106 protein-coding genes, 1 tRNA gene and 1 pseudogene (2 of these 108 running past the window's edge) are annotated in these 112980 nt (G+C 68.9%); 37 read left to right on the top strand and 71 right to left on the bottom strand.

Annotation, left to right across the window (positions count from 1 at the left end):
* Together E6A21_RS01890 and sigE are read right to left on the bottom strand one after the other, a co-directional pair.
* Window positions 1-62, bottom strand: partial view of a hypothetical protein gene (locus tag E6A21_RS01890; protein ID WP_138442422.1) — the 5' portion only. It extends 694 nt beyond the left edge of the window; only the first 62 of its 756 coding nucleotides appear in the window; the start codon lies at window positions 60-62; its stop codon lies beyond the left edge, outside the window.
* An 8-nt stretch (window positions 63-70) separates the two neighbouring features.
* Complete coding sequence (gene sigE, locus E6A21_RS01885) at window positions 71-688, bottom strand: RNA polymerase sigma factor SigE (RefSeq protein WP_246036161.1); 618 nt, start codon at window positions 686-688, stop codon at window positions 71-73.
* Between the two features lie 194 nt (window positions 689-882).
* Between sigE and E6A21_RS01880 the strand changes: the two genes are divergently transcribed.
* Window positions 883-1512 carry an O-methyltransferase gene (locus E6A21_RS01880; protein ID WP_138442420.1) on the top strand — a complete coding sequence of 210 codons (630 nt, stop codon included), beginning with the start codon at window positions 883-885 and terminating at the stop codon, window positions 1510-1512.
* Between the two features lie 126 nt (window positions 1513-1638).
* On the opposite strand, the gene E6A21_RS01875 is transcribed toward E6A21_RS01880, so the two are convergent.
* The 4 genes from E6A21_RS01875 to E6A21_RS01860 all read right to left on the bottom strand — a co-directional run bounded on the left by E6A21_RS01875 (window position 1639) and on the right by E6A21_RS01860 (window position 4383).
* A complete protein-coding gene (locus tag E6A21_RS01875; RefSeq protein WP_138414063.1) occupies window positions 1639-1806 on the bottom strand; it encodes a DUF3117 domain-containing protein in 168 nt (55 codons plus the stop codon).
* A 146-nt stretch (window positions 1807-1952) separates the two neighbouring features.
* Window positions 1953-3218: a hypothetical protein gene (locus E6A21_RS01870; protein WP_246036125.1), complete on the bottom strand. Its 1266-nt coding sequence runs from the start codon at window positions 3216-3218 to the stop codon at window positions 1953-1955.
* Complete coding sequence (locus tag E6A21_RS01865) at window positions 3215-3541, bottom strand: DivIVA domain-containing protein (RefSeq protein WP_138442419.1); 327 nt, start codon at window positions 3539-3541, stop codon at window positions 3215-3217. Before E6A21_RS01865 ends, E6A21_RS01870 begins: the two co-directional genes overlap by 4 nt.
* Window positions 3538-4383 carry an LOG family protein gene (locus E6A21_RS01860; RefSeq protein WP_138442418.1) on the bottom strand — a complete coding sequence of 282 codons (846 nt, stop codon included), beginning with the start codon at window positions 4381-4383 and terminating at the stop codon, window positions 3538-3540. Before E6A21_RS01860 ends, E6A21_RS01865 begins: the two co-directional genes overlap by 4 nt.
* Window positions 4384-4475: 92 nt before the next feature.
* On the opposite strand from E6A21_RS01860, the gene E6A21_RS01855 reads away from it, so the two are divergent.
* The 4 genes from E6A21_RS01855 to E6A21_RS01840 all read left to right on the top strand — a co-directional run bounded on the left by E6A21_RS01855 (window position 4476) and on the right by E6A21_RS01840 (window position 7751).
* Entirely contained in the window at window positions 4476-5231 is a 756-nt protein-coding gene (locus E6A21_RS01855; protein ID WP_138442417.1) for an amino acid ABC transporter ATP-binding protein, read from the top strand.
* A 70-nt stretch (window positions 5232-5301) separates the two neighbouring features.
* Window positions 5302-6198: a glutamate ABC transporter substrate-binding protein gene (locus E6A21_RS01850; protein WP_425471496.1), complete on the top strand. Its 897-nt coding sequence runs from the start codon at window positions 5302-5304 to the stop codon at window positions 6196-6198.
* Between the two features lie 69 nt (window positions 6199-6267).
* Window positions 6268-6915, top strand: a complete 648-nt coding sequence (locus tag E6A21_RS01845) for an amino acid ABC transporter permease (protein ID WP_138442416.1) — start codon at window positions 6268-6270, stop codon at window positions 6913-6915.
* Window positions 6912-7751, top strand: a complete 840-nt coding sequence (locus tag E6A21_RS01840) for an amino acid ABC transporter permease (protein ID WP_138442415.1) — start codon at window positions 6912-6914, stop codon at window positions 7749-7751. The genes E6A21_RS01845 and E6A21_RS01840 overlap by 4 nt, the downstream gene beginning before the upstream one ends.
* Here E6A21_RS01840 and dapE read toward each other — a convergent pair whose 3' ends face one another.
* Window positions 7752-8873 carry a succinyl-diaminopimelate desuccinylase gene (gene dapE / locus E6A21_RS01835; RefSeq protein WP_138442414.1) on the bottom strand — a complete coding sequence of 374 codons (1122 nt, stop codon included), beginning with the start codon at window positions 8871-8873 and terminating at the stop codon, window positions 7752-7754.
* Window positions 8874-8942: 69 nt separating this feature from the next.
* Between dapE and dapD the strand changes: the two genes are divergently transcribed.
* Together dapD and E6A21_RS01825 are read left to right on the top strand one after the other, a co-directional pair.
* Window positions 8943-9962 carry a 2,3,4,5-tetrahydropyridine-2,6-dicarboxylate N-succinyltransferase gene (gene dapD / locus E6A21_RS01830; protein WP_138442413.1) on the top strand — a complete coding sequence of 340 codons (1020 nt, stop codon included), beginning with the start codon at window positions 8943-8945 and terminating at the stop codon, window positions 9960-9962.
* Between the two features lie 70 nt (window positions 9963-10032).
* Window positions 10033-10884 carry a hypothetical protein gene (locus E6A21_RS01825; protein ID WP_425471495.1) on the top strand — a complete coding sequence of 284 codons (852 nt, stop codon included), beginning with the start codon at window positions 10033-10035 and terminating at the stop codon, window positions 10882-10884.
* Between the two features lie 21 nt (window positions 10885-10905).
* Here the strand turns inward: E6A21_RS01825 and E6A21_RS01820 are convergent, their stop codons facing one another.
* Complete coding sequence (locus E6A21_RS01820; RefSeq protein WP_138442412.1) at window positions 10906-11517, bottom strand: hypothetical protein; 612 nt, start codon at window positions 11515-11517, stop codon at window positions 10906-10908.
* A 48-nt stretch (window positions 11518-11565) separates the two neighbouring features.
* Window positions 11566-12138: a TetR/AcrR family transcriptional regulator gene (locus E6A21_RS01815; RefSeq protein ID WP_138442411.1), complete on the bottom strand. Its 573-nt coding sequence runs from the start codon at window positions 12136-12138 to the stop codon at window positions 11566-11568.
* Between the two features lie 117 nt (window positions 12139-12255).
* Here E6A21_RS01815 and galE point away from each other — a divergent pair, with 117 nt between their 5' ends.
* Window positions 12256-13272, top strand: coding sequence for a UDP-glucose 4-epimerase GalE (gene galE / locus E6A21_RS01810; RefSeq protein WP_138442410.1), 1017 nt, complete (start codon window positions 12256-12258; stop codon window positions 13270-13272).
* Between the two features lie 276 nt (window positions 13273-13548).
* Here galE and E6A21_RS01805 read toward each other — a convergent pair whose 3' ends face one another.
* The 3 genes from E6A21_RS01805 to fdxA all read right to left on the bottom strand — a co-directional run bounded on the left by E6A21_RS01805 (window position 13549) and on the right by fdxA (window position 16464).
* Window positions 13549-14832: a citrate synthase gene (locus tag E6A21_RS01805; protein ID WP_138442409.1), complete on the bottom strand. Its 1284-nt coding sequence runs from the start codon at window positions 14830-14832 to the stop codon at window positions 13549-13551.
* 115 nt (window positions 14833-14947) lie between these two features.
* Entirely contained in the window at window positions 14948-16132 is a 1185-nt protein-coding gene (dapC, locus tag E6A21_RS01800; RefSeq protein WP_281281548.1) for a succinyldiaminopimelate transaminase, read from the bottom strand.
* An 8-nt stretch (window positions 16133-16140) separates the two neighbouring features.
* On the bottom strand, window positions 16141-16464 hold the full coding sequence (fdxA, locus tag E6A21_RS17990; protein WP_212745857.1) for a ferredoxin: 324 nt from the start codon (window positions 16462-16464) through the stop codon (window positions 16141-16143).
* Between the two features lie 228 nt (window positions 16465-16692).
* On the opposite strand from fdxA, the gene E6A21_RS01795 reads away from it, so the two are divergent.
* Complete coding sequence (locus E6A21_RS01795; RefSeq protein ID WP_138442407.1) at window positions 16693-16947, top strand: putative acetyltransferase; 255 nt, start codon at window positions 16693-16695, stop codon at window positions 16945-16947.
* Between the two features lie 15 nt (window positions 16948-16962).
* On the opposite strand, the gene E6A21_RS01790 is transcribed toward E6A21_RS01795, so the two are convergent.
* The gene (locus E6A21_RS01790; protein WP_138442406.1) at window positions 16963-18237 is read right to left on the bottom strand and encodes an MFS transporter; all 1275 of its coding nucleotides are present in this window, start codon (window positions 18235-18237) and stop codon (window positions 16963-16965) included.
* A gap of 56 nt (window positions 18238-18293) precedes the next feature.
* Here E6A21_RS01790 and E6A21_RS01785 point away from each other — a divergent pair, with 56 nt between their 5' ends.
* Window positions 18294-18785, top strand: a complete 492-nt coding sequence (locus E6A21_RS01785) for a helix-turn-helix domain-containing protein (RefSeq protein WP_138442405.1) — start codon at window positions 18294-18296, stop codon at window positions 18783-18785.
* Window positions 18786-18871: 86 nt separating this feature from the next.
* On the opposite strand, the gene typA is transcribed toward E6A21_RS01785, so the two are convergent.
* Together typA and E6A21_RS01775 are read right to left on the bottom strand one after the other, a co-directional pair.
* Window positions 18872-20797 (bottom strand): translational GTPase TypA, encoded by a 1926-nt coding sequence (gene typA, locus E6A21_RS01780; protein ID WP_138442404.1) that lies wholly within the window; start codon window positions 20795-20797, stop codon window positions 18872-18874.
* Between the two features lie 207 nt (window positions 20798-21004).
* Window positions 21005-22780 (bottom strand): ABC transporter ATP-binding protein, encoded by a 1776-nt coding sequence (locus tag E6A21_RS01775; RefSeq protein WP_246036159.1) that lies wholly within the window; start codon window positions 22778-22780, stop codon window positions 21005-21007.
* A 182-nt stretch (window positions 22781-22962) separates the two neighbouring features.
* Between E6A21_RS01775 and E6A21_RS01770 the strand changes: the two genes are divergently transcribed.
* A complete protein-coding gene (locus E6A21_RS01770; protein ID WP_138442403.1) occupies window positions 22963-23586 on the top strand; it encodes a PH domain-containing protein in 624 nt (207 codons plus the stop codon).
* A 43-nt stretch (window positions 23587-23629) separates the two neighbouring features.
* On the opposite strand, the gene E6A21_RS01765 is transcribed toward E6A21_RS01770, so the two are convergent.
* The 4 genes from E6A21_RS01765 to E6A21_RS01750 form a co-directional block, all read right to left on the bottom strand.
* Window positions 23630-24898 (bottom strand): ABC transporter permease, encoded by a 1269-nt coding sequence (locus tag E6A21_RS01765; RefSeq protein WP_138442402.1) that lies wholly within the window; start codon window positions 24896-24898, stop codon window positions 23630-23632.
* Between the two features lies 1 nt (window position 24899).
* Entirely contained in the window at window positions 24900-26429 is a 1530-nt protein-coding gene (locus tag E6A21_RS01760) for an ABC transporter permease (RefSeq protein ID WP_138442401.1), read from the bottom strand.
* A gap of 183 nt (window positions 26430-26612) precedes the next feature.
* Window positions 26613-28397 (bottom strand): ABC transporter family substrate-binding protein, encoded by a 1785-nt coding sequence (locus E6A21_RS01755; RefSeq protein WP_138442400.1) that lies wholly within the window; start codon window positions 28395-28397, stop codon window positions 26613-26615.
* Between the two features lie 303 nt (window positions 28398-28700).
* Window positions 28701-30122 carry an Nramp family divalent metal transporter gene (locus E6A21_RS01750; protein WP_171041221.1) on the bottom strand — a complete coding sequence of 474 codons (1422 nt, stop codon included), beginning with the start codon at window positions 30120-30122 and terminating at the stop codon, window positions 28701-28703.
* Window positions 30123-30260: 138 nt separating this feature from the next.
* On the opposite strand from E6A21_RS01750, the gene E6A21_RS01745 reads away from it, so the two are divergent.
* The 5 genes from E6A21_RS01745 (at window position 30261) to E6A21_RS01725 (ending at window position 36131) form a co-directional block, all read left to right on the top strand.
* Window positions 30261-31259: a LacI family DNA-binding transcriptional regulator gene (locus tag E6A21_RS01745; protein ID WP_138442398.1), complete on the top strand. Its 999-nt coding sequence runs from the start codon at window positions 30261-30263 to the stop codon at window positions 31257-31259.
* Window positions 31260-31384: 125 nt separating this feature from the next.
* Window positions 31385-32905, top strand: a complete 1521-nt coding sequence (gene arfA, locus E6A21_RS01740; protein WP_138442397.1) for an arabinosylfuranosidase ArfA — start codon at window positions 31385-31387, stop codon at window positions 32903-32905.
* Complete coding sequence (locus tag E6A21_RS01735) at window positions 32902-34254, top strand: extracellular solute-binding protein (RefSeq protein WP_138442396.1); 1353 nt, start codon at window positions 32902-32904, stop codon at window positions 34252-34254. Before arfA ends, E6A21_RS01735 begins: the two co-directional genes overlap by 4 nt.
* A gap of 28 nt (window positions 34255-34282) precedes the next feature.
* Entirely contained in the window at window positions 34283-35224 is a 942-nt protein-coding gene (locus E6A21_RS01730) for a carbohydrate ABC transporter permease (protein WP_138442395.1), read from the top strand.
* Window position 35225: 1 nt separating this feature from the next.
* Window positions 35226-36131, top strand: a complete 906-nt coding sequence (locus E6A21_RS01725) for a carbohydrate ABC transporter permease (protein ID WP_138442394.1) — start codon at window positions 35226-35228, stop codon at window positions 36129-36131.
* A 126-nt stretch (window positions 36132-36257) separates the two neighbouring features.
* Here the strand turns inward: E6A21_RS01725 and E6A21_RS01720 are convergent, their stop codons facing one another.
* From E6A21_RS01720 to E6A21_RS01695, 6 genes are all read right to left on the bottom strand, one after another.
* Window positions 36258-38174, bottom strand: coding sequence for a glycoside hydrolase family 127 protein (locus tag E6A21_RS01720; protein WP_138442393.1), 1917 nt, complete (start codon window positions 38172-38174; stop codon window positions 36258-36260).
* Window positions 38175-39692 (bottom strand): L-arabinose isomerase, encoded by a 1518-nt coding sequence (gene araA / locus E6A21_RS01715; RefSeq protein WP_138442392.1) that lies wholly within the window; start codon window positions 39690-39692, stop codon window positions 38175-38177. It abuts the gene before it with no gap.
* Entirely contained in the window at window positions 39692-40393 is a 702-nt protein-coding gene (locus E6A21_RS01710; protein WP_138442391.1) for an L-ribulose-5-phosphate 4-epimerase, read from the bottom strand. Before E6A21_RS01710 ends, araA begins: the two co-directional genes overlap by 1 nt.
* Window positions 40390-42015: a xylulokinase gene (locus E6A21_RS01705; RefSeq protein ID WP_138442390.1), complete on the bottom strand. Its 1626-nt coding sequence runs from the start codon at window positions 42013-42015 to the stop codon at window positions 40390-40392. The genes E6A21_RS01710 and E6A21_RS01705 overlap by 4 nt, the downstream gene beginning before the upstream one ends.
* 97 nt (window positions 42016-42112) lie before the next feature.
* Window positions 42113-43117 (bottom strand): LacI family DNA-binding transcriptional regulator, encoded by a 1005-nt coding sequence (locus tag E6A21_RS01700; RefSeq protein ID WP_138442389.1) that lies wholly within the window; start codon window positions 43115-43117, stop codon window positions 42113-42115.
* Window positions 43118-43152: 35 nt separating this feature from the next.
* Complete coding sequence (locus tag E6A21_RS01695; RefSeq protein WP_171041220.1) at window positions 43153-44085, bottom strand: ketopantoate reductase family protein; 933 nt, start codon at window positions 44083-44085, stop codon at window positions 43153-43155.
* 133 nt (window positions 44086-44218) lie between these two features.
* Here E6A21_RS01695 and E6A21_RS01690 point away from each other — a divergent pair, with 133 nt between their 5' ends.
* From E6A21_RS01690 to E6A21_RS01680, 3 genes are all read left to right on the top strand, one after another.
* Window positions 44219-44971 carry a hypothetical protein gene (locus tag E6A21_RS01690; protein WP_138442388.1) on the top strand — a complete coding sequence of 251 codons (753 nt, stop codon included), beginning with the start codon at window positions 44219-44221 and terminating at the stop codon, window positions 44969-44971.
* Window positions 44972-45004: 33 nt separating this feature from the next.
* Window positions 45005-45874, top strand: coding sequence for a class II glutamine amidotransferase (locus E6A21_RS01685; RefSeq protein ID WP_138442387.1), 870 nt, complete (start codon window positions 45005-45007; stop codon window positions 45872-45874).
* A 267-nt stretch (window positions 45875-46141) separates the two neighbouring features.
* Window positions 46142-46768 carry a TetR/AcrR family transcriptional regulator gene (locus tag E6A21_RS01680; RefSeq protein WP_138442386.1) on the top strand — a complete coding sequence of 209 codons (627 nt, stop codon included), beginning with the start codon at window positions 46142-46144 and terminating at the stop codon, window positions 46766-46768.
* 28 nt (window positions 46769-46796) lie between these two features.
* Here E6A21_RS01680 and E6A21_RS01675 read toward each other — a convergent pair whose 3' ends face one another.
* Together E6A21_RS01675 and E6A21_RS01670 are read right to left on the bottom strand one after the other, a co-directional pair.
* Entirely contained in the window at window positions 46797-47000 is a 204-nt protein-coding gene (locus E6A21_RS01675; protein ID WP_138442385.1) for a cold-shock protein, read from the bottom strand.
* A 112-nt stretch (window positions 47001-47112) separates the two neighbouring features.
* Window positions 47113-48366 carry an MFS transporter gene (locus E6A21_RS01670; protein WP_138442384.1) on the bottom strand — a complete coding sequence of 418 codons (1254 nt, stop codon included), beginning with the start codon at window positions 48364-48366 and terminating at the stop codon, window positions 47113-47115.
* Window positions 48367-48459: 93 nt separating this feature from the next.
* On the opposite strand from E6A21_RS01670, the gene E6A21_RS01665 reads away from it, so the two are divergent.
* The 4 genes from E6A21_RS01665 to E6A21_RS01650 all read left to right on the top strand — a co-directional run bounded on the left by E6A21_RS01665 (window position 48460) and on the right by E6A21_RS01650 (window position 54585).
* Complete coding sequence (locus tag E6A21_RS01665; RefSeq protein WP_138442383.1) at window positions 48460-49383, top strand: LysR family transcriptional regulator; 924 nt, start codon at window positions 48460-48462, stop codon at window positions 49381-49383.
* Between the two features lie 87 nt (window positions 49384-49470).
* Window positions 49471-49761, top strand: a complete 291-nt coding sequence (locus E6A21_RS01660; protein WP_138442382.1) for a hypothetical protein — start codon at window positions 49471-49473, stop codon at window positions 49759-49761.
* A gap of 13 nt (window positions 49762-49774) precedes the next feature.
* The gene (locus tag E6A21_RS01655; RefSeq protein ID WP_138442381.1) at window positions 49775-54256 is read left to right on the top strand and encodes an HAD-IC family P-type ATPase; all 4482 of its coding nucleotides are present in this window, start codon (window positions 49775-49777) and stop codon (window positions 54254-54256) included.
* Window positions 54257-54294: 38 nt separating this feature from the next.
* Window positions 54295-54585, top strand: a complete 291-nt coding sequence (locus E6A21_RS01650; RefSeq protein WP_212745856.1) for a hypothetical protein — start codon at window positions 54295-54297, stop codon at window positions 54583-54585.
* A gap of 84 nt (window positions 54586-54669) precedes the next feature.
* Here E6A21_RS01650 and E6A21_RS01645 read toward each other — a convergent pair whose 3' ends face one another.
* The 4 genes from E6A21_RS01645 to E6A21_RS01630 form a co-directional block, all read right to left on the bottom strand.
* Window positions 54670-54960, bottom strand: coding sequence for a hypothetical protein (locus E6A21_RS01645; protein WP_138442380.1), 291 nt, complete (start codon window positions 54958-54960; stop codon window positions 54670-54672).
* Between the two features lie 249 nt (window positions 54961-55209).
* Window positions 55210-55452, bottom strand: a complete 243-nt coding sequence (locus E6A21_RS01640) for a hypothetical protein (protein WP_138442379.1) — start codon at window positions 55450-55452, stop codon at window positions 55210-55212.
* Window positions 55453-55624: 172 nt separating this feature from the next.
* Entirely contained in the window at window positions 55625-56017 is a 393-nt protein-coding gene (locus E6A21_RS01635; protein ID WP_138442378.1) for a nuclear transport factor 2 family protein, read from the bottom strand.
* 24 nt (window positions 56018-56041) lie between these two features.
* Window positions 56042-57460: a DHA2 family efflux MFS transporter permease subunit gene (locus E6A21_RS01630; RefSeq protein ID WP_138442377.1), complete on the bottom strand. Its 1419-nt coding sequence runs from the start codon at window positions 57458-57460 to the stop codon at window positions 56042-56044.
* Between the two features lie 91 nt (window positions 57461-57551).
* Between E6A21_RS01630 and E6A21_RS01625 the strand changes: the two genes are divergently transcribed.
* Window positions 57552-58172, top strand: a complete 621-nt coding sequence (locus tag E6A21_RS01625) for a TetR/AcrR family transcriptional regulator (protein ID WP_138442376.1) — start codon at window positions 57552-57554, stop codon at window positions 58170-58172.
* Between the two features lie 115 nt (window positions 58173-58287).
* Here E6A21_RS01625 and E6A21_RS01620 read toward each other — a convergent pair whose 3' ends face one another.
* The 9 genes from E6A21_RS01620 to E6A21_RS01580 all read right to left on the bottom strand — a co-directional run bounded on the left by E6A21_RS01620 (window position 58288) and on the right by E6A21_RS01580 (window position 67516).
* Complete coding sequence (locus tag E6A21_RS01620) at window positions 58288-58608, bottom strand: putative quinol monooxygenase (protein WP_246036124.1); 321 nt, start codon at window positions 58606-58608, stop codon at window positions 58288-58290.
* Between the two features lie 77 nt (window positions 58609-58685).
* On the bottom strand, window positions 58686-59870 hold the full coding sequence (locus tag E6A21_RS01615) for a levoglucosan dehydrogenase (RefSeq protein ID WP_138442375.1): 1185 nt from the start codon (window positions 59868-59870) through the stop codon (window positions 58686-58688).
* Window positions 59871-59906: 36 nt separating this feature from the next.
* Window positions 59907-60725, bottom strand: coding sequence for a sugar phosphate isomerase/epimerase family protein (locus tag E6A21_RS01610; RefSeq protein ID WP_138442374.1), 819 nt, complete (start codon window positions 60723-60725; stop codon window positions 59907-59909).
* 62 nt (window positions 60726-60787) lie between these two features.
* Complete coding sequence (locus E6A21_RS01605) at window positions 60788-61774, bottom strand: ABC transporter permease (RefSeq protein ID WP_138442373.1); 987 nt, start codon at window positions 61772-61774, stop codon at window positions 60788-60790.
* A 3-nt stretch (window positions 61775-61777) separates the two neighbouring features.
* Window positions 61778-63283, bottom strand: a complete 1506-nt coding sequence (locus tag E6A21_RS01600; protein WP_138442372.1) for a sugar ABC transporter ATP-binding protein — start codon at window positions 63281-63283, stop codon at window positions 61778-61780.
* Window positions 63284-63341: 58 nt separating this feature from the next.
* The gene (locus tag E6A21_RS01595; protein ID WP_138442371.1) at window positions 63342-64496 is read right to left on the bottom strand and encodes a substrate-binding domain-containing protein; all 1155 of its coding nucleotides are present in this window, start codon (window positions 64494-64496) and stop codon (window positions 63342-63344) included.
* Between the two features lie 507 nt (window positions 64497-65003).
* A complete protein-coding gene (locus E6A21_RS01590) occupies window positions 65004-65999 on the bottom strand; it encodes a LacI family DNA-binding transcriptional regulator (RefSeq protein WP_246036123.1) in 996 nt (331 codons plus the stop codon).
* Between the two features lie 127 nt (window positions 66000-66126).
* Window positions 66127-66375, bottom strand: a complete 249-nt coding sequence (locus tag E6A21_RS18075; RefSeq protein ID WP_246036122.1) for a hypothetical protein — start codon at window positions 66373-66375, stop codon at window positions 66127-66129.
* A 115-nt stretch (window positions 66376-66490) separates the two neighbouring features.
* Window positions 66491-67516 (bottom strand): aldo/keto reductase, encoded by a 1026-nt coding sequence (locus E6A21_RS01580; protein ID WP_138442369.1) that lies wholly within the window; start codon window positions 67514-67516, stop codon window positions 66491-66493.
* A 116-nt stretch (window positions 67517-67632) separates the two neighbouring features.
* Between E6A21_RS01580 and E6A21_RS01575 the strand changes: the two genes are divergently transcribed.
* On the top strand, window positions 67633-68196 hold the full coding sequence (locus E6A21_RS01575; RefSeq protein ID WP_138442368.1) for a TetR/AcrR family transcriptional regulator: 564 nt from the start codon (window positions 67633-67635) through the stop codon (window positions 68194-68196).
* Between the two features lie 105 nt (window positions 68197-68301).
* On the opposite strand, the gene E6A21_RS01570 is transcribed toward E6A21_RS01575, so the two are convergent.
* Together E6A21_RS01570 and ychF are read right to left on the bottom strand one after the other, a co-directional pair.
* Window positions 68302-68844 carry a hypothetical protein gene (locus tag E6A21_RS01570; protein ID WP_138442367.1) on the bottom strand — a complete coding sequence of 181 codons (543 nt, stop codon included), beginning with the start codon at window positions 68842-68844 and terminating at the stop codon, window positions 68302-68304.
* Window positions 68845-69088: 244 nt separating this feature from the next.
* Window positions 69089-70174, bottom strand: coding sequence for a redox-regulated ATPase YchF (gene ychF / locus E6A21_RS01565; RefSeq protein ID WP_138442366.1), 1086 nt, complete (start codon window positions 70172-70174; stop codon window positions 69089-69091).
* A 77-nt stretch (window positions 70175-70251) separates the two neighbouring features.
* Here ychF and E6A21_RS01560 point away from each other — a divergent pair, with 77 nt between their 5' ends.
* Entirely contained in the window at window positions 70252-71463 is a 1212-nt protein-coding gene (locus E6A21_RS01560; protein WP_138442365.1) for a DNA recombination protein RmuC, read from the top strand.
* Here the strand turns inward: E6A21_RS01560 and E6A21_RS01555 are convergent.
* A complete protein-coding gene (locus E6A21_RS01555) occupies window positions 71460-72545 on the bottom strand; it encodes a 4-hydroxy-3-methylbut-2-enyl diphosphate reductase (protein WP_138442364.1) in 1086 nt (361 codons plus the stop codon). The two genes, E6A21_RS01560 and E6A21_RS01555, sit on opposite strands and share 4 nt — an antisense overlap.
* A 20-nt stretch (window positions 72546-72565) precedes the next feature.
* Window positions 72566-73408 carry a hypothetical protein gene (locus E6A21_RS01550; RefSeq protein WP_138442363.1) on the bottom strand — a complete coding sequence of 281 codons (843 nt, stop codon included), beginning with the start codon at window positions 73406-73408 and terminating at the stop codon, window positions 72566-72568.
* A 178-nt stretch (window positions 73409-73586) separates the two neighbouring features.
* On the opposite strand from E6A21_RS01550, the gene xseA reads away from it, so the two are divergent.
* Both xseA and E6A21_RS01540 read left to right on the top strand, forming a co-directional pair.
* Window positions 73587-74936, top strand: coding sequence for an exodeoxyribonuclease VII large subunit (gene xseA, locus E6A21_RS01545; protein ID WP_138442667.1), 1350 nt, complete (start codon window positions 73587-73589; stop codon window positions 74934-74936).
* Window positions 74929-75168, top strand: coding sequence for an exodeoxyribonuclease VII small subunit (locus E6A21_RS01540; RefSeq protein WP_138442362.1), 240 nt, complete (start codon window positions 74929-74931; stop codon window positions 75166-75168). Before xseA ends, E6A21_RS01540 begins: the two co-directional genes overlap by 8 nt.
* 7 nt (window positions 75169-75175) lie before the next feature.
* Here the strand turns inward: E6A21_RS01540 and E6A21_RS01535 are convergent, their stop codons facing one another.
* The 7 genes from E6A21_RS01535 to E6A21_RS01505 all read right to left on the bottom strand — a co-directional run bounded on the left by E6A21_RS01535 (window position 75176) and on the right by E6A21_RS01505 (window position 81830).
* Entirely contained in the window at window positions 75176-76039 is an 864-nt protein-coding gene (locus E6A21_RS01535) for a polyphosphate kinase 2 family protein (protein WP_138442361.1), read from the bottom strand.
* A gap of 17 nt (window positions 76040-76056) precedes the next feature.
* A complete protein-coding gene (locus tag E6A21_RS01530) occupies window positions 76057-77277 on the bottom strand; it encodes a pyridoxal phosphate-dependent aminotransferase (protein ID WP_138442360.1) in 1221 nt (406 codons plus the stop codon).
* A gap of 82 nt (window positions 77278-77359) precedes the next feature.
* Entirely contained in the window at window positions 77360-78319 is a 960-nt protein-coding gene (locus tag E6A21_RS01525) for an ABC transporter substrate-binding protein (protein WP_138442359.1), read from the bottom strand.
* Window positions 78316-79020, bottom strand: coding sequence for an ABC transporter permease (locus E6A21_RS01520; RefSeq protein ID WP_138442358.1), 705 nt, complete (start codon window positions 79018-79020; stop codon window positions 78316-78318). Before E6A21_RS01520 ends, E6A21_RS01525 begins: the two co-directional genes overlap by 4 nt.
* Window positions 79017-79706, bottom strand: coding sequence for an ABC transporter permease (locus E6A21_RS01515; RefSeq protein ID WP_138442357.1), 690 nt, complete (start codon window positions 79704-79706; stop codon window positions 79017-79019). Before E6A21_RS01515 ends, E6A21_RS01520 begins: the two co-directional genes overlap by 4 nt.
* Window positions 79706-80848 (bottom strand): ABC transporter ATP-binding protein, encoded by a 1143-nt coding sequence (locus E6A21_RS01510; protein WP_138442356.1) that lies wholly within the window; start codon window positions 80846-80848, stop codon window positions 79706-79708. Before E6A21_RS01510 ends, E6A21_RS01515 begins: the two co-directional genes overlap by 1 nt.
* A 109-nt stretch (window positions 80849-80957) precedes the next feature.
* A complete protein-coding gene (locus E6A21_RS01505; protein WP_138442666.1) occupies window positions 80958-81830 on the bottom strand; it encodes an N-acetylglucosamine kinase in 873 nt (290 codons plus the stop codon).
* A gap of 48 nt (window positions 81831-81878) precedes the next feature.
* On the opposite strand from E6A21_RS01505, the gene E6A21_RS01500 reads away from it, so the two are divergent.
* Window positions 81879-82895 carry a nitronate monooxygenase gene (locus E6A21_RS01500; protein WP_138442355.1) on the top strand — a complete coding sequence of 339 codons (1017 nt, stop codon included), beginning with the start codon at window positions 81879-81881 and terminating at the stop codon, window positions 82893-82895.
* A 16-nt stretch (window positions 82896-82911) separates the two neighbouring features.
* Here E6A21_RS01500 and E6A21_RS01495 read toward each other — a convergent pair whose 3' ends face one another.
* The gene (locus E6A21_RS01495; protein WP_138442354.1) at window positions 82912-83877 is read right to left on the bottom strand and encodes a LysR substrate-binding domain-containing protein; all 966 of its coding nucleotides are present in this window, start codon (window positions 83875-83877) and stop codon (window positions 82912-82914) included.
* Between the two features lie 56 nt (window positions 83878-83933).
* Between E6A21_RS01495 and E6A21_RS01490 the strand changes: the two genes are divergently transcribed.
* Together E6A21_RS01490 and E6A21_RS01485 are read left to right on the top strand one after the other, a co-directional pair.
* On the top strand, window positions 83934-85229 hold the full coding sequence (locus tag E6A21_RS01490) for an MFS transporter (protein WP_138442353.1): 1296 nt from the start codon (window positions 83934-83936) through the stop codon (window positions 85227-85229).
* A 46-nt stretch (window positions 85230-85275) separates the two neighbouring features.
* Window positions 85276-85740: an Lrp/AsnC family transcriptional regulator gene (locus E6A21_RS01485; RefSeq protein ID WP_138442665.1), complete on the top strand. Its 465-nt coding sequence runs from the start codon at window positions 85276-85278 to the stop codon at window positions 85738-85740.
* A gap of 21 nt (window positions 85741-85761) precedes the next feature.
* Here E6A21_RS01485 and E6A21_RS01480 read toward each other — a convergent pair whose 3' ends face one another.
* On the bottom strand, window positions 85762-87027 hold the full coding sequence (locus E6A21_RS01480; RefSeq protein ID WP_138442352.1) for an MFS transporter: 1266 nt from the start codon (window positions 87025-87027) through the stop codon (window positions 85762-85764).
* A gap of 101 nt (window positions 87028-87128) precedes the next feature.
* Here E6A21_RS01480 and E6A21_RS01475 point away from each other — a divergent pair, with 101 nt between their 5' ends.
* Together E6A21_RS01475 and E6A21_RS01470 are read left to right on the top strand one after the other, a co-directional pair.
* Window positions 87129-87629: an Lrp/AsnC family transcriptional regulator gene (locus E6A21_RS01475; RefSeq protein WP_138442351.1), complete on the top strand. Its 501-nt coding sequence runs from the start codon at window positions 87129-87131 to the stop codon at window positions 87627-87629.
* Between the two features lie 113 nt (window positions 87630-87742).
* Window positions 87743-88733: pseudogene (locus tag E6A21_RS01470) on the top strand (malate dehydrogenase).
* 118 nt (window positions 88734-88851) lie between these two features.
* Here E6A21_RS01470 and E6A21_RS01465 read toward each other — a convergent pair.
* The 5 genes from E6A21_RS01465 to galU form a co-directional block, all read right to left on the bottom strand.
* Window positions 88852-88924: transfer RNA gene (locus E6A21_RS01465), tRNA-Ala, on the bottom strand.
* 37 nt (window positions 88925-88961) lie between these two features.
* Window positions 88962-89753 (bottom strand): SDR family oxidoreductase, encoded by a 792-nt coding sequence (locus E6A21_RS01460; RefSeq protein WP_138442350.1) that lies wholly within the window; start codon window positions 89751-89753, stop codon window positions 88962-88964.
* Between the two features lie 80 nt (window positions 89754-89833).
* Window positions 89834-90769, bottom strand: a complete 936-nt coding sequence (locus E6A21_RS01455) for a hypothetical protein (protein ID WP_138442349.1) — start codon at window positions 90767-90769, stop codon at window positions 89834-89836.
* A gap of 82 nt (window positions 90770-90851) precedes the next feature.
* Window positions 90852-91469 carry a GNAT family N-acetyltransferase gene (locus E6A21_RS01450; RefSeq protein ID WP_138442348.1) on the bottom strand — a complete coding sequence of 206 codons (618 nt, stop codon included), beginning with the start codon at window positions 91467-91469 and terminating at the stop codon, window positions 90852-90854.
* Between the two features lie 5 nt (window positions 91470-91474).
* Window positions 91475-92398, bottom strand: a complete 924-nt coding sequence (gene galU / locus E6A21_RS01445; protein WP_138442347.1) for a UTP--glucose-1-phosphate uridylyltransferase GalU — start codon at window positions 92396-92398, stop codon at window positions 91475-91477.
* A 110-nt stretch (window positions 92399-92508) separates the two neighbouring features.
* Here galU and E6A21_RS01440 point away from each other — a divergent pair, with 110 nt between their 5' ends.
* The 3 genes from E6A21_RS01440 to cpaB all read left to right on the top strand — a co-directional run bounded on the left by E6A21_RS01440 (window position 92509) and on the right by cpaB (window position 94422).
* The gene (locus tag E6A21_RS01440) at window positions 92509-93141 is read left to right on the top strand and encodes a 5-formyltetrahydrofolate cyclo-ligase (protein WP_246036121.1); all 633 of its coding nucleotides are present in this window, start codon (window positions 92509-92511) and stop codon (window positions 93139-93141) included.
* 98 nt (window positions 93142-93239) lie between these two features.
* A complete protein-coding gene (locus E6A21_RS01435; protein WP_138442346.1) occupies window positions 93240-93545 on the top strand; it encodes an FmdB family zinc ribbon protein in 306 nt (101 codons plus the stop codon).
* Between the two features lie 94 nt (window positions 93546-93639).
* Entirely contained in the window at window positions 93640-94422 is a 783-nt protein-coding gene (cpaB, locus tag E6A21_RS01430) for a Flp pilus assembly protein CpaB (protein ID WP_138442345.1), read from the top strand.
* Between the two features lie 41 nt (window positions 94423-94463).
* On the opposite strand, the gene E6A21_RS01425 is transcribed toward cpaB, so the two are convergent.
* The 12 genes from E6A21_RS01425 to E6A21_RS01370 all read right to left on the bottom strand — a co-directional run bounded on the left by E6A21_RS01425 (window position 94464) and on the right by E6A21_RS01370 (window position 111234).
* Window positions 94464-98801: a DUF4011 domain-containing protein gene (locus E6A21_RS01425; protein ID WP_138442344.1), complete on the bottom strand. Its 4338-nt coding sequence runs from the start codon at window positions 98799-98801 to the stop codon at window positions 94464-94466.
* A gap of 72 nt (window positions 98802-98873) precedes the next feature.
* A complete protein-coding gene (gene guaA / locus E6A21_RS01420; RefSeq protein ID WP_138442663.1) occupies window positions 98874-100424 on the bottom strand; it encodes a glutamine-hydrolyzing GMP synthase in 1551 nt (516 codons plus the stop codon).
* 106 nt (window positions 100425-100530) lie between these two features.
* A complete protein-coding gene (locus E6A21_RS01415; RefSeq protein WP_138442343.1) occupies window positions 100531-101013 on the bottom strand; it encodes a DUF3817 domain-containing protein in 483 nt (160 codons plus the stop codon).
* Window positions 101010-101867, bottom strand: coding sequence for an SURF1 family protein (locus E6A21_RS01410; protein ID WP_138442342.1), 858 nt, complete (start codon window positions 101865-101867; stop codon window positions 101010-101012). The genes E6A21_RS01415 and E6A21_RS01410 overlap by 4 nt, the downstream gene beginning before the upstream one ends.
* A 65-nt stretch (window positions 101868-101932) precedes the next feature.
* Window positions 101933-102418, bottom strand: a complete 486-nt coding sequence (locus tag E6A21_RS01405; RefSeq protein ID WP_138442341.1) for a PTS sugar transporter subunit IIA — start codon at window positions 102416-102418, stop codon at window positions 101933-101935.
* A gap of 35 nt (window positions 102419-102453) precedes the next feature.
* Complete coding sequence (locus tag E6A21_RS01400; RefSeq protein WP_138442340.1) at window positions 102454-104175, bottom strand: glycerol-3-phosphate dehydrogenase/oxidase; 1722 nt, start codon at window positions 104173-104175, stop codon at window positions 102454-102456.
* A gap of 130 nt (window positions 104176-104305) precedes the next feature.
* On the bottom strand, window positions 104306-105442 hold the full coding sequence (locus tag E6A21_RS01395; protein WP_138442339.1) for a GuaB3 family IMP dehydrogenase-related protein: 1137 nt from the start codon (window positions 105440-105442) through the stop codon (window positions 104306-104308).
* Between the two features lie 122 nt (window positions 105443-105564).
* A complete protein-coding gene (gene guaB, locus E6A21_RS01390) occupies window positions 105565-107076 on the bottom strand; it encodes an IMP dehydrogenase (protein ID WP_138442338.1) in 1512 nt (503 codons plus the stop codon).
* 175 nt (window positions 107077-107251) lie between these two features.
* Window positions 107252-108547, bottom strand: coding sequence for a DUF2254 domain-containing protein (locus tag E6A21_RS01385; RefSeq protein WP_138442337.1), 1296 nt, complete (start codon window positions 108545-108547; stop codon window positions 107252-107254).
* Window positions 108548-108702: 155 nt separating this feature from the next.
* Complete coding sequence (gene groL, locus E6A21_RS01380) at window positions 108703-110310, bottom strand: chaperonin GroEL (RefSeq protein WP_138442336.1); 1608 nt, start codon at window positions 110308-110310, stop codon at window positions 108703-108705.
* Window positions 110311-110389: 79 nt separating this feature from the next.
* The gene (gene groES / locus E6A21_RS01375; RefSeq protein WP_043120020.1) at window positions 110390-110686 is read right to left on the bottom strand and encodes a co-chaperone GroES; all 297 of its coding nucleotides are present in this window, start codon (window positions 110684-110686) and stop codon (window positions 110390-110392) included.
* A gap of 179 nt (window positions 110687-110865) precedes the next feature.
* Entirely contained in the window at window positions 110866-111234 is a 369-nt protein-coding gene (locus E6A21_RS01370) for a hypothetical protein (RefSeq protein ID WP_138442335.1), read from the bottom strand.
* Window positions 111235-111300: 66 nt separating this feature from the next.
* On the opposite strand from E6A21_RS01370, the gene E6A21_RS01365 reads away from it, so the two are divergent.
* Window positions 111301-112536 carry a class I SAM-dependent methyltransferase gene (locus tag E6A21_RS01365; protein ID WP_138442334.1) on the top strand — a complete coding sequence of 412 codons (1236 nt, stop codon included), beginning with the start codon at window positions 111301-111303 and terminating at the stop codon, window positions 112534-112536.
* Window positions 112537-112563: 27 nt separating this feature from the next.
* Here E6A21_RS01365 and E6A21_RS01360 read toward each other — a convergent pair whose 3' ends face one another.
* Window positions 112564-112980 carry the 3' portion of a shikimate 5-dehydrogenase gene (locus tag E6A21_RS01360; RefSeq protein ID WP_281281543.1) on the bottom strand. 402 nt of this gene lie beyond the right edge of the window, so only the last 417 of its 819 coding nucleotides appear in the window; the start codon falls outside the window, past its right edge; the stop codon is at window positions 112564-112566.

Here is a 112980-nt window from a genome sequence, read left to right as displayed (position 1 = left end):
ACCGCGTCCCGGCCATGGTCGGTCGAGCCGCCCAAGGGTCCCAGTCGCCGTCGTTCGCGCATGCCCCGCCTCAGCGGAGGCCCGCGACGCGGGGGAGAGTGAGCCGAGGCTTCCCGGCGCCCCGGCGCGGGTCACGGTGCGCGAGCTTCTCGCGCAGGAGGGTGCGGCCGCGGTGAATCCGCGAGCGCACAGTGCCGAGCTTGACGCCGAGCGCGGCTGCGACCTCATCGTAGGAGAGTCCCTCGAGGTCGCACAGCACGACGGCGGCGCGGAAGTCCGGCGGGAGCTCCTCGAGGGCGGCCTGGACGTCGAGATCGAGGTTGTTCATCTCGTAGCTGCGCTCAGGGCCGGGCTCGCGGCCCGGGATCTTGGCCTCGGCGTCCTCGGCGAGCGCATCGAACCGGATGCGGTTCCGGCGTCGCGCCTGGTCGAGGAAGAGGTTCGTGGTGATGCGGTGGAGCCAGCCGTCGAGCGTGCCGGGCTTGAAGTTCTCGAGCGAGCGGAACACCCGGACGAAGACCTCTTGGGTGAGGTCTTCGGCATCGTGCTGATTTCCGGTCAGCCGATAGGCCAGGCGGTATACCTTCGCGGAGTGCTGGGCAACCACTTCTTCCCATGTGGGAGGCACCCAGTCGGCAGGGGCCAGCTCCGTGGGGGTCTCGGGGGTCGCAGCACGTTGCTTGAGCACGTCCACGCACCTCACCTTCACAGCATCGGCGGCCGCACTGTGCGATGGACTCCTGATCCACCTGCAACCGCTGCGGAACCCCAGTGTGACAGTCCTTGCTGAACGTTCGCTGGCCATTCCGCCGAGAGCGTAGCTCGGTGCGGGTCCGCCGAGAGGATAGGCTTGAGGCATCCCGAGCCGAAAGCGTTCCTAGCATGACCGACAAGTCCGCGAGCTGGTCCTACGCCGAGGGTCTTGCCGTCGAGGACACAGTCGTGGCCCGTGCGCGCGAAAGGTCCCTCGAGCTGGGCGTGTCTCCCGTCTCCCCTGGCGTCGGCGCCGTCCTCACGGTGCTCGCCGCAGCCTCCAAGGCGCACGCCGTCGTCGAAGTCGGCACGGGCGCCGGCGTCTCAGGCGTCTGCCTGCTCCGCGGGCTTCCCAGCCGGTCGACGTTCACGACGATCGACACCGACATCGAGCACCTCAAGGCCGCCCGGCAGGCATTCGGTGAGGCTGGCATCCCATCGAGCCGGGTCCGCACCATCCCCGGCCGCGCCCAAGCTGTCCTCCCCCGGCTCAACGATGCCTCGTATGACCTGGTGTTCCTCGACGCAGACCCGGGAGGAACGCCGGACTACGCCGAGGAAGGGGTGCGGCTCCTGCGCGAGGGCGGCCTGCTCGTCATCAACGACGCCCTCGACCACGACCGCGTCGCCAACCCGGCGCAGCGCGAGACGAGCGCCGTGCGGCTCCGCGCGCTGCACCGGCGGCTCCTCGAAGACGACCGCCTCGACACTGCGCTGCTGCCGACGGGACCCGGGCTGTTCCTCGCCTCCCGCCGCTGAAGACCGGTTGGGAAGGCCTCGTGAGGAGTGGCTGGCATAAACGTGAGGAGTGGCTGGCATAAAGAGGAAGGAGGCTGCCACAAGGGCCAGCCTCCTTCGCTTCGCAGAGTCTGCGCGAGGGTCAGTTCACTCGGTAACGCCGACGAGGCACTCCTTGAGCTGCGCAGCCTCTTCGGCATTGAGCTCGACGACGAGCCGCCCACCGCCCTCGAGGGGAACCCGCATGATCAGGCTGCGGCCCTCCTTGGTGACCTCCATCGGGCCGTCCCCGGTACGCGGTTTCATGGCTGCCATCTGAGCTTCCCCTCCAGTAGTGTGCCCACACGAATCTGCAGGCTGTCGGACGCGCCTCCGCTCACCGAGGTGATGGGAGCCTCGCCACCCTGTGCTTGACCTTTACATTATCAGTAGGGATACCACGGGGTAGCCAAGCTCGCCGGTCACGGGGGCCAGTCGCCGCCGCCCGGGAGCTCGGCCCAGTCCCAGAGCCACACGACCCAGACGATCTGCAGGAGCACGAACATCACGAGCACCGAGCCACGGTAGGCGCGTGAACGGGAGATCGCGGCGGCGGCCAGGGCGAGCGGGAAGAACGGGAGCATCATCCGGAAGGTGCTCGTCTGGGGGTAGAGGAACGCCAGGAGGAACAGCGCGTAGGCTGCGCACCACAGTCTCAGCTCGACCCCGATGAGCTTGACGTGCGAGCTCGTGAGGTAGAGCGTCACGACCGCGACCAGCACGAAGGGCGCAACTGCCCCGAGCACGGGGCCGAAGAGGTAGCTGCCCGTGTCGAACCAGGGCATGAACGGCACGAGGTCGCTCCCCCGCCAGACCGCCTCGGTGTCGGTGTACGCGGTCATGACCCCCGTGGCCGCCCACGCGATGGCCGGCCAGGCGAGGGCCGAAGCCGCCGTCGCCGCCGTCAGCACCGCGAGGCTCGGCAGCTCTCCGGGCGCGGGCGGACGACGGCGCCGCGAGAACCAGCGGACGACGAACAGGGCCGCGAGCATCGCCGCGAGGGGGACGCCGACCGGGCGGGTGAGACACGCTGCCACGACGGCGGGGATCGCTATGAGGTAGCGCCGCTCCACAATCCACAGGAGCGCCCACGCCAGGAACGCGATCCCCAGTGATTCGGCATACGGAACCTGCAGGATCGCCGAGACCGGGAAGAACGCGAAGAAGACGACGCCCCACAGGGACGTGCCCTGGCCCGCGAAATGCCGGAACAGCCGATAGACCCCGAGTGCGGCGGCGAAGCCCGCGAGCAGCGCGACAGCCTGTTCGAGGATCTGCCACGAGATGCCCGTGAGAATCGCCAGGGACCGCACGAGATAGGGGAAGCCCGGGTAGAACGCCCATGCATTCTCGGTGACAGCCCCGGTCGACGAGCGCGGGAGGACGGCGGGATAGCCGTTCTGGATGATGCGCCCGTACCACTCTGAGTCCCAGATCTGCAGGAAGTGGAAGTAGTCAGGGTGCGGCCCGAACCACGGATTGGTCCCCTGCTGGAGCGCGGCTGCCGCGAAGATGCCGAACGTGACGAGCCGTGATAGCGCGAACAGGAGTACGACCTGCAGCCACCACGGCCTCCGGGCGAGCCACACCGCCGTCGTCCGCAGGCCTCGTGCGAGCGCCGCATGGACGGGGGACGACGATGCCTCCCCGCGCGCTGCGCCGGCCCGCTCGTCGAGCCCGTGGCTCATTCCGCGGCCTCGACCTCGGAACGCGCGCGCCTGCGGAGCCGGTCGATCTCGGCGTCCTGCTCCGCGATGCGGTCGCGCAGCCGCTCGAGGACGTCGTCGACCTGGTCCATCCTGTAGCCCCTCAGCCCGAGGGAGAACCGGATCCGGTCCACGTCGTCCGCGCTTGGCCGCTCGGGAAGCAGGACGGGCGGAAGCCCTCGCAGCGGCTCCTCGAGGCCGCGGTCCAGGACTTCCGGGACGGAACGGCCCCGGAAGACCTGCGTCCCGACCCAGACGAGTCCAGCGGCGATCACGATGGCGATGACGACAAGGAAGAAGCTCACTCGCCGTCAGCCTTCTCGGGAGACCACACTTCTTCCTCCTCCTCTTCGGCCGAGCCGAACATGCCGCCCCGCCGTTCCTGCACGTCTCGGCGGAACCCGGCCAGCACGAGCTCGACCGCTTCCTCGGCGGTATCGGTGATCTGGATGAGGTGCATGTCCTCCGGAGAGATCATCCCCTCGGTCAGAAGGGTATTGCGCATCCAGTCGACCATCGGGCCCCAGAATCGAGTGCCGACGAGCACGATGGGGAACGAGGTCACCTTGCCCGTCTGGACGAGGACCATGGCCTCGAACAGCTCGTCGAGGGTGCCGAGGCCGCCCGGCAGGACGACGAAGCCGTGGGCGTACTTGACGAACATCGTCTTGCGGGCGAAGAAGTAGCGGAAGTTGACGCCGAGGTCCACCCAGGGGTTGAAGCCCGTCTCGAACGGGAGCTCGATCCCGAGGCCGACGGACGTCCCTGAGCCGTCCACGGCGCCGCGGTTGGCGGCCTCCATCGAGCCCGGACCGCCGCCCGTGATGACCGCGACGCCCTCCCGCGCTAGCAGGCGCCCGATCTCGACAGCCGTCTCGTAGTAGTCGCTGCCCGGCAGAGTCCGGGCCGAACCGAAGATGCTGATGGCGGGGCCGAGCTCAGCGAGCGCCCCGAAGCCCTCGACGAACTCGCTCTGAATCCGCATGACGCGCCACGGATCGGTGTGGACGAACCGGCCAGCCCCCTGGGAGTCGAGGAGATGCTGGTCCGACGTGCCCTGGAGGGCCTGCCGCCGCCGAAGCTCGAGCGGGCCCTTGCGCCGGGAAGGGACTGAGCGATCGTCGCGACGCGGTGATTCCGTGGTCATGGTCCAAGGCTAGCGGTCTCTCTTGGATCACGATCGGAGGGCCCGTCTCCGCGTAGCGGGATCCGCGGTGTGGCTTCCGTTACATTGGCCCTATGACAACCGAAGCACCCTCGGCTGCCCTTGTCTCCGTGCAGGGCGTGAACAAGCACTTCGGCCAGCTCCACGTCCTGCGGGACATCGACCTCGATGTCCGCAGGGGAGAGGTCGTGGTCGTCATCGGCCCCTCCGGCTCCGGGAAGTCGACGCTGTGCCGGGCCATCAACCGGCTCGAGACCATCGAGTCCGGCGAGATCTCGATCGACGGGAAGAAGCTCCCCGAGGAAGGCCGGGAGCTCGCACGGCTCCGGGCCGACGTCGGCATGGTCTTCCAGTCGTTCAACCTCTTCGCCCACAAGACGATCCTCGAGAACGTCACCCTCGGCCCCATCAAGGTCAAGGGCGTGGACAAGGCCACCGCCGAGAAGGAGGCAATGGCGCTCCTCGAGCGCGTCGGCGTCGGCCATCAGGCGCCCAAGCTTCCCGCCCAGCTCTCGGGCGGCCAGCAGCAGCGCGTCGCCATCGCTCGGGCTCTCGCGATGAAGCCCAAGGTCATGCTGTTCGACGAGCCCACGTCGGCGCTGGACCCCGAGATGATCAACGAGGTCCTCGACGTCATGGTGGAGCTCGCCCGCGAGGGCATGACCATGATCGTCGTGACGCACGAGATGGGCTTCGCCCGCAAGGCCGCGGACCGCGTCGTGTTCATGGCCGACGGGCAGATCGTCGAGCAGGCTCCGCCCGAACAGTTCTTCACCAACCCGCACAGCGAGAGGGCCAAGGACTTCCTGTCCAAGATCCTCACGCACTGACTCGAGGAGGCCGCTTTCTGCCAGCGTCCTCCTCGCCAAAGGGGTCCGTCCCCCACCAGAAAGGAATATCGTGGCACTCTTCCGCACCAAGAAGGCCGTATTCTCCGCCGCAGCAGCGGCACTCGCACTCGCGCTGAGCGCGTGTGGCGGGGACTCGGGATCCGGCGGCTCCGGGCCGTCCGCGTCCGCCCCCTACACGGTCGCCTCGAACGCCTCCCTCTCCGGAAGCCCGACGTTCGACAAGATGAAGTCGAACGGCAAGGTCCGCATCGGGGTCAAGCAGGATCAGCCCGGCCTCGGCTTCATGGACGCCGCGACCGGCCAGTACAGCGGCTTCGACATCGAGATCGCGAAGTGGATCGCCGCTTCCCTCGGCTACGGCGCAGACAAGATCGAGTTCAAGCCGATCCCGTCGGCGAACCGGGAGTCGGCCATTCAGAACGGCGACATCGACTACTACGTCGGCACGTACTCCATCACTGACAGCCGCAAGAAGCAGGTCGACTTCGCGGGTCCGTACTTCATCACGGGGCAGGGCCTGCTCGTGAAGAAGGACAACACGACGATCAACAGCGAGAAAGACCTCGCGGGCAAGACCGTCTGCTCGGCGACCGGATCCACGCCCCTGCAGAACATCCAGAAGAACTTCCCCCAGACCAAGGCACAGTCCTTCGACACCTACTCGCAGTGCGTGGACGCGCTCAAGAACGGCCAGGTCGACGCCGTGACCACTGATCAGGCGATCCTCCTCGGCTATTCCTCCCAGGACCCCGACAACCTCAAGGTTGTCGGGCAGCCGTTCACCACGGAGAAGTACGGCGTGGGCGTCACCAAGGGCGACACTGCCCTCCGGAAGTTCATCAACGACATGTTCACGAACGGCAAGGACACCTGGCAGAAGGTCTACAACTCGACCCTCGGGAAGTCGGGGACGAAGGTCGACCAGCCGGCCGTCGACAACTACTGATCGGTCCGCGGTGGGCGGGGCGCGTGACGTCCCCGCCCATCGCGTTCGCCCTCGAAAGCGAAGGCTCGCGTGAACACACTCTTCAACAATCTGGACGTCTTCACGACCGGATTCCGCACCACCATCATCCTGTTCCTGGTCTCGGGGTTCTTCGCCCTCCTCCTCGGCACGGTCATCGGCGCGATGCGCGTCTCCCCCGTTCCGGCGCTGCGGGCGTTCGGCACCCTGTACGTCAACGTCGTCCGCAACACGCCGCTCACGCTCGTCCTGTTCTTCTTCGCCTTCGGCTACCCGAAGCTCGGCCTCCCGGAGATCGACTTCACCGCCTCGGCCATCGTCGGGCTCAGCCTCTACACGGCGAGCTACGTGGCCGAGGTTCTGCGCTCCGGGGTCAACACCGTGCCCGTGGGGCAGGCGGAGGCCGCTCGGGCAATCGGCCTGCGGTTCATCCAGACGCTCACGGTCGTCGTCCTGCCACAGGCATTCCGTTCCGTGCTTCCACCGCTCTTCAGCGTGCTCATCGCACTCCTGAAGAACACGACGGTGGCCGCCGGCTTCTCCGTCTACGAGGCCGGCGCCATCCGGGCCTACCTCGCCGAACGCGGCGAGCCCGCCATCGTCGTCCTGCTCTGGGTCGCGTTCTTCTTCGTGGTCCTCGTCCTCATCCTCGCGCAGCTCCAGCGCTACTTTGAGAAGAAGTGGAAGGTGGCCCGATGACCTCGGTCCTCTACGACGCCCCCGGGCCCGAGGCCCGGAGGCGGCACCTCGTCTTCGGCGTCATCTCGACGCTCGTGATCCTTGCAGTCATCGCGTTCGTGCTGTGGCGATTCATCGCGACGGGCCAGTTCAGCGCCCAGAAGTGGCAAATCTTCTCGTTCCCGCGGGTCCAGCAGACCCTCGTCCAGGCTACGGGCGCGACGCTCTCCGCGTTCGGCGTCGCCGCCGTGGGCAGCCTCGTGCTCGGGCTCGTGCTCGCGGTGGGCCGGCTCTCGGAGCGGACATGGCTGTCCAGGCCCTTCCACTGGTTCACTGAGCTGTTCCGCGCGGTCCCGGTACTCATCCTCATGATGATGCTGTACTACGGCCTCCCGCCCGCGATCGGGGTGAGGTGGCCGCCCTACACGGCGGTCGTCGTCGCCCTCATCCTGTACAACGGCTCGGTGCTCGCCGAAGTGTTCCGCGCCGGCGTCGAGTCGCTGCCCAAGGGCCAGAAGGAGGCGGGCCTCGCCATCGGGCTGCGGAACTCCCAGGTCATGGCGAGCATCCTGCTCCCGCAGGCCGTGAGGGCGATGCTGCCCGTGATCATCTCCCAGCTCGTCGTGACTCTCAAGGACACGGCCCTCGGCTTCATCGTCACGTACAACGAGATCCTGTTCCAGGCCAAGTTCTTCGGATCGCAGGTCCAGTACGGGACGCCCATCGTGCCCTCCGCGATCGTCGCCGGCGTGCTCTACGTGGGGATGTGCCTCATCCTCTCGGGCCTCGCGAAGCTCGCCGAGCGGAGGCTCCGGCGCAGCCAGAAGGTCTCGCCCGCGCCGGCGGCAGAGGTGTGATCAGGCCGCGAGCCAGTCACGCAGCGCCCGGAAGCACTCGCGCACGTCGTCGGCTTCCACGCGCTCGTCGTCCTTGTGCGCGAGCAGCGCGTTCCCGGGTCCGAAGTTCACGGCCGGAATGCCGAGTTCGCTGAAGCGCGCCACGTCGGTCCAGCCGTACTTCGGCTTGGGCTCGCGGCCGACCACGGCGACAAATGCGGCCGCCGCGGGGTGCGTCAGTCCCGGGCGAGCGCCCGCGGCGCCGTCCGTGCGGACGACGTCGAAGCCCTCGAGCAGCTTCCGCACGTGGGCCTCCGCCTCGTCGAGCGATTTGTCGGGCGCAAAGCGGTAGTTGATCTCGACGGTGCAGCGGTCCGGGATGACGTTCCCCGCGGTACCTCCCGCTATCCGGACGGCGTTGAGGCTCTCCCGGTAGTCGAGGCCGTCGACGTTCACCGTCATCGGCTCGTACTCGGCCAGGCGCGTGAGGATCGGTGCGGCCGCGTGGATGGCGTTCCGGCCCATCCAGGCCCGAGCCGAGTGCGCGGCCTCCCCCACGGTGGAAGCCTCGAGGCGCAGCGTGCCGTTGCACCCGCCTTCCACCGTGCCCGCGGTCGGCTCGAGGAGAATCGCGAAATCGCCCTCGAGGAGCTCCGGCGTCGTGCGGACCAGCCTGCCCAGCCCGCTCTTGGCTGCCTCGACTTCCTCATGGTCGTAGAAGACGAACGTGACGTCGCGGGCCGGCCGCGACGCGCCGTCGTCCGCCGACCCGAACAGCGCGCCCGCAAGCGCGAGCTGCACGGCGACGCCGCCCTTCATGTCCGTCGCGCCGCGCCCCCACAGAGTGCCCGCGCCCGGCTCGCCATCCCACGACGACGGGACGGTGCCGCGGGCGCCGTCGGCCTTCGGAAGGGGAACGGTGTCCAGGTGGCCCGCGAGGACGACGCGCTCCCCGCGGCCCAGCTCCGAGCGCGCCACGATCGCGTCGCCGTCGCGCGTGACCGTGAGGCCCGGAAGCGCCCGGAGGGCGGCCTCGACGGCGTCGGCGATCGCGTGCTCGTTCCCCGAGACGCTGGGAATGTCGATGAGGGCCGCGGTGAGGAGGGACACGTCCTGGGCGAGGTCGAGGGTGGCTGGAGTCACGCGAGAAGCATAGCCCTGCGCGGCAGGCCAGCTTCGGTTCCCCAAGACCCGCTCGATAGACTTGGGCCCATGACTGAAACCTCCGCCGCACCCCGCTCTGCCCACGGCTTCGGCCTTGCCACGATCGCCGTGGGTACCGGGGCGGACGGGGCCGAAGAGGCCACCGTCCTCGACGTCTGGTACCCCTCCCCCGCGCTCGGCACGGCGGCCGAGCACCTGGACGACGAGACAGTCGTGGACTCCGCCCCCGCCGAGCTCGTTGCGGCGGCCGAGAACGGGATCGACACCGACCGCGGCACGCAGACAAAGGTGGTCTTCGTCCAGATCGACCTCGACCAGCCGCCCGCCGACACGGCCGACGCCTACCTCCGCCTGCACCTGCTCTCCCACCGCCTCGTCAAGCCCAACACGATCAACCTCGACGGCGTCTTCGGCAAGCTCGCGAACGTCGTCTGGACCAACTTCGGCCCCTGCCATCCGGCGGGCTTCGAGTCGACCCGCGCCCGGCTGCGCCGCCGCGGCCCCGTCACGGTGTACGGCGTCGACAAGTTCCCGCGCATGCTGGACTACGTCGTCCCGACCGGCGTGCGGATCGCCGACGGCGACCGAGTCCGGCTCGGCGCGCACCTCGCCGAGGGCACGACCGTCATGCACGAGGGCTTCGTGAACTTCAACGCGGGAACGCTCGGGGCGTCGATGGTCGAAGGCCGCATCTCCGCGGGCGTCGTCGTCGGGGACGGGACGGACGTCGGGGGCGGGGCTTCCATCATGGGAACCCTCTCGGGCGGCGGCAAGCAGCGCATCTCGCTCGGCGAACGCGTGCTGCTCGGGGCGAATTCCGGCGTCGGCATCTCGATCGGCGACGACTCCGTGGTCGAAGCCGGGCTCTACGTGACCGCTGGAACCCGCGTGCGGATCAGCGGCTTCAAGGACGCGTTCGGCGAGGACGCCGAGAAGGTCGTCAAGGCTTCCGAGCTCTCCGGGCAGCCCAACCTGTTGTTCCGCCGCAACTCGACCAATGGCCAGGTCGAGGCGCTCCCCCGCAACGGGCAGACGGTGGAACTCAACGCAGCCCTGCACGCCAACTGACTCCCGAACGCCTGACGACACAGCGCCGGGCCCCTCGCTGGGCCCGGCGCGATGAGCAAGGAGCTCCGCCTTGGCCTTGGCCCGCACCGCGCGACGCTGGCTCACGCTCGTCGTCGCCCTCGTGCTCGCCGGCACCGGGATCTACATCGCCTCGGCCGTGCTCAACGGGAACCAAGCACCCGTCGTAGAGGGCTGCACCGCACTGCTCAACGGCGCCGAGCAGAGCCTCGCCACGGATCAGGCCGCGAACGCCTCGCTCATCACCGCAATAGCCGTGCAGCGCGGCCTTCCCGCACGGGCGGCAACCATCGCCATCGCGACGTCCATGCAGGAGGCGAAGCTCCGCAACATCAACTACGGGGACCACGCCGGCCCCGACTCGCGCGGGCTCTTCCAGCAGCGGCCCTCGCAGGGCTGGGGCACGGAAGAACAGATCATGGACCCCATCTACGCGACCAACGCCTTCTACGACGCGCTCGTGAAAGTGCCCGGCTACGAGTCGATGACCGTCACCCAGGCGGCCCAGACGGTGCAGCGCTCGGCGTACCCGGAGGCGTACTCGCAATACGAGGACCTCGGGCGCGCGTATGCCTCGGCGCTCACCGGCAACTCGCAGGCCTCGCTCAACTGCACGCTCCGCAAGCCCGACGCTGCGGGCGATCCTTCTGCCCTGCGCACGGCGCTCGAACAGGACTACGGGCAGTCAGCGGTGGGCGTCGTGGCAGGCAGGACGGTCTCAGTCCAGGCCTCCGGGACCCTCGCGTGGTCCGTGGCCCAGTGGGCGGTGGCCAACGCCAAGGGGCTCGGGGTGACCCGCGTCCAGGTGGACAGCCAGACGTGGATCCGCGACGGCAACAAGGGGTGGGGCAATGCCCAGAACGCGCCCGGCGTCGTCGTCATCACCGTGGCGGACGCGCCGTGATCTCCCACAGCCCCGTTCGGATCAGACCAGTATCTCGAGAACCGGCGCCAGGAAGCTGCGGAAGGCCTCAGCGTCGTCCATGAGCCACTGGCTCATGATCATCTTGTCGCTCGCGACGAGCCATGCCCTGTCTTCGGCGAGGGGCAGCTCTATGATCCGGAGGTCGAAGTCCTTCGCGAGCGGACCGGCCTCGAGCTGCCTCCCGGCCACCATCTCGGCCAGGAACTGCGCCTCTCCCCGGGCCTCCCGCCGGGCCTCGATCCGCTCGTATTCCGCGCGTCGCTCGCCTGCCCAGGCGAGGGCGCTGCCGAAGTGCGCCTGAAGGGAGCGCTGGAGGGCAGGCGCCGCGCTGAAGGCGGTGAACTCGGGCGGACTCACGTCTGGAACGCCGTCCGGCTGGTCCGCGACGAGCTGTGACCACCACTCCTCCCACTCGCGGCGCAGCGCCTCGACGCCGCCCACGTGCTGGGTGAGCTGGTGGTGGTCGCATTCGCGGATGTGCGGTTCGGCAGGGGCGAGCGGCGGGAATCCGGCCCCCGTCAGGCCCGCGTTGTCCTTGAGATAGAGGGCGAGCAGCATCGGGTCCGACGTGTCGATCGTGACACGCCACCCGGGCCCCGCTGTCTGGTGCATGGCGTCGGCTCCTTGCGTCCCATCAGCACCTTCAAGTGTATTCCCGCCTCACGCGGACGGAACCCGGCCGAGCGTGTCCGCTTGGGCGCGGACGACGGCGAGGCACAGGTCGGCGTCGAGCCACCGGCCATGCACCAGGGCGTGGAGCGAGAGGCCTTCCGCCGTCGCGAGGAGCCGCTCGGCCTCCGCCACGAGTTCGTGGCGTTCCCTGCCGGGAAGCGCTGCGAGGACGGAACGTCCGACGGCGGCGGCGATCCGACCGTGCGCGACGTCCGCCACCGCCAGCAGGGCCGGATCCGTGCGGGCCGCGAGGCGGAACGCGCTGAAGACACAGAGGTCGATGGCGCGTTCCTCGTCGAGCGGGAGGAGTTGGCACAGCTGGGCCACGACCCCTTCTGCGCCGTCGACGCGCCGCACCACGTCTTCCGCGACGCTCTCGAAGGCGTGGATCCGGAGATCCTCCGCCGTCTCGAAGTAGTGCCGCACCGATCCGACGACGAGGCCGGCCTCAGCGGCGACCTCACGGAGGGACACACGGGCGAGGCCGTCCGCGGCCACAATCCGCTTGACGGCCTCGACGATCTCACGACGGCGCGCGGCCGCGTCGACGAATCTGGGCATCTGTCCTGTCTAGCACACCCGAGCGCCGCCTCCGCGCCCACGCCACGGGCAGCCCGAAGGGAGGGATGGCGGTCTCCCTCGCGACGTTGGGGTCCTGCGCGCCCGTAGGATGGACGCATGCGAATCCTTGTGACCGGCGGCACCGGCTACATCGGCTCCCACACCGTTCTGACGCTCCTCGAGGGCGGTCATGACGTCGTGGTGGTGGACAACCTCTCGAACTCCAGCGAAGAGTCGCTGCGCAGGGTCGGCGAGCTGGCGGGCCGTGACGCGGCCTTCGTGAAGGCCGACATCACGGACGAGACCGCCCTGGACGGGGTCTTCCGGGAGCACGCGCCGGAGGCCGTGATCCACTTCGCGGGCCTCAAGGCAGTCGGCGAGTCGACGCAGATTCCGCTCGACTACTACTACAACAACGTCGCGGGCACGATCGCGCTCCTGCGGACGATGCAGCGCCACGACGTCCGTACCATCGTCTTCTCGTCCTCGGCCACCGTGTACGGAGAGCACAACCCGACGCCGTACATCGAGAAGATGGAAATCGGGGCGATGAACCCCTACGGCCGTACCAAGGAGCAGGTCGAGGACATCCTGAGCGACCTCGGTGCGTCTGACCCGCGGTGGCATATAGCACTCCTGCGCTACTTCAATCCGGTGGGCGCACATCCGTCGGGACGGATCGGCGAGGACCCCCAGGGCATTCCGAACAACCTCGTGCCCTTCATCGCCCAGGTCGCCGTCGGCCGGCGCGAAAAGCTCATGGTGTTCGGCGGCGACTACGAGACTCCCGACGGCACGTGCCAGCGCGACTTCATCCACGTCGTCGACCTCGCCGAGGGTCACGCGGCGGCGCTGCGGTACCTCGAGGACCACGCGGGCGTATTCCGCTGGAACCTCGGCTCGGGCAGGGGGACCTCGGTGCTCGAGATGCTGCACGCCTTCGAGGCCGCCGTCGGAGCGCCGATCCCGTACGAGATCGGCGAACGGCGCCCGGGCGACCTCCCCGCCTTCTGGGCCGACCCCTCAGCGGCGCTGGCCGACCTCGGCTGGTCCACGACCAAGAGCGTGGAGCAGATGTGCGAAGACCACTGGCGCTGGCAGAAGAACAACCCCATGGGTTACCGCACGGCCTGACTCCGTCTCGGGTACACCAAAGCCACCCCCTCCCCGTCTCGGGTACAGAAAAGCTCCCTCCTCCCCATCTCGGGTACAGATAATCTCAACTGAGAGACGGACGACGCCGGCCCTCGCCTTTGCTTGAAAGGCGAGGGCCGGCGTCGTCGTACCCGAAACGGCCAGGGAGGGGAATAGCCGTACCCGAAACGGCCAGGGAGGGGAATAGCCGTACCCGAAACGGTCAGGGAGGCGAATAGCCGTACCCGAAACGGTCAGGGCGCGGCGGCCTTCCCCCTAGCGGACCGGGTAGTCGCGCTGCGCCTGCCCGACGTAGAGCTGCCGCGGGCGGCCGATCTTCGTCTGGGGATCCTTGATCATCTCGCGCCACTGGGCGATCCACCCTGGCAGCCGGCCGATGGCGAACAGCACCGTGAACATCTTCTCGGGGAAGCCCATCGCCTTGTAGATGAGGCCCGTGTAGAAGTCGACGTTCGGGTAGAGCTTCCGCTGGATGAAGTAGTCGTCCGCGAGCGCCTTCTCCTCGAGCCGCATCGCGATGTCGAGGAGCTCGTCGTTGCCTCCGAGCTTCGAGAGGATCTCGTGGGCGGTGGCCTTGATGATCTTGGCGCGCGGGTCGTAGTTCTTGTAGACACGGTGCCCGAAGCCCATGAGGCGGACGCCGTCCTCCTTGTTCTTCACCTTCTCCATGTAGTCCTCGGGCTTGATGCCCTCGGACTGGATACGGCGGAGCATGTTGAGGACGGCCTCGTTCGCGCCGCCGTGCAGCGGGCCGAAGAGGGCGTTGATGCCCGCGGAGATCGACGCGAAAAGGTTCGCGTTGGCCGAACCGACGAGGCGGACAGTCGACGTGGAGCAGTTCTGCTCGTGGTCCGCGTGCAGCACGAGAAGGAGGTCGAGGGCCTTGACCACGAGCGGGTCGAGCTCGTACGGCTCGGCCGGGAGGCCGAAGCACAGCCGGAGGAAGTTCTCCACGAGGTTCATGGAGTTGTCCGGGTACAGGAGGGGCTGGCCGATGGACTTCTTGTGCGCGTAGGCCGCGATGACGGGAAGCTTCGCCATGAGGCGGATGGTCGAGAGTTCGACCTGCTCCTCGTTGAACGGGTCGAGCGAGTCCTGGTAGAACGTCGACAGCGCGGACACTGCCGAGGACAGGACTGGCATCGGGTGGGCGTCCCGCGGGAACCCGGCAAAGAAGCTCTTGAGCTCCTCGTGCAGGAGGGTGTGGCGGCGGATCCGCTGGTCGAATGACTCGAGCTCGGACGGCGTCGGCAGGTTGCCGTAGATCAGGAGGTAGGACACCTCGAGGAAGCTCGAGTGCTGCGCCAGCTGCTCGATCGGGTAGCCGCGGTAGCGCAGGATGCCCTCGTCGCCGTCGATGAAGGTGATCGACGAGGTGGTCGCCGCTGTGTTCATGAAGCCGGGGTCGAAGGTGACAGCGCCTGTCTCCTTCAGAAGCTTCGACACGTCGTAGCCGTCGTTGCCTTCGACTGCGGCAATGCGGGGCAGGGTCAGCTCCCCACCTTCGTGGCGCAGGGTGGCACCGTTCTTCTCAGTCATAGTTCCCCTCACATGGGTAGCTCGCAACATTCCAAAGCTACTCCCGACCTCGCGCACGGAACGAATCGGCGCCTGCTTGAGACCGCGGGCGGGACGGTTCGGGCCAGCCGGCCGGCTAGGACTTCGTGAGGCGCTCGACGGCGGCGTCGATCCGCTCGTCGCCTGCCGTGAGGGCGACGCGGATGCAGCCCGCGCCGTCGTCCCCGTAGAACACGCCCGGTCCCACGACGATGCCGCGCTCGGCGAGGCGGCCCACGGTGGTCCAGGTGTCCTCCCCCGCCGTGCACCAGAGGTAGAGGCCCGCGTTGGAGTGGCTGATCCGCAGGCCGAAGGCCTCGAGCGCGGGGATCAGGCGCTCACGGCGGCGCCGGTAGCGGTCCTTCTGCACCTCGACGTGCGCGTCGTCGCCGAGCGCGACGCGGAGCGCCTCCTGGACCGGGAACGGCAGGATCATCCCGGCGTGCTTGCGGCTGTTCACGAGGTTGGGCATGAGCTCCGGGGCGCCCGCCACGAAGGCGGCGCGGTAGCCCGCGAGGTTCGACTGCTTGCTCAGCGAGTAGACGCTCAGGAGCCGGCTGAAGTCGCCGCCGCTGACCCTGGGGTCGAGGACGGACGGCACAGCCTCGCCGCCGCGCTGGACGTCCCAGTCCCCCCAGCCGAGCTCGGCGTAGCACTCGTCGGAGGCGACGACGGCACCGAGGCCGCGGGCGTCGTCGACGACGGCGCGCAGCTCATCGACGCCGCGCACGGCGCCCGTGGGGTTGCCGGGCGAGTTGACCCAGACGAGGCGGACGCGGGCGCGCGTCGCGGCGTCGAGCTCGTCAAGGCTGTCCGCGGCGACCGCTTGCGCCCCGGCAAGGCGAGCACCGATGTCATACGTCGGGTACGCGACGCGCGGGCGCACGACGACGTCGCCCGCACCAAGGCCGAGGAGGAACGGCAGCCAGGCCACGAGCTCCTTCGAGCCGATCGTCGGCATGACCGCCTGCTCGTCGAGGCCCTCCACCCCGCGACGGCGCGCGAACCACTCGACCACGGCCTCGCGCACGGCCGGCGTGCCGTGGACGGTTGGGTATCCGGGCGCGTCGGCTGCTGCGCGGAGCGCGTCCTGGATCAGCTCGGGGGTCGGGTCGACCGGAGTTCCGATGGACAGGTTGACTATCCCGCCCTCGTGCCGCCGGGCGGTCTCGAGATAGGGCGCCATGGCCTCCCAGGGGTAGTCCGGGAGGTCGAGTCCGAAGGCCCGCTGGGTATCGAGGCCCGTCCGGTTCTCGCCCGCGTCGGCGGTGCCGCCGCCGATCCCCACGCTCACGCTTGGTTCTGCAGGGGCAGCGCCGCGACGAGCGGGTGGTCCTTGCCGGTGTTGCCGAGCTTCGCCGCGCCGCCCGGGGAACCGAGGTCGTCGAAGAACTCGACGTTCGCCTTGTAGTAGTCGGCCCACTCGTCGGGGACGTCGTCCTCGTAGTAGATCGCCTCCACCGGGCACACGGGCTCGCACGCGCCGCAGTCGACGCATTCGTCCGGGTGGATGTAGAGGGACCGCTCGCCTTCGTAGATGCAGTCGACCGGGCACTCCTCGACGCAGGCCTTGTCCTTAACATCCACGCACGGCTGCGCGATCACGTATGTCACTGCTGCACCTTCTGACGACTCTGGTGATGGGGGACGTCCAGCGTCCCGGCGGAACGAGCCTATTATCATCCCGCTCAGCCGCGCCAATCCAGCCGACGACGTCGCCCCGGCCGGGGGCGCCGGGCGCCGCGTCACAGTGGGCGATGGCCCGTCACACGGCGTAGCACGCGGCGGGAGATGCCTGCGGAGCAGCACCAGCCCCGGCGGGGCCTCCCCTAGGATTGTCCCGTGCCCTCGAGTCCCGCGCCGGGAGCGCGGCGCCCAGCCGACGTCCTCCGCTCGCTCCCGCTGGGGACGCGCGTCGTCGTGCGGTACCGGATCGAGGGCGGCTTCACGGATGCGCTCGGCGACCTCACCGGTGTGGGCGACGCCGAGGCCGTCATCTCGACCCGGCGCGGCGTGGCGAAGGTCCCGCTCGCCCTCGTCGTCGCCGCGAAGGCCGTGCCGCCTCCGCCCCCACCCCGCACGGCACGGCGGGCGTAGCGGCGGGCGCACGCGTCACTCCCCCTCGGCATCGGGGAGCCTGCGCAGGCGGAAGAAGGGCCCGACGGCCACCGGAAGGCACGCAAGCAGCTGGCCGGCGATCCCAACCCACAGCGTCGGCGCGATCCCGAGCTGCGCGCCGAGCATGCCCCCGAGGAGGCTTCCCACGGGCATGACGCCCCACACGAGGCAGCGGACCGACGCGTTCATGCGGCCGAGGAGCCGGGGCGGGCAGACCCGCTGACGCATGCTGACCTGCATGACGTTGAACACGATGACCCCGAAGCTCATCGCGAACTCGCCCGCGCTGAGGATGCCGAGTGCGAGCGGACCCGGTCCGACTGCGAGCGCGAGCGGGAAGAGGGCGACGGCGGCCCCTCCCACCATGAGCCCGAGCGGGAGGAGCGGCCCCTCCCCGATGCGCGACGCCAGGCGTGGGGCAGTGAGAGCGCCCAGCACGCCACCGACGGAGCCGATCGAGAGCATCGTCCCGAGCCCGACGGGACCGAGGCCGAGCTCGCGGAGGACCACGAGGGGCATGAGCACGTACGTGACCGAGGAGAACAGGTTGCCAGTCGCGGTGCTCAGCACGACGCGGCGGATGAGCGGGTGCCGGGCCACGAACGCGGCGCCCTCGCGGATTTCATGGAAGAGGCTGCTTCCCTCGGTCCGCTCGGGGGCGGTCTCCGAGTCCCGGACCCGCAGGAGGCACAGCGCGGAGACGAGGTAGCCGGCGGATTCCGCGGCGAAGAGGATCGGGGCGCTCAGGACCGTCAGGACGAAGCCTCCCAGCGCTGGGCCGCCGAGTCGGGCGACCTGGGCCGTGGCCTCGAGCTTGCCGTTCGCGTCCGCCACGAGCTCGCGGTCCACGAGCACCGGAATGTAGCTCTGGTAGGAGACGTCGAAGAATACCGTCGCGACGCCCACGACACCGGCGACGGCGAAGAGGTGCCACATCTGGAGGGCGCCGGTCCACGACAGGAGCGGGACAGCGAGCATGGCGGCTGCCCGGACGAGGTCCGCGCGGATCATGGTGCGCCGCTTGAGCCATCGGTCCACCCAGGCCCCGGCCGGGAGTCCCACGATGAGGAACGCCGCCATCGACGCCGCGTTGAGCACGCCGAGGTCCATTTCGCTGGCCCCGAGCATGCTCACGGCGAGGACCGGGAGCGCCAGCTGCCCGAGCTGCGCGCCGAGCTGCGACACTCCCTGCCCAGCCCAGAAGGCGAGGAAGGCAGGGCGCCGTGTGAGGGGCACGACGGCGGCCGACCCGGCGGAGCTGGGGAGCATTCGGCCAGTGTGCACTTCCGATTGGGAAGTGTCAATCACTTGGGTACAGTGGTGGCATGCCATCGTCCGACGACGCCGCGAAGGGCCGGGCGCTCAGCTCGCCGCTGCGCCTCCGCATCCTGCGGCTGTGCCTCCACCATGCACGCACGAACAAGGAGATCGCCGACCTCCTCGGACTCAATCCGGCCTCGACCCTGCACCACGTCCGCACGCTCGTCGCCACCGGATTCCTCGAGGCGCAGGACGAACGGCGCGGCCGCCGAGGAGCCCGGGAGGTCCCCTATCTCGCGACCCGCCGCTCGTGGGGCCAGCGCGTCGACGACGTAGCACCCGTGCTCATCGAGACTTTCGTCCAGGAGACCGCCGCCCTCGACCCCGCGGACATCGAAGTGTGGCGCCTCGGCCTCAAGCTCAACGCGCAGCACCAGGCCGAGCTCCTGGCCAAGCTCCGCGCCGTCGTCGACGAGTACGTGGACATGCCGAGCGACCCGGACGGGCACGCGACGTCGCTCATGGTCGCGCACCACCGCGACCCGTCAGCCGACTGAACGTCCAGCAGACAGAAGCGGACGACGGCGGGTTCTCACCCGCCGTCGTCCGCTGAGTCTCTGCCCCCGCCCAGAGGGGCCGAGGTTCAGGCGCGGGCGCGGGCCCGGTTCGCCTTGAGCCGCTCGCTGGCGTCCAGGATCACCTTGCGGATCCGGATCTCCTCGGGCGTGATCTCGACGCACTCGTCCTCGCGCGCGAACTCGAGGGACTCCTCGAGCGTGAGGGTGCGCGGCGGGGTGAGGCCCTCGAAGTTGTCCGCAGTCGAGGAGCGCATGTTGGTGAGCTTCTTCTCCTTGGTGATGTTGACGTCCATGTCGTCGGCGCGCGAGTTCTCGCCCACGATCATGCCCTCGTACACCTCGGCGGTCGGCTGGACGAAGAACGTCCCGCGCTCCTGCAGGTTGATCATCGCGAACGGCGTCGCGACACCGGCGCGGTCGGCAACGAGCGAGCCGTTCGTGCGGTACTCGATGTCGCCCGCCCAGGGCTCGTAGCCCTCGAAGATGGACGACGCGATGCCGGCGCCCCGCGTGTCCGTGAGGAACTTCGTGCGGAACCCGATGAGGCCGCGCGACGGAACGATGAACTCCATGCGCACCCAGCCGGTGCCGTGGTTGGCCATGTTCGTCATGCGGCCCTTGCGCGCGGCGAGGAGCTGCGTGACGGCGCCGAGGTACTCCTCGGGCACGTCGATCGTCATGTGCTCGGTCGGCTCGTGCACGTGGCCGTCGACCTTCTTGGTGACGACCTGCGGCTTCCCGACGGTGAGCTCGAAGCCCTCGCGGCGCATCTGCTCCACCAGGATGGCCAGAGCCAGCTCGCCGCGGCCCTGGACCTCCCACGCGTCGGGACGCTCGGTCGGGAGGACGCGGATCGAGACGTTGCCGATGAGCTCCTTGTCGAGGCGGTCCTTGACCTGGCGGGCCGTGACCTTCGCGCCCTTGACCCGGCCGGCGAGCGGCGACGTGTTGATGCCGATGGTCATCGAGATCGCGGGGTCGTCGACCTTGATGAGCGGGAGCGGCCGCGGGTCGTCGACGTCGGTGAGCGTCTCGCCGATCGTGATGTCCTCGATGCCTGCGACGGCGACGATCTCGCCCGGGCCTGCGGACTCGGTGGGGACCCGCTCGAGCGCCTTCGTCGCGAGCAGCTCGGTGATCTTGACGGGCTTGATGGTGCCGTCGTGGCGGGCCCATGCAACCTGCTGGCCCTTGCGGAGGGTGCCGTTGTAGATGCGCAGGAGCGCGAGGCGGCCCAGGAACGGCGAGGCGTCGAGGTTCGTGACGTGCGCCTGGAGGACGCCCTCGGGATCGTAGGTCGGAGCAGGGATGTGCTTGACGATCGTCTCGAAGAGCGGCTCGAGGTTGTCGTTGCCCGGAACGGTTCCGTCCGCGGGCTGCTCGAGCGACGCCGCGCCCATCTTGGCGGCCGCGTAGACGACGGGGACGTCGAGGACCTTGTCGAGGTCGAGGTCCGGGACCTCGTCGGCCAGGTCGGAGGCCAGCCCGAGCAGGAGGTCCATGGTCTCGCTCACGACCTCGGAGATGCGGGCGTCGGGGCGGTCAGTCTTGTTGACCACGAGGATAACCGGCTTGTGCGAGGCGAGGGCCTTGCGGAGCACGAAGCGGGTCTGCGGAAGGGGGCCCTCGGAGGCGTCGACGAGGAGCACCACGCCGTCCACCATCGACAGGCCGCGCTCGACCTCGCCGCCGAAGTCAGCGTGCCCGGGAGTGTCGATGACGTTGATGAGGATGCCGCCCGGCTCCCCCGCTTCGGCGGCAGCCGGACCGGCGTACTGCACCGTCGTGTTCTTCGCGAGGATCGTGATGCCCTTTTCACGCTCGAGGTCGCCCGAGTCCATCACGCGGTCCTCGATCTCACCGTGGGCAGCGAACGAGTTGGTCTGCTTGAGCATGGCGTCGACGAGCGTCGTCTTGCCGTGGTCGACGTGGGCGACGATAGCGACGTTGCGGAGGTCAGTGCGGAAGACAGTGGACACGGTTTCAGACATACGCTTTGGGCTCGATTCGGTGGGTCGCGATGGTCCGGGGCCGGGCATCGACACGACGCGCTGGCGGCACAACGGAACAGACCCTCGGAAGGGCCAGCCCTTCTAGTTTACGCTCTCCCCCGGACTGCCGAGTCCTCGGCCGACGACCAATGGCCACGTCCCGCGAGTACAGACGCGCGGAACGTGGCCATGGGAGGACTCCGAGGGTCAGTCGATGCCGCTCGCAAGCAGGAGCTCGCGCAGCTCCCGACGCTCGCGCTGCTTCTCCGGATCCGGGAGCGGCACCGCCGCGAGGAGCCGCTGCGTGTAGGCCTCCTGCGGGTTGCGCAGAATCTGCTCGCGCGCGCCCTGTTCAACGATCCGGCCCCGCTGCATGACGCAGATGTGGTCGGCGAGGACGTCGATCACCGCGAGGTCGTGGGTGACGAACAGGGAGGCGAAGCCGAGCTCCTTCTGGAGGGCCTGGAACAGCTCGAGGACCTTCGCCTGGACGGAGACGTCGAGGGCCGACGTCGGCTCGTCCGCGACCATGAGCTTCGGCTTGAGGGACAGGGCACGGGCGATCCCGACGCGCTGCTTCTGGCCGCCCGAGAGCTCGTGCGGGTACCGGTTCCGGTAGGACCTCGGGAGCTCGACCTGGTCGAGAAGCGTCTCGACGCGCTTCTGGAGGTCGGCGCCCTTCGCGACGCCCGCGAGGAGCATCGGCTCGCCAATCGACTCGCCGATGGGAAGGCGGGGGTTGAGGGACGACGACGGGTCCTGGAACACCATGCCGACCGAGCGGCGGACCTCGTGGAGCTCCTTCGAGTTCTTCCGAAGGCCCGAGATCTCCTTGCCTGCGACCTTGAGCGAGCCCTCGGCCACGGGGAGGAGTCCGACGGCGGCCCGGCCGATCGTCGTCTTGCCCGAGCCCGATTCGCCGACGAGGCCCACGACCTGGCCCGGGTAGACGACGAGGTTTGCACCCTCGACGGCGCGGAAGGCCGGGACGCGCCCCTGCTTCGGGTACTCGATCGCAACGTCCTTGAGCTCGAGCACGGGGGCCCCACGGCGCTTCGCCTCGTCGTCGGCCGATTCCCGCAGCGCGGCGAGGTTCTCCTTCTCGCGGCGGGCGAGCTCTTCGGCGTCGACGGCCTCGAGCTCGGTCCCCGTGGCGGAGGCGAGGGCGGCCGTGATGTCCACCTCGGCCTCCTCCTCGGAGCCCTGCCCGAGGTGGGGCACGGCTGCGAGGAGCGCCTGGGTGTACTCGTGCTGCGGATTGTGGAAGATCTGCTCGGCCGTGCCCGACTCCACGATCACGCCGCGGCGCATGACGACGATGCGGTCCGCAAGGTCGGCGACGACCCCCATGTCGTGGGTGATCAGGATGACGGCACTGTTGAGCCTGTCCTTGAGGTGACGCATGAGGTCGAGGATCTCGGCCTGCACCGTCACGTCGAGCGCCGTGGTCGGCTCGTCCGCGATGAGCAGCTTCGGGTCGCACGAGAGCGACTGGGCGATCATGGCGCGCTGCCGCTGGCCGCCCGAGAGCTGGTGCGGGTACGACTTGAAGGCCTTCTCGGGGTCCGGGAGCTCGACGAGCTCGAGCATCCGCAGGGCCCGCGACCTGGCCTCGTCAGGAGAGACCGGGTTGTGCAGCCGGATCGTCTCCACGATCTGGTTGCCGATCGTGTAGACGGGGTTGAGGGCCGTCATCGGCTCCTGGAAGATGACCGCCACGTCGTTGCCGCGCACGCGGCGGATCGCCGAGCGGTCCTTCCCCAGCAGTTCCTGGCCGACCAGCTTGACGCTGCCCCGCACCCGGCTGTTCGACGGGAGGAGGTCGAGGAGCGCCATGGAGCTCGCCGACTTGCCCGAGCCCGATTCGCCGACGATTGCGAGGACCTCGCCCGCCCGCACCTCGTAGTGGAGGCCGATGGCTGCGGGCACCCACTCCTTGTCCACGCCGAAGTCGACGCTCAGGTCATCGACCTCCAGGACCATCTGGCCCTTGACGAGATCGGCGGCCACAGTCGCGGCGCCCCTCTCCGAGCGGCGGGACTTTCCTGCCATGCCGAGGTTCTCAGTCATCCTCTGCTCTTCCTTCCGTGCACCGTTCCCGAGGGCCGCTGGCCAGTCAGGTCGGAATTCTCTGTGACATGGGGCTGATCCTGCATGATGAGGGAATGAGCGCCCTCCATCACACCGGCCCCGTCGACGTGTTCAAAGCCCGCAGCAACAAGATCCTTGCCGTTGTGCTGTGGGCGCTCGCGGCGTTCGGGCTGGTCGTGACGCTCGCCCAGTCGGGCATCGGGGGCCTGCGCTTCGTGGCGCCCCTCGCGTTCATGGCGTTCGGCGGCTGGGCCCTGTTCTGGCGACCAGCCGTCGTCGTGAGCGACGCCGGGGTGGAACTCGTCAACCCCCTGCGCCAGATCGGTGTGCCGTGGGAGGCTCTCGCCTTCGTCGACACGAAGTACGCGCTGACCCTCATCACCGGGGCGGGCCGTTACTCCGCCTGGGCGGCCCCCGCCCCGGGCGTCATGGGTACGCGCCACGCGCGTCCCGACAACCTCATCGGCCTCCCCGCGAGCAGCTACGGCCCCGGCCAGTCGGTCCGGCCGGGCGACCTGAGCCACACCGTCTCGGGCCAGGCGGCACTCCTCGTGCGCCGCCGGTGGGCGGACCTCGTGGAGCGCGGCCTGGTCGAGGGAGGCCGGGTCGACGAGACGTCCGTGACGCGCCGAGCGACGTGGTGGATCCTCGCGGTTGCCGTCGTGCTGGCGGGAGCGACCCTTGCCACCCTCGGCTGACTGAGGCTCTGCCGCGGCAGGCGTCCCCGCAAAGGCGCTCACGTCAGGGGGCCTTGCGCTCGGAGTCGGGCGCTCCGCCGTGCGCCTCCGGGTCGGGAACGACGCCCCTCGCCGGGTTGACCGTCCCGCCGACGCCCAGCGTCGTCTCTCGATCCTCGGACTGCCCGCCCGCGACGTCGGCTCCTGAAGCGCGGACTGGGCCAGCTCCCGCTCCTGCGGCCACGGGCGCAGCCGCGACGGAGCTTCCATGGACTCCGCGGGACTTCGCCTTCTTCGCGTTGAACTTCCTCTGCCGCGGGTCGAAGGCGTCCCGGAGCCCGTCGCCGATGAAGTTGATGCTGAGGCAGATGAGCACGATGAAGAGGCCCGGCCACCAGAACAGCCACGGGCGCGTCGAGAACGCCTCCTGGTTCTGGGAGATGAGCAGGCCGAGCGAGGTGTCCGGAGCCTTGACGCCGACGCCGAGATAGCTGAGCGCCGTCTCGAGGAGGATGGCCGAGGACATGAGCAGCGTGCCGTTGACGATCACCACGCCGACGGCGTTCGGCAGGATGTGCTTGAAGATGATCCGCATGTTGGACGCGCCCGAGATGCGCGCGGCGTCGACGAACTCCCGCTCGCGCAGCGAGAGGAACTCGCCGCGCACGAGCCGTGCGAGGGAAACCCATGCGACGAACCCGAGGAAGATGCCGAGCACCACCACGCCGTTGCTCGCTGCGAACTGCGCGAACCAGGTTCCGGAATCGCGGCGTCCGGCGGTCTGCGACATGACGGCCGCGAGGAGCAGCACTGGAATGATGATGATGATGTCGGTGATGCGCATCAGGATCGTCTCGACCCATCCGCGGAAGTAGCCGGAGAGTGCCCCGACGACGACGCCGATGATGCCCGCGACGACGCCGATGATGATCATGATGGTGATCGACTGCTGGGCCCCGCGCATGGTCATGGCGAAGAGGTCGCGGCCGATCCGGTCCTGACCGAACGGGTGGTCGCCGAAGCTGAAGGGCGCGAAGCTCCACGTCGGCTGCCCGAAGTTGACCAGGGGCGTGACCTGGTCGAACTTGTACTTCCACCAGCCGGGGAAGGGGCCCCACCCCTCGGCCGAGAAGGCCAGAATGAAGATCGCTGCGAAGACGACGAGGCCCGCGAGAGCCCCCGAGTGGCCGAAGAAGCGCTTCCGGACGATCTGCCCGAGGCTGAGGCCCTTCGCCTCGACGGTCGGCTCGATGCCGGCGGCGGGCTGTGCTGTTGCCCCGGATTCGCCCCGGGCGCTGGCCGTGAGGTCTTCCTGCTGAGACTGCTGGCTCATGTCACTTCACCCTAACGCGAGGATCGAGCGCGGAGTACACGAGGTCCGCGATGAGGTTGAACGCCAGGGCCGTGATCGCGACGCACGCGAAGACGCCCATCACCGGGTTCGGATCGACGTGCGAGATCCCCTGCAGGAACATGTAGCCCATGCCGGGCACCGAGAAGACGGTCTCCGTGATGACCGCGCCGCCGATCAGCTGGCCGATGTCGAGTGCGACGACGGTCGAGATCGGGATGAGCGCGTTGCGGAACGCGTGGCGCATGACGACGGACCGCTCGCTCGCGCCCTTCGCCCTGGCGGTGCGGATGTAGTCCGTGTTCATGACCTCGAGCATCGACGAGCGTGTGTAGCGCGTGTAGCTCGCGAGGGAGATGAGGACGAGGGCGATGGTCGGCAGGATGAGGTGGGTGAAGCTGTCGAGGCCGTGCTGCCAGAAGTCGCCCTGGAGGTTGGGGGTGGAGCCGCCGATCGTGGCGATGGGGCGGCCGCGGATGCTCCGGTTGTTGTAGTAGCCGGGCCACGCCTGCATGAAGCGGTCGAGCACCACGAGGGCTCCGACGAGGAACGCCGTGATCCCGCCGACCCGCATCCCCTGGCCGCGGTCATAGCCGCCCCAGAACCAGCCGACCGCAACGCCCACGAGAACGGTGACGACCGCGAGGATGAAGATCATGAGCCCCGTCGCCTCGTCGAGCAGAGGCTGGACGGGGAAGTAGGCGATCGCGCCGATGAGCACGGTCGTGAGACCGGCGTAGAGGGCGCGTCGGTTCTGGAGGCCGGCAGCGAGCACCGTGATCCCGAAGGCCAAGCCGACGCCCACGATCAGGATGACGCCGAGCCCCAGGCCGGGGGTGCTGAACCAGCGGGTGATGCTCGCGACGATGCACACGAGCGTGACGAAGGCGAACACGATCGCCCCGTTGATGGCCCGCCGTCGTAGGGCGCCCGAGGAGACGACCGCCGCGATGATGCCCAGGACGATGCCGATGCCGAGGGAGACAGGCAGCGGGATCGTCGGGTCCGCGAGGAAGTTGTTGAAGTCGATTGCGCCGAATTCCTTGAGCAGGACGGCGACCCAGAAGATCGGAAGCGAGAAGAAGAGGAAGGCCATGAACGTCACGCCGTAGTCGAGGGCGCTGTACTGGCGGAGCGCGGTGACGATGCCGAGGGCGACGCCGATGAGGATCGCGAGCACGGTCGCGCCGGTCACGAGGGTGATCGTCTGCACGAGGGCCTGCCCCAATGCCTGGGTCACGGGCTGGCCGACGAGGTTCATCCCGAGGTTGCAGTTTCCGACGACGCAGCCCGCGGCCCCTCCGAGCCACTTGAAATAGCGGATGGGGGCGGGGGTGCTCAGGTCGAGAAGCTGGGACCGCGCCTGCATGAGCTGGGCGGCGTTGGGAGCGTTGCTGGCGCGCAGATCAGCGAGGGGATCTCCGGAGAGCGCAGTCAGGTTGTACACCAAGAACGATGCGCCGAGGAGAATCAAGGCTGCGGTGATGAGGCGCCGGACGACGTAAGTCACCATGATTGTTTGTACCTCTGGAAGTCGGCTGCCCGATAGGTGGGGGGCAGCACGTTGGGGGCCTGGGGCGATGCCCCGCGGTCGGCGGGGACCCGACGGCGGTGGCTGGTATGCCGGGTGGCGCTGAGAAGCGCCGGGACCATGGAGCTCGGTCCCGGCGCTTCCGCAGCATCAGAACTCAGGTGCTTACGTGGTTGCCCAGTCCCAGTAGTTCCACCACACACCGCTGCTGTTCGGCATGTACTGGACTCCGGTCACGCGGTTGCTGTACGCGTCCACGCCGACCGACTGGAAGAGCGGCAGGCCGTAGGACGAGGCCCAGATGCGCTGGTCGATCTGCTGCTCGAGGCTCACCTGCTTGGACTGGTCCGTGGTCTGGACGAGCTGCTTCATGAGCGAGTCCGCCTGCGGGTCCGAGAACTTGTTGAAGTTCGAGCCGCTGCCCGACTGGAAGATCTGCGGAACGCCGGAGACACCGACACCCGGGTTGATCCAGCCGAAGATCGAGGCGTCGTAGGTGCCGTTGCCGAGCGCCTTGCCCCAGTCGGACTTGCCGAGTCCGCCGTCGACGACGTTGAAGCCGGCCTTGGCGGCGTTGGCCGCGATCAGCGTGTAGGCGTCAACGCGGTTCGGGTTGTCCTTGTTGTACATGATGCGGACCGTCGGGGTCTTGCCGGCAAGGAGCTGCTTGGCCTTGTCGATGTTGACCGAATCGTAGGCCGACGAGCCGTTGTTCTTGACCGAGTCGGCGTAGCCGGCCTGCTGCGGCACGAAGATCTGCGAGTCGAGGGGCTTCGCGTTCGGATCCATCTGGCTGATCAGCTTGTTCAGGATGTCCTGGCGCGGGACCGTGAGCATGAAGGCCGTGCGGACATTCTGGTCGGCGAAGACGCCGTTGAAGTTCAGGTCGAGGTGGTCGTACGCGAGCTGGTTGCCCTGGTCGACCGTCACGCCCTGGATCGCCTTGAGCTGCTGGATCGTGTCCGAGGAGGCCTGCGGGGCGATGATGTCAGCCTCGCCGTTCTTGAGGGCCTGGATCTGAGCCGGCGCCGAGCCGATGTAGCGCACCACGATCTGGTCGAGGTGAGCCGCGGGACCCCAGTTGTAGTCCTTGTTGCGGACGAGGGTCATGGACTGGTCGGAGACCATGTCCTTCACGATGTACGGGCCGTTCGAGAGGAACAGGCTCGTGTCACTCGGGATCGTCTTGGTGTCGAAGCCCGTGTTGTAGAAGTCAGCGGCCTTCTTGAGGGTCTCGTTGACCGGCTGCGGGCTCGCCGGGTCGCCCTTCTTGATGCCCTTCATGAGGTCGTAGAGCGCCTTGGCGTCCGCGAGGCCCGTGTGCTTGGCGACGACGTGCGCCGGGATGTCGATCGTGCCGTTGTTGCCGCCGATCGCGGTCTCCCAGTCGGCGTACGGCGTCGTGTACGTGAGCGTGAACGTCTTGCCGTCCGAGGAGACGTCCGGGAAGTTCGTGTTGTTCAGGCCCTGAGTCGAGCCCGCAGTGGAGAAGTAGCTCGTGCCGGTCTTGCCGTCGGCGCTCGCGTCATCGAACCACGCCGAGTTCGCCGCCCAGTTGAGGGCGACGTCGTAGGCCGTCACGGGAGTGCCGTCGGACCACTTGACGCCGTCATTGATCGTGTACTTGACGGTCAGCGGGTTGTCCGAGGTCTTCTGGTACGAACCGAACTTGTCGTTGTGGACGACCTTCAGCTTGTTGTCCACGTAGTAGAAGCCCATGTGGGTCGCGTAGCTGATCTTCGAGTTGATGTCCGTGTTGCCGTTCGCGGTGTTCGCGTTGAACGTGTTGAACGCGTTCACTTCGACGACCGTGGCGCTTCCACCCTGCTTCGCGGACGAGCTGCTCGATGAAGAAGCAGTCGACGATCCGCCTTGGGTCGCGCAGGCGCTGAGGGCCAGGACAGCCGCAGCTGCAACCCCAACCGCCTTCGAAATACGCCTGAAACGCATTCCGCCTCCTATGTTCGGTGAATTCTGTGCCGGATGATTCCGGCGGACGGCCCCCACGACACAGGGACGTGGCGCGCCTCACATGCCCCACAGCCTACGCACAGTAACGGCTCACTGGCTACGAAAGCGACGTTTCAGATTGTGGTTGTTATCGAGCTGCAACATATCTTTCAGAGTTCCCTCAGGGGCGACCCTCGAACGGAGCCGATTGGGAAATCCCAATCAGTCGGCCCGCGCGACTCCGGGGCCCGCCCCTCGCAGGCGCTGAGGGACCAATCGCTCCGCTTTGCCCGAGCACCGACGTCAGGGGCCGCTCGTCACTGTATGCCAGATTCCGACGATGCCCGCGATCGACATGAGCAGCGTCGCCGCCCAGCCGAAGACAGTCGAGAGTGTCCGGTTGCGGTGCTCCCCCATGAGCTTCCGGTCGGACGAGACAAGCATGAGGACGACGAGGAACGGGCCCGCCGCGATCCCCTGGACGACCGAGCTGAAGACCAGGAGGCCGATCGGGTCCCGGTAGACGAGGCTCAGACCGATCGCAGCGAGAGTGCCGAGGGCCACGAGGAGATAGAAGAGAGGAGACTGCCGGGGCGTGCGGTCCAGGCCCCAGCTCCTGCCAGTGAGGCTTGCGATGCCCGCCGACGCCGACGCCGCGAGGACAGGCACCCCGAGGACGCCCGAACCGATGAAGCCGACCGCGAAGAGGGCGGCCGCCGCGGGGCCCGCAATGGGAGCGAGCGCATTCGCGGCGTCGGCCGCCGTCCTGATCTCGAGGTGGTGCGTGCCGAGCGTGGCACCCGTGGCCGTGATGACGGCGAACATCACGAGCTGCGAGAACACCATCCCCGTGAAGACGTCGACTCGCGCATCGACCCACTTGCGGCGCGCCGCGCGCGGATTCCTCGCGGTGAGCCGCACCTGCGAAGGCCTCTCGTCGCCACCTACCTCGCTCCGCAATTGCTCGATCCGGTTGGAGCTCTGCCAGAAGAAGAGGTACGGCGAGATGGTGGTGCCGAGCACGGCGACCATGATGCCGAGATAGTCCGAGTTCCATTCGAACTGGGTGCCGAGGAGCCCTGAGCCGACGTCCGCCCAGTCGACTCCCGTCACGACGAGCACGCCGAAATACGCGAGCAGCGAGAGGCAGAGCCATTTGATGAGCCGCGCGACGAACTCGAACGAGCCCGTGAGCATCGCCACGAGGATCCCGGTTCCTGCGACCGCGCTCCAGAGCTGCGCCGGCCCGCCATGCAGCATCTCCATCCCGGAGCCCACGGCCATGAGATCCGCGCTCAGTTGGAGCACGTTCGAGACGAGAAGAACCACGAGGAGCACGGCAAGTACGGTCCGGGCACCACGGCCGAACTTCCTGCGGGCAAGCGCGCCGAGGCTCTGTCCCGTCGCAAGCGCGGTGCGGTCCGCGGTCTCCTGGACGGCGAGCATGAGCGGGAGGGTGACCGGCACTGCCCACAGGCTCGCGTTGCCGAACATGGCGCCGGCCTGGGCGTAGGTCGCGACACCCGAAGGGTCGTTGTCGGCGGCGCCCGTGATGAGGCCGGGGCCCAGGGCCGCGAGCGCGCGCCGCAGCTTCGGCCGCCCGTCCCCCGAGTCCTCCGGCTCGCGGCTGCCGCCTGTGTCCTCGTGTTCGCTCCCGACAGGAACGGAGCCACCGGGTTCTTCGACCGTGCGGTCTCGCCACGCACCGTCGTCATGCACCGCCATTGCTTCCTCCCTGTCTCCCTCCCCCGGTGCATACCCCCATGCGGGCGTTTCAGGCAGCAGCACCCCCATCTGCCCGTCCGGAAGACGTGAAAGAATCGAGAGCCATGGCGAGTGCCATGCTCAACATGGGAGGCGCGGATGAGGGCCACGGTCAGAGACGTCGCGCGTCTTGCCGGCGTGTCGCCCAAGACCGTCTCCAACGTCGTCAACGGGACGGTTCGGGTCAACCCCGATACCCGGGACCGGGTCGAAGCCGCCATGGCGACCCTCGACTACGTCCCCAATCTTTCGGCCCGCGGGCTGCGCAACGGACGTTCGGGCCTGATCGCCCTCGCCCTGCCCGATCTGAGCACGCCGTTTTCGGCCGAGCTCGTCCACGAAGTCGTCGAGGCCGCCCACCGTCATCGGCTTGCCATCCAGCTCGAGGAGACCGGCTACGACCCTGAGCGCGAGCTGCAGCTCCTCACCAAGGCGCGCGCCAACCTCGTCGACGGCCTAATCCTCAACCCCCTCGTGCTCGACCAGAGCGCCGTCACGCCGGGAATCGTCCTGCCGCCCGCCGTGATCCTGGGCGAGGTGCAGCAGAACATCGTCGACGCGGTGGGCGTGGACAGCGTAGGCGCAGCACGAGCAGTGACGAGGATGCTCGCCGAGGGCGGACGACGACGCATTGCCGTCCTAGGTGCGCGGCGCCCCGGCGCCGCCGCGACGGCCGAAACCCGCACGCGCGGCTACCGCGAGGCGCTCGCCGAGCTGGGGCTGCCGTGGGACCCGGAGCTCGAGATCGTGTGCGAGGACTGGCACTCCGCAGGCGGGGCCGGGGCGCTCTCCGCGTTTCTGGCTCGGCACGATCCCCCGGACGCCCTCTTCTGCTTCACGGACAGCCTGGCCTACGGGGCGCTCTCAGTCCTGGCTTCTGCGGGCCTCTCGGTGCCCGACGACGTCTCAGTGTCAGGGTTCGACGATCTCGACATGAGCCCCTATGTGGTTCCTTCCCTGACGAGCGTCAGCTTCAGCCGCCGCGCGATGGCCGAGGAAGCCGTTCGGCTGCTCCTCGAGCAGATCGGGAACCGGGGCCGCGCTCCGCGGGCGGTCACAGTCCCCTTCTCCATCCAGCGCCGCGCCAGCACGGGCTGACGGCGTGCCCGAACATGGGACCGGTCACAAAATCTCTTGCCGCCTCGATTACAACGATGTAACGTGAGACGCAGATCACATTGAAGTGGTCTCGCCCAGCGGGCGCCGCAACTGATTGGAGTCCTATGTCGTCCCCCACCACAGCCCGTGGCGTGCTCGATCCGCGCCAGGCACTCGCTCCCGTCTCCCGCCGCATCTTCGGCTCGTTCGTGGAGCACCTCGGGCGCTGCGTCTACACCGGCATCTTCGAACCGGAGCATCCCACCGCAGACGAGGAGGGCTTCCGCACCGACGTCCTCGAACTCGTCCGGGAGCTCGGCGCCACCATCGTCCGGTACCCCGGCGGCAACTTCGTCTCCGGATACCGCTGGCGCGATGGCATCGGTCCGGTCGAGGAGCGGCCGGCGCGGCTGGACCTCGCGTGGCACAGCCTCGAGCCCAACAAGGTCGGCACCGACGAATTCCTCAGCTGGTGCCGCAAAGCCGGCGTCGAACCGATGTGGGCGGTGAACCTCGGCACGGGAGGAATCCTCGACGCCGTCGACCTGCTCGACTACGTCAACGGCACGGCGCCGACCGCCATGGCGGACCTCCGGCGGACGAACGGCCACGAGGATCCCTACGGGGTGCGCATGTGGTGCCTCGGGAACGAGATGGATGGGCCGTGGCAGATCGGCCACATGGATGCGGAGGCCTATGCCACTGCAGCCCTCGGCGCGGCGCGGGCCATGCGCATGGCCGACCCCGACCTCGAACTCGTCGCGTGCGGAAGCTCGGGCCCCTTCATGCCGACCTTCGGCGACTGGGAGCGCACGGTGCTCGAGGCCTGCTACGACGAGGTCGACTACATCTCCCTGCACCGCTACTACGAGGAGAAGGACGGCGATCTCGCGAGCTTCCTTGCGTCCGGAGTCGACCTCGACCACTTCATCGAGGCCATCATCGCGACCGCGGACCACGTCGGCGCCAAGCGGCGCAGCAGCAAGAAGATCTCGATCTCCGTCGACGAGTGGAACGTCTGGTACCAGTCCCGCGACGAATCCAAGGTCCCGACGGGAGACGACTGGCCGGTCGGCCCGGCGCTCCTCGAAGACAAGTACAACGTCGCAGACGCCGTCGTGGTCGGGGGGCTCATCATCTCGCTCCTCAAGCACTGCGATCGCGTCACCGCGGCGTGCCAGGCCCAGCTGGTCAACGTGATCGCCCCGATCATGGCCGAACCGGGCGGCCCGGCCTGGCGGCAGACCATCTTCCATCCGTTCGCCCAAGCGGCGCGGCTGGCTCGAGGAGTCGCAGTCCCCCTGCACCTCGACGCCCCGACCCACGAGACCGCGGGGCATGGGACGGTGTCGAGTGTCGACGGAATCGCGACGTGGGACGAGGAAGCGAACTCGGGCGCGGTCTTCCTCGTCAACAGGACCCCGGACACCACGATCGAAGTTGAAATCGACCTCGCCTCCCTCCACGAAGCCCGCGTCCGCAAGGTCAGCGTCCTGACCGACGACGACCCGTACCGGCGCAACAGCGCAGAGGACCCTGGCGCCGTCGTGCCTCGCGATGGCCTCGCGAAGGAGGAGGACAGCCTCCTCCACGTGACGCTGCCGCCCGTGTCCTGGACGGTGGTCGAGTTGGGCCGAGAGCAATGAGCGCGCTCCCGGAAGGCGGCGTCCGCCGTCGCACTCTCCTCCGCGGCCTCTTCGCCGGCGCAGCGGCCCTCGGGGCAGCACCGCTGCTCTCGGGATGCGACTCGCCGATTGCGGCGGGCTTGGTCCACACGCAGCTCGACACCTCGACCGTTGCATTCTGGAACCTCTTCGGGGGCGGCGACGGGGCGCGGCTCCAGACCATGCTCAACAGCTACACCGCGCAGAACGGCGCGAATTCCCTCACGGCAGCGACCTTCGCGTGGGGCGACCCCTACTACACGAAGCTGACGCTGGCGACCGTGGGCGGCCAGCCCCCGGACGTCGCGGTCTCGCACCTGACCCGCATGCAGAACCTTGCCGAGGCGGACCTGCTCACCCCGATCACCGACGGCATGCTCGCGAGCGCGGGCCTCGCGGCGTCGGACTTCAACCAGAACGCGTGGGCAAACCAGAAGCGAGCCGGTCAGAACTTCGCCATTCCGCTCGACACGCACCCCTTCGTGCTGTTCTACAACGTCGACGTGTGCGAGAAGGCGGGGCTGCTCGACGGGAACGGCCAGCTCAAGCCCATCCGCGGCGTGGACCAGTGGGAGGCGGCACTCGACGCCGCGAAGAAGGCAACCGGTGCCCATGCGGTGGCTTCCGCGAGCGTGGGCGACTACGCGACGCCGTGGCGCTTCTTCCAGACGCTCTACTCCCAGATGGACGGCAGTACGCCATTCCTCGGAGACAGCGGGCGCAGCATCACGGTCAACCAAGACCTCGCGCGGAAGACGCTTGCCTACATCCAGCGGATGAGCACCCAGGGCTGGCTCGCTCCGACCGCCGACTATGCCGGTGCCGAGGAGCTCATGTTCACCGGAAAGGCGGCGTTCTACCTCGAAGGCGAATGGGAGCTGACGACGGCACAGGCCGTCAAGGGCCTCAAGTTCGGCATGGCGCCGTTCCCCCAGCTCTTCGACAGGAAGGCCGCCCAGGCGGACTCCCACACGTTCGTCCTCCCGAAGAAGGACCGCACTCCGGAAGAGACCCAGCGCGCGATGGGCTTCATCGCGGCCATGCTCAAACAGAGCATGACCTGGGCCCAAGGCGGCCACATCCCGGCCTACCTGCCCACGCTCAACAGCAGCGAGTACCAGAAGCTCGAGCCGCAGGCGAGCTATTCCGAGGTCGCGCAGTACACGCACTACGACTCGCTCGCGTGGTACTCGGGCTCAGGATCCGTCTTCGAGAACATCGTCGGGGCGCAGATCGCGCTCGTCCAGCAGCGCCTCGCCTCTCCGGACGCGGGGCTCGCGAACATCAATTCACAGCTGTCCCCGTATCTGCACGCAGCGAATCCCCTCTGACGAGCGGGATCAAGAGCGGAGATCTCCCATGACAACTATCACCCCTGGCCTCAGAATCCCGAGAACGGGCTCGACGACGAGCGCGACCGCCCGCCAGAAGCCCCGTCAGAGCCGCCCTGCGTGGCTCTTCATCGCACCGTTCGCGATCGTCTACCTCGCCTTCCTCATCGGCCCAACGCTGTACATGCTCGTCGCCAGCGTCTTCAACACGAGCCTGGTCCAGTCCGGCTTCGGCAGCTTCGCCGGACTGGGCAACTACGCCGAGATGCTCACGCGTCCGGACTTCTGGTCGGCCATGTGGCATACCGTCCAGTTCACCCTCTACACGACCCCGCCCCTCGTCGTGCTCGGCTTCGTGATGGCCGTGCTCACGAACCGGGTGGGGCGCGGCCAGTGGTTCTTCCGCCTGGCCTTCTTCGTCCCCTTCATCCTGCCGTCGGCCTCTATAGCGCTCATCTGGTCGTTCATCTTCACGCCGAACACGGGCCTGCTCAACGAACTGCAGTCGTTCCTGGGCCTCACCCCGACGCCCGTCCTCGCGGACCCGGCTTGGGCAATGGCCGGGGTCGCTGCAGCGACCGTGTGGTGGACCATCGGGTTCAACTTCATCCTCTACCTCGCGGCCCTGCAGGAGATCCCGCGCGAACTCTACGAGGCGGCCGCGGTCGACGGTGCGACCCCGTGGCAGCAGATCCGCTTCATCACCATCCCGCTGCTCGGCAGGACGACGACGCTCGTGGTCCTGCTCCAGATCATCGCGAGCCTCAAGATCTTCGACCAGATCTACCTCATGACGAGCGGCGGCCCCGGGCAGTCCACGGACGTGGCGCTCACGTTCATCGCCAATACGGCGTTCACGAGCGACCGCGTCGGAGCCGCCTCGGCCGCGTCAGTCCTCCTCTTCATCGTGATCCTGCTGATCGCCGCCGTGCGACAGCTCATCACCCGAGCACAGGAAGCGAGGGCCTGACATGGCGACCATCCAGACAGCCCGAAGCCGCCGCTCCATCACTTCGGCCGCCGCCCCGGCCTCCAACACGGCCCTCAACGGAAAGGGGGCGCGCGGGTTCCGGGCTGCCGCCGCCGTCGTGCTCGCACTGCTCGCGGTGCTCTGGCTCCTCCCGACGCTCTGGGCGATCAAGACGTCGCTCTCGTCGAACGCAACCGCATCGCTCGGGGCGCCCGCCATCCTCTCCGACACCCAGCTGACCGGGCATTCGTACACCGCGCTGCTCGGCTCGGGCGACCTCTGGAACTGGTACCTCTCGAGTGCGATCACTTCGGCGCTGACGGTCATCCTCACGGTCGCGTTCGCGTCGATGGCGGCCTACCCCCTGTCCCGGATGCAGTTCCGCGGGCGGAAGCTCGTCTTCCTGCTCGTCGTCGCCGGCATCATGGTCCCGACCCAGGTCCTCGTCGTCCCCGTGTTCCGGGAGCTGGCGGGGTTGGGGCTGCTCAACACCTACTGGTCGGTCATCCTCCCGCAGGTGCCGGCCGTCGTCGCAGTCTTCATCTTCAAGCAGTTCTTCGACGGGATCCCGCGGGAGCTCGAGGAGGCGGCGAGGGTCGACGGCGCGAGCTACTGGCGCATCTACTGGTCGGTCATCATGCCGCTCTCGCGGCCCGTGGTCTCCGCGGTGGGCATCCTGACCTTCGTGACCGTCTGGAACAACCTCATCCTTCCGCTGTTCACGCTCTCGAACCCCAAGCTCATGACGATTCCGGTCGGTCTCGCCACGGTCCAGGGCTCGTACGGGCAGCGGCTGGCCGACATCCAGGCGTCGGCGATCCTCGGTGCCCTGCCGCTCGTGATCATCTACTTCTTCCTCCAGCGCCGCATCGTCGAGGGCGTCGCAGGAAGCGGGCTCAAGGGGTAGGGGAGCCCACTGGGCACAACGGCGCGGCGCGCCTTCTCTGGGGGGAGGCACGCCGCGCCGTTTTGGGCTGGCGCCGTTTTGGGCTGGCGCCGTTTTGGGCTGGCGCCGTTTTGGGCTGATCGAGAGTCAGGCCGTGCGGATGACCGCCGGGATCCAGACCCTCATCCTGCTGGGGCCCCGGTTGGCCCAGTCCGCGTAGGGTGTGAGCCGGGCGTCGAGGCTTCCGTCGCTGCGCACCTCCGGCCTGCGCCCGTACGGCAGTCCGTCGGGCTCGTCGAGCTGCCGGACGCGGAGGGAAACGGCGGTGTCGCTGCCCTCCGACCGGAGCGGCTGGCCGGGATCGATCTCGAGGTCCTCGAATGGGACGCCGTCGGGGAAGTCGACCGACTCGAGGCACAGGACCCGGGGACCGCGTTCGACGGCGACCGTGCCGCGGGTCGCGTCGATCCGAGGCGAGGGCCACACAAGTCGCGCGGCCATCGGCAGGGAAAGGCGGACGGTGCTCCCGGCCCCGAAGCGGCGTCGCAGCGTGAGGTAGTCCCCCGCGACCGCGAGGGCCTCGCCGTCGTGCTCGGCAGAGGCGAGCCCGCGGGCCCACGGGGGGATGCGGATGGCCAGGGTGAACTCGGCCTCCTCGTCCACCACGATGGTCACGAGTCCGTCCTCGGGGTACCGCGTCCGCACGCGGAGGCGCACGGTCTGGCCCTCGCCGGTCTGGGTCGCGATGTCGAGGTCGCCGAACTGGTGAAGCTGCACACCGCCGTCGTCCGCGGTGGCAAAGTAGGAGCCCACGCTCGCGAGCGTGCGCGCGACGTTGGTCGGGCAGCACGAGACCTCGAACCAGGGAGCGCGCAGGGAGGCCTCCGCCCGCTCGCTGAGCTCGTCCTGGGCCAGCTCCACACCCAGCGCCCTCTGATGCAGGGTGTTGCTGTAGAAGAAGGCACGGCCGTCCCCACGAGGCGAGGCGAGGACGTTGTTGAAGAGAGTGCGCTCGATGAGGTCCGCGTATTTGGCCTCGCCCGTCTCGAGCAGCAGTCGCCAGCTGAGCATGACCGACGCGATGCCCGCGCACGTCTCGGAATAGGCGCGGTCCGGCGGCAGCTCGTAGTCCTCTCCGAACTGCTCGTTCTCGTGACGGGAACCCATCCCGCCCGTGATGTAGGTGCGGCGGGAGACCGTGCGCTCCCACTGGCGTTCGACGGCGGCCAGCAGCGCGGCGTCGCCGGTGTCGGACGCGACGTCGACCGCACCCGACGAGAGGTAGAGCGCGCGCACCGCGTGGCCGCGCAGGACTTCCGCGTCGCGGACCGGCACGTCGTCCTGGAAGTAGTCGGGACCCTGGAAGAGGGTGCTCCTGAGGGTGCGGTGGCCGCGGCGCCGGATGAACAGCGCCGCCATCTCGCCGTAGCGTTCCTCGCCCGTCGCCCGGCCGAACTCGGCGAGCGCCGGCTCGATCTCAGGGTGGCCGCAGACCGCCTCGCGGCCCCGCGGGCCGAACTCGCGGCAGATGTGGTCGGCGAGGCGCCGGGCGACGTCGACGAGGAGGTCGTCGTGGCCCGTGCGGAGCCGCGCGACGGCGGCCTGGATGAGGTGACCGGCGCAGTACAGCTCGTGGCCCCATTCGAGGTTCGAGTACCGTCCGCGCTGCCCCTCGTGGCCGAACGCAGTATGGAGGTAGCCGTCCGGGTCCTGGGCGCCGGCGACCCGTCGGACCAAGTCCTCATACCGGCGCTCGAGCTCCGGCGTCGGGTTGCGTCCGAGCTCCCACGCCATGGCCTCGAGGAGCTTGTAGACCTCGGAGTCGACGAATTCGACGCCGTGGCGCTGCGCCCCGATGGTCCCGTCGGCGACGCGGTCGAAGTTCTCCACCCAGCCGATGCGTTCCATCCAATGGAGGCAGTGCCCGAGGATCGAGCTGGCGTTGAGTGCCTGCTTCTCGCCCCAGAAGCCGCCGGCGATCCGAACCTCGTGAGGTCCGAGGGGCCGGAGCCTGGACTGCCGCGGGCGTACGGGCCCTCCTAGAGTGCGCGTCGCGGCGGCCACTCAGATGCCCTGGGCGAGGCGGTAGTACGCCGCGTTCCACTGGAGTTCACGGGCGAAGCCGCGAACAGTGGTGTCCTCGTCGATGACGAGGAGCTCCGTCCGGGCGATGCGGGCGTAGTCCTCGAACGCCTCGACCCCGACTGCGGTGCTCATGACAGTGTGGTGGGCGGCGCCCGCCTCGAGCCACGCGGTAGCCGACGTGTGGAAGTCCGGTGCGGGCTTCCACACGGCGCGGCCGACGGGGAGCTTCGGCAGCGGGGCCGATGGCTCGACGACTTCGACGGCGTTGGCGACGATGCGGAAACGATCCCGCATGTCGGAGAGGGCGACGACGACGGCGGGCCCGGGGTCCGCGGTGAAGACGAGGCGGACGGGGTCGTCCTTGCCGCCGATGCCGAGCGGGTGGACCTCGAGGGAGGGACGGGCGGTGGTGAGCGAGGGGCTGACCTCGAGCATGTGGGCGCCGAGGATGCGCTCGGCGCCGGGGGTGAGGTCGTAGGTGTAGTCCTCCATGAGGGAGGCCCCGCCGGGCAGCCCTGCGCCCATGACGTTCGCGGCGCGCACCAGGACCGCCGTCTTCCAGTCGCCCTCGGCGCCGAAGCCGTACCCCTCAGCCATGAGCCGCTGGACGGCCAGCCCCGGCAGCTGCTTGAGCGATCCGAGGTCCTCGAAGCTCGTCGTGAAGGCGCCGAAGCCGCCGCCTTCGAGGAAGGAGCGCAGGCCGAGCTCGATTGCGGCTCCGTCGCGGAGGGACCCGTGCCGGTCCCCGCCGCGGCGGAGCTCGGGGGCAACGTCGTAGAGGTCCTCGTACTCGGCCACGAGCGCGTCGACGGCACCAGGCTCCGCGGACTCGACGGCCTGGGCAAGCTCGTTGACGCTCCAGGTGTTGACCTGGACGCCGAAGCGGGCCTCGGCCTCGGTCTTGTCCCCCTCGGTGACGGCCACGAAGCGCATGTTGTCGCCGAAGCGGGCGAGCTTGAGGGACCGGGTCGCAGCCCAGCCTGCCGCCGCGCGCGCCCACGTGCCGATGCGCTCGGCCACGCGGGGATCGGACACATGCCCGACGACGGTCTTCCGCGGCACGCCGAGCCGGGACTGGATGTACCCGAACTCGCGGTCGCCGTGCGCGGCCTGGTTCAGGTTCATGAAGTCGAAGTCGATCTCGCCCCATGGGAGTTCGACGTTGGCCTGGGTGTGGAAGTGGAGGAGCGGCTTCTGCAGGGCGGACAGGCCCGCGATCCACATCTTGGCCGGGGAGAACGTGTGCATCCACGCGATGAGGCCGATCGCCCGGTCGTCCGCATTGGCCTCGAGCGCGATCCGGCGGATCGCGTCCGCATCGGTCAGCACTGGCTTCCAGACCACTTTCACGGGCACGGCCTTGGCCGCCGCGAGCTCCTCGGCGATCCGTCGGGACTGCTCTGCGACCTGCGCCAGGGTCTCGGGACCGTAGAGGTGCTGGCTGCCGGTGAGGAACCAGACCTCGTAGGCATCGAGGGTGGTGGTGAGCTTCGGCATCAGGCGAGGGATCCTTCCGGGTTCTGTCCGTAGACGTTCTGGTAGCGGTCGAAGAGGCTGTCGATCGCCTTCTCCGGGATGGCGACGAGGGGGCCGCCCTGGCGCGCGATGTGCACGGTGCGGGCGACGTCCTCGGCCATGACGGCGGCCTTGACGGCGTCGCGAGCATCCCGGCCGATGGTGAACACGCCGTGGTTCTGCATGAGCACGGCCCGGCTGCGGTGCCCCGACAGTGTCGCCACAACGCCTCGCCCGATCGAGTCGTCACCGATGATGGCGAACGGGCCCACGGGGATCTCGCCCCCGAACTCGTCCGCCATCGCGGTGATCACGCACGGGATCGGTTCCGCGCGCGCGGCCCAGGCCGTCGCATACGTCGAGTGCGTGTGCACGACTCCCCCGACGTCGGGCATGTGCCTGTACACATAGGCGTGCGCGGCAGTGTCCGACGACGGCGAGCGCTCCGATCCGAGGGAGCCGGGGACGACCTCGCCGTCGAGGGTGCAGACGATCATGTTCTCCGGCGCGAGCTCGGCGTAGTCCACGCCGCTCGGCTTGATGACGAACAGGTCCTCGCCGGGGACGCGGCCCGACACGTTGCCGCCAGTCCACACGACAAGGCCATAGCGGACCAGCTCTGCGTGCAGCGCTGCCACCCGTTCGCGGGTGCCCCGCACGGCCGGGGTCTCGGATCTGCTCATGCAGTGGCTCCTTTCAGGGCAATCGCCCGGACGGCGGCCTCCTCGACCGCGAGGCCGGCGCGATACTGCTCGAGGTACGCCGCGAAGCCCGCGACGTCGTCGGGGTCTGGGTCGGTCGTCTCGAACCGGAAGCCGCCGAAGGCCCGCTCGGACAGGTAGGCGCCGAGGTCGGCGCTCTCCCCGGCCGAGAGGTAGGCGGCGAGCACCGCGATACCCCAGGCCCCGCCCTCCGAGGCGGTCTGGGCGACGGACACGGGTGCTCCGAGCGCGCCGGCCAGGAACCGCTGCGCGATCCCCGCGGTGCGGAACATGCCTCCGTGCGCGAACATCTGGTCCAATCCGACGCCCTCGTGTGCGAGCACCCTCATGCCCAGAGCGAGGGTGCCGAAGACGCCATAGAGCTGGGCTCGGACGAAGTTCGCCAGCGTGAAGCGGCTCTCAGGCGTCCTCAGAACGAGTGGACGTCCGTGCTCCAAGCCCGTGATGGGTTCCCCGGCGAGATAGTTGTAGGCAAGGACTCCGCCCCCATCGGGCTCTCCGTGGATGGCCTCGCGGAACAGCGCCTCATACACCGCGTCGGTTTCGACGGGCGCGCCGGCGATGGCGGCGAAGCGATGGAAGAGCGCCGCCCAGGCCGCGAGCTCGCTCGCACCGTTGTTGCAGTGCACCATGGCCACCGGGTCGCCCGCCGGGGTGGTCACCAGGTCCAGCTCGTGGTGCACGGCCGAGAGTGGGCGTTCGAGCACGACCATCGCGAAGATGCTCGTGCCGGCGGAGACGTTGCCGGTGCGCGGCGCGACCGAATTGGTCGCCACCATCCCGGTGCCGGCGTCGCCCTCCGGCGGGCACAGCGGGGTGCCCGGCTCGAGCACGCCCGTCGGGTCCAACAGCCGCGCGCCTTCCGAGGTGAGGCGCCCCGCGGGCTGGCCCGCGACGACGACGTCGGGCAGCAGCTCGAGGAGCTTGGGCAACCGTCCGTCGGCGAGGCCGTCGTAGCGGGCGACGAGTGCGGCGTCGTAGCCATTCGTGGTCGGGTCGATCGGGAACATGCCCGAGGCGTCACCGATGCCCAGCACCTTCTGGCCGGTGAGGCGCCAGTGGACGTAGCCGGCCAGGGTCGTGCAGAAGCGGATTTCGGGTACGTGGGGCTCGGCGTCGATGACCGCCTGATGCAGATGGGCGATGGACCAGCGCAGCGGGATGTTCACCCCGAACAGGGCGGTGAGCTCGGCTGCGGCGGGCCCCGTCGTCGTATTGCGCCAGGTGCGGAACGGGACGAGGAGCTCGTCTTGGGCGTCGAACGCGAGATAGCCGTGCATCATGGCCGAGACGCCAATGGCGCCGAAGGCCTCCGGGCGGACGCCGTGGCGGCGCTCGGCATCTTCCACGAGGTCCGCGTACGCAGCCTGGAGGCCGCGCCAGACACTTTCGAGGGAGTACGTCCACATGCCGTCGGAGAACTCGTTCTCCCACTCATGGCTGCCCACCGCGAGGACGATGGAGGGATCGTCGGCGGCGATCAGGCACGCCTTGATCCGAGTCGATCCGAGCTCGATGCCGAGTGCGGTGCGGCCCCCGACGATCGCGTCGTGCCCGGGAGGGCCCGTCCGCCTTGACGTCATTGTCGCCGCCCTTCTTGTGACCGGTCACATGGTGATGTGAAACGAGCATAGGCCGAGGCTCAGGGGCAATGTCAAGCCTCGATGCGCCTCGCCGGGACTAGGTGGACGAGCGGGGGACGAGTTCGGGCGCCACCGGATCGTCGAATGCGACCTCGGCGCCCTCGATGAGCGCAACGAGACGGGTGACGCATCGCCTGCCGAGTTCGGCGAAGTCCTGGCGCACGGTCGTCAGCGGAGGCGCGAAGAAGGCGGCCTCGGGGACGTCGTCGAAACCCACCACGGCGAGGTCGTCCGGGACCCTGCGTCCGGCGAGGCGGGCGGCGTGCAGGACGCCGAGGGCCATCTGGTCGTTGGAGGAGAAGACGGCGGTGATACTCGGGTCCATGAGAACCTCCGCGGCGATCTCGGCCCCGGAAGCCGCCGTCCAGTCGCCTTCGCGCGAGACGACCCCCTCGGCGTCGGACGCCTCCGTCTCCAGCAGGAACCCCTCGCGGCGCGCGCGCGCCTCAGCCCAGTCGAGCGGGCCGCACACGTGCAGGATCTTCCGATGCCCCTTCCGGACGAGGTGCCGGACCGCGAGCCGCGCGCCCTCGACCTGGTCCACGAAGAGCCCTGCCTCGTCCCCGGTGCCGGCTCCGTGGAGCTCGACCGTCGGGACGCCGAAGGACACCGACGCCATGGCCTCCTGCACGCGCTGCTGCGGCGCAATGACGACCATCCCGTCGACCGACTGGTCCACGAGATGGCCCAGCGCCGCCAGCAGATCCTCCTCCGCCGGCGACGGCGCGTGGGCCACCGTGACGAAATAGCCCGCCTCGCGTGCCGCGTTCTCCACGGCGTCGAGGCTCGACGCCGGGCCGTACAGCGATGACGCCGACGAAGCGAGGACCCCGATCGTCCGCGAGCGCGCCGTCGTGAGCATCCGCGCCGCCCTGTTGGGCCGGAACTGGAGCTCGGCCATGGCGGCTAGCACCCGCTCACGCGTCTCCGGCCTGATCCGCGGCGAATCGTTCAGCACCCGCGACACCGTCTGGCGCGACACGCCCGCGGCCGCGGCGACTTCTCGGACGCCTGGGGCACGGACTTCTGCGTTCTGGGTCACGGCGCCATCCTAAGCTGGCCGCCGGGCAGGCTGCCCTACCGCTGCCCGGCTTCCCTTGCGAAGTCGTGGACGCGAACCTGCAGGAGCGCCAGGTCGGTCATCGGGGTCTCGACGCCGGCCTTCCCCGCTCTTGCGGTGAAGTCGCCCAGCAGGTGCTCCCCCTCGTGTTCCCCTCCCCCGGTGAAGTCTCGGTAGAGGGAAGGAATGAAGGGCAGGCCTGGCTGGGCGAGCATCCCGAGGCTCGCCTGATGCGACGAGTCGGAGATGGGGTAGCCGTAGGCGGCCAAGACGGCTTCCGTCTCGGAGAGCACCGCAGCGATGAACTCGACGCCTTCCGGCAGGGACGCGATTTCGCCAAAGTTCGCCCGCATCAGGATCGATCCCACGCCCGCGGCGACGATGAATCCCCACTTGTGCCACATCGCAGCCAGCACCTGCTCCGTGACCTGCAGGTCGTAGCCCGGCACGGAAAGCTCGCGCCCGACGGCGGCCGCCCGCTCGGCGGGCCCTCCGGGTTGCGCCCCCAGTACGATTTCCGCCAACGGCAGGACCTGCCGGATCGCGCCGTCGCCTTCAACGAGGGTGACGACCCGTACCGAGCCACCCAGCACCCGTTCCTCGCCAAACCGCTCGTTCAGAAGCTCGAGGTGACGCATGCCGTTCAGGAACGGGAGGATGAGGGTCTCGGGTCCGATGGCGGGGCCGATCTGCCCGAGGACGGATTCCAGCGCGCCTGCCTTCAGCGCCAGCAGCACGAGATCGTAGGGGCCGTCGCCGTCGAGCTGCTCGGCAGTGAGCGCCCGAACGGGAATGGTCTCCTCGCTCCCCGGGCTGACGAGCCGCAGTCCGCGAGCCAGCTGATCCGCGCGGCGCTGCCGCACCAGGAACGTCACATCCCGCCCCGCCTGGACGAGTCTGGCCCCGAAATATCCGCCAGTCGCACCGGCACCCGCGATCAGAATCCTCATGCCATGTCTCCTGCCCTGCGGGGGGCGGCTCTTCCGCCCGGTCGCCCGCACGCCGTCCCTCGATAATCGTCTCTTCCCCTGCTCCCTGCCAAGGCGATGTGTTGAGCCCCGCTTGAGCGGGAAGACAATCCAGATGACCCATGCAGACGAAGCACACAGTGTCCTGTCCATGCTCTGCCCGCTCGCCGACCCCGAGACCGGAATCCTCATGGGCTTCGATGGCCGCCTCTGGCCGACCGACGAGCCCACCGCCCGAACGGCGCTCGCGCTCCTCCCGCCCCGCACCCTCCGGACGCTCGCCGACGACTTCCCCGAGGCGACGCCCCCGGCGAGGCGCCAGATCTGCGAAGCGGTCGGGATGCTCGCCAGTACCGTCGCGGACAGTATCGAGAACCATGGAAGCGCCCAACGGGAAGGAACCATGGCCCTCGGTGCGGCCTGCGGCATCATGTCGGCGAATGTCGCCAACACGCTCGCGTACCGCGAAGTGCTCGATGGCATCTGCGGGGACGGCGACGAGGATCTCAGGGACACAGCGCTGCCCGTCGCGCTCAAGGTTTTCGAAACCGGGGAGGTCCCGCAGCCGCCCCGGGACGCCAGGGAGGACACCGAGGCGTTCGCCCTCGCATCCCTCCCGCAGATCGACTACCTCGCAGCGGACACCGAAGTGCGGAAACGGGCAGGGGCCTTCCTGATGACCTTTGTCCTGGCCTACGAAAGCAATGTTCCCTACCTCGGATGGACATGCATGCACGAACCTGCCGACCCAGTCTCGTCTTTCGCCCGCGAGCACCTGAATGATCCGGGACGATGGGCTGACGCGGTGCGAGAGCACAGGACGTTCGACCCGGACGCGCTGCGTCCGGAACTCGGGCCGGTAGAGTGAGGCCAGCGCCGTCAGAAGAGCCTGGGAGGGCCCATGTGTCGCCTGTTCGGACTGCATTCGGGTAGAACTCGGGCCAAGGCGACCTTCTGGCTGCTGGACGCGCCGGAGAGCCTGTCGGAACAGAGCCGGCGAGAACCGGATGGAACGGGTGTGGGAGTCTTCACCCCCGAGGGACGCCCGCACGTGGAGAAGCAATCCGTGGCGGCCTGGCAGGACCGTGCTTTCGCACGGGAGGCAAGGGACCTCGAGAGCACGACCTTCATAGCCCACGTTCGCTACGCGAGCACTGGAGCGCACACGTATGTCAACACCCACCCGTTCGAGCAGTCCGGGAGGCTCTTCGCCCACAATGGGGCCTTCGCCGGACTGGACAGGCTCGAACGGCGGCTGGAGGACGTCGGTGCGGCAGGTCTCGTGCACGGCGAGACCGACAGCGAGCGCATGTTCGCCCTCATCACTGCCGAAACCCGCCATGCCGACGGGAACCTCGAAGAAGGCATCGTCAGAGCAGTGACATGGATAGCCGGCAATCTCCCGGTCTTCAGCCTCAACTTCATCATCACCACGGCCACCGATCTCTGGGCCCTGCGCTACCCCGAGTCCCACGAGCTCTACGTCCGCGAGGACCATGCCGGGCCAGCCGCCGCCCCTCGCCGACTCGAGACAACGAGCCCGAGGATCAGCGTCCGGAGCCACGACATCCCGGACCATGTCCTCGTCGCCACCCAGCCGATGGACGACGACGTGCGGTGGCGCCTCATGGAGCCCGGCGAACTGCTCCATGTGGGCCCCGACCTCCGCCCGACAGCGACCCGCCCCTTCCCGGACCGGCCCGCGATCCAGCTCCAGCTCTCGGATCTCGACCCGAACGCTGCGGCCTCCCAGAAGCCCCACGGAAGCTAGGAGTGGGTTTTGGAAGCGTGCCCGCGGGTAGGCCAGCAGGAGTGGCGGGTCCGGCCCACGACCAGTTCGGTGTCGTGAGGGAGCACCGGGCCCGTCACGTCGACTCATGGCCTTTCCAGGGGTTCCCAAGCCGGCCTCATCACAAGCCTCCCTTGCGGAGGTAACGGCATCAGAGCCGTTCATGGCGTGACTTCACAGGACGGGAGCCCGCCGCGGGCCACCGCTGGGTGCCCCTGCCTCGATCGCCGCCTGCCGTAGCATGAGTCCATGGAGCCGGACGCCTCAGGCGAGGACCGCACAGCAGAACGCGTCGATGCACGGGAACGCATCGTCACGGCCGCCTACGACCTCCTTGCGCGCCAGGGCATCAGGGCCACCGGCGTCGATGAGCTGATCGAGAGGTCGGGGGTGGCCAAGGCCACCTTCTACAGGCACTTCCGAAGCAAGGACGATGTCGTCCTCGCCTACCTGAAGCGCTGGTACGAGGCTCGGACCGCCGCGATCGAGAGCGCCGTGGACCGGTACGGGAACAAGGACGGCGACGCCGTACTGGCGATCTTCGACGTCTTCGACGACTGGTTCCAAGAGGGGGCGGCACAGGTGAGCAGCTTCCTGCACGTCCTCATGGAGATGGGGGTCGACCACCCTCTCGGGCGGGCGAGCCTGTCCTACCTGCAGGACACGCGCACCCAGATCGCCGCGCTCGCGAGGACGACAGGGCTGCGGGACCCAGAGGACTTTGCATGGTCAGTGCACATCCTCCTGAAGGGATCGATGGTCGCCGCCGTGGAGGGAGATGCGAGGGCCGCGGCAAGGGCGAAGGAACTCGCCGCCGACCTCATCGAGCGCCACAGCAGTCCGAACCCGATGACAGCTGCGGCCGACCCCGCCTGACCTCGCTCGAGCTCAGAGCGGCTCGAGCTCAGAGCGGGCGGATCTGCTGTGCCTGCGGGCCCTTCTGGCCCTGGCCCACCTCGTACTCGACCTTCTGTCCCTCGTCGAGGCTGCGGAAGCCTCGTGCGTCGATCTCCGAGTAGTGCGCGAACACGTCCTCGGACCCGTCGTCGGGAGCGATGAAGCCGTAGCCCTTTTCGCTGTTGAACCACTTCACGGTGCCTGTAGCCATGGTGCTGCCTTTCCCTGGGACACGCCGAGGCCGCACTTCGCGGCAGAGGTCTCGCGCTGTCCCCGTCGAAAGCCTATGTGCGCTTCGCCTCGTCGCCAAGACCCGCCGCGAATCAGGCTTCGGTGAGCCGCGCGCGGACCGCGGTGACGGCGGCCAGCGCGAGCAGGAGGAGCATGAGGCATCCGAAGAGCAGGGCCGAAGGGGCGGGCGGCATGATCTGGAGGACGATCCCGAGCAGGATCACGGGCAGCGACATGCCGATGTACGCGCTGAGGAAGAGGCCGGCCAGTGCTTCGCCCCGGGTCTCCTCGGGAGCCAGGCGTACGACAGATGCGACGGCGAGCTTGAAGGCCACGCCAGCGCCTGCCCCTGCGACTACGCCGCCCACCACGAGGAACGGCAGGGATGCCGACACGATGGCGGCAGTCACGAGCACCAGCCCGACGGCCAGCAGCGCGAGCCCCGTGGTCTGCTGGGTCCTGGGCCTCAGGCGGGCAGAGACCATCTGGGCGAGGGCGGACGCCGCGAATACTGCGAACGCGATTGATCCCGAGGCCGCGAAGGAGTGGATCCCGAGCTGGCCCGAGATGAACTGAGGCGCGAGCGAGGTGAAGAAGGCGAACATCGCGAATCCGACGAGGGCCAGGAGCGAGGCGGCCAGGAATCGGCTCCGCCCGGCACGGGGGACGGCAATCTTCTGCGGACGGTACGCCCACTGGTCCGACCCGGTGGCGGTCTCGGGAACCGTCACGATCAGCAGGAGGCCGACGACGAGGACGAACGCGAAGATGACGTAGGGCGTGAAGAGCGGGGCGGGCGCAAGATCAGCGAGCAGGCCGCTCACGAGCGGTCCGAGGCCGAGGCCGCCGATGTTCGCCGCTGTGGCCACGACCTCGGCCCGTCGGTGCCCCGTGCCCGGCCGGGCAGCGCTGTTGAGCTCCGTCAGGTGCGCGGTCGCCGTCGCCGTGATCATCCCGACGCCGATTCCGCTGAGGAACCGCGCCATGAACAGTCCGGGAACGGCGGGCCACACCATGAACACGAGAGCCGAGAGCACGTTGAGTGCGACGGCGGGCGCTATCACACGGCGTCGGCCGAACTGGTCCGAGAGGTGCCCCGCGAGGAACAGGCTCGTCACGACTCCGAGCGCAAAGGCCGCGAACACGAGCGTGACCACGAACGGCCCGAAGCCGAGGTCACGCTGATAGACCGCGTACAAGGGCGTCGGGACCGTGGCGAAGGCCATCGTCGCGGTGAACACGCCGGTCACTGTCCAGAATCCGAGGCCGTGACCGCGGCGTGCGGAAGACAGATCCGCTTTCAGGCCGGCCTTCGGCCGTTCGAGGAGGAGAGGTTTTCTGTTCATGCTCCAAGTCTCCGAGGGTCGAACGATCGCGTCCAACACTTATTTGTGCTCAATCCCATCTCCTATGGAGATACTTCCCGCATACTCGGTGACATGCAGCTGCATCAGCTCGAGTACTTCCTCGCGGTCGCCGAAGGCATGAGCTTCACGGGTGGCGCGCGCAGCCTTCACGTGGTCCAATCCGCCGTGTCCTCCGGGGTGCGGCAGCTTGAACGGGAGCTGGGCACGGACCTCTTCGTCCGCCTCGGCCGCCGCATCCGCCTCACGCCCGCCGGGGAGGCGCTCGTTCCGCATGCACGCGCGGTCCTCGCCGGGGTTGCGGCCGCGAAGGACGCCGTCGACGGCGTGCGCGGCGTCGTCCGTGGCACGGTCGTCCTCGGCACGCTCACGCACGTCGGTCCGATCGACACGGCAGATGTCCTCGGCGACCTGCACGCGGAGGACCCCGGCGTCGTCGTCAAACTCCGACAGACGACTCAAGGAACGCGCTCAAGCCTCGAGGATGTGCGCGCTGGAGTCCTCGACCTCGCCATCGTGGCCTCTCCGACGGCAAGGGTCCCGGGCGTCATCCTCCAGCCCCTGCACACGGAGCCCCTCGTCTTCATCTGCTCGGAACGGCATCGCCTTGCAGGCAGCACCGCTGTCTCCCCCGCGGACCTCGCCGGCGAGAGCTTCATCGACTTCCCCGAAGGCTGGGGCAACCGGATGGCGGTCGATGCAGCCTTCGAGGCAGCGGGCGCCGAGCGCACCGTCCAGGCCGAAGTTGTCGGATTCCAGACCGCCGTCGAGCTCGTCCAGAGGAACTTCGGAGTCGCGTTCGTCGCCGCCTCGGTTCTGGATCGCCACCCCGCATCGGGATTGTGGACCGTGCCTACAGCCCTCGAGTGGCGCCTGCAGCTCGCGCGCTCGGCGGCGCGGGAGCCGACGGCGGCCGAGCTCGCCGTCATGCGCGCCTACGACCGCGCCTATCATCGCGCCGCACAAGGGCCGCGTGGCGCCTCCCGAACGGAACGATGACCTCTGCGAGGCCTTCCCTTTCCCGCATGGGGAGTGTTTACTTATGGGTCTCCGATATCCGGACGTTGCTGATTCCAGGAGGATGAGATGGCTTCGGACATGGCCAACGAGAGGGAAACAGCACCCGCCAACGAGAAGGAGCAATCGGCCGCATCGTCCCAGCGCGGGGGCATCGGCGGTCAGGAGATCACCTTCACCGTGCCCCAGATCCCGGCCGTCGCGGAGCTGATGGAGCCGAAGCGCCTGCTCTGGTTCGGCGGTCTTGCCGCTGCCGGCGTCGTCGGAGTTTTGGAGTGGCCCGTCGTCGCCGCCGTGGGGATCGGCAGCTACGTGGCGGAACGCTTCGCGGAATCCAACCGCCGGCGGTCCGAGCAGTAGGCACAGGCCGAGAGTGCCGATCTTCTCCTCCCTGCTGGAAGCGCTGGTCGAGCCCGCGCGGCAATTGGGGGTGCCCTCGCTTCCGCAGCGGCTCCTCGACGCAGTTGTGCCGGACCGCGTGGCGGGGCGACGGGCGTGGGCCACCGGAGGCAGGGCCGCGATCGAAGCCCGGGGAGTGGGAAGGCCTGACAGCGGCGGCTATATCGAGGAGCTGCAAGCCGCTCTCGAGGCGCACCCCGCCGTGGAGTGGGCCAGGGTAAACGCCCCCCTGAGCCGCGTGATCGTCTCCTTCGACGAGGAAGCCACGGATGGAGATCCCCGGGCGCGCGGCCTCCTCGAGGAGCTCGTACCCATCGTGGACCGCATTGAGCGCACCCTCACCCAGCCTGCTGGCGCCGTCCCTGAGGGTCCGGTCGACGGCGTCTCGACGGAGAGGGTCGGGATCGAGCTGGTCGCTGACGTCTTGGGCCTGGTCGGGGTCGCAGCCGCACGCTACCTCGGGCTTTCCCCACTCCCCCAGGAGGTGGCCGCGGCCGTCTCGGTCGTGGACAGCACTCCCCGGCTGCGGAATGCATTGGAGACCCAACTCGGCCAGGGCCAGACGGACCTCGCCCTGGCACTCTCGAACGCTGCCGCTCAGGCCATGGCCCGAGGGGCCATAGGGCTGGGGGTGGATGCGGCCCAGCGCGCTCTGGCATTGGCCGAGGCGAAGGCCGAGTCGTCGGCCTGGAGGGCGCGCGCCGGGGAGCTGCTCGCCACCCCCGAGAAGGCCGGAGCTGTACCGGTGGTGGTCGAGCGGCCCAGAGCGCTCCCGCCCGGCCCTGTGGAGCAGTGGGCGGACAGAGCTGGCGCATTGGGCGTGGCCGCATTCGGGCTGGCCGTGACCGCGACGGGCCAGCCCCGGCAGGCGGTGGGCTTCGCGTTGGCCTCCCTGCCCAAGGCCGGCCGTAGCGGCCGGGAAGCGTTCTCGTCGTGCCTGGGGCGCCATCTGGGCCGACGGGGTGCCCTCGTCCTCGAACCCCGAGCCCTGAGGCGCCTCGACAGGGTCACAGCCGTAGTCCTGGACGCCGAGGTCCTCACGACAGGAAGGCATCTCCTGGGGCGCGCGATCCCACTTCCCGGTGCAGACCCCACATCGGTCGCAGAGATGCTGCACGCGCTGTTCAAACCCGAGGCTGCCTGGGTGCCCCGCTCGGAGGACGGCTGGACGCTGGCCCCCCTCGAAGACCTCGAGCTCGCTGGTCGGCGCGGGGTGCGGGAGCGGGCCAAACTGGAGCGCGAGGCCAAGGGAGTGCTCGGACTGGCCCAGGGAAAGCGGCTGATGGCCGTGGCCGCGGTCGTGGACGAGCCTCACGAGTCGCTCGAGGCACTCGCCGCGGCGGGCCACCGTTCCGGCAGCCGCCTGGTCATCGCCGGGCACCCGGCCCAGAACCTTTCCCTTGCCGCCGACGAAGTCCTGCCGGGCGGCAACCGCCTGGCGGGAACAGTGCGGTCCCTCCAAGCCGACGGCGCCGTCGTGCTCTTGGTCTCGGCGCGCGGGGAGGCGTTGGCCGCGGCCGACATCGGTGTCGGGGTATTCGGAAACGGTGGCGCTCCGCCGCCCTGGGGCGCCCATGTGCTCGTCGGGCAGGACTATGCCTTGGCCGCGCTCATGGTGGACGCATGCCCCGCGGCGGCAGAGGTCAGCCGGCACAGCGTGATGCTCGCCGAGGCAGGCACCGCGCTGGGCGGCATCTCTGCCACGTCCGCCGCTGCAGGCACCGCCGCCGCGCCTCGTTCCCTGCTCGCCGTCAACATTGCCGCAGCACTCGCCCTCGCTCTGGGAGCGTGGTCCAGCGCACGCTTGATCCGGGCGCCACTCAGCCCTCCCGTCTCGCGGGTACCGTGGCATGCGATGCCGCCCGAGGCAGTCCTGTCCTCCCTCTCGAGTACGAAGGAGGGGCTCAGCTCGGACGAGGCCCGCCGAAGGCGCCAGGGCAGAGCGCAGCAGGAGCAGTTGGCACATCTGGGCTACCCGGGCGCGGTGGCCGAGGAGCTGAACAACCCGCTGACCCCCATCCTCGGGGCCGGAGCTGCACTCTCCGCCGCGATCGGCGCCGTCATCGACGCCGGCCTGGTCGCCGGAGTCACCCTGCTCAGCGCCGTCATCGGCGGCTTCCAGCGCGTCCGGACGGACAAGGCCCTCGAGGAGCTCCTGGCGCAGAGCGCTCTGACCGCTCGGGCCCTGCGCGACGGCAGGGAAGCCGAGATCGGTGCGGAACAGCTCGTGCCCGGCGACATCGTGCTGGCGGGAGGGGGAGAGGTCGTCCCGGCCGACTGCCGGATCTTGGACGCCTCCGGCCTCCAGGTCGACGAATCCTCCCTCACCGGGGAACCGTTCCCCGTCCACAAGTCGCCCGCGCCAGTCGTAGCGGAGGCTGTGGCCGAGCGGTCCTCGATGCTCTACGAGGGCACCACGGTCGCGGCGGGACGATGCCTCGCAGTGGTGGTCGCGACCGGTTCGTCCACCGAGGCCGGGCGCGGCATGGCTGCCACCCGGGCCGGCTCCGCGACCGGCGGAGTCGAGGCCCGTCTCGCCAGGATCACCGACGTCACCCTACCGATCACTCTCGCCGCGGCCGCCGCCGTCGTCGCGGCCGGGCTCCTCCGAGGGCGTCCCTTCAGGGAAACCGCGGGCTCGGGGGTCAGCCTGGCCGTCGCCGCCGTGCCCGAGGGCCTTCCTTTCCTCGTCAGCGCCGCTCAGCTGGCCTCGGCCAGGCGCCTCTCCGCCCGGGGAACGCTGGTGCGCAACCCGCGCACGATCGAGGCGCTGGGACGGGTGGACGTGCTGGGCTTCGACAAGACCGGGACCCTGACCGAGGGCCGTATTGCCCTGGCCGCTGCTGCAGGGCCGGACGGGAAACTCGTGGGACTGGAGGAGTCGGCGGGACAGCAGACCCGCAGGGTTCTTGCCGCAGGCCTCCGGGCCACGCCCCAGCCGGTCCGCCAGCGTCCTCTCGAGCACATGACCGATCGAGCGGTGGTATCCGGCGCGCTGCAGATGGGCATCGGACGAGACTGGGACGTTACCGGGTGGAAGAGAACGGCCTCGCTGCCGTTCGAACCGACCCGCGCCTACCACGCGACCCTTGGCTCCACTTCCGAAGGGGCCCTGCTGAGCGTGAAGGGTGCCCCAGAGACCGTCCTCGCCTGCTGCACCAGAATCGCGGGCAGCAAGCGGGACAGGGGCTTGGACCAGACCGGGCGCAATAGGCTCGTGCGTCACGTCGAACGTCTCGCGTCCGAGGGGTACAGGGTGCTCGCCGTCGCCGAACGGCAGCTCGATGGTTCGGATGGGCGGCTCCGCGACGACGATGTCGCCGATCTGACCTTCATCGGCTTCCTCGCCCTCACCGACCCGGTACGGCCTGCCGCTGCTGCCTCGATTGATGCACTGCGCTCAGCCGGGGTGCAGATCCTCATGATCACCGGCGACCACCCGGGCACGGCGGCTGCGATCGCCCGCCGCCTCGACCTCCTCCGGAGCGGGGCCCGCGTGATCACAGGGAAGGAGCTGGACGGCCTCGACGACAAGGCTCTGGCCCGCATCCTCCCCGGCGTGGCCGTCGTCGCGCGAAGCACCCCGGCCCACAAGGTCCGAGTTGTCCAAGCGCTCCAGAGCCTTGGGAAGACCGTGGCGATGACCGGCGACGGCGCCAATGATGCTCCGGCGATCCGGCTCGCCGACGTCGGCATCGCCTTGGGCCGCCGCGGAACCCCTGCTGCACGCGCCGCCGGAGACCTCGTCGTCACCGACGACCGGCTCGAGACGATCATTGCGGCCCTCGTCGAGGGGCGGGCGATGTGGGGATCCGTTCGCGAGGCACTCGGAATCCTCGTGGGAGGCAACCTCGGTGAGATCGCCTTCACCGTGCTGGGGGCATTCATTACGGGGCTCTCGCCGCTGAAGGCACGCCAGCTGCTGCTCGTGAACCTCCTGACCGACCTCGCCCCGGCGCTTGCGGTGGCCCTGCGGCCCCCGCACGGCTCCTCGACTGCTGCGCTGCTCGCGGAAGGCCCTGAGGCATCGCTCGGGGCGGCCCTGAACCGGGAGGTCGGGCTGCGTGCAGCGCTGACCACGGCAGGAGCCGCAGCCGGTTGGGCGGCGGCCCTGGCCCTTGGACTCGGGCCGGCTGCTCCCACGGTTGCGCTCGTCTCGCTCGTCGCGACCCAGCTAGGCCAGACCCTGACTGCCGGCGGTCCCACCCGGACCGTCGTCGTCAGCGGAGGAGCTTCCCTGGCAGCCCTCGCGGCCGTGGTCCAGACCCCTGCCCTGAGCGCCTTCTTCGGTTCTGTGCCCCTCGGGCCCCTCGGGTGGGGCATCGCGGCAGCCGCGAGCCTCGCCGTCGTCATGGTGGGGACCATGCGCGAACGGGACGCGGGCACCTTGGGCATGCCGCGGCAGCCGCTGGCAGTCCCCACGACGGGCCCACAGCGCGCATCGGCCGTCGCCTGATGGGCGGGGCAGACCCATTCACAACTCTGGAGGCAACCATGAGCCAAGCCCAGACCGATGACGGCGCCAGCACCCCCCGCGGCCGCTACTCCGCGGCGGCAGACAAGGCGAGAGACCGCCGCTCGATCACGATCAACTTCGAAGGAATCGGCTCGGTCAAGCTCCCGCCTACCGAAGATCTGGCGTTCCTCGGGGGCATGGGAGTGCTCGCCGCCGCGGGGATCCTGGAGTGGCCGGTCGCCGGGATCCTGGCCGCGGCGCACCTGCTGACGCGCTCTTCGAGGAACAGCACGATCAAAGCGTTCGGGGAAGCCCTCGAGGAAGCCTGAGACCGAGCGGCTCCAGGCAGCAAATAGGCTTCCATCAGCCCGCAGTGGGCGGACTGATGGAAGCCCTCAATCGGGTACTAGCGACTACCTTGTGTTCCTCGACTTGGCGAAGCGCTCGGCGACGTAGCTTCCCACCCCGACGGCGGCGACCACGGGCCATTCCAGGACGCCTATTGCCCCTGCGACGGCCAGGCCTCCGAACCACAGCAGATGCTTCGGTTCCAATGCCTCGCCCATTCCGGGCAGACCCTGAATGGAGGGGATGGTGATGGTGGTCCCGGCCGATCCCTGCCGAGCTGGGGACGTGTCGCGGTCCATCTCTCCGGGCTGGTCAGTCTGGGGGGTGGTTTGCTTCTCCTGCTGGTTGGCGGCCATTGCCTGCTCCTACGCTTTGCTGGATTGCACGGACGGATTGAGAGAATGCGGCGGCTGATTCGATGCCGTTGGCGCCAGTTTCCGTGTCGTTAAGCGTACGGCCGCATTTCCTTAACCGGCAGGGGTAAGGAGCAATCCGAAGTTGAACTTTTTGTCCCGCTGCAAAGGCTCCGCTCAAGCGCAGGCAGATCCCGCTCTGCCCAATCAGTGTCGCCTCGTCAGGCTGTCCGCCTTCTGAGCCCGGTCCTGCTAGCGGACCAGCGTCAGGGCCTCCCCCAGCCCGCGCAGGCCCGAGCCCCGACGTGCCGAGGAGAGCAGCCGCGTCAAGGCCAACAGGACCGCAGCGGGCCATTCGACCAAGCCCAGGAAGGCCAGGACGGCGGCTCCGCCGAGGAACGAGAGCGTTTCCCAGGACGGCAGGGTGATCGTTCCGATCCCTTCGAAGCAGATGCGGATCGGACCGGGGGGCAGTGGTTGGGCAAGCGCGTTCAAGATGTTCTCCCGATGGTGTCAGGTCCCAAGCTCTGGGCCTTGACAGACGCTAACCCTGCGCTGTGGATTGGAGGTGAACGGGAGCCTAATGGACGCCTAAGACGGTCTGGGGCAGCCAGTCGGGTTCGAGTGCAGCCGGGGCGACTACAGCCATCAGCCATTCCTCATGCCGCTAGCGGTCTCCCGGCGTGAGGAGCGGACCGCTCAGCTGGATGTGCGCGATGACCCACGCCTCGCCATCCCGCACCAGCACGAGCAGCACGCGGAAGGAGCCGCTCGCGTCGTGACCGCGGGCCACCGTCTTCTGGCGCTGGACCGCCTCGACGAGCGCGGTGTCACGGTAGTGGCGGACGTGCGGCTCGAGGATCTCGAACTGCTCGTTGACCACATCGCCGCCCAGGTGCCGCCCGGCCCACTGGGTCCTGTCGAGGACAAAGCCGACGGGCCCGATGCCCTGGAAGTCGGTGGCGAGCAGGGTCTCGTAGGCCGCGACGTCGCCCGCAAGTTCAGCGGCAGCCCAGCGGTTGACAAGACCCAGGACCTCTTCGGTGGCGGTGGTTTCCATGGTGGCGCTCCTTTCACGGGGCTTTCAGTGGGATGGCGAGGAGTCTGGGGCGGGGAGGAGCGCGGCGAGCGGCACCACGAGGACGACGGCGGTCACGGGCAGCCAGAAGACCGCACCGAACGCGCTGGCCACCCCTGCGGCCGAGTGCGCGCCCGCGAGCAGGCTGCTGAGCACGACCGCGAACGTCGCCGTCCCGAGCGCGCCGCCGACGCGCTGCACGATGCTGAGTGTCGCCGTCGCCCGCGGAATGGCCACGCGCTCGATGACGGAGTAGGCCGCAGTGTTGAGGGGCGTCATGGTGCACCCGGTTCCGAGGCCCGCGACGAGGAGCGCGCCCACGAGCACGGCGAACGGTGGTTCGGCGGGTGCAAGCGCGTACACCGCAAGGCCCGCCGAGAGCAGCACCGCCCCTGTGAGGACGACGGCGCGGCCCCGGCCGCGGTCGACGAGCGGGCCGGTGGCATACAGCGCGAGCGCCGCGCCGAGGCCCTGCGGGATGAGGAGCAGCCCGGTCAGGCCGGCCGTCAGCCCCCTGGCCTGCTGGTAGTAGAGCGGGAGCAGGAGCATCGAGCCGATGAGCACGCCGCCCAAGAGGAACTGGATGAGCGATGCGACGGCGAACGTGCGCGACGCGAAGTGGCGGAGCTCGAGGAGCGGCTCCGACCTCCCGAGCGCGCGCCACACGAATGCGGCAATGAGCACGGCACCCGCCCCGGCCCACGCCGCCGCAATTCCCGCGGACTCCGTGACGGTGCTCAGACCGTAGACGAGCGCGGTGAGGCCGGGCGAGAGCAGAGCCAGGCCGATCGCGTCGAGCCTCTGGCCGGGCCGCGCCTCACTCTTCGGAAGGATCCGAGGTGAGAACGCGAGCACGGCGAGGCCGATCGGGATGTTGATGAGGAAGATCCAGCGCCAATCCGCTGCCGAGACGAGCAGGCCACCGAGCACGGGCCCGAGGACAGGTCCAAGCATCATGGGGATGCTGACCATGCTCATAGCGCGACCCATCCGCTCCCGCCCCGCCGACTGCGCAACGAGGGACATTCCGACGGGAACGACCATTCCTCCGCCGAGGCCTTGGACGGCGCGGAACGCGATCAGGCTCTCGGCGGACCACGCAAGGCTCGCGAGGGCGGACCCCAAGACGAAGAGCGCCACCGCGGCCATCCAGACGCGACGTCCGCCGAAGCGATCGGCCGCATAGCCGGTGAGCGGAATGACGGCGGTCATGGCCACGAGATAGGCCGTGATCACCCATTGGATCTCTGCGAGCGGCGCGTGGAAGCGCGCCGCGAGCGTGTCGACGGCGATGCTCACCACGGTCGCGTCCAGGACCGTGACGAGCGCTCCCCCGACCACGATTGCGATGATCCCGCCGAGCTCGCGCCCGAGGCGGCCTGGCGCCGAGACGGTCTGACTGGCGAAGTGCTGGGACGAAGACATGCCAGCCTCCCTTGGGATTCCTATAGTTGCTCCATCTTTAGAGTTACTCTAAAGATCGGGTCACCCTAGGTCAAGGGGTTACAGTGTCTCCATGGGTGAGCAGCTGGGGCTTCGGGAGCGGAAGAAGCTCGAGACGAGGCAGCGCATCATCGATGCAGCGCTGGGCCTCTTCGACCAACGCGGCTTCGACCGGGTACCCGTTGCAGAGGTCGCAAGCGCCGCGAACGTCTCCGAAGCGACCGTCTTCAACTACTTCCCCAGCAAAGAGGACCTCGTCTACGGCGGAATGCAGGCCTACGAGGGCCAGCTCATCGCCGCCGTCGCCTCACGCCCAGACGGAACGGGGGCCGTCGCCGCCTTCCGGGATTTCGTCCTCGAGCCGCGCGGCGCCCTGGCGGCGGACGACGGCGGGGCGATCGCCGTCGTCGCCCGCACCGCGCGCATCATCGCCGGGAGCGAGGCGCTCAAGGCCCGCGAGCAGCGCATCGTCGACCAGGCAACTGACGCCCTTGCCGAACTCATCGAGCATGACCCGTCGGCCCCATCCGGCCTCGGCCCGTGGGTGATCGCCAACGCTCTGATGGGGGTAAACCGCGCGATGACCCGCCTCGCCCAGCGGCTCGCGGCGGAGGGACGCAGCGGCCGCCAGATCGGCCCCGTGGTGCGGAAGCAGGGACAGGACGCCTTCGCCCTCCTTGAACGGGGTCTCTGAAGGCGCGACCCCCTGCTCTCCTCTCGGCTCGCCCCCACTCGCCGCTGTCAGGGCACCACCCAAGGGAGGCGAGACCAAGCAGGACGCCGACGGCCATTCAGCGCCTTGGTCGCTGTCAGACCAGCGGCGTCATCGGGGTTACCGTGAACGGCTCGGCGAGCAAGTCTGAGCACAGTGCAACGAAATCTCGGACGTGGCCCTGCTCGTTGTGCTTCTGAAGGTCGGTTCGGCTGTCCCAGCCCTCGATCAGGACGAACCGTCCGTCAACGGCATACACGCTGTATTCGATACAGCCGTGATCCAGCCGGCTCGTCCGCTGGAGATCGAGGAGAGCTCCACGGAGCTCGGCCTCGCGGCCCGGTTCGGGCGTGAAGACGGGCATGAGCCAGACTTCCTGGGGCTGTTGGTCTGCCGCGTGCTCGGGGTTGCTGGACATGTTTCCTCCTGATAAAGGCCTGATGAAAAGAAAGGAGGGTGCGGTGCGCCCCGCGCACCGCACCCTCCTTGTTCGTGCTAGTCCGCGAGCTCGGCTACGCGGGGAACGTCCACCCAAGCGTCCTTCTCTGCCGACGCGACGATCGCGTCGTCGATGAGGGCGGTCTGGTAGCCGTCGGCGAAGTTCGGGCTCACGCTGGTTCCCTCGGCGATGGCCTGGAAGAAGTCGTGCGCCTCGATGATCTTCGTCTCCCCGTAGCCGACACCCAGCGCGGGGATGGGCCACAGGCCGTCTCCGTAGGGGTGGGCCGGGCCGGTGTAGATCGTCCGGAAGCCCCGGCGGTCGTCGGCGTCGCCCGCGAAGCAGACTTGGAGCTCGTCGCGCCGCTCGTAGTTGAAGACGATGCTGCCCTCGGTGCCGTGGATCTCGAAGGTGATGAAGTTGTTGCGGCCCCAGCCGTTGCGGGTTGCCTCGATCGAGCCGACGGCGCCGTTCGCGAAGCGGACCATCGTCATGACCTCGTCGTCGACGTCGACCTCGCCACGGGGGACGTCGTCGCCGCCTCGGACGTTGCCGAGCGCGTCCGCGCCTCCGGACTGGATCGGCCGGTCCGGGATCCACGTGGAGAGGATCGAGTTGACCGAGTTGAACTCGCCCACGAGGTAGCGGGCAATGTCAATGACGTGGGTCGCGATGTCGCCGAGGGCGCCCGAGCCGGCGATGGACTTCTGGAAGCGCCAGGACAGCGGCGAGTTCGGGTCGGCGCTCCAGTCCTGGAGGTACGTGCCGCGGAAGTTGAGGATGCGCCCGATCGCTCCTTCCTCGATGTACTTCTTCGCCAGGGCGATGGCAGGAGTGCGTCGATAGTTGAATGCGACCATGTGCACGATCCCGGCGTCCTTCACCGCGTCGTACATGGCCTTGGACTCCTCCCCGGTGCGGGCCAAGGGCTTCTCGCAGATGATGTGCTTGCCTGCCTGGGCGGCGGCGATGGCGATCTCGGCGTGGAGGTGGTTCGGCGTTGCGATGTCGACGACGTCGATGCGAGGGTCCTCGACGATCCGGCGCCAGTCAGAGGTCGAGTTTTCGAAGCCGAAGCGGCGGGCGGCCTCGGCGGCGAGCTGGTCGTTGGCCTCGGCGATGGTGTGGCGGACGGGGATGGCCGGGGCCGGCCAGAAGAACATGGGCATGGCCGAGTATGCGAGGGAGTGGGCCTTGCCCATGAAGCCGCCTCCGATGAGGCCGACGTTGAGGTTCTTCATAGAGGATCGTTCCTTTTCGGTCTGGTGGGGAGTCGCTTACGGGAGGAGCTTCTCGAGGTACTTCCGGCTGATCTCGGCGGCGGCGCGCGGATCCCCGTCGTACTCGTCGAGCTCGACCATGAGCCAGCTCTCGTAGCCGCTCTCCTTGATGGCCTGGATGATGTCGGGGAAGTCGAGCTCGCCCTCGCCCAGCGGTAGGAAGGAGAACGGCTCCTTGCTGAGGTCCTTGAGGTGGACGTGGCGGAGGCGGTCCGGGTACTTGCGGATCAGTGCCGCAGGATCGGCGCCGGCAGCGGCGAGATGGGCGGTGTCCGGGCAGAACCCGATCCGGGTGAGGCCCATGAGCCGCTCAAGCTCCTCCTCGCCCTCGACGATCGTCGACAGGTGCGGGTGGTAGCTGGCCTCGAGCCCGAAGCCCTCGGCGATCTCGGCGACCTGGTCGAGGGCAGCGCCGAGGCGGCCGTAGTCCTGGTCCGTGGTCCCGGCGGCGCGACGCGCCCCGCCGCCGACGACGAGGCGCTCGGCCCCGAACTCCGCTGCGAGCTCCGCTGACCGGCGGATCCGGTGGAGCTCGTCGGGGAGGATGTCCGCGTAGACGAAGTTGGCTCCCGAGTAGACGCTGACCAGCTGGACGCCGGCCTCGTCGAGGATCCCGCGCAGTTCGTCCGGCCTGTCGGCGTATTCGACGAGGTTCCCGTCGAACACCTCGACGCCCTCGTACCCTGCGGAGGCGATATCCTTGACCGCCCGGTCCATCGGGCCGTGGGTCAGGTAGAAGAGGTCCTTGACGCTCGTCACCCCTACCGGGTGGCCGACGACGCCGCCCCAGGTGATCGTGCAGTATCCGAGTTTCATGGTTGAGGCCCTTTCAGATGGAAGTGGGAAGCAGCGGGCGGATGGCCGGCAGGTCGTACCCTCTACTTCTTCCTGGCGAGGGCGACGGCCAGGATGATGATGGCTCCGCGGACTACCTGCTGCTGGCTGCTGTCGAGGCCGGCGAGGATGAGCCCGTTGTTGATCAGGCCGATGAGAAGGGAGCCGAAGAGCGTGCCGATCACAGTGCCCGAGCCGCCGAAGAGGCTCGTACCGCCGAGGATCACGGCTGCGATGGCAGAGAGCTCGTCGCCGGTGCCCCACTGGAAGCGGCCCGATTGGAGTCGCCCCGCGTAGAGCATGCCGGCGACGCTCGCGACCACGCCGGAGATGAGCAGCACCTGGAACTTGATCCGCTTGGTGTTGATGCCTGTGAAGTCCGCCGCAGTGCGGTTGCCGCCCGTGGCCAGGACCTGACGGCCGAACTTCGTCCGGGAGAGCACGACGGCGCCTGCCGCCACGAAGAGCGCGGACCACAGGACCAGGCCGGGCACGGGGCCGATATTGCCGGAGCCGAAGACCGTGTTGAAGGTGTCGTCGAGGATGGGCTGCGGCGCCGAGGCCGTGACCCACTGGGCCGCTCCGACTGCGATGCCCATCATTCCGAGCGTCACGAGGAACGATGGGATGCCGAGCAGGCTCACGAGGCCGCCGTTGACCGCGCCGACGGCGACCCCCGTCGCCAGGCCCGCGAGAATTCCGGGAACAAGGCCCCACTGGGCGATGGCCATGGCGGTGACGACGCTAGAGAGGCCCGCAGTGGAGCCGACGCTCAGATCGATCTCTGCACAGGCGATGACGTACGTCATCCCGACCGCGATCACGGTGATGGTCGCCGTCTGCCGGAAGATGTTCAGCAGGTTGACCGCGGACAGGAAGCCCTGGTCGTGGAGGAGGATCGCGAAGAAGACGAAGACGACGACGAAGCCGATGTAGATCACGTAGCGGCGCCAGTCGAGCCTCTTGAGCATCTCTCCGAAGTTCGGCGACGCCGACGTCTCGAGGACGGGCTGGGGGGCTGTCTTGCTCATTTTTCAGACTCCCTGGACTGCGAGCTGGAGGGATTCCTCGTCGGCGATGTCGCCGCGAGGCAGGTCTTGGATGACGGAACCTTCCTTGAGGACGAGGACGCGGTCGCTGACCGCAAGGAGTTCCGGGTATTCCGAGGAGATGACGATCACCGCTTTGCCGGTGCCTGCCAAGTCCCGGATCATGTCGAGGATTTCGCTCTTCGTGCCGATGTCGACGCCGGCCGTCGGCTCGTCGAGGATGAGCACCTCGGGGTCGGTGCCCATCCACTTGGCGATGACCACCTTCTGCTGGTTGCCGCCCGAGAGAAGCCGGACAGGCCGGTTCGGGTGGGCGACCTTCACCGCCAGCTTCTCGATGAGCGACGACGAGAGCTTCCTGCCCTCACCGAGGTCCAGAAGAGGGCCGCGGCTGATCTTGCCGAGAAGCGGGAGGAGGAGGTTGTCCCGCACGGAGTGCTCGAGGACGAGTCCCTGGGCACGCCGGTCCTCCGGGATCAGCGCAAGCCCAGCCTCGATCGCCTGTTGGGGGGAGCCGATCGCGACCTTCTTGCCCTTGATGAGGATGTCGCCGCTCGTGGCCTTGTCGATGCCGAACAGCGTGCGGGCCAGTTCGGTGCGCCCGCTGCCCATGAGGCCGGCCACGCCCAGGATCTCTCCGGGCCGCAGTGCGAAGGAGACATCCCGGACTCTGGGGCCCGAGGTCAGCCCCCGCACCTCCAGGAGCGGTACTCCCCCGCCCGCCAGATCGGCCCGGGCGCGGTAGGCGAGCTGGCCTTCGATCTTCCTGCCCACGATGCCCTCGACGATCTGTTCGGGCGCCACATCCGACAGCCGTTCCGTGAGCAGCCGCCGGCCGTCGCGGAGGATCGTGATCCGGTCCGCGATCCGGTACACCTCGTCCATGCGGTGTGAGATGTAGATGATCGAGATGCCGCGCGCCTTGAGCCGTTCGATGAGCTCGAAGAGGGCCTCGGTCTCATGCTTTGCGAGGCTTGCCGTCGGCTCGTCCATGATCAGCACCCTCGCGTTCTGCGAGAGTGCCTTGGCGATCTCCGTCAGCTGCCAGTAGGCCGTGCCGAGACGCGAGACCTCGGCCTTGGGGTCGACACGGACCTCCATCTCGTCGAACAGCTTCTTGGCCCGGCGCACGGCCTCGCGGTCGTTGATGAGGCCGCGTGCAAGTGGCTCGGAGGCCAGGAAGATGTTCTGTGCGACCGTCAGGCTCGGCACGAGGCTGAATTCCTGGAAGACCATTCCGATCCCGGCGGATTTCGCATCCTGGATGGAACCGATAGCGACCGGCTTCCCGTCGATGAGTATCTTCCCGGTGTCTGCCTGGTAGACGCCCTGCAGGATCTTCATAAGGGTGGATTTGCCAGCTCCGTTGCCCCCTGCCAGCGCGTGGACCTCACCTCTGCGGACCTCGAAGTCAACTTCATTGAGGACTGGGATTCCGTTGAAGCCCTTGGAGATGGACCGCATCTCGACAGCGTTGTCTGGCGTGTTCATGGTTGTCCCTCCCGGGCGGGGGCCTCGGCCCCCGCCCGCCTGCTTCTGCTTCGGCCCGTTACTTCTTGTACGAGCTCTGGAGGTCCGCTGGGGCGTCGGCGTGATAGACCTGCTTCCACGCGTCGAGGACGTTCGAGTGGTCCACCGGCAACGCGCTCAGGGCCACGTATGCGGGCTCAGTCTTGCCGAGCAGGGACCCGGCCCCGATCTGGGCCTCGGTCACACCCTGGTCGAACGGAACCTGGGCGCCGAGGCCGACCACGAGTTCGTTCTTCGCAAGCGCGATGGCCACGTTCTTGCCCAGGTCCTCAGTGGCGATCTTGAGGTCCTGGCGGCCTGCAGCACGCGCCGCGGCCAGGACGCCTTCCGCGGGAACGTCCCACACGGCCCAGATGCCCGCGAGGTCGGCGTGCTTGCTGAGCATCGCGTTGGCCGCAGCCTGCGCGTCGCCGGCGAAGTCGGGACCTGCGATGCCCTTCTCCTCCACGATCTGGATGTCGGGGTAGTCCTTCGCGATGGTGTCCTTGAAGCCCTGGTAGCGCTGCTGGGTCACGAAGAAGTCGGCCTGGTGGAAGATCACCCCGATCTTCCCCTTGCCGCCCAAGGACTTTGCCATCTCATGGGCGGAGACGACGCCGTTGCCGTAGTTGTCCGCCGACACGTCCGAGACGTAGTCCTTGCCCGCAACGAAGCCCTGCGGGACGTTGTCCATGAAGACCAGCTTGGAGCCGGCCTGTGCCGCCTTCCGGTATGCCGTCGCGGTCGCAACGGGATCCGTGGGGATCGAGACGATGATGCTCGGCTTCTGGGTCATGACGGTCTCGAGGTCGGAGACCTGCTTGTCCGGCTTGAAGTCGGCGTCGGTCGTGGCGATGACCTTGATGCCGAGCTTCTCGAACTCGCTCTTGAGCCCGGCGATCTGCGCCGTCGCCCAGTCGTTGCCGCCGTAGTGCATGACGATAGCCGCGGTGGCGCCCATGGCCTTGACCTTGGCGATCTCCTCGGGAGTGAGGGTGGTTGCCGAGGCGGGCGAGGGGGTCTCGCCGTTCGGACCCTTGCTCAGGACCTGTCCGGTGACCTGCTTCAGGGCCGTCTCGGCCTTCTGCGACACTGCAGAGTCCTGGCCGGCGGTAGTGCCCGCCGATGAGCTGCACCCGGCTGCGGCGAGCGCGATGACCGCGGCCGCTGCAAGGAGGGTTGTCCTGCGGATCATGAGTTGTCTCCAGTCCTGTCGGGATGGGTGGGGAGGACGGTAGGGATAAGGAATTGACTTCCGCGTAGGGCCGCCCGTCGACGGGAGGGCCTAGGAGCAGGAGCCGTGGTGGAAGGAACCCAGGTCAGGCCGTCGGCTGCCACCGCTGCCATCCGGCTCTGGAGTCCAATGTGAGTTCCGCCCGAAGTGGACGTCGCCGTGACCAAGTGGGCTGGGTCGACGGTGACGACGAGGCTCGGCCACAGGGCGCCGCGATCGAAGAGGCCCACGACGGCAGAGGTGCCGGCTGGGACACGGCCGCTGGGTTCTTCATTTCTGCCACGCTGGGTCTCCCCTCTCCTTTGAGCGGTACTCCGTGAACGTTCACGGTCGTACTATCGTGAACGTTCACGGTCCACTGTGTCAAGCGTCACTCGAAACGAGAGGAAGGTCCAAGAATCAGGGGCGACCTAGGGCCCGTAGGCGCTCAAAGGCCGGAAAGGACGCCGCCCTTGGGCGCAAGGCGGGCTAGGCGCCGTCGTGCGCGGCCCTCGCAGGGATAGCGCTCCTGCGGACGACGAGCGTGGGAGTGTTCGGCGTACTGTCTACTTCGCGCCCTTCGATGGCCCCGATGAGCACGTCGATGCTCATGCGGGCGAGCGCCGGGAAGTCCTGGCGGACCGTAGTGAGTGGCGGGAGGAAGTAGTCCGAGCCCTCGACGTCGTCGAACCCGACGATGCTCACGTCCTCCGGCACCCGGATCCCGTTCTCGGCGAAGGCCCGGATGAGCCCGAGGGCAGTATGGTCGCTGGCCGCGAAGATGGCCTGGGGGACCTTGCTCTCCCCCACAAGCCGAAGCCCCGTCTCGTAGGCCCACTTCGGGCTCCAGTCGCCCTCCAGGCACAGGCCGGGTTCGAGCCCCGCGTCGCGCAGGGCCGCCTCCCAGCCGCGTTTGCGCGCGCGGCCATCGAACCACTCCATCGACCCCGCCAGATGGGCGATGTCCGTGTGGCCGAGGTCGATCAGGTGCTGGGTGGCCATCCGCGCGCCCAGCTCCTGATTCTCCGAGTAGGTGAAGACATTCGGGGTTGAGGACGTTTCTGCCGCGATCATCTCCACGGGCACCCGGACCGATGCGCTCCAGACCGCTGCCGCCATCGATAGACGCGTCGCGATGACGATGATGCCATCGACACCGACGTCGTCGAGGCCGTCCAGGGCATTCTGCACCGCATCGCCGTGCGGTTCCTCGACGGTCACCACGGTGGTGCCGTAGCCGTTCTGGCGGGCAACGTTTTCGAGCGCGATCAACGTGCCCATCGGACCGAAGCGAGGTGAGCCGTCGGTCAGGATCCCAAGGATGGTGGAACGGCTCGTAACCAGCGTCGTGGCCGTCCTGTTCCGGCGGTACCCCACATCCTTGATGACCTGGAGGACTCGTTCGCGGGTCGCGGGGCTTACGTCCCGGGCGTTGTTGATGACCCTTGAGACGGTCTGGTAGGAGACGCCGGCTTCCCGGGCCACATCGTTGATGCTGGGCTTGCGGGCTGCGCTGACCGCCGAGCTTCTCGTAGCCCTTGGCAAACCCGCACCCCTCTTTCAACCCGTCCTGATCCCAACGCGATCCAGCACAAATCTAACCCTATGCGGTTCATGGCCCGGAGATTTTGGGTTCTGTGCTGACTCGATCATGCCCCGGCATCTCGAACGCGGCAGAGGAGGCACTTTCCGGCCGACGCAATTGCCCGCAACGGGCCTGGACGTAGTCGGTGAAGGCAGTCGCAGCGAGCGCGTTCAGAAGCGCCGTGCCGATCGATCCTCCAACTTGCTGACTTGTATTCACCATGGCCGAGGCGACGCCGGCGAAATGTCGGTCGATGCCCAAGGTCGCCGTCTGCATTGGGGCGGGCATGATCGAACCCCTTGCGAATCCGGGAACCATGAGCGGAGGAAGCACATCCGCCGCATAACTGCTGCTCAGGTCGAGCCGGGTCAGACCTGCCCCGATTCGTGGCTTATTCGGCTGAGCGATCACCAAGCCCGCGGCGTCGCATGCCCGGGTCACCAACCTCGGGTCCCCGGTAGACCATGTCCATCGCGCCGATGCTCTCCCCAGGCGCAACGATCTCGTCGATTCGATCAAGGATGTCATCGGAGAGCGCCACGTCGGCCCCGGCCAGGGTGTCTTCGAGCTGCTCCATGGTGCGGGGGCCAACAATCGCTGACGTGACCCCCGGGTGGGCGATGACGAACGCCATCGCAAGGTGGGTCAGCTTGACGCCGACCTCCTCGGACAGCGCGACGAGCTGCTCGACCGCGGCGAGCCGCCGCTCGTCACGGAAGTGCCGCATGCCAGTGCGCGTCGAGCGGAAGTTGTCGTTCTCCTGCCCGGCGCGGTAGCGGCCGGTCAGCATTCCGCCGGCGAGCGGGCTGTATACGAGTGTGCCCATGCCATAGCGCTGGGCGACCGGCAGGATCTCGCGCTCGATCTCGCGGTCGAGCATCGAGTAGTTCGGCTGCTCTGTGCGGAAGCGCTCGAATCCGCGGCGATCGGCGACCCACTGCGCCTCGACGATCTCGGAGCCGCGCATGGACGATGAACCGATCGCCCGCACCTTGCCCTGCCGCACGAGGTCCGTGAGCGCCGAGAGGGTCTCATCGATGTCCGTCTCGGGGTCCGGCCGGTGCAGCTGGTAGAGGTCGATGTGATCGGTCTGAAGCCGACGCAGCGAGCGCTCGACCGCCTGGACGATCCAGCGCCGCGACGCGCCACGGTGGTTGAGGTCTTCGTCGACCGGCCCCCAGAACTTCGTCGCGAGCACGACGTCCTCGCGGCGCCCCTTGAGCGCCTCCCCCACGACCTCCTCCGAATCGCCGTAACGGTCGGCGGTGTCGACGAAGTTGATCCCCGCGTCGAGCGCGCGATGAATGATGCGGATGCCTTCCTGCCGGTCCGGGTTCCCGAGAGACCCGAGCATCATCGCGCCAAGAGCGTACGGGGTCACCTTGATTCCGGTGCGACCGAGGGTGCGGTATTGCATGGCTACTCCCTGCTGGCACCCCTATGGATGCCGTGAGATGATCAAAACGGAACATTGTCCCATTTCCGACTATATGGGACGCTGTTCCGTTTATCAACGACTCAGGGAGAAACCGGATGCCGCGTGCCGACGCCCAGCGCAATCTCGACGCCCTTCTGGCCGCCGCGAAAGAGGAATTCGCGGCGCACGGCGTCGACGTCGGCGTCCGGGCCATCGCCGCTCGCGCCGGCGTGGGCACGGCAACGCTCTACCGTCACTTCCCCCTGCGTTCAGACCTGATCGCCGCGGTCTTCCGACGCGAGATCGACGACGTGACCGCGGAGGCCGCGCGCTTGGCGGAGACCCACGAGCCCGGCGAGGCCCTCGAGCTGTGGGCTCAGCGGTACACCGAGTTCGTGGCGACCAAGCACGGCCTCGGCGCCGCCCTGCGCTCCGGCGAGCCCGCCTACAGCGGCCTTCGCGAGTACTTCGAGGGCAACGCGGGCCCCGCGTTGCGGCGCCTGCTCGACGATGCCGCGCAGGCCGGCGTCATCAGAGACGGAGTCGACCCGATCGAGCTGATCGGCGCGATCGCGAACCTGTGCGCGCCGGCGCCCGGCAGCAGCGACACATCGCGCGCACCCCGGATGGTCCGGTTGCTGCTCGACGGGCTGCGCTACGGGGCGCTTCCCACGCGCTAGCCCACACGCGCGCCCTTAAGGAAGACGCCGCCGGATTCGCTCTCAGAGAAGCTCGTCGTGGCAACGATCGGATCCTCATCCAGCGGGCGGGTTCATGATGAACGCTCAGTTCCCTGTTGTCCCGGCGTTGAAGCGAGCGACCAGCTCCACGAGCGCACTGACCGATTCCGGTGATCGCTCCCGGAGCGGGGTGTTGGGGTGGGTCCTGTCGAGCCCGGCCTCTCGGATCTGGGCCGCCATCGAACCGAGGCGGTCGTCGATGGCGCCGATCTGCCCCAGCAGGGCCTCGACCCGCCCCCGAGCGCTCCCCTTCGATTCCGCCCCCGCGGAGGCGAAGTCCAGCTCCAGCTGCACCGCGCCGTTGGGCTGGTAGGAGACCACCGCCACGTCCCCGAGCTTGCCCACTCGGGCATCCGTCACCACGAGGGCCAGCTTCGGGTCCATGGTCTGCCGGGAGTCGATGTCGAGCCCTGCCTGCTGTGCCGCCGCGACGAACGCGTCGAACGCGGGCAGCGCATCAGGGTCCCGCCGGTCCACGTCGGCGCGGGCCTCCTCCGGAGTCCACCACTGCCTCGCCCTTGACGTTCCGCCCATGGCCGTTGCCTCCTCGCCGCCAGCCTGCCGCGCCGGTCCAGCACCCAGACGCATGCGGACATGCTAGACGCCCTGCCGCAGCGTATCCATGGGGAGACAGGCTAAGCTCCCGGGACTCGTTGAGCACCCGGGTCCGGGAGGAAGCTCGCATCCAGCGGCCGTTCAGGCCTGCACGAGACCTTGGTCTACGAGCACCTCCGTGCCGTCGAGCTGACCCACCGAAGTACGGAGCCCCCTGCGGACTCTGTGCGGACTCGGCGAGGCTGACCCCGCCAATCCATCGGCCAGACGGCCCGGATCACACGTTGAAGCGGAACTCCACCACGTCGCCGTCGGCCATGACGTAGTCCTTGCCTTCGATGCGAACCTTGCCTCGGGCCTTGGCCTCGTTCATCGAGCCAGCTTCGATGAGGTCCTGGAAGTGGACGATCTCGGCCTTGATGAAGCCGCGCTGGAAGTCGGTGTGGATGACGCCGGCGGCCTGCGGTGCGGTGTCGCCGCGGTGGATCGTCCACGCGCGCGCTTCCTTCGGCCCCGCCGTGAGGTAGGTCTGGAGGCCGAGCGTGTGGAAGCCGACCCGCGCGAGCTGGTCGAGGCCGGATTCGTCCTGCCCGTTCATCTCGAGCATCTCGCGGGCCTCCTCCTCGGAGAGCTCGACGAGGTCGGCCTCGAGCTTGGCGTCGAGGAAGACACAGTCCGCGGGTGCGACGAGGGCGCGGAGCTCGGCCTGCTTCTCCGGGCTTCCCAGCACGCCCTCGTCCGCGTTGAAAACGTAGATGAAGGGCTTGGCGGTGAGGAGGTTGAGTTCCTTGAGCGCGTCCATGTCGAGCTTGTCGGTCTGCACGGCGGAGATGATCGTATCGCCCCGCTCGAGGACCTTCTGGGCGGCCTGGAGCGCGGCGAGCTCCGCGGCGTCGCGCTTCTTGTTCTTGACTTCCTTCTCGACGCGCGGGAGGGCCTTCTCGACGGTCTGGAGGTCGGCGAGGATGAGTTCCGTGTGGATGATCTCGATGTCCGACTGGGGATGGACGCGGCCCTCGACATGCACGACATCGGGATCGTCGAAGACGCGGACGACCTGCGCGATCGCCTGCGCCTCGCGGATGTTCGCGAGGAACTGGTTTCCGAGGCCTTCTCCCTCGGACGCCCCCTTGACGATGCCGGCGATGTCGACGAACGAGACCGTTGCGGGGAGGATCCGCTCCGACTTGAAGATCTCGGCAAGCTGCCCGAGCCGGGGGTCGGGAAGGCTCACCACCCCCACATTCGGTTCGATCGTCGCGAACGGATAGTTCGCCGCGAGGACCTGGTTGCGCGTCAGCGCATTGAAGAGCGTCGACTTTCCGACGTTGGGGAGACCGACGATGCCGATAGTGAGAGCCACGGTCATCCATCATACCGGGGGCGCCGTTTCGAAAATGTCGGCCCAGATTTGTCGGAGCCCCATGTCATGGTGAATCCATGGAAGCAACCCAGACTCTCGTGACGCTCCTCGTGGCGCTGCTAGCCCTCATCCTCGGCGCGCTGGGCGGCTATTCGTTGGCCCGTCGCCGAGCGGCGCACGACGGCGGCGCCTCGCCAGCGCTCCAGGCTCACCTCGCGCACCTCGAGGCACAGCTCGCTGGCGCGACAGCGGAGCGCGACCTGCTCGCCCGCCAGAACGCGGCGCTCACGACACTCGATGAACAGGAGAACAGCGTCCTCCGGGCGCTCGCGCCGGTTGCCGAGAAGCTTGGGGCGGTGCAGCGCCAGGTCGCGCTGCTCGAACGCGACCGGGTGGAACAGTATGGCCAGCTCGCACAACAGCTCCAGTCGGCTCGGGAATCGGACGCCGCTCTCCTGCAGACCACCCATGCGCTGAACGCCGCGCTCGCCAACAACGCCTCGCGGGGCACGTGGGGCGAGGTCCAGCTGCGAAGGGTCGTGGAAGCTGCTGGCATGCTCGAGCGAGTGGACTTCAGCGAACAGGTCACTGCTGCAGGAGAGGCAGGCGCATATCGGCCGGACCTCGTCGTGCACCTGCCGGGCATGAAGCACATCATCGTCGACGCGAAGGTCCCTCTCGCGGCCTACCTGAAGGCTCAGGGACTCGCGGACAATGCCAGCATGCCCGCGGCGGAGACGCGGAAGCGACATCTCGCGGATCACGCCAAGGCGCTGCGGGCGCATGTGGATGCGCTGGGCAGCAAGAAGTACTGGGAATCCGTCGGGTCGAGCCCCGAGCTCGTCGTCTGCTTCCTTCCGGCCGAGTCTTTCCTCGCCGAGGCTCTCATCGAGGACCCCGGGCTCCTCGACTACGCGTTCTCGCGGAACGTCGCTCTCGCATCGCCCGCGACGCTCCTTGCCCTCCTGAAGGGTGTCGCCTTCGGCTGGCGGCAGGAGCTGCTGACCGAGAACGCGCGCGAACTCTTCGAGCTCTCCCAGCAGCTGTACAGCCGGCTGGGCACGATGGGGGGCCACGTCGCGAAGCTCGGGACGTCGCTCAAGTCTTCGGTGGAACGCTACAACGCCTTCGTCGGCGCCCTGGAGTCGCGTGTTCTCCCCACAGCCCGACGGATCAGCGCCCTCGACCCGGGCGCTCCGGAGACGCTGCCTGAGCTCGCTCCCCTCGGCAGCACTCCCAGGGTCCTGAGCGCGACCGAACTGCTCGACGAGCTCTCGCAGGCGGGCTAGCTCGTGGGGCGCTGGCCGCGACCGCCGAGGCCGCGGCTGCCGTCGCCGACTTCCTTGAGCGTCGCGCGCAGCTCCTTCGGGAGCGAGAACAGGATGTCCTCTTCCGCCGTCACGACTTCCTCGACCGTCCCGTAGCCGTACTCCGCGGCGAGCCGAAGGACGTCCTGTACCAGCACCTCAGGCACTGACGCACCGGAGGTCACGCCGACAGTCTGCACTCCCTCGAACCAGGACTCGTCGACCTCATTGGCGAAGTCGACCCGGTAGGCCTTCTTGGCGCCGTATTCGAGCGCAACCTCGACAAGCCGAACCGAATTCGACGAATTGGCGGAGCCGACCACAATCACGAGGTCCGCTTGGGGGGCGATCTTCTTGATGGCCGCCTGACGGTTCGAGGTCGCGTAGCAGATGTCGTCGCTCGGCGGATCCTGGAGATTCGGGAAGCGTTCGCGCAGGCGCCGGACGGTCTCCATCGTCTCGTCCACCGAAAGGGTGGTCTGGGAGAGCCAGATGAGACGGTCAGGATCGCGGACCTCGATGGTGTCCGCCTCCTCGGGAGAATTCACGATCTGGGTGTGCTCCGGGGCCTCACCGTACGTGCCCTCGACCTCTTCGTGTCCCTCGTGGCCGATCAGGAGGATCTCGTAATCGCCCTTCGCGAACCGAACGGCCTCACGGTGGACCTTGGTCACGAGAGGACAGGTGGCGTCGATCGTCCGCAGGCCGCGCTCCTCCGCCGAACGCACGACGGCGGGGCTCACCCCGTGTGCCGAGAAGACCACGAGGGAACCTTCCGGGACCTCGTCCGTCTCGTCGACGAAGATCGCGCCACGTTCCTCGAGCGTCTCGACGACGTGCCGGTTGTGGACGATCTGCTTGCGCACGTAGACGGGCGGACCGTAGTGCTCGAGCGCCTTCTCGACTGCGATGACGGCACGGTCGACACCGGCGCAGTACCCGCGCGGAGCCGCGAGCAGGACGCGCTTCTCCCCCGCGACCGGAACGGCAGCGGCCACGTCCTCAGGCGTCCGGCGGCGGCGCGGAACCATCGGCATGGACAGGGAAACGGGCGCAGACGTCATGATTCAATGCTAGCGAGTCATCAACGCAGCCTTGTCCGAGCCCTCCGCCTGCGCTGGACCGCGCCGAACACCGCGCCGAGCACGAGCAGCACGGCTCCGCCGATGGCGAGGGGGATGATCCACCCTTCGAAGTTCGCCGCCACGAGCTCTGCGGCGCGGGTGCCGAACGCCGACGACATCGAGCCGGCGCTCCCCTGGGCCGATGCGAGTGAAGGTGCGAGGCCGACAACTCCTTGGTACAGCGCGGCAATCAGGAGCAGCCCGATGCCCGCCCAGGCTAGGGCGACCCCCCGACGTCGTGCGCAGAGCAGCCCCAATGCGAAGGCGAGGATCGCACCGAGGGTCAACGGCAGGGAGAGGGCGGCGAGGTTCTGCGCGCCCGTGAGCCACGACCGCTGCTGGGCCGTGCCAACTTGGACTTGGAGCGTAGCGGGACCCGGGATGTTCACGTTCAGCGAACTCGCGACCCGCTTTGCCATCAGGTCAGCCATGGGCCGGAGCTCGAGTTCGAAGGCGTTCGCCGAGGCCTTGTCCGGGCTGAAGTTGATCTGGTGGCTGGCCTTGAGCGTGTCGTTCCATGCTTGGCCGAAGTTCGCATCGGACACGAGGCTCGCCGCGAGGCCTTGGACGGCCTGCTGCGCGACCGGGCGGAGCACCGACGGAATGCTCGAGTCGGAGGTGACCGCGTTGTCGAGATTCGAGATGAGGGTCGACTGGAGCTGCTTGTCCGTGCTCATCGGCGAGAGCAGTTGAACGAATCCCGATTCGTCGACGACGTTCCGCTCGAGCCACAGGGCGGGGACCGCCACGGCAGTGAGGACGACGGCGAGCAGCACTGAGAGTGCGGAGAGAACGGTACGCATGGCTTCCCGGGGTCGGCGTCAACGCACCTATCGTAGAGGGAGAAGCTGACCGCTTCGGGCGCGACAGGCCGCACAAGACTGTCAGCGGCCCGTGATACATGTGGGACAAGATGCGCGCTCCGGAGAGGGGGAGGACATGCCTGAGCCGTCCGCGCCGCTGGACGCAGTGGCCTTCGGAATGACTGACAGTTCCGAGGGAGATGAGGCGCAGCCCGAAGAGGCCGCGAAGAGCCTCCCGGAACGGGCCGCCGATACAAGTCCCGACAATCCCTGGCCCCTCGCGCTGCTCTCCCGCAAGCTCAAGGAGCACATCGACCGGTCGCCCCAGGTCTGGGTCGAGGGACAGGTGATCGAGCTCAGCAGGCGCGGGACCAACGCGTTCCTCACGCTGCGCGACGTCGAAGCCGAGATCTCGCTCTCCGCCTCCGCGTGGGGGCAGGTCATGGCCCGGCTCAAGGAACCGCTCGAGCGCGGCTCGCGCGTCGTGGCGCTCGTCAAGCCGGAGATGTGGCTCAAGACGGGGCGGCTCAATATGCAGGTGCGCGACATCCGGCCCGTCGGCCTCGGCGACCTCCTCGCCCGCATCGAACGGCTCCGGCAGTCCCTCGGCGCGGAAGGCCTTTTCGCGGAGTCTCGCAAGCGCCGCCTGCCCCTACTCCCCCACCGCATCGGCCTCGTCACGGGACGCGACTCGGACGCGAAGAAGGACGTGCTCCGCAACGCCGCTCTGCGCTGGCCGGCCGTCCATTTCGAGATGCGCGAGGTCGCCGTCCAAGGCGCCAGTGCGGTAACGGAGGTCATCTCAGCGCTGCGCGAGCTGGACGCCATGCCGGAGGTCGACGTCATCGTCGTCGCCCGAGGCGGAGGCTCCCTCGAGGACCTCCTGCCGTTCAGTGACGAGCGCCTGGTCCGCGCTGTCGCGAACGCCCAGACCCCAGTCGTGAGCGCGATCGGCCATGAGGCAGACAGGCCCATCCTCGACGACGTCGCCGATCTCCGCGCCTCCACCCCCACGGACGCCGCGAAGCGCATCGTCCCCGAGGTCTCCGAGGAACTCGCCCGCGTCCGGCAGTGCCGCGAACGCCTCGAACGCCAGATCGCCCTGCACGTTGCCCGCGAGGACCAGCAGCTCACGCTCCTGCGCAGCCGCCCCGTCCTCGCACGCCCAGAGCAGATGCTCGACGTCCGCCACGAGGACCTCGAGCGGCTCCTGAGCCGTGCCCACAACGCGGTGAGCGGCGCCGTCGTCCGCGGGCACGATGCAGTCCGCCACCTTCGGGCCCAGGTCAGGGCGCTCTCGCCGCAGCAGACCCTCGACCGCGGCTATTCCGTAGTCCAGCTGCTCGACGGGCCTGCAGCCGCCGTCATCCGGGCGCCCGAAGACGCCCCCGAGGGGACCGCCCTCCGCGTGCGGCTCTCCCGGGGGGCAATCGTCGCGACGTCGGAAGGCGAACTCGCGCCGTCCGTCGGAAGCACCGCCCACCAGCCAGCCTCATCCGAGCCAGACGGAGGAACCCACGATGACTGAAGCCCAGCAGGACGCCTTCGCGGAGTTGAGCTACGAGGAGGCCCGGGAGCAGCTCGTCGCGGTCGTCGCGAAGCTCGAGGCCGGGGGCGTAAGCCTCGAGGACTCGCTTGCGCTCTGGGAGCGGGGCGAGGCACTCGCCCAGCGCTGCGAGGAATGGCTCGAGGGGGCACGACGCCGGCTCGACGCCGCCCGCCGCCAGCCCGAGGCCGGCGCTCCCGGCTCAGGCGAATAGCGGGGGCTCAGCTCTCCGCGAGCCGCCGCTTCTCGGCTTCGACGTCGAACGACGCCGGTGGCCACTGGGGGTCCATCCGCTCGAGGGCGTCCAGCATGAGGTGCTGCACGACGAGGCGCGAATACCACTTGCTGTCCGCCGGTACGACGTACCAGGGGGCATAGGCAGCGCTCGTCCTGACGAGCGCGGCCTCGTAGGCAGCCATGTAGTCGTCCCAGCGCCGCCGCTCGTCGACGTCGCCAGGATCGTACTTCCAGTGCTTGGTGGGATCGTCCAACCGGGCCGAAAGGCGACGGAGCTGCTCGGCTTTGCTGATGTGCAGCATGACCTTGACGACCTGCGTCCCGTTCTCGTGCAGGCGTGACTCGAAGTCCTGGATCGCCGAATAGCGCCTCTCAAGCTCCCGCTCGTCCGCCCAGCCGTGCACCCGGTGGATGAGGACGTCCTCGTAATGGGACCGGTCGAAGCACCCGATCATGCCGGGACGCGGGAGCTGGCGTTCCACGCGCCACAGGAAGTCGTGGCGTTCCTCGGCCGCCGTCGGTGGCCCGAAGGACGCGAGCTGGACCCCCTGGATGCCGACGGCGCTCACGACGTGCCGCACGATCCCGCCCTTGCCGGACGTGTCCATGCCCTCGAGGACGAGGAGGAGCGAACGACGCCTACCGGCGCGCCCCTCCGCGAACAGGCGCTCCTGGAGCTCGGCCAGGCGCGGGCTCCTCGCGGAGAGCACCTCCTTGCCGTCCGACTTCCGGCCCCCGAACCCGCGGGTCGAAGCAGGATCAACCGCCGCAAGCGAGAAGCCGGGCCCTACGCCGAACAGGCGTTCCGGGCTGTCCTCGAAGACCGTGTCGACCTCGCGTTGCGTCATGGCCCGCCTCCGGTGGGTCAGTTCCCTTCGTACCTGCTGAGGAAGTCGGCCATGCGGCCAATGGCTTCCTCGATGTCCGCGACGGCGGGGAGGGTCACCATCCGGAAGTGGTCGGGCGCGTGCCAGTTGAAGGCGCGGCCATGGGAGACGAGGATCTTCTGCTCGCGCAGGAGGTCCAGGACGAACCGTTCGTCGTCCCGGATCGGGTAGACCTCGGGGTCGAGGCGCGGGAAGAGGTACAGCGCCCCCTTGGCCTGGCGCGTGGACACCCCCGGGATCGCGTTGAGCATCTCGTACGCCTTGTTGCGCTGCTCGAGCAGACGCCCCCCGGGGAGGATCAGGTCATTGATGCTCTGGTATCCGCCGAGAGCGGTCTGGATCGCGTGCTGCGCTGGGACATTCGCACACAGGCGCATGTTGGCCAGCAGGTTGATGCCCTCGAGGTAGTCCGCGGCCAGCTTCTTCGGCCCCGAGATCGCCATCCACCCCGCCCGGTAGCCGCACACGCGGTAGGCCTTGGACAGGCCGCTGAACGTGAGGCACAGCACCTCTTCGTCCGTGAACGCGGCCATGTTCGTGTGGGTGTTCCCGTCGTAGAGGATCTTCTCGTAGATCTCGTCGGCGAAGACGATCAGCCCGTGCTGCTCTGCAAGGGCCGCGATGCGCCGCAAGGTCGAGTCCGAGTAGACCGCCCCCGTGGGGTTGTTCGGGTTGATCACCACGATGCCCTTGGTGCGCGGCGAGATCTTCGCCTCGAGGTCGTCGAGGTCCGGCTCCCAGTCCGCCTCCTCGACGCACTCGTAGTGCACGGCCTGACCGCCGGCGAGCGAGACCGACGCCGTCCAGAGCGGGTAGTCAGGGCTGGGGACGAGGATCTCGTCGCCCTGCTCGAGCAGCGCCATGAGCGAGAGGGTGATGAGCTCGCTCACCCCGTTTCCGAGGTAGATGTCGTCGACGCCGATGTTCTGGATCCCACGGGTCTGGTAGTACTGCGAGACCGCGGTGCGCGCGGAGAAGATGCCGCGCGAGTCGCTGTAGCCCTGCGCATGCGGGAGGTGCCGGATCATGTCGACCAGGATCGCGTCGGGCGCCTCGAAACCGAACGGGGCCGGGTTGCCGATGTTCAGCTTGAGGATCTTGTGGCCCTCGGCCTCCATCTGCTGGGCAGCTTCCAGAATCGGTCCCCGGATGTCGTAGAGGACGTTGTGGAGCTTGGAAGACTGCTTGAACTCGACCATTCCCTAAGAATGCCACAGGGTGTGGGCCTCCCTTTCGAGATTCAGTTCACACCCTGTGGCGCGCTTTCCGCGGAGGGAGGGACTACGAGGCGAGGCCCTTGTCCTTGAGCCAGGCCTTCGCTGCGTCCGCCGGGCTCTGCTTCTGGTTGCCGCTCACGGCACGGTTCAGGTTGATGAGGTCCGTCGTGGTGAGCTTCCCGGAAACCGAGTTGAGCACCTTCTTCGCCGCATCGGTCAGGTTCGCCGTGTTCACGAGCGGGATGACCTGCTGGGCGATGAAGTTGTTCTTCGGGTCGGCCAGGACCACGAGGTCGTTGTCCGGGATCGACGGGGTCGTCGTGAAGATGTCGGCGACCTGGATGTCGTTCGAGAGGAGGGCCTTGAGCGTGACGGGCCCCCCGCCGTCGTTGAACGGCTGGAACTGCTTCGGCACGCAGTTGTACTTGTCCTTGAGGCCGGGCAGGCCGTAGGCGCGCTGTTCGAAGGTCGCGGGAGCACCGATCACCAGGTCGCTGCAGACCTTCGACATGTCGGCAATGCTCTGGAGGGAGTACTTCGTCGCCGTGGCCTTCGTGACGACCATGGCGTCCTTGTCCTCAGCCTGCGCCGGATCGAGGACCGAGAGGCCCTTCGGCAGCTTGTTCGGAAGGGCCGAGGCGATGTCGGACGCCGAGACCTGGGTGGCCTTGGGGTCCAAGTAGAGCAGCAGGTTGCCGGTGTAGTCGGGCACGACATCGATCGAGTCGTCCTGGACGGCCTTGTAGTAGACCTCGCGCGCGCCGATATTGGGCTTCGTCGTCGCCGGGATCCCCGCCGCGTTCAGGGCGCCGGCGTAGAGCTCGGCCACGATCTGGCTCTCAGGGAAGTCCGCGGACCCGACGACGAGCGTCTTGCTCCCGCCGGACGCCGAACTCGACGCGCCGCCGGAGCTCAATGGATTGGACGAGCCTCCGCATGCGCTGAGCGCGAGGCTCAGCCCGAGGCCCGCGGCCAGTGCGGCGACCGCCCGGCGGCGGGGAATGGAGGGCAGGTGACTGGTCATGGCATTCCTTCCTTTAGGACCTCCGGGGCCGGAAGCTCCCGCTTGGAGACCGAGTGAGGACCCAGGCGGCGAAGAAGCACGCCCAGGACGAGGTCGGCGACGACGGCGAGCGCCGCCACGAGGACGGAGCCGCCGAGCATCTGGGGGTAGTCGGAGAGAGCGAGGCCGTCGAAGATGTACCGGCCGAGACCGCCGAGGCTCGTGTAGGCGACCACGGTTGCGGTCGCGATGACCTGCAGGACGGCGGCGCGGATCCCACCGAAGATGACCGGCGCGGCGTTGGGGAGTTCGACGCCGAACAGGATCTGGAACTCGCGCATTCCCTGCGCACGGGCGGCGTCGACCACCACTGGGTCCACGGCTGCGATGCCCGAATACGTTCCCGCGAGGATGGGCGGGACGGTGAGGATCACGAGTGCCCAGATGGGCGGCATGAGCCCGATCCCGGACAGGAGCACGAAGAGCACGAGCAGCCCGAGGGTCGGCACGGCCCTCAGCGCTCCGGCGATCGCGACGACGACGACCCGGCCGCGGCCGGTATGGCCTACGTAGGCCCCGATCGGCAGGGCGATAGCGCTCGCGATGGCGACGGTCAGGAGCGTGTAGAAGATGTGCTCGCCCAGCCGCGTGGGGATGCTCGAGTATCCGGACCATTGGAGAGGGTCCGTGAGCCAGGCCCAGGTCTGCTCGAAGAGGCTCACCCGCGCACCGCCCTCCGCGCAGGAGTCACCGGCTTCCGGGGCGCTGCACCGGACGCGAAGCGCGCCCAAGGGGAGAGCACGCGGCCGAGCACCACGAGCAGGAGGTCCATGATGAGGGCGAGCACGAGGATCGCGACGAGGCCGACGACGATCTCGGTCACGAAGTCTCGCTGGAGCCCCTCGGTGAACAGGATGCCGAGGTTCGGCATCCCGACGAGGGCTGCAACGCTGACAAGCGAGATGTTGCTCACCGAGATGGCGCGGAGCCCGGCGATGAGCACCGGGAGCGAGAGTGGGAGGTCGACCTGGAAGTACCGGCTGACCGCTGTGTGGCCGAGTGCCCGCGCGGCGAGGCTCAGCTCTCCGTCCACCGAGTCGAGGGAGTCGAGCGCAGAGCGCATGAGGAGGGCGACCGCGTACACCGTGAGCGCGACGATGACGTTGACGGGGTCGAGGATCCTCGTGCCGAGGACCACCGGCAGGATGATGAACAGCGCGAGCGAGGGCACCGTGTACAGCACGGAGCTCAGGGTCAGGAGCGCCGTCCGCCACGCCGGGTGCCTGCGCACGAGTTGTGCGAGAGGGAGGCTGATGACGAGACCGAGCAGGAGCGGCACGATCGCCAGGACGAGGTGCTGCCCGGCGAGCGAGAGGATGCGCCCCGCGTTCGCGGCGGCCCATTCCATCAGGTGGCCCCTCCTGCCAGCGTCTCGGCACCGGACTGCTCCCGGCCATGGGACTCGAGCCGCCCGCGCTGCGCCTCCGCACGCCGGCGGTCCGCCTGGGCGATGACCGCAGTGGCGTCGACAGTGCCGAGGAACCGGCCGCCGTCGTCCACGACGACGCCCCTCCCCGACGGCGACGACAGCGCGGCATCGAGCGCCGTCCTCAGCGAGGCGCCGGACCGGTGCAGCGAGCCGCCGCTCACCAAGGCCCCGGGAGCCTCCGCCGACGCCCATCCGACTGGCCGCCCGCCGTCGTCGACCACGACCGTCCACCCGGCCGGGTGCGCGCTCGCGAGCCGCGACCTCGGCAGCGTCTCGGCGGCGTCGACGGCCAGCCCGGCGTCGTCGTAGAAGCCGAGGTGCCGGAAGCCGCGGTCCCTGCCCACGAATCCGGCGACGAATTCGTCGGCGGGAGCCCGCAGGATCTCCTCGGGTCCCGCAACCTGCGCGAGGCGGCCGCCCACGGCGAACACCGCGATGCGTTCGCCGAGGAGCACGGCCTCGTCGATGTCGTGCGTGACGAACACGATCGTCTTGCCGAGGTCGCGCTGGAGGCGGAGGAGCTCCTGCTGCAGCTCGTGCCGGACCACGGGGTCGACGGCGCTGAAGGGCTCGTCCATGAGGAGCACGGGCGGATCGGCCGCGAGCGCTCGGGCGACGCCCACGCGCTGCTGCTGGCCGCCCGAGAGCTGGGCCGGATAACGGCCGGCGAGCGACTGCGGGAGGCCGACGACGTCGAGCAGCTCGCGCGCGCGGGCGCGGGCGCGGGCGCGGGACACCCCGTTGAGGCGGGGCACGGTCGCGATGTTGTCGACGACCGTGCGGTGCGGCATGAGGCCCGCGGCCTGCATGACGTAGCCCATCGAGCGACGGAGCTTGGCGGGCGGGAGCGAGGAGACGTCCTGCCCGTCCACGATGATGGTGCCCGAGTTCGGTTCGACCATCCGGTTGACCATGCGGAGGGAGGTCGTCTTGCCACAGCCGGAAGGTCCGACGAAGACAGTGATCTGGCCCCGGAGCACGGTCAAGCTGAGCCGGTCGACGGCTGTTGCTCCGCCGTAGACCTTGCTCACCTCGCGGAACTCGATCATGGCTTCTGTCATGCTGGTCCTCGCTCGAAGGCCTGTACTGCGCTGGATGGCTTGAACCGCTCTGGCTGAGCCGAGCCTACCAGCGTTCACGGGCGCAAGCGCCGGTGCCGAGGCCGCCGGCTCAGGCTTGACGGGCCGCAAGATCGATGGTCCCGAAGACCGGATCACGGTCGAGGACCCGCACATCCTCGATCCCCTGCTCCTCGAGCGCCGTCCGGAATCCGGCCTGAAGCCTCCGGACGTTCATCCCGAGGCCGCTCCCCAGGATGACCGGACCTTCGATCCCGAGCTGCCTTGCCACCTGCGCGGCCATCCGGGCTAGGTCGTGGGCGGCCTGGTCGAGCATGAAACCGGCCCCCGCGTGCCCGGCGTCGGCTGCCTCGACCACGAGGCCCGCGCGCTGCGCCCAGTAGCGTCTGCCGGTCCCGGCGTCGTGGAAGCGGGCGATGAGCTGCTCGGGTCCGGTGAGCCCTGTGCTGTCGAGGAGCGCTTGCGTGAGCGCGTCGGGCTCGAGGCCCAGGTTCATGCGGTGCAGGCTGTAGCGGACGGACTCTCGCACAAGCCAGTAGCCGCTGCCCTCGTCGCCGAGGAGGTAGCCCCAACCGCCAGCGCGCGCCTCCTCGCCGTCGTCGTTGGTTCCCCACGCCGCGGACCCGGTGCCCGCGATGACCGCGATGCCCGTGCGGGCGTGCCCGGCCGCGAGCAGGAGTCTCGAATCGTGCACGACTGTGATCGCTGCCTTCGGCGCGAGGGGCCGGATGAGCGCGGTGAGCGCTTCGGCGTCGGCTTCGGTGTCGATCCCACCCGATCCGGCGAAGACGCGCGTGGCATCCGCGGCGTCGAGCCCGGAGAACAGGGCGGCGAGGTTGGCCGCCGCCTCGTCACGGGTCACGTTCTGGACGTTCGCGCTCCCTGCCTCGCGGTCGTCCACGACCTCGCCGTCGACCACCTTGATGCCGCGCGTCTTCGTGCCACCGATGTCGAGGCCGATCATGGCCCCCGCCGGGCCTGTCGCTGTACTCACCCGCCTAGAGTACTGAGCATGGATCGAGAGCTGCCCGAAGAACTGTTCGGAGCGGGCGTCGTGGGCGCCCCCATGGCCGGCGGCCCGAGCCGCCCGGCGCTAGCCGAGGCGGTGAGCCGAGCTGGCGCACTCGGCTTCCTGGCCGGCGGCTACAAGTCGGCCGAGGCGCTCGCCGGGGACGTGGGCGAGCTGTCCGCGACCGGCCTTCCCTTCGGCGTCAACCTCTTCGTGCCCGCGAACGAGCCCGTGGACCGCGAAGCAATCCTCGCGTACCGGGAGCGGCTCAGGCCCCTCGCCGATCGGCTCGGCGTCGACCTCCCGGAGCCGAGGTGGGCGGACGACGACGAGTACCCGGCGAAGCTCGCGCACCTCCTCGAAAATGTGCCGGCCGCCGTCTCGTTCACGTTCGCCCTGCCGCCCGCGGGCGACGTCGCGAGCCTGCGGACCGCGGGTGCCCTCGTCTTCCAGACCGTGACGAGCGCGCAGGAGGCCCGGGCTGCGGAGGAGCTCGGCGTGGACGGCGTCGTCGTCCAGCACGCGGCGGCCGGCGGCCACTTCGGCTCCTTCCTGCCGGGGCCTGCGTTCGCCGGGCAGCTTCACGAGCTCGTCTCGGCGGTGTGCGCCGCCGTCCGGATCCCGGTGCTCGCCGCGGGCGGCATCGGAACTCCGCAGGATGCCCGCGCGGCGCGGTCCGCCGGTGCCTCCGCTGTCCAGCTCGGCACGGCCTTCCTCCGCACGCCCGAGGCGGGGACGAATCCGGTCCACAGGGCGGCCCTCGCCGATCCTGCCTTCGATCGGACCGCCCAGACCCGCGCGTTCTCCGGCAAGACGGCGCGGGGACTCGAGAACGCGTTCATGCGCGACTTCGCCGACGCCCCGTCCGGCTACCCCACGCTGCACTACCTCACGGCTCCCCTCCGGGCAGCGGCGGTAGCCGCTGGCGACGCGCACGGGACGAACCTCTGGGCTGGGACCGGGTGGAGGGAGGCCCGCGAGGAGCCCGCGGCGGATGTCGTAGCCCGTTTCGCCGTCTGACCGGCGAGACGAGCCGTCAGATCCCGAACGCGTCGAGCAGGGCTCCGGGCTCCTCCCCGAGGACGTGCTCCCGGAACAGCCGGACCTGGAGGGGCTCCCCGACGATCCTCGGCCAGACGAGCCCGATCTCGCGCACGGCATCCGCGTCCTCGAGCTCAACCTCGACCCAGCCGAGATCCGGCGTGTGCACCGCGGAGTGCGCAGCCCGCGAAGGCGGGACCAGCGCCACGCCGAGTCCGGCGCTCACGAGGCCGAGGAGCGTCCGCGAGTCCTGGCCCTGGAAGGCGATGTCCGGCCGCACTCCAGCCTCCCGGAACAGCCGGTCCATGATGCTGCGCATCCCGTAGCCGCGCTCGAGCACGACGAACGGCTCGCGGGCAGCTTCCTCGAACCGGACGCGAGCGCGCCGAGCGAGCCGATGCCCCGCGGGGACCGCCAGCCGGAGCGGCTGGACGCACAGCGTGTCGGAATCGAACTGCCGCCCGGGCCGTGGGACCGGCGAGACGATCGAAAGGTCGACCTCTCCCGCGCTGAGCGCGTCGAGGCAGCGCTGTCGCGACCCCTGCACGAGTTCGAACCGCACGTCTGGATGCGCGGGCCGGAACCCCCGGATGAGGGCCGGAACCGCGGCCTCGCCGAATGTCATCTGAAAGCTCAGACGCACGACGCCGCGCGCCTCCTGGCGGCGCTCGTGCAGTTCGTCGAGGCCCGCGTGCAGCAGCTCGAGGGCACTCCGCACCGCGGGGAGGAGCTGCTCCGCGGCGGGGGTCAGGCGAATTCCCCGGCCCTCCTTCCGCACGAGCTCGGTGCCGACGACGGCCGCGGCCCGCGCGAGAGCCCGGCTCACTGTGGGCTGGGGCACGCCGAGGAGCTCGGCGGCCGCAGTCACGTGGCGGGTCTGACCCACCGCATCGAGGACGGGCAGGAGTGGGAGCAGTCGCGCGAGCTCGCCGTGGAGCGGCAATTCATGCGATTCAGTCATATGTTCCAGATCATAATGTATTGGACGCATGAGAACGACCTTTCTACCGTGGAAGGGTGACCTCGGTACCGTCCTCCCCCTCGATCGCCCCCGCTTGGACTGGCCACGCCAAGGGAAGCCGGGGGTACCGCCGGCTCCTCGCCGCCCTTGCGTTCGCGGGCGTGGCGACTTTCGCGCAGCTCTACGCGACTCAGGCCCTCCTCCCGAGGATCTCTGCCGACCTCCGCATCGATGCCGCCCAGTCGGCCCTGACCGTCTCGCTCGCGACGCTCGGGCTCGCCGTGGCCGTCCTGCCGTGGTCGTTCGTGGCGGACCGCATCGGGCGCGTGCCTGCCATGACCGTCGGCGTCGCGGCTGCCACAGTGCTCGGCCTGCTCGCGCCGCTCTCGCCCTCGGTCGGCCTCCTGCTCACGCTCCGCTGCCTCGAGGGTGCCGCGCTCGGCGCGGTCCCGGCGCTTGCAGTCGCCTACCTCAACGAAGAAGTACACCGCGCCCATGCGGCCCTCGCCGCTGGTACGTACGTTGCGGGGACGACCATCGGGGGTCTGCTCGGCAGGCTCGTGGCCGGTCCCCTGGCGGACGTATGGGGCTGGCGACTGGCGATCTTCGCCGTCGCCGTCCTGGGAGCCATCGCGGCCGCGGCGTTCGTAGCCCTCGCGCCCCGCCAGCGCGGCTTCGTCCCCGCGCGTCGGCGCCCCGGAACGACCGGACACGGCCGGCGGGAGAGCGCAGCCCACGCTGCGCAGCTGCTGGGACACCAGCTGCGAAGCCGCCGCCTCCTCGCACTGTACGTGCAGGCGTTCACCCTCATGGGCGGCTTCGTCGCCGTCTACAACTACCTCGGCTACCGCCTCGAGGCGCAGCCGTTCGGACTCCCAGTCGCAGTCACGAGCCTCCTGTTCCTCGCCTACCTTTCGGGCACGTTCTCCTCCGGCTACGCCGCCCGGCTCAGCGGACGGTTCGGCCGGCGCCTCGTCGTGGTGGCCAGCATGGCGGTCATGGCCGCGGGCGTCCTGCTGACCGCGGTGGACTGGCTCCCAGCGGTCCTCGTCGGCCTCGTCGCGCTGACCGCCGGCTTCTTCGCCGCGCACGGCCTCGGTTCGGGTTGGACCGGCGCTTTGGCGACCACTGGCCGGGCCCAGGCCGCATCGCTCTACAACCTCTTCTACTACACGGGCTCGAGCCTGCTGGGCTGGCTCGGCGGCTACGTCTTCCAAGGCCTCGGCTGGGGGTGGCTCGCACTCGGGATCGCCGCCCTCACCCTCGCCACCGCGGCCCTCGCCGCCGTCGTGCATCCCGCGGAAGCCGCCGTCCTCCGTTCCTCTCAGGAAGGCCCACGGACCGGCCGCTAGGATGGGGTGGCTGCCGTCAGCCGCCCAAGGAGGGAACCTCGTGGCCATGGCCGAACCGCTCGACGACGTCGACCGCCGGATCCTCGCGGCTCTCGTCGACGACGCTCGGATGACGAACAAGCAGCTCGCCGAACTCGTGGGCATCGCGCCGTCGACGGCACTCATGCGCACGCGCGCCCTGTCGGAGCGCGGCATCATCACCGGCTACGAGGCCAAGGTGAACCTGAGCGCCGTGGGACGAAGCGTCCAAGCCCTCATCTCGGTGAGCCTCCGCGCCCACGACCGCGACCAGATCGATTCCTTCACCTCGAGGGTCCCCAGCCTCCCCGGCGTGCTCGCGACCTTCCACACGTCGGGCGCCGTCGACTATCTCCTCCACATCGCGGTGGGGAGCACGGAGGAACTCCGCGACTGGGTGCTCGACAATCTCACGACCGATCCCGTCGTGGGCCACACGGAAACGACGCTCGTCTTCGAGCAGATCCCGGGCCGCGGCCCGCTTCCGGACTGACCTTTCGCACTAGCGGCCCACTCAGGGCCTGGACCTCCAGCAGACCGCGGCAAGGACCCCCGCTGCGGCGGCGCATGCTGCAGTGAACACGTCGGAGGCGAGGGGGATGCCCACTGCGCCTGCCAGCGCCCCGAGACCGACCACCGGAACGGCGCTCCCGAGATAGGTCACGACGTAGAGAGCGCTCACCGCCTGGGCATGCTGCTCCGGCTCGACAGCGGCGGCCAGCCGTTCGAACAGCGCGCGGAAGGCGATCCCCTGGCCGACGCCGGCGGCCACGATCCCCGCGACGAGGACGACGCCGGCGCCAGCCTGGGCGGCAAGGGCGGCGGCAAGCGGCCCGGCGCCGAGGAGCACGAGGCCCAGTGGGGCTGCAGGCAGCGAGGAGGAAGATGCGGGCCGGCTGCGGCCCGTGAGCTGGACCGCGGCCGACGCCGCGAGCGCGAGTCCCGCGACGGCGCCCACGGCGGGGAGCGAGGACAGATGGAGGGTCACGGCGAAGTAGCCTGGGGCAAGGGAAAGGCAGTAGCCGAAGACGGCGAAGCTCAGGAAGCCCGTCGCTGCAGCCCGCCAGAATTCGCCCCTCGCACCGCCCAACCCCAAGGACAGTCCGCGGGGCGCAAGAAGCCGGGAGCGGGAGACCCCCTGCGCGGGACGGATGGCCGGCCGTGCCCGGACGAGGACAAGGGGCGCCAGCAGCAGCGCGAGGGCCGCAGCGCAGACGAGGAACGGCAGCGCCGTCGGCTGGCTCCCCACAGCGAGCAGGCCGCCCAGCACGGGCCCGAGGGCCACGCCTCCCGAGCTCGAAAGGAGTGTGGCCCGCGACGCCCATTCGGGGCGTCCGGGCAGCAGCTCGCGGAGCGAGGCCGCGCTTGCACCCGTCGCGAGAGCGACCGCCGCCCCGTGCAGCGCGCGGCCGAGGCACAGCAGGAGCAGGGAATCCGCCGTCGCGAACACGGCCAGCCCTGTTATGCCGAGGAGCACGGCAATGGTCAGCGCGGCGCGGCGCCCGATGTGGTCCGACCAGTGACCCGCGAGCAGCAGGACGGCGACGAGGCTCACGACGTAGCTCGCGAAGGCGACCGAGATGCCGAAGGTGCCAAGTCCGAGACGCGCGGCGAGGAGCGGGTAGAGCGGAGTCGCGAGGTTGGCTCCCACGAGGAGCACGAACAGTGTCCCTCCGCTGAGCGCGAGGCGCGCAGCACGGGACGCCTCCCATCCGCGGCCTCGGGAGCCCCGGGCTGCCGACTCGGTGGGGCGCATGCGCAGCTCGGCGAAGAGGGACATGGTGACAGTTTCGGTAATCCTGACAGCCCTGATCAGTTTCGCTGGGCGAAATTGATCTATATGCTCAGAAGAATTCCCGAAACCACCCGATGGAGTGATCATTGAGCACCCTCGACGCCCTCGACACCAAGCTTCTGCTGGCCCTGATCGAGGACCCGCGGGCGCAGATCGCCGACCTCGCCGAGCGGCTGGGCGTCGCCCGCAATACCGTCCAGTCCCGCTTTCGCCGTCTCCTGCGGGCCGGGATCCTCCGTGGCGGCGGCAGGGAGGTCGATCTCGAGGCCCTAGGCTACGACGTCGTGGCCTTCATGACCCTCGAGGTCGTGCACCGGGAGCTCGACGCGGTCATTGCGGGACTGCGCCGCATTCCCGCCATCCTCGAGGCCCACGAGATCTCGGGCCGCGGTGACATCTGGTGCCGCCTCGCCGCAGCCGATACGCATGGCCTCCAGTCAGCGCTGCGCAGCGTCCTGCGCATCCGCGGCGTCATCCGCTCCGAGACGGTCCTGGCCCTCCACACCCACATCGGCTACCGCGCGGACCAGCTCCTCCGGCGTTCCCTCGAAACCGCGGGTACGGCCAAACCCGAAGGCGAACCTTAGGCACCATAAGGGCCGGATGGCGCAAATGGCTGCGAGCCCTCGCCAGACTGTGGGCAGTGTCTAGACTGGGCCTGCGGCCAGCCGCCCGGCCGGCCCGCGCCCCGAGGAGGACCATGGCTGAGCCTCGCACGTCCACAGTGACCGTCACGGGTGCCGCAGGCCAGATCGGCTACGCACTGCTGTTTCGGATTGCGAGCGGCGCCATGCTCGGTCCCGAGACGCGGTTGAGGCTCCGCCTGCTCGAAGTTCCGGCCGCTGTTCATGCCGCGGAGGGCACTGCGCTCGAACTCGACGACTGCGCCTTCCCACTCCTCGACAGCGTCGACGTCACCGACCGCGCCGAAGAGGCGTTCGACGGCGCAGACGTCGCCCTCCTGATCGGCGCCCGGCCGCGCGCGGCCGGCATGGAACGTGCCGACCTGCTCGCCGCGAACGGCGGCATCTTCGGCCCGCAGGGACGGGCCATCAACGACAACGCCGCCGACGGGATCCGCGTGCTCGTCGTGGGGAACCCCGCCAACACGAACGCGCTCATCGCGGCCGCGCACGCGCCCGACGTCCCCGCAGAGCGCTTCACGGCCATGACGCGTCTCGACCACAACCGCGGTCTCGCCCAGCTCGCCGCGAAGCTGGGGTGCCGCACGTCCGATATCGATGGCCTCACGGTGTGGGGAAACCATTCGGCCACCCAGTATCCCGACATCACCCACGCGACCGCGGATGGCCAGCCGGTGGCCTCGCTCGTGGACCAGGAGTGGGTCGAGCAGGAGTTCATCCCCCACGTGGCCCGGCGGGGAACGGAGATCATCGAAAGGCGCGGAGCCTCCTCGGCAGCGAGCGCCGCGAGCGCGGCAATCGACCACGTACGCGACTGGGTCTTGGGCTCGGACGCCTCGTGGACGTCGGCGGCCGTCGTCTCGGACGGTTCCTACGGGGTGCCCCTAGGGCTCATCAGCTCATTCCCAGTCCGCTCCGTCGAGGGGGCAGTGGGAGATCGTGCAGGGGCTCGAGGTCCCCGAGTTCTCAAGGGTCCGCATCGAGGCCTCGGTGCGCGAGCTGGAGCAGGAACGGGACGCCGTGCGCGCCCTCGGACTCCTCAGGTAGGAGTCCAACCAGCAGGAATGTGTCGGCCGGGCCCCTCCGGCTCATGTGCAGCCCAAGCGACAGCTGCGCGGCCGCTTAACGAACTCAGGGACGCCCTTCTGGGCGTCCCTGAGAGACGTGGAGCCTAGGGGATTTGAACCCCTGACCTCTTCGATGCGAACGAAGCGCTCTACCAACTGAGCTAAGACCCCGTGCTGGTGCGGATTCAACCTTACTGGCCGCGGACGTTCAAGACAAATTGGCAGAGTCCCCCGAATGGCTCTCGAGCCACTGCGCGAAGGTGGTGGTCCCGAAGGCGGTTCCGGGGGCGAGATTGCGTCCCTCGGAGAAGAATCTGCCGGGAACAGGAAGGTCGATGATGCCTGCCGTGGAGCCGACTGCGGTCTTCCATTCCTGGGCGAAATCGTGCACTGGCCTCGTCTCCGGACCGCTCACGGTGCGGAGGGTATGCCCTCCAGCTTCCTCGGCCGCCGCCTCCACGAGAGCCCGGGCCACATCCGCGACGTCGATGGGCTGCATGCGGGCACGGCGCACGGACGGAACGACGCGGAAGCGGCTTCCGTAGGCGAAGAGCTCCGCGAGCAGCGAGTGGAACTGCGAGGCGCGCACGACGGCGGTGGGCACCTTCGCGGCGTCGTACGCCTTCTCCTTGGCGACCTTGGAACGGTAGTACCCGAAGCCGATCTGGTCGCACTGGGCGATCGAGAGCATGACCGCGCGCCGGACGCCGGAGCCGTGCGCCGCGGCCAGAAGCCGTCGTCCCGCCTCGGGAAAGGCGCGCTGGGCAGCACGTCCACGCCCTTCAAGAGCGTCAACGAGTACCTCGGCGCCATCGAGTGCAGCCGCGAGCCCGACGCCCGTCGCCGCATCCGCGACAACGTACTCGACGCCCTCCACGGCAGCGGCGGGCGGTGGGAGCCGACGGCTGAACGCGCGGACCTCGTACCCGCGGGCGAGGGCTTCGAGGACCACCGCTGAGCCAGCCTGACCGGTACCGCCTGCGACTGCGAGGAGAGCCATGGGGCCGAGACTACCGAGTCTCCGCCGCCACCGCATTCAACCGGAACACCCAGTTGATGAGGTACCAGCGGGAGGGGGCCTCAGGCCCGTCGCCGCTGGAGGACTGCGTCGAGGTTGCCGAGGGCCCCCCGGCCCGCAGGGGCGACGGTGCGGACGCCGGGCGCATCCTCGGGCTCGCGCTTCGGCTTGAGGGTGACCTTGCCCTCGGGCTTGGGCTGCTCAGGTTCCTCGAGCGGCTCGGGCGCCTCCCGCTCAGCCTTCGCGGATTCCATGTAGGCCGATTTCGGAACCTCCACCGGCTCCCACGGTTCCACTTCGGCGACACCTTCGCGGCTCGCAGCCTCGGCGGCGGACTTCTGCGCTGCCCGCGCCACTTCGAGGGCAGCAGCACGAAGTTCATCGCGGCTCAGGGGTGCCGGGGTCGGTTCGGCAGCCGGCTGGTGGTCGAACACTTCGGTGGCCTCGCGGCGAGGGGACTCCTGGACGCGCGGCTCGGCAGCCAGCGGGGCGCTGACGGCAGGACGGGAGGCAGCAGCGAGGCGCCGCCGCCGGTCTCTCAGGGCGAGCTGGCGCAGGATGACAACCGAGCCGACAAGCGCTGCGGTCCCGAACAGCGGAACGGCCGCGCCCACGTACTGGAGTGCCGCGAGCAGCCCTCCGACTGCTGCCACGACGAGGCCAGCAAGACCGATCCCGGCCAGAGCACACCGTCCCCAGCGGATGCGCAGTCTGCTGGGGCCCGAGTTCGGGACGGTCACGTGCTTCCCCTCCTCCGGGGGTCGACGGGCGGTGGTGACATGTGCTGGTTCAGACTTCTCCGTGGCCGCCCCCGAGCGCTGGATCCCGAAGGACAGGCTGGTGCGGGACGCTTCGTCGTCGCCCGAGTTGGCCTCGGCCATGAGGACCCCTGCCCCTCCAGCGGGCCGGTGGCGGCGCAGCAGGTAGGGCGCACCCCACAGCAGCCACAGGACGACGGCGGCGCCGAGCACCGTCGAGCTGCTGAGAGTGAAGTCCATGACAAAACCGTAGGAGGCGAGCTGAGCACGCGGCCGGATTGCCGACGGTGTGTCGTCAGACTCTGGTAGGACATGCCCTGAGTCAGGCCCGCGACGTGACCCAACGAGCCATCAGGCCCTCTGGCACCTCTTCCGCCGTAATGGCAAAAGACTCGTGATCCGCCCACCGCCCCGCGATGTGCAGGTAGCGCGGACGAAGCCCCTCGTAGCGGAATCCGAGCTTCTCCACGACACGAAGGCTCGGGCTGTTCTCGGGCCTGATGTTGATCTCCATGCGATGCAGGCCCAGCGAGAAGAAGCAGTGGTCGGTGGCAAGGGCCACGGCCGTCGGGGCGATACCGCGGCCCGCATGCTCGTGGTCCACCCAGTAGCCGAGCGTCGCCATGAGCGCTGAGCCCCAGATGATCGAGGAGACCGTCAGCTGGCCCACGATCGGCGGCCGTCCGCCGTGCGGGTCCGCGAGCGTTATGACGAACGGGAGCGCCGACGCGTCACGCGCCTGCTGGTTCAGCGACCGGACCATCTGACGGAAGGTCGGCAGGCTTCCCCCCGGCTGAGGATTGGAAGCCTCCCACGGCGCAAGCCATTCAGCGTTCCGTGCCCGGAGTCCCATCCACTCGGCCCGGTCCGAGAAACGGATCGGCCGCAGGCCGATGCCGCCGGATTCGAGCGAGACCGGCCAGGCGCCCGGCCCCCACATCGCGGTCAGGCGCCTGCGGCCGAAGGCACACCTGCGCCCTCGGACACGAAGTCTCGCAGCCACGAGCGCAGTTCCTCGCCGAACTCGGCACGCCCGCACGCGAGGGTGACGACGGCCTTGAGGTAGCTGAGCTTGTCGCCCGTGTCGTACCGGCGCCCCCGGAACACCACCCCGTACACGCCCCCGCCTTCGCCGTCCCGGCGGGCCAGGGTCTGCAGCGCATCCGTGAGCTGGATCTCCCCGCCCCGGCCCGGCTCGGTCTCCTCCAGCACCCCGAACACCGCAGGATGCAGCACGTACCGGCCGATGATCGCCAGGTTCGAGGGCGCATCCTCCGGCGCCGGCTTCTCCACCAGCCCGTGCACCTGCACGAACGACTCCCCCTCCACAGGGCTGACCTTCGCGCACCCGTACGCGGAGATCGCCTCCCGCGGAACCTCCATCAGCGCCACCACGGAACCCCCCGTGGCCTGCTGCACCCGGATCATCTCCCCCAGCAGCTCGTCCCGCTCGTCGATCAGGTCATCGCCCAGCAGCACCGCGAACGGCTCGTTGCCCACATGCCGCTGCGCACACAGCACCGCATGCCCGAGGCCCTTCGGATCCCCCTGGCGCACATAGTGAATGTCGCCCAGATTGCTGGACTCCTGGATGGCGGCGAGCTTCTTCTCGTCGCCCTTCTCCTCGAGGGCCGCCTCAAGCGAGGGGACGCGGTCGAAATGGTCCTCGAGGGCACGCTTGTTGCGGCCCGTGATCATGAGGATGTCGTCGAGCCCGACGGACACCGCCTCTTCGACGACGTACTGGATGGCGGGCTTGTCCACCACCGGGAGCATTTCCTTGGGCATGGCCTTCGTCACCGGGAGGAACCGGGTGCCCAGCCCGGCGACGGGGATGACGGCTTTCCTGACTGGCTTCGTGGTCGACACGCTGTCACTCTATACGACGATTCCGGCGCGCTACACGAGGATTCCGGCGGGCTGCACGCCGATCGCGGCGGTGCCGAGCCGCGAGGCGGCCATCCCGCTAGGCTCTGAGCGTGGAATCTCCAGCAGAGCGCAAACGCGGCCTGCGCGCGGAAGTCTGGAAGCGCCGTCGTGCGATGAGTGCGGACGAACGGGCAGCCGCGGGCGCAGGGATCGCGTTCCACGGATTCGCATGGGCGACCAGCCAGGTGCCCGAAGGCGGAACCCTCACGGCATACCTCGGACTCGGGGCCGAACCGCCTACGCTCCCGCTCCTCGGGCGGCTCCACGCCCGAGGCTTCCACCTGCTGCTCCCGATCTGCGAGCCCGAGCGCCAGCTCTCGTGGGTCGAGTGGAGCCCTGACATCTCCTATGAGCGCAGCCGCTACGCTCCGCTCCAGGAGCCCGTGGGGCCACGGCTCGACGCGTTGGCCCTTCAGAGGGGCGACGGACAACGGCCGCCCCTCGCGGCGATCCTCCTCCCAGCCACCGCCCTCGATGCCGAAGGGCGGCGGGTCGGCCAGGGCGGCGGCTACTACGACCGCTTCCTCGCCCAGCTCGGGGAAGGACCAGCGCCTGCCACCGCCGCGATCGTCTTCGACGCCGAGGTGCTGCCGTCCGGCGAGGTTCCGGACGAGCCGCTCGACCGGCGCGTCGACGCCGCGATCACGCCGAGCGGAATCAGGCACCTGCGGAATACAGCATGAGCGTGGCCTGTTAGAATTGGCACTCGGGGTCGACGACTGCCAGCTGTCCGTGACCGCTGGCCGACTGCCACTGGCCCCACGTTTCGCAAGGAGTGACTGTGCCTACTTACGCATACGCCTGCAAGGACTGCGGACATGCCTTCGACATCGTCCAGTCGTTCAGCGACGACTCCCTGACCGTGTGCCCGGAGTGCGGCGGCAGCCTGCGCAAGAAGTTCAACAGCGTCGGCGTCGTCTTCAAGGGCAGCGGCTTCTACCGCACCGACTCGCGCAGCTCGAGCACGGTGCCTGCCGGCTCCAACACTTCCGCAGCCGGCGCGTCCTCCCCGAGCGGCTCCTCGACGACCACCACCGCGGCTCCCGCGTCCAACCCCGCTCCCGCCGCATCCGCTGCGGCCAGCTGAGGCCTTTTCCCTCCACAGCGTGAAGTCCGGCGCGGTGTCCACATTGGCGCCCGTTCCAGCCACCGCGCAGGGGCGGGTGTCCTAGCGTCGGGGCATGCCCCTCTTCCCAGGCCAGTCCCGCCGCCTCTCGTCGGGACACTCCGGCCGTCTGACATCGGGCCGGCCCGGTGCTCGGCAATCATCCCTTGACGGCGAGAGTCCGCCCAGGACGGTGCACCCTTGGGGGACGCAGCGACGCTCGCCACTCGTTCGCTTCCTGGGACGACGGCGCCGCACCCTCGCCGCAGGCCTGCTCTCCGGTGCAGTGGCAGCCTCTGTCTACCTGCTGGCTCCAGCCTCGACGCTGCAGTCCCCCGTCGTAGTGGCCGCGACCGACCTGCCGGCCGGTTCGCCCGTCTCGGCCTCCCAGCTCCGGATAGCCCGCCTTCCGCCGGAGTCGGTGCCAGACGGAGCACTGCGCGAACCGGCCGCTGCCGAGGGCAAGCGTCTCGCTGCTCCCGTTCGACGAGGCAGTGTGCTCACGGACACCTCGACCGTCGGGCCTGGTCTCCTTGCAGGAACGCCACCGGGGACGGCGGCGGTCCCTGTGAGGGTCGCCGACCCCAACTCCCTTCAGCTGATCCGCACCGGGCAGACGGTCGACCTCGTACTCGCGGAGGAGTCGGGTCGGGAAGGGCGGAACGCCGCACGGATCGCGGCCGGGGTGACCGTCCTCTGGACGGGCTCCGGCGGGGAGCAGCCCAGCGCATGGCTCGGCACTCCGAAGGACCAGAACGGACTGCTCGTCGTCGCGGCCTCCCCCGAAACGGCGCCCCTCCTTGCGGGAGCGTCAGCCCGGGGCAAGGTCTTCTTCGCGCTCGTCGAGGCAGCCAGATGAGGTCGAGGCGGACGATTGCCGCGTCAGCCCCAGTGCGCGCGTCAGCCCCAGTGCGGCGGCCGCTGGTCCTTGAGCCAGCTGTCGCGATCGCGCTCGGACTCGCGGTCCCCCCATGCCCGGGGATCGTCCTCGCCGGCGGGGCGCGGGAGCGCGGGCTCCCCGACCTCCCGGCGACGGCCGGATCCCTCCGCTCCCCGGACTTCCCTCCGGGACATGGGCTGGCCCGAAGAACCATCAGCTGCCTCTGGCCTCTGATCGATCCTGTCCTCGGCGTCCTCCGGGCCTCCGGCGGCCGAGGCCTGCTCGGAGCCGTCGTCGCCGGCGCCCGTCGCGGGAACCGTCACGCGGCGATGCGAGCCGAAATGGTCGCGTGCTGCCACCGGAGATCCTTCCCTGTAGTCCTCGAGGGGAAGCCGTTGGCCGTACGCGGCGGAATCATTGCGGTACGCATCCTCCGCTCCCCTTTCGATCACCATGTCATTCCAGACGCTGCCGGCGGCATCACCGTCCGGCCTGCCCTCGGCACCCCACAGCTCCGTCACGGTGTCGTCAGTGCGGCGCGCGCCCATTGCGTCACCGGCGAGGAACCCGGCGCCGTTACCCTCATCCGACTGTCCGTCGAGGCCGAGAAGGTCGGCGATCATGTCGGCGCAGCTGCCCGGATCCGTGAAGACCTCGATGGTCCACAGGGTGAAGTAGCGCCACCCCATCCGCTCGAGCAGCTCAGGCCGCTGACGGCTGCGCTCGCGAACACTGAGCTCGCGGTACCGGTTCGTGCCGTCCGACTCGACGGCGACCGGGGCGCTCTGCTCCTGCTCGTCCCGGGAGAGGGTGAGGAGCGGATCCACTGCCGCGGCCATGTCGATGGCGCCGTCGTAGTGATGCCACACCCTCGCGCCGCGGGAAGCCAGCCGCTCCCCCAGATCGGTCACGAGCGGGTCCGCCCCGAGGGATTCACTGCTGGACGCTGCCCGGGTAGCCCTCGTCCCGAGTTCGGTCCGTCCGGCAAGTTCCCGTTCGAGGAGCTCATGGAAGTCTCGCGCGCCCTCGCTGAGACGGCTCTCGTCGAGCTCCCCTGGTTGGAAGCACGTCAGGACGTGCATCGTGTGCCGTGCCCTGCTCATCGCGAGCGCGAAGCGACGGCGGCCGCCTGGCTCGCTCAGGGGCCCGAAGTAGTGCATTGCACGACCGTGCGGCGTTCGCCCGTAGCCGAGCGAGAAGATGACGTGATCGCGGACCAGTCCCCCGGCTCGGTCGACAGGGACGACCCGGAAGGGTTCCTCCCTGCCGCTGAAGAACTCCTTCGTGTCCGTGTGGTTGGCCATCTGGAGACGGATCGCCTCACCCACTCGGGCCGCGTGCTGAGGGCTGGCGGTCACGACAGCGAGCGACGAGTTCGGACGGCGGGCGGCATGCTCGAACACGAGGTCCACCACACGATTGACCTCGGCCGCGACCGACTCGACGTTTCCGTCCTGGCCCGACGGCATTCCGGTGCCGTCCGGAAGGTATTCAACCAGGAGCGCACGGTCCAGACCGGTGACGGACTGTCCGTCCGGCAGCCGGCGCAGCACCCCTTCGTAGAACCGGTGGCTCAGCTGGAGGCCGAGTTCCTCGTCAACCCCGCGGTACACGGTCTTGAGCCGCACGGTCGGGAGGACCCTGCTCAGAGCGTCGAAGGCGCTCTCGACCTCCTCGCCGGGCTCCTGGGGCTGGGGGCCGTGGTCGACGCCAACGGTGAAGGGCTTCGGATTCGCGACGTGGGTGTCTCCGAAGGCGATGACCTGCCGGGCCCTCGCAACCGCGGGCAGCGCGGCCCGGAGCGGCAGCGAGTCGGCGTCGAGGATCACGACGGCGTCGAATTGGCGCCGGGCAGGGGCTGCCGAAGCCAAGGCGTACGGGCTCGCCGTCCAGACCGGCACGAGCGGCCGCACAAGGTGGGGGACCTGGGATTCGAGGGCCGCGAGGCTGATGCGCCCGTCCTTGAGCTGGTTCCGCAGCGATTCCGCCTCGCGCGGGTGCTCGCCCAGCGCCCGGCCCCACTCTCCGGCGAGCCGCCAGCGGACTCGGGCAGCGCCCGAGGCGATGTGGGCGCGATCAGCGCGGCGGAACTCCTCCTCCGCCGCGCGCAGCTGGGCGCCATCGGACATCGCCAGGTAGTCGTCGCCGCTGATCATCGCCTCGAGGACGGACTGCCACCACGCCAGCTCGAGCTCAGAGGCAACAACCTCGGGCGAGGCCTGCCGCGCCGCGAGGTCGTCGAGAAGCTCGCCGAGCCCGCGCTCCCGCAGCTCGTCCTCGAGAAGAGTCCTCTCGGGCAGCGACCGCAGGGAATCATAGCTTCCGGAGAGATCCTCGAGGCGGCCCTGCACCTCAACCACAGGGGCTCGCAGCAGGTCCCCGCCGCTCCTTGTCCCTGCAATCACATGTCCGAGCCGCTCGAGCCCCTTGCGGACTGCACGATAGTCCTCCCGGAGATCCGCGAGCCCGGATGGAACCATCGGGTGCCGTTGCGAGACGGCGTACTCGGACCACTGGGCCCGCTGCTCCTGGACAAGGATGAGCGAGCTGTGCAGATCGGCGAGGTGAACGCCCGGTCGGACGTACTCTTTGGCCACCCGGCGAAGCCGCGATCGCTGCATCGCCGGAATCTCGATCCCGCGTTCCCTGCGCCAGGCCGTCGGGGCGGTCGCTGCAATGAGGTCGTCGACAGGGCGGTCGAAGATGTCCGGGGTGAACTTGTCGAGGCTCTCGCGGACTGCGACGAGCATCTCGATCTGCCCTCCCCACTCGTCGACAGAGGATCCGAGGCGGATCTCGGAGTGGGCCGCGAGCGTCGCCATCCGGTCCCGCAGTGCAGGAAGGCCGGCGACGAGGGTCTCCACGAGGGCCTGGGCGTCCTCCGTCTCGCGACGGGTCAGCATCCTCGCCCCGTACCAGGGGCTGGTCGTGGCCTCGCGGCTGAAGCTGCCGAGCTCGGCGGCGCGACGAAGGCGTTCCGCAAGCTCCCGCCGTTCGCGGATGCTGTCGAGGACGCTGCGCTTGAGCCGCACGGTGGTCGCCGGCGACGGGTGGATGGACGTGAGCGCCGCGAGGGACTGCATGGCCTCGTACGGGGAGCAGCCCCACCTCTCGCGCACATTGTGAAGGGACTCGACGTGCTCGAGGAGCTGATACCGCCGCTCGATCAGAGTCCGGTGGATGGACTCGAGGCGAGGCTGTTCGGCCTTCTCATTCCGGACAATGGCACGGACCAGCTGCTGCTTGAGCTGATTCGCCGTCAGCCCGGTGCCCAGCTGGAGGAGGAGCGAGCCGAGGCCCAATCGCTCGCACGCTTGATTGAGCTCGACCAGGCTCGCGCGGCGCTCCGCCACGACGAGGACGGTCCGGCCTGCATCCACGAGATTGGCGATGACGTTGACGGCCGTCTGCGTCTGGCCCGTTCCGGGCGGAGTCTCGACGACGAGGGAGTCGCCCGCACGAGCGGAATCGATGGCAAGCTGCTGGTCTGCGTCGGCGTCCAGGACCAGGAGTTCGTGCGATGGCGGCCGCTCGTCGATCGGTGTGAAGCGCGATGGGTCGAGGGGGTTCGGGGCGATGTGGACCGAGCGAGACGCCGCGGCGAGCGAAGCGACCACGGGGGCGCCCGCGGTGATGGCGGGGTCATCGAGCGCGTGTTCGAGGTCCGCGAAGGTCGAGACGAGCAGCCTGGTCTCCACCGATGCACCAGGTATGCCGCTCAGGATGGCACGGAAGCGCTCGAGCACCGGATGAGGATCGAGTCGTGCCGTGCTGTACGCAAGCCGTTCGACCGCGGCGACGTCAATGTCGAGACGGTGCACGCTGCGCAGGTGCCGGACGAGGGCCGGATTGAGCCGCGCGGGCTCGGTGAGCTTGATCTCGAAATCGTCCTGCTCGGCGCGCACGGTCAGCGCGACGCCGGCCAAGAGCACGGGCGCGCTCACGCGGCGGGGCCGGCCTCCTACAGCGGAGGTCCATGTTGCGATGCCCGCGGCCAGATGGCCGGCGTCCAGCCCTCGCTCGTTCGCGAGCTCGTAGATCTTCGCTCGGAGATTCCGCGCAGCCCGGGCTGCGGTCGTGTAGTCCTGCCGCTCGCGGACGAGGGTCGAGAGACGGGTCCGGCGCCCGGCGAGCAGCTGGGCCAGACCGGACGCGTTCGCCGAGGTGAGCTCGACGGCACCCTCAGGGGTGGGGTAGAAGCTGAGCATGGTGTCGGGTCCCGTGACGGCAGGCAGCGCCGAAAGCCACGCCTCAAGGCGGGCCTCGTCTTCCTGCATACCCGGATGCTGGGGCACGTCCCTGCTCTCCTCCGCGCTGTCTGGAGCGCTCCGTCGTTTGCCTATGGACCTGATCGGCATAGCTCCGAGACTAGCCTCTCGCACGCCAAGGCCCCCGGCCGCAACGCAGCCGGGGGCCAAATCAGCGGGGAATCACTCCCACTCGATGGTTCCCGGGGGCTTGCTCGTGACGTCGAGGACCACGCGGTTGACTCCCTCGACCTCGTTCGTGATCCGGTTGGAGATCCGCGAGAGGAGGTCGAATGGAAGGCGCGACCAGTCGGCCGTCATCGCGTCCTCGCTCGAGACCGGGCGAAGGACGATGGGGTGGCCGTATGTGCGGCCGTCGCCCTGGACGCCCACGCTGCGGACGTCGGCCAGCAGCACGACCGGCATCTGCCACACCTCGTCGTCGAGCCCGGCCGCCGTGAGCTCGTGGCGGGCGATCGCGTCCGCCTTGCGGAGGAGCTCCAGGCGCTCGTGCGTTACTTCGCCGATGATCCGGATCCCCAGACCCGGCCCGGGGAAGGGCTGACGCCCCACGATCTCGGCTGGAAGGCCGAGCTGCCGACCGACAGCACGCACCTCGTCCTTGAAGAGCGTGCGAAGGGGCTCCACGAGCTCGAAGCGCATGTCCTCTGGGAGGCCGCCCACGTTGTGGTGGCTCTTGATGTTCGCGGCTCCCTCGCCGCCGCCGGACTCGACGACGTCAGGGTAAAGGGTGCCCTGGACGAGGAAACGGATCTGATCGCCCTCGGCCTTGGCCTTCTCGACGATGGTGCGCTCGGCCTCTTCGAACGCGCGGATGAACTCGCGTCCGATGATCTTTCGCTTCTGCTCCGGGTCGGTGACTCCGGCGAGCGCAGAGAGGAACCGCTCCTGCTCGTTCGCAACGTAGAGGTTGACGCCGGTTGCCGCAACGAAGTCGCGCTCCACCTGCTCGGCCTCGCCTTCGCGGAGGAGGCCGTGGTCGACGAAGACACACGTCAGCTGGTCGCCGACGGCGCGCTGCACGAGCGCGGCAGCCACCGCCGAGTCCACTCCTCCCGAGAGGCCGCAGATGACGCGCGCGTCACCGATCTGGTCGCGGATGCGCCCGATCTGCTCGTCGACGATGTTGCCCGTGGTCCAGTTGCGCTCGAGCCCCGCTACGCCGAACAGGAAGTTCTCGAGGACCTGCTGTCCGTACTCGGAGTGCTTGACCTCCGGGTGCCACTGCACGCCGCCGAGCGACTTCTCGAGGTTCACGAAAGCGGCGACGGGAGCGCCGGGGGTGGTGGCGAGGACCTCGAAGCCGTCAGGGGCCTCCTGGACCGCGTCGCCGTGGCTCATCCAGGTGCTCTGAAGCACCGGCACGCCGGCGAGGATCGAGTGGGGCTCCCCTACCGCGGAGACCTGGGTGGATCCGTACTCGCGCAGGCCCGTCTTCGCGACAAGGCCGCCGAGAGCGTTTGCCATGGCCTGGAAGCCGTAGCAGATGCCGAAGACCGGCACGCCCGCCGAGAACAGGTCCGAGCCCACGCGCGGGGCGCCGTCGGCGTAGACGCTCGACGGTCCGCCCGAGAGGATGATGGCCGCTGGGTTCTTGGCGAGGATCTGCTCAGTGGTGAGGGTGTGCGGGACGATCTCGGAGTAGACGTTCGCCTCGCGGACGCGCCGCGCGATGAGCTGCGCGTACTGGGCACCGTAGTCCACCACGAGCACGGGCCTGTGGGCTGTCTGCGAGCCGGCGCTCTGGGATGCTGTTGTCACCCGTCAAGCCTACCGGACATCAGGAACGGGCCGCCCTGCTGTCAAGGGGTTCTGGACGTCAGTAGCGCTGGCCGGCATCGGGATGCGCGAGGAGCTCGCGCTCCACCTCCGCATGGATTCGGCGCTCCACGAAGAACGAGAGGAGGGGCACCACGCCGCCCGCCGCCATGAGGACCAGGCGGCCGAACTGCCACCGCATGAGGGACCACAGTCGGAAGTTCGAGATGAGGTAGATCACGTACATCCAGCCATGCACGATGAGGATCGTGATAGACAGGTTCACCCCGCCCAGCACGCCCGCGGGATCGGCGTCGGCCAAGCCGAATCCGAAGGCTCGTCCCGTGATCGCGTCCGTGCCTCCGGCGAAGATGAACTTGCCGAAGCCATAGCGAAGGATCATCTCGAGGCACAGCAGCAGGAGCATTGAACCTGTCGCGTAGGCCATGACCTTGTAGAAGCCAAGCGCCGAGCGGATCTGCGCAACGGTGCCGCCGAAGCGGCGCTGGGGGGTACGCCCGGTGGCGGGCTTGGGGTCGATCACGGTTTTCCTCCGGTGTCGGATGGGAGATGCTCCTCGTCCGATGAAGACTCACCAGGCGGGGAAAGTTCAGACGCGCCGGATCCGTACTCGGCGGCTTCGAGCTCGCGTTCGTATTCGTCCCGCACGAGCCGCCACCACAGGAAGATCGCGAATCCTGCGAAGACGACCCATTCGACGGCGTAGAAGATGTTGAGCCAGTTGACGGGTGTCGACTTCGGCTGTGGAGGGATGTTGAGGGCCTTGAGGGGGCCCGAGACGGCCGACGCCGACTGGTCGCCGGCCGCTGTCACCTCGTGGACTGCGCCGACGAATGCTGTGTAGCTCGGGACGTCCCACAGGTTGATGAGTTCCGCGACGGAGACCATCGAGGCCTGGCCCGGAGCGGGATGCTTGTTCGCCTGGGGGGCCTCCGACGGCTCGAGCCGGCCGGTCAGCTGGACCTGCCCCGACGGTGGGGCCTGCACCTGGCTCGGATCTGCGAGCCAACCGCGGGCCACCGGAATGACGACAGTGTGGTCGCCCCCGACGGCCGGGGCTCCGTCGACGACGAACGCGGTCACCACCCACCAGCCGCTCACGCCCTGGAGCAGCCGGTTCGGGACGAGCACCTGCTTCGAGGCGTCGTAGTGACCGGTCGCCGTGATCATCTGGTCCGCCGCCGTTGCAGGGAAGTCCGTCCCCGGCTGGAGGGTGTTCTCAAGGGGCTGGGGTGTCTCCGTCGTCGTCACGACCGGCGGCGCGTCCGATGTGGAGCGCGAAAACTGCCACTGGCTCAACAGCACGAACACGCCCGAGACCGCCAGCGCGCCGATCAGCGCGAGGATCCAACGGGGTTTGAGGGCGGTTCTCAGCACCTTTCAACGGTACTCCGACAAGCTGTAGAAAAACTAAACGGCCTTGGCGGTCCAGCAGTCCCGGACTAGTCCCCGAAGACGAGGGCCGAGTTGACGAGCTCGGCGATGATGTCAGGGTCGTTCGCTCTGCGCAGGGACTCACGGAACCCGGCTTTGGAGAGCGAGCGGGCCATCGTCGCGAGCACCTCGAGGTGCTCCGAGAAGCTCGATGCGGGTGTCGCGATGAGGAGCACCACGTAGGCGGGTCCGTCGAGGGCGCCGAAGTCGACGGCCCTTCCGTACTTCGCCACCCCGACTGCGATCGACGGCCGGGTCACCTGCTCGCTCCGGGCATGGGGGAGGCCGATCCCGCCCGGGAGCCCGGTGGCCATCTGGTGCTCGCGGGACTCGACGTCCGCGAGGAAGGCGTCCAGATCAACGATCCGGCCTTCGGCGGCGAGACGCTCGGCAAGCTGCCGCGTCGCGTCCTGCCGGTCCTCGGCATCCATCTCGAGGATGACGAGCCCGGGCGAGGTCAGCTGGGCGTCATAGCGGTCGAAAGGCTGGGGCATGCTGCCATTTTACGGACCTCAGCTGGGCGCCCGGCTCACTGCACGGGAATGATGTCCTCCGCACCGAGCCGGACGACGTCGGCGGCGGCGTCGTCGGGCTGCTCCTGGCTCAGCCTCTCCGCCTCGACCCGCTTGAGATAGTGCGCCGTCTCACGCTCGCGCTGCACATCGCTCCATCCGAGCAGCGGCGCCATGAGCTCGGCGACGACGGGCGCGGCCGAGACCCCGCGGTCCCATGCCTCGATGGAAATGCGGGTGCGGCGGGTCAGGACATCCTCGAGGTGTCGTGCGGCCTCATGGGTGACGGCGTAGACGACCTCGGCCTTGAGGTAGTCGTCGGCGCCCGGGAGCGGCTGGGCCAGCGCCGGGTCGTGGGAGATGATGTCGAGGACCTCCGTCGCGAGGGAGCCGAAGCGGTTGATCAGGTGCTCGACCCGGGCGACGTGGACCTGCGCCGCGGCTGCGAGGCGGCCCCGGCGGTTCCAGACGGCCCTGAAGCCGTCCGCACCGGCCAGCGGGATCCTGTCGGTGACGCTCGCCGGGACGCGCTCGTCGAGATTCCGCACGGCCTCGTCGACGGCGTCGCGCGCCATGATCCTGTAGGTCGTGAACTTCCCACCCGCGACGACGACCATCCCGGGCACGGGATGCGTGACAATGTGCTCCCGGCTGAGCTTCGCCGTCGAGTCGTTCTCGCCAGCGAGGAGCGGCCTGAGGCCCGCGTACACCCCCTCGACGTCTTCGCGCGTGAGCGGGCGCCGGAGGACCCGGTTGACGCGCTCGAGGATGTAGTCGATGTCCTTGCTCGAGGCGGCAGGGTGCGCCTTGTCCAGACGCCAGTCCGTGTCCGTCGTACCGATGATCCAGTGACGCCCCCACGGAATGACGAAGAGCACTGACTTCTCGGTGCGCAGGATGAGGCCCACCGTCGACTGGAACCGGTCGCGCGGCACGACGAGGTGGACGCCCTTCGACGCCCGGACCTTGAGCTGCCCGCGCTCGGTCACCATGGCCTGGGTCTCGTCCGTCCACACGCCGGTTGCGTTGATCACCTGCTTGGCGCGGATGTCGAGCTCTTCGCCGGTCTCGAGGTCTCGGACGTGCGCGCCCACAACACGCTCGCCCTCACGCAAGAAGCTCTCGACGCGCATGCGGTTCACCGCGTGGGCCCCGTGATGGGACGCCGTGCGGACGACGTTCACGACCATCCGCGCGTCGTCGACCTGGGCGTCGTAGTAGCGGATGGCGCCGATCATCGCGTCGTCGCGCAGGCTCGGTGCCGCTCGGAGGGTCCCCCTGCGGAACATGTGCTTGTGGATGGGAAGGCCCGTCCCATGCCCGTTGGTCAGCCCCAGCGAGTCGTACATCAGCATGCCCATGCCGACGTACGGCCGCTCCCACCAACGACGCGTCAGCGGGTACAGGAACGGCACGGGCTTCACGAGGTGCGGCGCGATCCTCTGCAGCAGGAGTCCCCGTTCCTGTAGGGCTTCCTGCACGAGACGGAAGTCCAGCATCTCGAGGTAGCGGAGTCCTCCGTGGATGAGCTTGGACGAGCGGGAGGACGTGCCGGAGGCCCAGTCGCGCTGCTCGACGATGCCCACCTCGAGTCCGCGGGTCACGGCGTCGAGCGCGGCGCCCGCGCCCACGATGCCGCCCCCCACGATGAGGACGTCGAGCTGCTTCTCCGGTCCCCCCGTCGCCTTGAATCGTTCGATCGCCGCTGTCCGGGCCTCCGGCCCGAGCCGTGCCGACATTGCGCCCTCCGCTCCCGAGACTTCCTTTTAGGAGTCTAGGCGCGTTGGGGGCCCAGGCGCCTCTGGGAATCTAGGCGCGCCAAGTGACGGAGGGACGCGTCGACGCCCCGATTGCCGACCTGTGCTCGCGCTAGAGCCCGGCGTGCGGGGACACGACGACGTCCACGCGCTGGAACTCCTTGAGGTCCGAGTAGCCGGTCGTCGCCATCGAACGGCGCAGCATCCCGACGAGGTTCGACGTGCCGTCCGCGTGGTGCCCCGGGCCGAAGAGCACTTCCTCCATCGGCCCCACGGTCCCGACATTGACGCGCTCCCCGCGCGGCGTGTCCGGGTGGTGCGCCTCCGCTCCCCAGTGCCAGCCCCGCCCCGGGGCCTCGAGCGAGCGGGCGAGGGCCGAGCCGAGCATGACGGCGTCCGCGCCCATCGCAATGGCCTTCACGATCGCGCCCGAGGTACCCATGCCGCCGTCGGCGATGACGTGCACGTACCGGCCGCCGGACTCGTCCATGTAGTCGCGGCGCGCGGCGGCGACGTCGCTGATGGCAGATGCAAGGGGCGAATGGATGCCCAGTGCGCGCCGCGTCGTCGTCGTCGCTCCCCCGCCGAAGCCCACGAGAACGCCAGCCGCGCCCGTGCGCATGAGGTGCAGTGCCGGGGTGTAGCCGGCGGCGCCGCCGACGATCACGGGGACGTCCAGCTCATAGATGAACTTCTTGAGGTTGAGCGGTTCCTGGTTCTTCGAGACGTGCTCGGCCGAGACGGTTGTGCCCCGGATGACGAAGAGGTCGACGCCGGCCGCCAGCACGGTCTTGTAGTGGCGCAGCGTGCCGGACGGTGTGAGCGCGCCCGCGACCGTCACTCCCGAGGCACGGATCTGCGCGAGGCGCGAGGTGATGAGCTCTGGGTCCACCGGCCGCGAGTACAGCTCCTGCAGGCGCCGGGTGACCGCCGGGCTCGACGGATCCCCCTCGAGCGCCGCGATCTCCGCCAGGACGGGCTCGGGATCTTCGTACCTCGTCCAGAGGCCTTCGAGATCGAGGACGCCGAGGCCTCCGAGGCGGCCGAGCTCCACCGCGGTCGCGGGCGACATGACCGAGTCCATCGGCGCCGCGATGACCGGCATCTCGAAGCGGTAGGCATCGATCTGCCACGAGACCGAGACATCCTCGGGGTCACGGGTGCGCCGGTTGGGGAGGATGGCGATGTCGTCGAGGGAGTAAGCGCGCCGTCCGCGCTTGCCGCGGCCGATTTCGATCTCGTAGGTCACGGCCTCTACCTTAGTCGACCCCACCGCGGAGGGCCCCGCCGCGGAGGGCCCTCCGCAGAGGCCCCGACGGCGATGGCCCCTCGCCCTTGGGGGCGAGGGGCCATCGAGAGGCGTGCCGCGGACTACTTGCGGTAGTTGGGCGCCTCGGCCGTGATCATGATGTCGTGCGGGTGGCTCTCCTTGAGGCCCGCCGACGTGATGCGGACGAACTTGCCCTTCGCCTTGAGCTCGTCGACCGTGTGGGCGCCGACATAGAACATGGTCTGGCGCAGGCCGCCCACGAGCTGATGGGCAACCGCGGCAAGCGGGCCGCGGTACGGGACCTGGCCCTCAATGCCCTCGGGGACGAGCTTCTCGTCGCTCGGGACATCGGCCTGGAAGTAGCGGTCCTTGGAGTACGAAGTGTTCTTGCCGCGCGTCTGCATCGCACCCAGCGAGCCCATGCCGCGGTAGGACTTGAACTGCTTGCCGTTCATGAAGACGAGATCCCCCGGGGCCTCGGCCGTGCCGGCAAGGAGGGAGCCGAGCATGACAGAGTCGGCGCCCGCGACGATCGCCTTGCCGATGTCGCCCGAGTACTGGAGGCCGCCGTCGGCGATCACGGGAACGCCCGCGGGAATCGCTGCCTTCGCGGATTCGTAGATCGCAGTGACCTGGGGAACGCCCACGCCGGCAACCACGCGCGTCGTGCAGATCGAGCCCGGGCCCACGCCGACCTTGATCGCGTCGGCACCCGCATCGATGAGCGCCTGAGCACCCTCGCGAGTCGCTGCCTGGCCGCCGATGACGTCGACGTGAGCAGCGGCCGGGTCCTTCTTGAGCCGCGAGATCATGTCGAGGACGCCTTGGCTGTGCCCGTTCGCGGTGTCGACGACGAGCACATCCACGCCCGCCTCCACCATCGTCATGGCCCGCTCGTAGCCGTCCCCGAAGAACCCGACAGCCGCACCGACGCGAAGTCGGCCGGACTCGTCCTTCGTCGCGTTCGGGTACTGGTCCGCCTTCTCGAAGTCCTTGACGGTGATGAGGCCCTGCAGGATGCCGTCGTCGTCGACGAGCGGGAGCTTCTCGATCCGGTGCTTGCCGAGGAGGCCGATGACCTCATCCCGCGCCACGCCGACCTTGGCAGTCACGAGCGGCATCGGCGTCATGACCTCGTGGACCTTCCTGGCCGCGAACTCCTGGTAGGGGATGAAGCGCGTGTCGCGGTTGGTGATGATGCCGAGAAGACGACGGCTCTCGTCGACGACGGGAAGGCCTGACACCCTGTAGTGGGCGCAGAGGTCGTCGAGTTCCTTGAGCGTCGCGTCGGGGCTGACGGTGACCGGCTTCGTGATCATGCCGGACTCGCTGCGCTTGACCTGGTCGACCTGGTCGGCCTGGTCCTGGATGGACAGGTTCCGGTGGAGGATGCCGATGCCGCCCTGACGGGCGAGGCTGATGGCCATGCGGGCCTCGGTCACGGTGTCCATCGCGGCGGAGAGGACGGGGATGCCGAGCCGGATGCGGCGTGAGAGCCGGGTCGACGTGTCGGCCTCGGACGGGATCACGTCCGTGGGCCCGGGCAGCAGGAGGACGTCGTCGTAGGTGAGTCCGAGGAAGCCGAAGGGGTCGTGCTCGGGGGCGGTGGTCATGAGTGCTCCTTGGCCTGCGCCGAGGGGTGCGGCGCGAACTGACGGGAAGTGCTGATGACCAGCCAGTGCTTACGGGCGTGGTCTGCTGCGGTGCCTTCTATCCTAAACTTTCCCCGGGCCGGGGCGTATTCCGGCGGCGAGTCGGGGTGACCAAACGCACACGCCGGAACTCGTCCTACAACAGGGTCTCGATTACGCCTGCGGCTTCTTGGAGCAGCGGCTCACGGTCGGCGGCCTGGGGGACCATCCGCTCGACGTCGTCTACGAGCACCTCGACGTACCGCCTGACGACGGCGCGGTGGACTGGGTCTCCGAACCAGGCCACGTCACGGGCCGCGCGAAGCAGCGCACGGACCACGCGGGGCTCGTTTGCGCCGTAGCGACGGACCTGCCCGAGCGCCAGATCCAAGAGGTAGGCGAAGTCGCGTCCGGGAACATGGAGCCGGACCGTCCCGGCTGCGTCTCGCAGCACCTGGGTCCCGTGGCGACGGGACGCCAGCGCGCTGAGGACTGAGCTGAGGTGGTCGACTGCCTGGATCGCGGTGTACGGGTCGTTGATTGCCGGCGAAAGTGCCTTCGACGCGACATCGGCAAGCTGGCGGATTCCGAAGGCAACATCCTGCTCCAGAGTCCGTTCGTAGCCGATGCGCGCGCTCTGCGCGACGGCCCGCGCGACATCGTGCCGGTCCCGCTCCTCGGGCGCCGAACCACCGGGTCCCCACACTCTGAGGAGTGGGGCCCCCTCGGTCACATGCTCCCCCACCATCGGCCCGAAAACAGCTGTCAAGTCCCGTCTCGCGAGGACGCCGACGAGTGCCTCGAGATGGAAAGCCTGTACATATCCGGAGCGTGGTGCGGCCACCGCCGCCGCCGACACGGGGACCCGAGGCAGCTCGACGCTGGGGTCGCCCTCGACGAACGAATGTCTCACGACCCGCAGGGTCGCCGTCTCCACGCTCCTCATCACCTGATCGACCTGGATCGAGTGCGAGAGGTGATGAACGAAGAACACCAGCGTCACGAGACTCACAAAGAGCAGCAGCAGAGCGCCGCTGACCGCGAGGCGCGGGTAGTCCACGGTTCGTTGACCACCCAGGATGCCCACGGTGTAGAGGCCGGCGGTGCTGTATGCGAACGTTGCGACAAACACGCTGAGGGTCACCTGATTGGGGATATCCCGCAGAAAGTTCCTGAGAAGCCGCGGACTGAACTGAGTGGATGCGAGCTGAAGAGCCACCAGGGTCAGCCCCAGCACGAGGGCGATGACCGTGATCATCGTGCTCGAGATGCCTATCAGGAGGCTCCGCGCGTCGTCCGACGTTCCTTGGAACAGGAGTGCGGCCAAGGGAGAAGCGGAGTCGAACCGGATCGCCGAGAGCACAGTCCCCGCGATGAGCGCAAGCACGACTGCGGCAGTCGGCATCGCCCAGAGGGCACTCGCCAAGTACTCGCGCAGAGCGTCGCGCTTCACAAGGGACACTTTCTGGCGCGTTCGATACCACGGTCAAGAGGTCGCAAGACCAGTCAGGCCCGGAATGCAGCGAGGGCCGCCCCAGAGATCTGGGACGGCCCTCGCTGCGTCAGGCGGCGAGCGCCCGACAGGTGCCTTGGTGGCCGGACGGTGCCTTAGTGGTTGTGGCCCGCGTGATCGTCCTCGGCCGGCTTGTCGGCGACGAGGGTCTCGGTCGTGAGCACGAGGGCCGCGATCGACGCCGCGTTGCGCAGCGCGGAACGGGTCACCTTGACAGGGTCGATGACGCCGGCCGCGATGAGGTCCTCGTACTCGCCTGTCTTCGCGTTGAAGCCGTGGTTGACCTCGGCCTCGGCGACGCGCGCCGCGACGACGTACCCGTCGAAGCCCGCGTTGTGGGCGATCCAGCGCAGCGGCTGGACGAGCGCCCGGCGCACGATGTTGACGCCGACAGCGAGGTCGCCGGAGAGGGCCGTGATGGCGTCGTCCTCGTCGAGGACGCGGACCGCGTGGACGAGGGCCGAGCCGCCGCCCGCCACGATGCCTTCCTCGAGGGCAGCCCGAGTGGAGGAGACCGCATCCTCGATGCGGTGCTTCTTCTCCTTGAGCTCCACCTCGGTGGCGGCGCCGACCTTGATGACGCCGATGCCGCCGGCGAGCTTCGCAAGCCGCTCCTGGAGCTTCTCACGGTCCCAGTCGGAGTCCGTGCGCTCGAGCTCGGCGCGCAGCTGCGAGACACGCGCCGCGACGTCCTCGGCGGAACCCGCGCCGTCGACGATCGTCGTCGTGTCCTTCGTGACCGTGATGCGGCGGGCCGTGCCCAGCTGCTCGAGGCCCACCTGATCCAGGCTCAGGCCGACCTCCGGGGAGATGACCTGCGCGCCGGTGAGGGTCGCGATGTCCTGGAGCATGGCCTTGCGGCGGTCGCCGAAGCCCGGAGCCTTGACGGCGACGGCGTTGAGGGTGCCACGGATCTTGTTCACGATGAGCGTCGAGAGCGCCTCGCCCTCGACGTCCTCCGCAATGATGAACAGCGGCTTCGACGCCTGGAGGGTCTTCTCGAGGAGCGGGAGGAAGTCCTGCAGCGACGAGATCTTGCCCTGGTGGATGAGGACGAGCGCGTCCTCGAGGACGGCTTCCTGACGCTCGGCGTCCGTCACGAAGTACGGCGAAAGGTAGCCCTTGTCGAACTGCATGCCCTCGGTGAGCACGAGTTCGGTCTGCGTCGTCGAGGCTTCCTCGATCGTGATGACGCCGTCCTGGCCGACCTTCTCGAACGCCTCGGCGAGGAGCTCGCCGATCTCGTCGGACTGCGCCGAGATCGCGGCGACGTTGGCCACGTGCCGGCCCGAGACCTCGCGGGCGTTCTCCCCCAGACGGGTGACGACGGCCTCGACAGCGGCCTCGATTCCGCGCTTGATCTCGCCCGGAGCCGCACCGGCGGCCACGTTGCGAAGGCCTTCCTTGACGAGCGCCTGGGCGAGGACCGTGGCCGTCGTCGTGCCGTCGCCCGCGACGTCGTTCGTCTTGGTGGCGACTTCCTTGGCGAGCTGGGCGCCGAGGTTTTCGTACGGGTCGTCGAGCTCGACCTCGCGGGCGATGGTCACGCCATCGTTCGTGATGGTCGGCGCGCCCCACTTCTTGTCGAGGACGACGTTGCGGCCTCGCGGGCCGAGGGTCACCTTGACGGTGTCGGCGAGCTTGTCGACGCCGGCCTCGAGGGCCTTGCGGGCGTCCTGGTTGAATGCGAGCTGCTTTGCCATTCGCTTCTCCTTGGGGTTCAAGGGCAGCACCCCGGCCGAGAGACCGGGGTGCTGACGTTGAAGTCCTGCTCGGCGGGGACTACTTGACGACGATCGCGAGGACGTCGCGGGCCGAGAGCACGAGGTACTCGCTGCCGCCCGTCTTGACCTCGGTTCCGCCGTACTTCGAGTAGAGGACGACGTCGCCGACGGTCACGTCGACGGGGACACGGTTGCCGTTGTCATCGACGCGGCCGGGGCCGACGGCGACAACTTCGCCCTCCTGCGGCTTCTCCTTGGCGGTGTCCGGGATCACGAGGCCAGAAGCAGTGGTCTGCTCCGCCTCGAGCGGCTTGACGACAATACGGTCCTCGAGAGGCTTGATGGAGACCGACACGGATCTCTCCTTTTCATGAACGGGTCACAGAAATGGGAGCCGGGCATGCAACCGTCGTCGCGGGTGCCGGGAGCGTGCCTGGACAGTTAGCACTCACACGGGGCGAGTGCTACTGCTGACTCTATTGAGCGGCTGGCACTCGGTCAAGGCGAGTGCCAATCCAAGCTGCAGGTGTCCGACTATTCGCCCGCGAGCTCGTCGAAGCTCAGGTCATCGCCGTCGTCGCCGTTCTGGCGGCTACGGTTCAGGTACATGACGACGAGCGAGCCGATCAGGAGGACGCCGCCGATCACGAGGCCCAGAATGGCGGCGATCCTCGCACCGAGGTACTGGTCGCGGAGCGCCTCCGCTTCCGGGGTCGCATCGTTGATGCTCTTGCCGCCTACGGAGTAGACGGTGGCTGTGAAGGCGTCGAGGCCGATGACGATGAAGAGCAGGACAGCGGACACCGTGGCGAGGACGATGCCGAGGATGAGAAGGGGTCGGGTGTAGCGGGAGATTCCCCAGTGGTCGGCGGCGGGCGAGGCGTCAGCAGGCGTCGTCTCCATGCCTCCACCATATCCGGAACAGCTCCTCTCGGCTGGGCGCCGTGCAGGGTGAACTAGGCTTGATCCATGGCTCAGGACCCCCACGCCGCCGAGCAGCTCGCTCCCCTGCTGACCTCGGAAGGCTGGGCCCTCCTCAACTCGCTCGGCCCCTACAGGGAAGAGGATGCCCTCGCGATCACGGCCCGGCTCCGCAAGGCGGGCCATGCGCCCGAACTCGTCTCCGCCGTCCTGAGCCAGGCCCGCCTGAGGATCAAGGCGGAAGGGAAGTTCGGCGAGTTCTCCCGCCACATGCTCTTCACCCGGGCCGGCCTGGAGCAGGCGACCCGGCTCAGCGTCGCGGCCCGCCACGCCCGCCGTTTCGTCGACGCCGGCGTCAGCACGGTCGCGGACCTCGGCTGCGGGCTCGGCGCGGACGCCATGGCGATGGCGTCGCTCGACCTGGAGGTCACCGCCGTCGAACTCGACGAGACGACGGCTGCGTGCGCGACGATCAATCTCATGCCGTTCCCCAACGTGCGGGTCGTCCACGCGGACGCGCAGACCGTCCCGCTCCAAGGGATCGAAGGGGTCTGGCTGGACCCGGCACGACGGAAGACGTCGACCTCCGGAACAGTCCGGCTGTGGGACCCGGAGCAGTTCTCTCCCCCGCTGAGCTTCGTGTCCGAGCTGGCGGCCGAGGGGCGGCCCGTCGGCGTCAAGCTCGGCCCGGGCCTCCCCCACTCGTCCGTGCCGGAGGGCTGCGAGGCGCAATGGGTATCGGTCGACGGCGAGGTCGCCGAGGTGGGCCTCTACTTCAATGCTCTCAAGCGCCCCAGCATCCGGCGCGCCGCACTCGTCCTGGCAGACCAGACCGCGTCCGAACTCGTGGCAGAGACGGACTTCGGCGGCGGGGTCAAGCCTGCGCTCGGCCCGCTCGAGGGCTTTCTCTACGAGCCCGACGGCGCCGTGATCCGGGCGGGCCTCGTCGCGGAGCTCGCGGACCGGCTGGGCGGCCACCTCCTGGACCCTCGGATCGCGTACATCTGCGGCCCAGATCTCGTGTCGACCCCGTTCGCGAAGGCGTACCGCGTCCTCGAGGTGCGCCCCTACAACGTGCGGGCCCTGCGGCAGTGGGTCCGGGACGAGGGGATCACAGCGCTCGACATCAAGAAGCGCGGTACCTCCGTCACGCCCGAGGAGCTGCGCAAGCTCCTGTTCCTCGGCCAGGGGAAGGCACCCAAGAAGAAGCCTCACCGGCGAGCGACCCTCGTGCTCACCCGGATTGGGGACGAGCGCGTCGCGGCGATCGTCGAACCCGTCTGACCCCGTAGCTCCACACCGTGCGTCTGCCTACTGTGCCCGCATGAACTCCTCCGCAGCCCGGACCTGCTCTTCGCTCGGGCGCATTCCCGTGTAGAGGACGAACTGCTCGAGCGCCTGGATGGTCATTACCTCGGCACCGCTGATCACGGTCTTGCCAGCGGCGCGTCCCGCCCTGACAAGCGGGGTCTCGGCCGGAACAGCGACGACATCGAAGACGGCCCGGGCTGACGCCACCGTCTGCGGTGGAAACGCGAGAGAGTCGGCCTCGGAGCCGCCCGCCATGCCGAGTGGGGTCGCGTTGACGAGGACGTCCGCCGAGGAATCCCCGAGCTCGCCCTGCCAGTGGAATCCGTAGAGGACGGCGAGCGCACGCCCTGCCTCCTCGTTCCGCGCGACGACGGTCACGTCGCGGAACCCAGCGTCGCGGAACGCGGCCGCCGTGGC

The organism is Sinomonas susongensis (assembly GCF_005877005.1).
Lineage (GTDB): Bacteria > Actinomycetota > Actinomycetes > Actinomycetales > Micrococcaceae > Sinomonas > Sinomonas susongensis.
Note: the sequence above shows the minus strand (reverse complement) of the source record. Positions and strands in the feature narration are given on the sequence as shown.

Excerpts from the sequence above, each read along its gene's own strand:
- E6A21_RS01480 (WP_138442352.1), bottom strand. The coding sequence starts at position 87,027 with ATGTCCCTCTTCGCCGAGCTGCGCATGCGCCCCACCGAGTCGGCAGCC.
- cpaB (WP_138442345.1), top strand. The coding sequence starts at position 93,640 with ATGCCCCTCTTCCCAGGCCAGTCCCGCCGCCTCTCGTCGGGACACTCC.
- E6A21_RS01775 (WP_246036159.1), bottom strand. The coding sequence starts at position 22,780 with ATGGTCCTGGAGGTCGATGACCTGAGCGTCGACTTCGGCGTGGACAAG.
- E6A21_RS01455 (WP_138442349.1), bottom strand. The coding sequence starts at position 90,769 with ATGGACTTCACTCTCAGCAGCTCGACGGTGCTCGGCGCCGCCGTCGTC.
- E6A21_RS01815 (WP_138442411.1), bottom strand. The coding sequence starts at position 12,138 with ATGCCCAGATTCGTCGACGCGGCCGCGCGCCGTCGTGAGATCGTCGAG.
- E6A21_RS01425 (WP_138442344.1), bottom strand. The coding sequence starts at position 98,801 with ATGCCGATCAGGTCCATAGGCAAACGACGGAGCGCTCCAGACAGCGCG.
- E6A21_RS01755 (WP_138442400.1), bottom strand. The coding sequence starts at position 28,397 with ATGCGTTTCAGGCGTATTTCGAAGGCGGTTGGGGTTGCAGCTGCGGCT.
- E6A21_RS01370 (WP_138442335.1), bottom strand. The coding sequence starts at position 111,234 with ATGGAGACGACGCCTGCTGACGCCTCGCCCGCCGCCGACCACTGGGGA.
- xseA (WP_138442667.1), top strand. The coding sequence starts at position 73,587 with ATGACTGACAGTTCCGAGGGAGATGAGGCGCAGCCCGAAGAGGCCGCG.
- E6A21_RS01500 (WP_138442355.1), top strand. The coding sequence starts at position 81,879 with ATGGATCGAGAGCTGCCCGAAGAACTGTTCGGAGCGGGCGTCGTGGGC.
- E6A21_RS01765 (WP_138442402.1), bottom strand. The coding sequence starts at position 24,898 with ATGAGCCAGCAGTCTCAGCAGGAAGACCTCACGGCCAGCGCCCGGGGC.
- E6A21_RS01805 (WP_138442409.1), bottom strand. The coding sequence starts at position 14,832 with ATGACTGAGAAGAACGGTGCCACCCTGCGCCACGAAGGTGGGGAGCTG.
- E6A21_RS01665 (WP_138442383.1), top strand. The coding sequence starts at position 48,460 with ATGCAGCTGCATCAGCTCGAGTACTTCCTCGCGGTCGCCGAAGGCATG.
- E6A21_RS01770 (WP_138442403.1), top strand. The coding sequence starts at position 22,963 with ATGAGCGCCCTCCATCACACCGGCCCCGTCGACGTGTTCAAAGCCCGC.
- E6A21_RS01555 (WP_138442364.1), bottom strand. The coding sequence starts at position 72,545 with ATGACGTCTGCGCCCGTTTCCCTGTCCATGCCGATGGTTCCGCGCCGC.
- E6A21_RS01725 (WP_138442394.1), top strand. The coding sequence starts at position 35,226 with ATGGCGACCATCCAGACAGCCCGAAGCCGCCGCTCCATCACTTCGGCC.
- E6A21_RS01535 (WP_138442361.1), bottom strand. The coding sequence starts at position 76,039 with ATGACGCAACGCGAGGTCGACACGGTCTTCGAGGACAGCCCGGAACGC.
- E6A21_RS01610 (WP_138442374.1), bottom strand. The coding sequence starts at position 60,725 with ATGAAACTCGGATACTGCACGATCACCTGGGGCGGCGTCGTCGGCCAC.
- E6A21_RS01820 (WP_138442412.1), bottom strand. The coding sequence starts at position 11,517 with ATGCACCAGACAGCGGGGCCCGGGTGGCGTGTCACGATCGACACGTCG.
- E6A21_RS01510 (WP_138442356.1), bottom strand. The coding sequence starts at position 80,848 with ATGACAGAAGCCATGATCGAGTTCCGCGAGGTGAGCAAGGTCTACGGC.
- E6A21_RS01620 (WP_246036124.1), bottom strand. The coding sequence starts at position 58,608 with ATGTCCAGCAACCCCGAGCACGCGGCAGACCAACAGCCCCAGGAAGTC.
- E6A21_RS01860 (WP_138442418.1), bottom strand. The coding sequence starts at position 4,383 with ATGACCACGGAATCACCGCGTCGCGACGATCGCTCAGTCCCTTCCCGG.
- E6A21_RS01735 (WP_138442396.1), top strand. The coding sequence starts at position 32,902 with ATGAGCGCGCTCCCGGAAGGCGGCGTCCGCCGTCGCACTCTCCTCCGC.
- E6A21_RS01580 (WP_138442369.1), bottom strand. The coding sequence starts at position 67,516 with ATGCAATACCGCACCCTCGGTCGCACCGGAATCAAGGTGACCCCGTAC.
- E6A21_RS01855 (WP_138442417.1), top strand. The coding sequence starts at position 4,476 with ATGACAACCGAAGCACCCTCGGCTGCCCTTGTCTCCGTGCAGGGCGTG.
- E6A21_RS01690 (WP_138442388.1), top strand. The coding sequence starts at position 44,219 with ATGACCCATGCAGACGAAGCACACAGTGTCCTGTCCATGCTCTGCCCG.
- E6A21_RS01750 (WP_171041221.1), bottom strand. The coding sequence starts at position 30,122 with ATGGCGGTGCATGACGACGGTGCGTGGCGAGACCGCACGGTCGAAGAA.
- guaB (WP_138442338.1), bottom strand. The coding sequence starts at position 107,076 with ATGACCACCGCCCCCGAGCACGACCCCTTCGGCTTCCTCGGACTCACC.
- typA (WP_138442404.1), bottom strand. The coding sequence starts at position 20,797 with ATGTCTGAAACCGTGTCCACTGTCTTCCGCACTGACCTCCGCAACGTC.
- dapD (WP_138442413.1), top strand. The coding sequence starts at position 8,943 with ATGACTGAAACCTCCGCCGCACCCCGCTCTGCCCACGGCTTCGGCCTT.
- E6A21_RS01405 (WP_138442341.1), bottom strand. The coding sequence starts at position 102,418 with ATGCCCCAGCCTTTCGACCGCTATGACGCCCAGCTGACCTCGCCCGGG.
- E6A21_RS01875 (WP_138414063.1), bottom strand. The coding sequence starts at position 1,806 with ATGGCAGCCATGAAACCGCGTACCGGGGACGGCCCGATGGAGGTCACC.
- E6A21_RS01880 (WP_138442420.1), top strand. The coding sequence starts at position 883 with ATGACCGACAAGTCCGCGAGCTGGTCCTACGCCGAGGGTCTTGCCGTC.
- E6A21_RS01870 (WP_246036125.1), bottom strand. The coding sequence starts at position 3,218 with ATGAGCCACGGGCTCGACGAGCGGGCCGGCGCAGCGCGCGGGGAGGCA.
- E6A21_RS01625 (WP_138442376.1), top strand. The coding sequence starts at position 57,552 with ATGGGTGAGCAGCTGGGGCTTCGGGAGCGGAAGAAGCTCGAGACGAGG.
- E6A21_RS01530 (WP_138442360.1), bottom strand. The coding sequence starts at position 77,277 with ATGGTCGAGTTCAAGCAGTCTTCCAAGCTCCACAACGTCCTCTACGAC.
- E6A21_RS01745 (WP_138442398.1), top strand. The coding sequence starts at position 30,261 with ATGAGGGCCACGGTCAGAGACGTCGCGCGTCTTGCCGGCGTGTCGCCC.
- E6A21_RS01515 (WP_138442357.1), bottom strand. The coding sequence starts at position 79,706 with ATGGAATGGGCCGCCGCGAACGCGGGGCGCATCCTCTCGCTCGCCGGG.
- E6A21_RS01680 (WP_138442386.1), top strand. The coding sequence starts at position 46,142 with ATGGAGCCGGACGCCTCAGGCGAGGACCGCACAGCAGAACGCGTCGAT.
- E6A21_RS01730 (WP_138442395.1), top strand. The coding sequence starts at position 34,283 with ATGACAACTATCACCCCTGGCCTCAGAATCCCGAGAACGGGCTCGACG.
- E6A21_RS01705 (WP_138442390.1), bottom strand. The coding sequence starts at position 42,015 with ATGACGTCAAGGCGGACGGGCCCTCCCGGGCACGACGCGATCGTCGGG.
- E6A21_RS01400 (WP_138442340.1), bottom strand. The coding sequence starts at position 104,175 with ATGTCGGCACGGCTCGGGCCGGAGGCCCGGACAGCGGCGATCGAACGA.
- E6A21_RS01560 (WP_138442365.1), top strand. The coding sequence starts at position 70,252 with ATGGAAGCAACCCAGACTCTCGTGACGCTCCTCGTGGCGCTGCTAGCC.
- E6A21_RS01785 (WP_138442405.1), top strand. The coding sequence starts at position 18,294 with ATGCCATCGTCCGACGACGCCGCGAAGGGCCGGGCGCTCAGCTCGCCG.
- E6A21_RS01450 (WP_138442348.1), bottom strand. The coding sequence starts at position 91,469 with ATGTGGGGGCCGGGCGCCTGGCCGGTCTCGCTCGAATCCGGCGGCATC.
- araA (WP_138442392.1), bottom strand. The coding sequence starts at position 39,692 with ATGCCGAAGCTCACCACCACCCTCGATGCCTACGAGGTCTGGTTCCTC.
- galE (WP_138442410.1), top strand. The coding sequence starts at position 12,256 with ATGCGAATCCTTGTGACCGGCGGCACCGGCTACATCGGCTCCCACACC.
- E6A21_RS01650 (WP_212745856.1), top strand. The coding sequence starts at position 54,295 with ATGAGCCAAGCCCAGACCGATGACGGCGCCAGCACCCCCCGCGGCCGC.
- E6A21_RS01505 (WP_138442666.1), bottom strand. The coding sequence starts at position 81,830 with ATGATCGGCCTCGACATCGGTGGCACGAAGACGCGCGGCATCAAGGTG.
- E6A21_RS01685 (WP_138442387.1), top strand. The coding sequence starts at position 45,005 with ATGTGTCGCCTGTTCGGACTGCATTCGGGTAGAACTCGGGCCAAGGCG.
- E6A21_RS01525 (WP_138442359.1), bottom strand. The coding sequence starts at position 78,319 with ATGACCAGTCACCTGCCCTCCATTCCCCGCCGCCGGGCGGTCGCCGCA.
- E6A21_RS01460 (WP_138442350.1), bottom strand. The coding sequence starts at position 89,753 with ATGGCTCTCCTCGCAGTCGCAGGCGGTACCGGTCAGGCTGGCTCAGCG.
- E6A21_RS01605 (WP_138442373.1), bottom strand. The coding sequence starts at position 61,774 with ATGAGCAAGACAGCCCCCCAGCCCGTCCTCGAGACGTCGGCGTCGCCG.
- E6A21_RS01645 (WP_138442380.1), bottom strand. The coding sequence starts at position 54,960 with ATGGCCGCCAACCAGCAGGAGAAGCAAACCACCCCCCAGACTGACCAG.
- E6A21_RS01575 (WP_138442368.1), top strand. The coding sequence starts at position 67,633 with ATGCCGCGTGCCGACGCCCAGCGCAATCTCGACGCCCTTCTGGCCGCC.
- E6A21_RS01710 (WP_138442391.1), bottom strand. The coding sequence starts at position 40,393 with ATGAGCAGATCCGAGACCCCGGCCGTGCGGGGCACCCGCGAACGGGTG.
- E6A21_RS01675 (WP_138442385.1), bottom strand. The coding sequence starts at position 47,000 with ATGGCTACAGGCACCGTGAAGTGGTTCAACAGCGAAAAGGGCTACGGC.
- E6A21_RS01550 (WP_138442363.1), bottom strand. The coding sequence starts at position 73,408 with ATGCGTACCGTTCTCTCCGCACTCTCAGTGCTGCTCGCCGTCGTCCTC.
- E6A21_RS01595 (WP_138442371.1), bottom strand. The coding sequence starts at position 64,496 with ATGATCCGCAGGACAACCCTCCTTGCAGCGGCCGCGGTCATCGCGCTC.
- groL (WP_138442336.1), bottom strand. The coding sequence starts at position 110,310 with ATGGCAAAGCAGCTCGCATTCAACCAGGACGCCCGCAAGGCCCTCGAG.
- arfA (WP_138442397.1), top strand. The coding sequence starts at position 31,385 with ATGTCGTCCCCCACCACAGCCCGTGGCGTGCTCGATCCGCGCCAGGCA.
- E6A21_RS01615 (WP_138442375.1), bottom strand. The coding sequence starts at position 59,870 with ATGAAGAACCTCAACGTCGGCCTCATCGGAGGCGGCTTCATGGGCAAG.
- E6A21_RS01540 (WP_138442362.1), top strand. The coding sequence starts at position 74,929 with ATGACTGAAGCCCAGCAGGACGCCTTCGCGGAGTTGAGCTACGAGGAG.
- E6A21_RS01600 (WP_138442372.1), bottom strand. The coding sequence starts at position 63,283 with ATGAACACGCCAGACAACGCTGTCGAGATGCGGTCCATCTCCAAGGGC.
- E6A21_RS01635 (WP_138442378.1), bottom strand. The coding sequence starts at position 56,017 with ATGGAAACCACCGCCACCGAAGAGGTCCTGGGTCTTGTCAACCGCTGG.
- E6A21_RS01365 (WP_138442334.1), top strand. The coding sequence starts at position 111,301 with ATGGCTCAGGACCCCCACGCCGCCGAGCAGCTCGCTCCCCTGCTGACC.
- E6A21_RS18075 (WP_246036122.1), bottom strand. The coding sequence starts at position 66,375 with ATGCAGACGGCGACCTTGGGCATCGACCGACATTTCGCCGGCGTCGCC.
- E6A21_RS01630 (WP_138442377.1), bottom strand. The coding sequence starts at position 57,460 with ATGTCTTCGTCCCAGCACTTCGCCAGTCAGACCGTCTCGGCGCCAGGC.
- E6A21_RS01695 (WP_171041220.1), bottom strand. The coding sequence starts at position 44,085 with ATGAGGATTCTGATCGCGGGTGCCGGTGCGACTGGCGGATATTTCGGG.
- E6A21_RS01495 (WP_138442354.1), bottom strand. The coding sequence starts at position 83,877 with ATGACTGAATCGCATGAATTGCCGCTCCACGGCGAGCTCGCGCGACTG.
- E6A21_RS01760 (WP_138442401.1), bottom strand. The coding sequence starts at position 26,429 with ATGGTGACTTACGTCGTCCGGCGCCTCATCACCGCAGCCTTGATTCTC.
- E6A21_RS01485 (WP_138442665.1), top strand. The coding sequence starts at position 85,276 with ATGGCCGAACCGCTCGACGACGTCGACCGCCGGATCCTCGCGGCTCTC.
- E6A21_RS01670 (WP_138442384.1), bottom strand. The coding sequence starts at position 48,366 with ATGAACAGAAAACCTCTCCTCCTCGAACGGCCGAAGGCCGGCCTGAAA.
- E6A21_RS01570 (WP_138442367.1), bottom strand. The coding sequence starts at position 68,844 with ATGCGTCTGGGTGCTGGACCGGCGCGGCAGGCTGGCGGCGAGGAGGCA.
- E6A21_RS01660 (WP_138442382.1), top strand. The coding sequence starts at position 49,471 with ATGGCTTCGGACATGGCCAACGAGAGGGAAACAGCACCCGCCAACGAG.
- E6A21_RS01840 (WP_138442415.1), top strand. The coding sequence starts at position 6,912 with ATGACCTCGGTCCTCTACGACGCCCCCGGGCCCGAGGCCCGGAGGCGG.
- E6A21_RS01790 (WP_138442406.1), bottom strand. The coding sequence starts at position 18,237 with ATGCTCCCCAGCTCCGCCGGGTCGGCCGCCGTCGTGCCCCTCACACGG.